The organism is Halogranum roseipondis (assembly GCF_059695585.1).
In genome coordinates this window covers 1,050,816-1,155,999 of sequence record NZ_CM185235.1, presented here as the reverse complement: position 1 = coordinate 1,155,999, position 105,184 = coordinate 1,050,816, and the positions used below count along the sequence as shown (strand labels likewise).

The window sequence follows — 105,184 nt, the reverse complement described above, 5'->3', positions numbered from 1 at the left end:
TAGAGTTAACAATCGTTTAGAACCCGTCCGGCAATACTCGCCAACCCGGAACGAACGGGCAGAAGAGCCTCTGTGTGGGTGGTTCACAGGAGACGGCCGAGATTTTCTCACTCGTAAGCGAGTAAAATAGACTGCGTCGAGGACGGACGGTCAGTTGTCGCCCCAGACGTCCGACAGCGGGTGGTCGTTCCGCCGTTCGGCGCTGGACTGTCTGACGCCGGACGACGAACGGTCGCCGCGTCGCCGACGCCGTCGCCCCGACCCTCCCGTTCGGGGGCCGCCCGACAGCTCGCCGAGCGCCGTCTGCGGGTCGAACTCGGGGAGGTCGGGGCTCGACATCCGCCTCACCTGATCGGCGAACCAGGCGGGCATATCCGGTTCGGCGCGGTCGAACAGGTCGAGCAGACTCGAGTCCGCGAGGTAGGTGTCGCCGTAGTCGTCGGGCGCGCGGACGACTCGTCCGCAGGCCTGGATCACGGTCCGCAGCGCCGCGCGGTGGTACCACGCCCACTGGCCCTCCTCCAACCGGCGGGCGACCCGCGAGTCGCTGGTGTTCAGGTAGGGCGCCTTACACAGCACCTGCCAGCGACAGAGCTCACCCTTCAGGTCGAGCGCCTCCTCCATCTTCACCGAGAGGAACAGTTCGGGGTCGTCCGTCGCCTTCCACGCCTCCAGTTCGGCGTCACGGTTCTCCCGCGTGTGGAGACGGACTCTGTCGCCGACGCCGAACTCTGCCAGCAGCGTCGCCAACTTCTCCTGGATCCCGTAAGAGTGGGCGTGGACGAGTCCCTTCTGGTCGGGGTGTTTCGCCAGCAGTCGGACGAGCAGACGGGCGATCTTCGGGATCGTCTCGTCGCGGTGCTCGAACGTCATCTTCCCCTGCGTCACGTCGTACAGCGGCCGGTTCTCGACCGGAAACGTGTGGTCGACGTCGACCAGCGCGACGTTCTCCGGGTCCAAACCGACCTGCCGACAGAAGGCGTCTTTGTTCAGAATCGTCGCCGAGAGCAGCGCGAACTTGTTACCGCGGTCCCAGACGGTGTGGTGGAGATACTTCTCGGGATTGAGCGGTTTGATGACGAGCGGCGAGCCTTCGTGTCCGCTGCCCTCCCCGCCAGCGGTCGGCGCCCCGGACTCCTGGTCGACGACCCACGTCGTCGCGCTCGTCGGGTCGCGGTAGTCGTCGACGAACCACTTCAACTCGCCGTGGAGTTCCTGCAGTCGGTCGCGACGGGCGGCCTCGTCGGGCGTCAGCTCGGGTTTCGCGAGCAGGTCGTCTTTCGCCCGCTTGCAGACGCCCATCAGCGTCTCGGCGAACCGCGACGCGCGGTCGACGGGGTCGTCCGCGTCGGCGACGTTCGGAACGCCGACGTCGTCCCAGACGGGGACCGTGCGGGGTTTGATCTCGATGGTGGCGTACATCTCCGCCCACTCCGCGAGGCCGTGGGCCTCGTCGACGACGACGACGTCCCGCTTCCGGAAGACGTCGGAGCCGGCGGTCTGCATGAAGTACGCCAGCGTCATCGCCGCGATCGACCGGGAGGAGGCGATGGCGCGGTCCGAGAAGTACGGACAGCGATGTCTGACGGTGCAGTCGAACCCCTTCTCCCGGACGCAGGGCGCACGGTTGACCGGCGTGTCGTGTTCGCCCGGGAGGATGCAGTCGTAGTTCCCTTTCCCGCGGATGATCTTCAGGTCGTCCAGCAGGTCGTCGGTGGCGACGTCGTCGAGCTGGGAGACCTGCGGCGTGGTGTAGTAGGCGTCGGTCGCCTCCTTCGGTTCGGCCTCGTCGGCGCGACGGGCACAGCCGGCGATGGCGCGGGCGAGGAGGGACTTGCCGCTCCCCGTGGGCGCACGGACGAGGACCACGTCGTTGCCGGCGGCGAACGCCTCCCGGACGTCGCGGAGTGCCTGCTCCTGGTTCCCCCGGTAACTCGGTGCCGGGAACCCCTCGAAGATACGGTCCGGGTTCACGTTCGCCCCTGTCTCCACTCCGGCCTAAATCCACCGTTCGGCGCTGGGGAGTCGGTCGACGGCAGTGCGTCAGAGCGGCCCTCACGACGCCGCGAGTCCCCTCCCGAACGTCGCGCCCTCACAACGCCGCGAGTCCCCTCCCGAACGTCGCGCCCTCACAACGCCGCGACGTCGTCCGCCGTCACCTCACGGTCGTCGGGCAACCGCTCGATGCAGTCGAAACAGAGAAAGTGTTGACTGCCGTCGACGAGCTCCAGTTCGATGCCGCCAGTCGACTCGGTCTCGAAGCTCCAGAAGTCGCCGATGCCGCCGGCGATCCGGACGGCCTTCCCACAGGCGTCACACGGTTCACTCGTCATCGTCTGAGAGAGTCCGCCGAGCGACAAGAGCCTTACCCGACGTACATTGATGTGTCGTGGCACCGTCTGACAGACACGGATGGACGTGAACTGTGACGGCTGTGCCGGCTGTTGCATCGACTGGCGTCCGCTCGCCCCCGACGCCCACGACCACGAACGCCGCGGCCGTCGTCCCCCGCTCGACGACGCGTACAACCTCGTGCCGCTCTCCCGCGACGAGGTACGCGACTTTCTGGACGCGGGCTACGGCGACGTGATGACGCCCCGCCTCTGGGAGGCGACCGACGGCGACGACGCGGTGACGGTCGACGGTCACGACCTCGTCGCCGTCGGCGGCCGACCGGTGTTCTTCCTCGGTCTGCGCAAACCGCCGAAACCGGTCGGCCCGTTCGGCCTCGACCGCCACTGGCTCGACAGCTGCGTCTTTCTCGACCCCGAGACGCTCCGGTGTCGCATCCACGACTCGCCGCTCTACCCCCGGACCTGCAGCGACTACCCCGGGCAGAACCTCGCGCTCGACCGCGAGACCGAGTGCGAACGCGTCGAGGCGGCCTACGGCGGCGACCGCCTGCTCGACGACACGCCGCCCGACGACGTCGGCCTCGCGCTCGGCCCGCAGGCGCTGGGCGCGAAACTGTTCGTCTACCCCGACTCCGAGGAGCTGACGGGTGTCGTCGACCGGCTCCTCGCGGACGAACTCACCGCCGCCGACCGCGCTCGGTTCGTCGGCGTCGCCGTCGGATCGAGTCCGGGGACGACGACCGTCGACGGGACGCGCGCCGAGGAAGCGTGCGAGAGCGCGCGCGCCGCCGACTCGTGGGCCGGACAGGCGATCGACGCGTGGGAGAGACGGGCCGACGAGACCGGGTCGCTGGCGACCGACGTCGAGTCGACGGGGGCGAGCGTCGAGGAGGCGCACGGCGCACCCGAAACGGAGGGGTGATCCTCGTGCCAGCGGGAACAGTTATCCGCTCGCCGACCGTCACTCTATACCATGAGAGTTCTCGTCACGGGAGCGACCGGTTTCGTCGGCAGTCGCCTCGTCCCCGCCCTGCTCGACGCCGGTCACGAGGTGACGGCGCTCGTCCGCGACGCCGACCGCTACAGCGGTCCCGGAGACGTGCGCGTCGTCGAGGGCGACCTGCTCGAACCGGGCAGTCTCGACCGCGCGCTCGACGTCGACGCCGCCTACTATCTCGTCCACTCGATGCAGTCCGGCGGCGACTTCGAGGAGCGCGACCGACGGGCCGCACGCAACTTCGCCGACGCCGCCAGCGAGCAGGGTGTCGAGCGTGTCGTCTACCTCGGCGGACTCGGGTCGGGTAGCGATCGACTGTCGAAGCATCTCCAGTCGCGCCGCGAGGTCGAGTACATCCTCGGCGAGGGTGACTACGAGTTGACGACGCTCCGCGCGGCCATCATCATCGGTGACGGGAGTGCGAGCTTCGAGATGGTCGAACAGCTCGCGAAGCGACTGCCGGTGATGGTCACCCCGCGGTGGGTCCGGACGAAGTGTCAACCGATCGCCATCGACGACGTCGTCGCCTACCTCGTCGGCGTGCTCGACGTCCCCGAGACGGCCGGTGAGACGTACGAGATCGGCGGTCCGGACGTGCTGACGTACGGAGAGCTGCTCCAGCGGACGGGTGAGCGGTTGGGTCGGCATCCCCGCATCGTCTCCGTCCCCGTGTTGACGCCGCGGCTCTCGGCCTACTGGGTCGACCTCGTCACCGACGTCCCCCGGAGCGTCGCTCGTCCCCTCATCGACGGGCTGAAGAACCCGGTCGTCGTCGAGGACATCCGGATTCGGGACCTCGTCCCGGTCGAGTTGACTCCCTTCGACGTCGCCGTCGAACGAGCACTCGGGGACGACCGGTCAGCCACGACGCCGTCGCCGTCGGTCGAACCGACGCGGGCGGATTAAGACCACGTGGGCCGAAGCACTCCGCGATGAGTCTGTTAGGGACGGAGTACGGCGAGGCGTGGGCCTACGAGAGCATCGTCGGTGCGCTCCCGGGCGTCGAACTGAGCGAGCCACAGGCCGTCGCGTTCCAGTTCGTCCTCTTCGAGGTGCTGATCCTCCTCTTCGCGTGGGTGTACGACCTCTGGAACGCGGCGCTCGCCGGCACCGCCGCCGTCGCCGTCGCCGCCGTCGGCAGCGTCGCGATGCTCCGACTCGGCGCGGGGACGCGCTCGCTGGAACTGCCCGAGACGTACCGGCGCGTGCTGTTCGGGTCGAGCATCGAGGTCGTTCTCGCGGTGCTCGCGTTCATCGCGCTCGTCACCCACCTGTTCGTCTTCGATCCTCAGCAGGCCGCCGAGGCCGGCAGACCGGGGCTCCTCGATCGGCTGTTCGGACCACAGCCGCCCGTCGTCGTCGTCTACCTGATGCTCCTGGTGCTGTGGGATCTCTGCTATCGCATCGGAACCTCCTGGTGGACGGCCGTCGTCGCGTTGTGGCGGTCGCACCACTACAGGTTCGACGACGAGACCGTCGGTGCGCTCCGCCGACTCGACGCGACGAACGTCGGGTTCGCGGTGGCACAGCTGCTGCTCGTGCCGTTCCTGCTCGACGAACCGGTACTGCTCTTCGCCGTCGGCGGCCACGTCGTCGCGGTGACCGTCGTCTCGACGGCGGCGTTGGTCACACTGCGAGAAGCGTAGGGTGGTTACAGAGACTCGAGGAGAAAGCCCACTCCTTGAGTGGAGGGATGAGTCCGACACGACATTTCGCAAATCACAGACACAGCGTGGATAACGGTTGCTCTCATCATCGTTAAGACAGTTCAGTCCGATACGCAGAATACAGCGAACCGATGAACCAAGAGGTCACAACCACCGTCCGCGTTCGGCTTCACTCGCTCACTCAACGGAAGGCAGCGTTGCTGTCCCGAGAGTACGACGAGTTTCAACGAGCGGTTCACGGAGCCGACGACGTGAACCTCTACTCAGCGACGAAGCAACAAGCAAGCAAGGTTCGCACAAACAAGAATCCACGAACGGACACCACACAGCCTGTCGTTCTCCGAAACGACTGTATCACCGTCGAGCAAGATACTGACACGGTTCTCTCGAAGTGGTGGTTCAAAGTTCCCATCTACGACCCCGAGAAGGAACGTGGGAACAGTATCTGGTGTCCCGCTATCGTTCCCCCGAAGGATGAGTCGCTGATGGACGACGACACCATCCGTGACTCGGAGTTAGTTCGCAAAGACGGCAAGTGGTACGTTCACCTCGTCTGCAAGCGGTCTGTGGCCGTTGATGAGGCATACGACGACGTACTCGCCGTCGATATGGGAGCGAAGTGGATTGCTGTCAGCACGTTTCTCTCCGACCGAGATACTCAGTTCCACGGGAAGCGCGTTCGAGACGTTCGAGAACACTACAAACAACTTCGCAAATCTATCGGGAAAGCAAAGGTGCGACAGGGGAAGCAAGTCATCGCACGTCTCGGTGATAAAGAGTCTCGAACGGTCGAAGACGCCCTTCACAAAGTCGCCAACGAGGTTGTCGCTCGCGCACGAGAGCGCAACGCCGTCATCGTTTTTGGAGACATGACGGGGATTCGCTTCGACAATGACGAGGGGCGGTACGTCAACGACAAGACGCACAAGATGCCGTTTGCGAAGATGGCAAACAGACTCACGTACAAAGCCCACCTCGACGGTCGAGCGTGTGTCCCCGTTAAGGAGTACGATACATCCGTCACGTGTTGGCGCTGCGGGTCACAGAACACGAGTCGTGAGGTGCAAGGCCGTGTCGAGTGTCACGCCTGTGGATTGGATGATAACGCAGACAAGAACGGTGCAACGAACATCGGAAAACGAGCCATTGGCAAGGATATCGGAAGCCCGCTGTCGATGGCGGGGGGCGTTGTGGCTCGCCCCGAAACGCAAGTCGGACTCAAAGGAACAAACGGTGAGCTGGAACTTGCGAACTCCCCTTCAGACGTGGGCCAAACCTTCAGTGAAGGAAGCTCACGACGTTAGTCGTGGGAGAAGTCACTGCCCTTTGATCTCTTTGAACTGATCGAGGAGGTCGTCTGCAGAGTCTCCCGAGTCGAACTCGAGGCGACCGTGGTACTCCGTGCGCATCTCCGAGAAGTCGGTGTCGACCTGACTCGTCTTCTGCGCACGACGCTCGTGTTCTTCCTCGTCATAGGCACCCATTGACATGGTATATGATGACTTGGGAACACCTCGTTAAAAAGTTGACGATTAGAACGGAAGATGATGATGGATTTGGCGAGGGAGAGACGGAGACGGCACGGGGGCCGTGCGGAAGAGGTAAACCCACCGATAAAGTAGTCACAGTCGTGGCACGACCCCTGCGATTCCGGTACGCCCCCGGTACGTGGACGGAGAACCGGGTCCGGAACGACGTGTTTCAACCCCTCGACGGCAACCTCGGGGCGACGATGCAGTCGCCGTGGTTCAAACCGCCGTCGAACTACGAAGCCTCCCGCTTCGAGATGGACAACGGCGACGTCGCCCTCCTGGCGTGGAACGAGGAGGGTGCCTACTGGCTCGGCAACACCGAGACGCCGAGCAGCCTCTGGCGCACCGACAAGTTCGCGTTCGAGGAGGTCCCGTACCCGATCGCTCGCTGGGCGGAGCGCGAACTGCTCGCCCAGTTGCACGAAGAGTCGCCGTGGCTCGAACCGTTCCCGCACGTCTCGTGGTTCTTCCTCCCGGTGTTCCTCTCGAAGGACGGTCGACACACCACCCGCGAGTTCTTCGAGGAACACGCGGCGGGGTTCCCCGACGCGACCCGCGACGAGGCGCTCGGGTTCTACGAACGCTTCCTCCACACGGGCGCGCTCGACGACTACCGGGAGCTGATGGCCGGAAAGCTCGGCACCTCACAGCAGGTCGATCTCGTCCGGATGTCGGCGTCGATGGGCGAGTTCAACGTCGCCAAGCTGCTCCACGACGCCGGCTACGAGCTGACCCCCGAGATCGAGGTGACGACCGGCCACTCGCTGGACTATCGGGCGGACCGTCCGGGCGAGGACGGGACGCTCGTCGAGGTGACCCGACCGCTCCCGCCGAACCGACGGTCGGCGAACACGCCCGTCGCCGCCGTCCGCGACACCGCCGAGACGAAGACGAACGGCCAACTGGCGAACCACGGCGGCGGCGTCACGCTGTTCGTCGACTGCTCGTCGTTCCCCGACGACGACTGGTTCGCCGTCCGCGGCGAACAGCCCGAGGTGCGACACCGCCCGGCGGTCGTCTTCCGAGCACGACCGGACGGTCGCATCGAGGGCTACGCGAAGGGTTCGGTCCCGCTCGAGCTCCAGCAGGGGCTCGAGTGGGTGTAGGTCGGCGAAAGAACTGAGAGTGGTCGACTCGGTCGGCGTCAGAACGAGACCGGTTCCGGTCCGCTCTCGCCGATCGCGTAGGCGTCGCGGTCGCTGTAGAACCGTCGCCCGATGGCACGGTGACTGACACCCGTGAAGAGGGCGTCCCGGACGTCCTGTGGCCGCTCGTACGTCTCGGAACCGAGGCGTTCGAGTACCGTCTCGAGCGTCTCGGACCCGTTCTGGAGTTCGATCTCCTGGTCGCCGTGCGCTTCGATGAGTTCCTCGCTCGTCGCGGGGTACTCGTAGCCGTCGATCAGATCGTCAGTGCCGTTCAGGCGCATCGTACCAGGTTGTAGCCCGAAGATGATTATAATGGTTTTCCATGTACGACCTTCGACTCTTAACAGTCATTAATGGTCCTTAATGTCAGAACTGCTTTCGGTCTCCCCGTCGGAGAGAGGGGTATGTTGGACGCAGACGCCGACGTCGACACGGGCGCGGCCGAGACGTCGACTCCCACGGACGAGACGCCGATCGCCGACCTCCACCTCCACACGACTGCCTCCGACGGAACGCTGACCGTCCCCGACCTCCCCGACGCCGCTCGGGCGGGCGGCGTCGACACCGTCGCCGTCACCGACCACGACCGTGTCCACCCCGACCTCGACGCCCCGGTGACGGTCCACGACGGCGTGACTGTGATCCGCGGGATCGAACTCCGCGTCGACGCCGGCGAGTTCGCGGTCGACCTCCTCGGGTACGCGGTCGACCCGACGCCGGAACTCCGCGCGGAGCTACGTCGGATACAGACCGACCGGCAGGAACGCGCCCGGGAGATGCGCTCCCGCGTCGAGCGTCGACTCGGCGTCAGCCTCGACCTCGACGTCCGGGAGGGCGTCGGCCGGCCGCACGTCGCCCGAGCCGTCGAGGAGAGCGAGGCCGACTGCGACTACCAGGGGGCGTTCGACCACCTCATCGGCGACGACGGTCCCTGTTACGTCGCACGAGAGATCACACCGTTCGAGCGCGGTGTCGGCCTGCTGTCGGCGTCGTGTGCCGTCGTCGGACTCGCTCACCCGTTTCGCTACCCCGACCCCGAGGCGGCGCTGGCGCTCACCGAACGGCTCGACGCGGTCGAGCGCTACTACCCGTACGGCCGCCCGGTCGAGACGGACCGACTGGACGCCGTCGCCGACGAACACGACCTGTTGACGACCGGCGGGAGCGACGCCCACGACACGACGCTCGGTCGTGCCGGACCACCTCGCGAGGCGTTCGAGCGGTTCGCCGCTCGGCTGCCGAGAGCGTAGGCTTAAACCTCGTCGCCTCCGAAGTAGACGTATGCAGTGTCACTACTGTGACCGCGATGCCGCGTACGCTGCCGAGAAGGACGGCATCAAGGTCGGCCTCTGTGAGGAGCACTTCCGCGAACGGTTGGAGCAACTCGCAGAGTCCGACGAACTCGCCGCCCTCCGCGAGCAGATCGACGTCGATCGAACCGAGTGAACGTTTTTCGACGCGCTTAGAGGAGTCGCCCCGAGAAGACGAACAGCCCCGCGAGGATCAGCTCGAACGAGAGCGTCCCGACCGCCGACAGGGCCATGAACCGCCGGCCGTCGAGCTCGGAGAACCCCGCCGGGACGGTCAACATCCCCCGCGTGAACAGCATGGTGTTGCTCAGCGGCACCACGATGGGGCCCCACCGCTGGAACCAGCCGTCGAACCGGTCGAGCTTCTCCTCGCTGATCCGGAACCAGCGTTTCCCGAGCAGGTAGTCCCGTCCTCCGCGTTCGGCCAGTTTGAACAGTGCGTACTGGCCGACGGTCGCGCCCGCGACGGCGAGACCGATGATGAGGAGGTTCTCCGGCGCGACGAGGTTGGTCCGATCACCGATGAGGAGAATCGCTCCGGGGACGATGAGTTCGCTCGGCATGACGTACATCAGCATCGCCCCTTCGAGGACGAACACGGCGAGGAGAACGAGGAGTGCGTACTCGGAGTTGAGGAGGTCCTGGAGGTACGACGGCATCTCCCCGAGCTGCAGCACGGTGGTCATCGTCAGTTCATACCCCACTCCCGAATAAATCAGTTGTGACCTCGTGTGCGGGCGCTGAGAGGTGTGTAGCCTGTGTCTGCGCGGTCGAACGGGATCGAACGAGCGACTGCGACGGGGGAGCGATGCGGTTTTCCACGCCCCGACCGAACTCGACCCATGAACCTGACAGACCGGCCACGACGACTCCGTACCGACGGCGTCCGCCCGCTGGTCAGCGAGACGCGGCTGGACGCGACGGACCTCATCGCCCCGGTGTTCGTCGACGCGACGACCGACGAACGCGTCCCCATCGAGACGATGCCGGGTCACGAGCGCGTCCCCGTCGACGAGGCGGTCGCCCGCGTCGAGGAGATCCGCGAGACGGGCGTCGAGGCCGTCATGCTGTTCGGCATCCCGAAAGCGAAAGACGAGTACGGGTCGCGCGCGTGGGCCGAGGACGGCGTCGTCCAGGAGGCGACTCGCCGCATCAAAGCCGAGACGGACGCCTACGTCGTCACCGACGTCTGTCTCTGCGAGTACACCAGCCACGGTCACTGTGGCGTCGTCGAAAACGAGGCCGCGGAGAACCCCCGACTCACCGTCCGCAACGACGAGACGCTCGACCTCCTGACGAAGACGGCCGTCTCGCAGGCCGAGGCCGGGGCCGACATGGTCGCACCCTCCGCGATGACCGACGGGATGGTCGGTGCCATCCGACAGGGGCTCGACGAGGGGGGGTATACGGACGTCCCCATCATGAGCTACGCCGCGAAGTACGAGTCCGCCTTCTACGGGCCGTTCCGCGACGCCGCCGACGGCGCGCCCGCCTTCGGCGACCGCCGCCACTACCAGATGGACCCCGCCAACGCCCGCGAGGCGATGCGCGAGGTCGAACTCGACGTCCGGCAGGGTGCGGACGTGCTGATGGTCAAACCCGCACTCTCCTATCTCGACATCGTCCGGGCCATCCGCGAGGAGTACGACCACCCCGTCGCCGCCTACAACGTCTCCGGCGAGTACGCGATGCTCCACGCCGCCGCCGACAAGGGGTGGCTGAACCTCGAGGAGACCGCCGTCGAGTCGCTGCTCTCCATCAAGCGCGCCGGTGCAGATCTGATCCTCACCTACTTCGCCGAAGACGTCGCCGAAGCGCTCTGAACGGGCGACGGTCGGAGGCGGTCGGCGGCACCACGGCGCTCGCTCGGCGACGTCCTCGACGCTGTCGAATCTGCCTGTCGGCTGTCTTCTCACCCCGTCTCTGAGGCACGATAGAGTAATGTCGCTCGAGCGATAGCATGCTAGAGTATGTCTGACAAATTCCCGCGGCGACGGCGGTTCCTCCAGTCACTGGCACTGGGTGTGGGCGTCGGCGTCGCAGGCTGTTCCACGAACGACGAGGAGGGTACCGGCACGCCGGGCGAGTCCCCCACGGACACGACGCCATCGGGTACGGGGTCGCCGACGGACGGGACGACCGACCCGCCGAACGTCGACGACCTCCAGTACGCGGCACCGCGGGCCGTCGACGACTTCGACGCGGTGGTCGAGGAGCGGAAACTCGCCGCGCTACGGCAGGTGCTGGCCGCCGACGGGGTCGGCTCGCAGGTCACGGAGGCCGTCTCGTCGACGGCGTACCACCGTATCTACGACGGGGTCGACTTCGTCGAGATCCTCGCTCCGCACGAGATGTCCGTCACCGGCAGTCTCGACGAGGGGCAACACACAATCGAGTTCGGCGACATCAGACAGATCCGCGGACTCGTCGACCGGCGCAACGACCGGTTGCTGAAGGTGGACGTACAGACCCGCGAACCACACGTCATCGAGCGGTCGTACGACGGTCTCAACATGGACACCGTGAACGCGGCGCTGGAGCATCCCGACGTCGCGGCGGCACTGGAGGGCAAAGACTGGTACGTGCTCGCCGCCGACTACTCCATCATCACGGCGTACTCCGAGGAGTACCCCATCGGCGTGGTGACGCCGGTGCTGTTCAACTGGAACAACGACCAGGGGGAGTTGGTCGCCGTGGGGGCCGCGGTGACGACGAAGACGTTCAACGACCAGATCGAAGAGAACGAAGTGCTCGACGTCTACAGACCGACGTCCGAGTCTCCCGACCCGCTCGCGGATATCGTCACAGCGGTCGAAAACACCGACCCCGGCAACTACCGAGAGGGGACGATCGATCCACCGGGAGCGATGAACGACGAGAACTGGGAGATACGTCGGCCGTCACAGACCATCGAGCAGGGTGACTGGACGGTCACGTGGGAGAACACGCTCCACGACGCCTACCGCGTGGAGGCGTCGTACAAGGGGAAACCGGTGTTCGGCCGCGAGACGAAGGTGCCGTGGATGCTGAGCGACTACGAACCGTTCGGCATGGCGGGACCGGGTACCCCGAGCGGTCGACAGAACTGGCACTTCTGGGACACGCTGGGGTTCACCGGCCCGGGCGTCGTCGAGAAACACGACTTCGCGGACGGGTTCCGAATCCGCGGAACGTACCACACCGGGTCGCTCGACCACTGGGAGTGGCGGTTCGGGCAGAACTGGGCGCCCTACCGCTACCTCATCGACTGGAACTTCCACGACGACGGCACCGTCGACGTCACCTCGCGTCACCCGACGACCGGGTTCCGGACCACCAACGGCTACCCGAAGTACACGTTCCACTTCGCCGTCGACCCCGCCTTCGAGTCGGCGTCGGTGAGTACGAACGACGGGAGCGGGTGGAGCGCGGTGACCGAGGAGTCGCGCATCGACCGCAGCGACGTCGACCGGATCCGCGTCGAGAACGCCGACGGCCCGGAGCGACTCGTCGTCGAACGGCCGGGGATGCGCACCTACGCACTCCAGTACGACCCCGACCTCGTCGAGTACGAACAGACGCTGGAGGGCGTCGCAGCGGAGATGCTGACCGACCGGGAGTATCTCGACCCGGAGAACTACCTCCGCGGGAACTCCGTCGACGGCGAACGCCTGTACCTGCGGATGTACTCCGACCGCGACACGAGTCAGGGGACGCACGCGACGACCGACCCGTTCGCGTTCCGCTTCACGATGCGGGCGGAGAACTACTGAAGAGCGTGAGACAGAGATGAGACTCACACGACGCGACGCGCTCGCACGAGTCGCCGCGACAGCGGGTGTCGCTGGCATCACCGGTGTCGCCGGCTGTACCGGAGGAGCCGACGGAGGGCCGGGAGAGACGACTGAGGTCACGACCCCGACGACGACGGCAGCGTCGGCGACGCCGACAGCGACGGCGGCCGAGACGGGGACCGGAACGTCGACGCCGACACGCGGGGAGTACACCGTCGACATGTACACTGACCTCTACTTCGACCCCATCGGGTTGCACGTCGAACCGGGCGAGACGGTGTCGTTCGAACTGGTGAGCGGGGCCCACTCGGCGACCGCCTACGACCCCGACAACGAGAACGCCTTCGAGCGACGCATTCCCGAGGGCGCACCCGCGTGGGACACCGGCGTCTTCGGCGAAGTCGGTGCGTTCCGGAACGTCACCTTCGAGACGGAGGGGACGCACGACTACTACTGCATCCCGCACAAGATGGTCGGCATGGTCGGCCGGATCGTCGTCGGGGGCCCCGGCGGTCCGGCCGAGGAGAGCGAGAACCCCGACTACCCGCTCCCGGACTCGACCCGCATCACCGAGGAGGGGTCGGTCGCGTTCGAGGACTGGAAGCGCGAGCAGGGGTGAACGCGCTGTTCGGCCCGATCCCGAGTTTCGGCGGCAGTTCAGAGTTCAGACTCGACAAGCCTGTCAGAGCGGACGGTCGGAACAGTCGGTTCCACTCACGGTCCTCCACTCTCTCGCGTCCGCACTGTCGGCGACACCAGCGGCGTCGACAGAAGGAACTCCCCACCTGCCGTCGTCTGTCGTCGTCTCTACGAACGTCGTCACTGCTCTCGCCTATCGGTCGCACGGCGTTGCGCACCCGACGAACGCCGGAAGTCCCCTCAGTTCCCGGACAACGATTGTCCAGCAGAGTGGCAACATTTGTCCGCATATCGCCGAGACAAGGACCTTATACACACTATATGCGCTTGTAGTTCTGTCGAACGTCCACTTCGGGACGGAATAATTTGTTTTTCTCGTCATCATACTTATTACCCTCCACGTGCAGACTGTTGACTGGACGCAGTTGACAAACATGGTAGCAAACTCAGCAAACATCGACAACTGTCCAAGCACCACCAGCGAAGTACCACAGGGAGGGAGCGAATGAGTCTCGCCTTGCAAACCGGCATGGACGCCGTCGTCACCGGCGTCAACCTCGTGTGGGTGCTCACCGTGACGTTCCTCATCTTCTTCATGCACGCCGGCTTCGCCATGCTCGAAGCCGGGCAGGTGCGCTCGAAGAACGTCGCCAACCAGCTGACGAAGAACCTCCTGACGTGGAGCGTCGGGGTCGTCGTGTTCTTCCTCGCCGGATCGGCCATCTCGACGATCGTCGGCGGCGTCACCGGCGGCGGGTCGTACTCCGTCGTCGGGGCGTTCACCGACCTCTACGCCCCCGACGCGGCGAGCGTCACCGCGTGGACCGACTGGCTCTTCGGCGCGGTGTTCGCCATGACGGCGGCCACCATCGTCTCTGGAGCCGTCGCCGGCCGTGCGAAGCTCCGCGCGTACATCAGCTACACGATCGTGCTCGCGGCGGTGATCTACCCCGTCGTCGTCGGCTTCACGTGGGCCGGCGGCTTCCTCGGTGCGATGGGCTTTCAGGACTTCGCGGGCGGGATGATCGTCCACGGGATGGGCGGCATCGCGGGCCTCACCGCCGCGTGGATCATCGGCCCCCGGATGGACCGCTTCAATCCGGACGGTTCGGTGAACGTCATCCCCGGCCACTCGCTGTCGTTCGCGGTGCTCGGGACGCTCATCCTGGCGTTCGGCTGGTACGGCTTCAACGTCGGCACCGCCGCCGCGCCGTTGGCGATGGAGGGTGGCGAGGTCACGCTCGGTTCGTTCGCCTACGTCGGCCGCGTCGCGCTCGTGACGACGCTCGGGATGGCTGCCGGCGCAATCGGTGCGGCCGCAATCGCGCTGTACAAGACCGGCAAGGTCGACACGCTCTACGTCGCCAACGGGCTGCTCGCCGGCCTCGTCGGCATCACTTCTATCGCCGACGCCATCGTCTGGCCCGGCGCGCTCGTCGTCGGCCTGCTCGCCGGCGCACAGCTCCCCGTCGTCTTCGGCTTCGTCGAGAAGCGCCTGCAGATCGACGACGTCTGTGCGGTGTTCCCGGTCCACGGGAGCGCCGGCATCCTCGGCGCGCTCCTGTTCCCGTTCTTCGCGACGGGACTCTGGAACGGGACCGCGTCGTTCGTCTCGCTCGCGGTCCCGCAGGTCGTCGGCGTCGCGGTCATCGCCGGATGGACGGTCGCGGCGACCTACGTCGTCTTCCGCGGGATCAAGGCGCTGGGCGAACTCCGCGTCACCTCCGAACACGAACGCGAGGGGCTCGACACCTCCGAACACGGCGTCGACACGTACCCCGAGTTCGGCAAACCCGAGACCGTCACCGACGGCGCGGGCGTCCCCGTCGACGGGAACGTCCGGACCGACGGCGGCGTCGAGCCGGCGTCGGTCGCCGATGAGACCGGTGGCGTCTCCGACGTCTCCGGAGGTGACGACGAATGAGCGACGCGCCGAACGACGGGAGTATCAAACTCGTGATGGCAGTCGTCCGCCCCGACAAACTCGCCGACGTGAAGCGCGGGCTCGCCGAGATCGGCGCGCCGTCGCTGACCGTGACGAACGTCTCCGGCCGCGGCAACCAACCCGCCAAGAAGGGGCAGTGGCGCGGCGAGGAGTACACCGTCGACCTCCACCAGAAGGTGAAGATCGAGTGCGTCGTCTCCGAGATTCCGGCCGACGACGTCGTCGAGGCGATCCGCGAGGCGGCGTACACGGGCGAGCCCGGCGACGGGAAGATCTTCGTCCTCGACGTCGCCGACGCCGTCCAGATCCGGACGGGCGAGCGCGGTCAGGACGCGGTCTGACGGCGTCCGAGTCGAGGTCGACCCCGCGAGTTTCGGTCGACGACGACCCAGTAACTACTATCCGCCACCCGCGCGAACTGCCGTCACATGAACCACGAGCGTTCGCGCGACCTCTACGACCGCGCCCTCTCGGTGATGCCCGGTGGCGTCAACTCCTCGGTGCGTGCGACCCGACCGTATCCCTTCTTCGTCGAAGGCGGCGACGGCGCACACGTCGTCGACGCCGACGGCAACCGCTACGTCGACTACGTGATGGGCTACGGCCCGCTGCTGTACGGCCACGACGCCCCCGAACCGGTGCAGGCCGCCGTCCAGAAGCATTCCAGCGCCGGGCCGATGTACGGCGCGCCCACGGAGATCGAGGTCGACCACGCCGAGTTCGTCGCCCGCCACGTCCCGTCGGTCGAGATGATCCGGTTCGTCAACAGCGGGACGGAGGCGACCGTCTCCGCAGTCCGGCTCGCCCGCGGCTACACCGGCCGCGACAAGGTCGTCATCATGCAGGGTGGCTACCACGGTGCCCAGGAGTCGACGCTGGTCGAGGGCGACGCCGACCACCCGCGACCCAGCACCAGCGGCATCCCCGCGGAGTTCGCGAAACACACGCTTCCCGTCCCGTTCAACGACGCGGAAGCGGTCCAGACGGTGTTCGAGGAGCACGGCGACGAGATCGCGGCGGTGCTCGTCGAACCGATCCTCGCGAACAAGGGCATCGTGATGCCGGTCGACGGCTATCACGAGACGCTGCGGGACCTCTGTGACGACCACGGGTCGCTGCTGGTCTTCGACGAGGTGATCACCGGGTTCCGAGTCGGTGGGCTCGGCTGTGCGCAGTCGAAGTTCGGCGTCACGCCGGACGTCACCACCTTCGGGAAGATCGTCGGCGGCGGCTTCCCCGTCGGTGCCGTCGGCGGGAAGTCCGAGATCATCGAGCAGTTCACGCCCGCCGGCGACGTCTTCCAGTCCGGCACCTTCTCGGGACATCCCGTGACGATGGCTGCGGGCCACGAGTATCTGAAGTACGCCGCCGAGAACGACGTCTACGAGCACGTCGACCGTCTCGGCGAGCAGTTACGAGAAGGGATCACGGATATCTGCGCCGACCAGGCCCCCGAGTACACCGTCGTCGGCACCGACTCGCTGTTCAAGACGGTGTTCACCCGCGACGCGCCGTCGACGCTCGACGGCCAGTGCGAGGCCGGCTGCCAGCAGCGCCCCGACTGCCCGCGCTACGACCACTGTCCGAAGACCGGTGGTGACGTCGCCGACGCCGAGACCGAGCGCTGGGAACGCATCTTCTGGCACGAGATGAAAGAGCAGGGCGTCTTCCTCACGGCGAACCAGTTCGAGTCGCAGTTCGTCTCCTACGCCCACACCGAAGAGGACGTCGAGCAGACGCTCGAAGCGTACAAGCACGCGCTGTAGGCAGGTGCTGCGGGTCGCGGCTACGCCGTGAGCGACGTTGTCGACTCGCGCTCCGAGCGGGTGACGCGCAGTTCGATGCCGTCGGGCGCCACCGACACCGTCACGTCGTCGACGGCGCGGCGGTACTCCGAGGCGTGTTTACCCGAGCGCCGGACGCGAAGCCGTTCCGAGAGCAACTCGAGGTCGGTGAGCAGATCGAGTTTCCGGTAGGTCGTCGAGAGCGCGAGATCGCAGCGCTCCGAGAGTTCGCTCGCCGAGAGCGCCTCGCCGTCGGTCGCCGCGAGGATGCACCGACAGTCGGCGTCGTCGAGCGCGTCGAGCATCGCCTGGACGGTCTCGTCGTCGTCGACGGTGACGGTCTGGTCTCTCTGGTCCGGACGGGTCGACTGTGCGGCGACGGCGAACTGACTCTGGCTCATATCTCATAGAAGTCACCGGACGACGACTAACTGTCAACCCCGATAGCGTGGGTGGTTTATATACCCCGACGGAGAGATCGTCCGAAACGGCAGTGTGTCGGTGTTTGACACCCCTCTCAGGAGCCGTCTTCGAGGACGTCGCCGAGGAGCTTCGTCTGGGCGGCCGCGAGATGTTCCCGCAGCGTCGACTGGTTGATGTCGAGCGCCGCCGCGATCTCGGTGGCGTTCGCTCGGCGTGGATGGTCGAAGTAACCCATCTCGTAGGCGGTCTGGAGCACCTCGAACTGACGGTCGGTGAGTTTGCTGCGGTCGACGAAGACGCTGTCGCCGGGCGAGTCGCCGACCGGCGACCGGACGAGGCGCTTGATGTCGAGTCCGGGAAACCGCTCGCGGAGCGCGCCGATTGCGGTCTGTAACTCGGCGTAGTCGGCCGCGTAGAACACGACGGTCAGCGAGCCACGCCGGGCGAAGTAGCGGTCGACGGGACAGCCGAACTCGCCGAGACAGCTACAGGGACAGGAGACGTCCTCGTGGTCGATCCGGTAGAGATGCTTGTCCCCGTACGAGAAGATCGGATCGACGGGAAGCGTCGCCGGGTCGTGGTCCGTGTCGACGACGAACTCGGTGACGCTCGTCGACTCCGGCGTCGAGACGACGCTCGTCGAGACGCTGTCGACGACCGACTCGGTCGTCGCCGACACCGACGCGATGGGACACACATCGGGAGAGTCGAACTCGACGGTCGCGCGGATCCCGGACGACATGAGCGTGACACCGAGTTGTGGGTGGGTGAACTTGAGGATACGGGTCTGCAGCCCCGGACGGGTAGCGCGGCGCGACGAACCGGCACGGAGGGCGAGACAGGAGGCAGACGCGAGCCGGGAGGTCGACACGGCGGCTGTTCAGTTCTCGTCGACGAGTTCGATCCGGCGGCCGCTCAGTGAGTCGGCGGTGAGTTCGTACAGTTCGATGTCGAGATCGCGTTTCGACTCGCCCCAGATCTCGAACAGTGGCCGTTTCGCCTGCCCGTACTGGACGATGCGTTCGGTCGTCATCTCGTCCGTGGAGATGCCCTCGAGCGATCCCTCGGCGATGACGCTCCGGTAGGTCTCGTCGTCCTCCTCGTAGACGACGAGGCGGACGCTCGGCGACGAGGAGAGGAACCGCCGTTTCTGACTCTCCGGCGTCGAGACGAGCCGCATGTAGAAGCGACGTTCCTCGGGGTCGTAGCCGTACGAGATGGGTATCGCGTAGGGTTCGTCCCCTCGCGCGAGCGAGAGGACGCCGGTCTCGTGTTGCGCGAGAACCTCGTCGATCTCCGCGGGGGTCATCTCCGTCTGTTGATCCAGAGCCATTCTCGTACCTTGGATTGTTGGGTGACAGGTAATGACTGTTGCTCTTGTCGTGGCGCGAGTCGAACAGGTTCGGATTCAGAGGACGACGCGTTCGCCCGTCGAGGCGGACTCGTAGAGCGCGTCGATCACCTTCATGTCTACGAGACCGTGTCTGCCGTCGGGTTCGGGCGGTCGGTTTCGCTGCAGACAGTTGGCGAAGTAGTCGAACTCCTCGCGCATCTGGTCGACCGGACCGGGACGGATCTCCCGGTCGGCGTCGTCCGTCGAGAGCCGTAACACCTTCTCGCTCTGCGGGAAGAACGGCCCCTCGAGCGTCAGCTCGCCGTCAGTGCCGACGAAGCGGAGACTGGAGACGGTCCGAGCGCTGTGACTCGCGGTACACGACGCGAGCACGTGATCGGGGAACTCCAGTTGGAACGCGGCGTGTTCGTCGGTTCCCTCGTAAGCCGCCTGCTCGGCCTCGGTCCGAGCGTAGACGGCCTGCGGGTCCGCGTCAAGAATAAAGCGGATCGTGTTCAGCGGGTAGATGCCGATGTCGTTGACGGTCGTGCCGCCGGCCAGGTCGGGGTCGAGTCGCCAGGAGTCCTCGCTCGCGAACTCGAGCATCGTGTCGGACATATGCCCCAGCACGCTCACGACCTCGCCGACGGCACCGTTTCTGACCAGTTCGCGGGCCCGTCTGGCGACCGGTTCGGTCTGGACTCGGTAGGCGACCATCAGCGGGACGGCGGCGTCCTCGCAGCTCTCCACCATCGCCTCGGCGTCCGCAACGTCGGCGGCCATGGGCTTCTCACAGAGTACCGCCTTCCCGTGGTCGGCCGCGGACTCGACGTACTCGCGGTGGAGCGCGTTGGGCGTACAGACGTACACCGCGTCGTAGTGTTCGGTCGCCGCCCCGTCGTGGAACTGCTGGTACGAGAGCGTCGCCACGGCGGTGTCGACGTCGGCAGCGACCGACTCGGCCTTCTCGGTCGACGAACTCACGAGCACCGTCGTCTCACAGGCGGCGGCGTCGGCCACCGCGGGGATCGCCTGCTCCCGTGTCCACCACCCGAGGCCGACCATCGCCACGCGGATCGGGTCCGCGTCGGTCGGCCGCTCCCAGTCGCGGGTCAGAACGTCGTCGAGTTCGCCATCGAGTGCCATGGCCGGCCGTTCCGTCCGAAGCGGGAAATAAGCCGTCCCCGGGGAGAGCAGTGCAGACCCGGGGTCCCCGCGAGCGACGCGGCACTGTGCGGGTCGCTCCCCGACGCAGCGAGGAGAGTTACGCGTCGCTGAAAGCGCGCCGAGAGACCGACGACCCGCAGACCACACAGCCGTTGTCGAGGAGGGCGTCGCGCATCGACTCGTTGACCAGTATGGACTCGGCGCACTCCGGGCAGACGAACGTGTAGTCCGTACTGTCTGTCACGATACGGTATAGTAGGGAAGCCAGTCCTATATCAACCCCGGTGGTTCTCCGAGGGCGGGAACCGGTCGGCCGAGACGAGACTCCACGTGGTCGTCTCGTTCTCGGCGGACGGGAACAGCCGAGAAAGCGTATATCCGTGGCGCACGTCTCTCCGAGTGAACTGGGTCGCGGCGGCGGTGACGCCACTGCTACGCCGCCAGACCGGTCAGGGAGCAACAGACGATGAACGACGATACGGTCGACGAACTGGATGGAGCACAACACCCGACCACCGAGACGGCAGCCGAGGGACCGGTCGTCGGCTTCGAACTGACACTCGCCCGGGACAGGCCGGCGGAGTGTACGCTGTTTCTCGTCGAACAAGAGAGCGACTCGTGGGGCGATGCCTGGATCACGGCGAGGGAGGGGGCGTTCGTCGACCTCGACTCCTCGCGCTGAGCCTCACTGCGAGGAGAGCGAGACGAACGCGGTCTCGGAGACGGGCGCGCCACAGACGGGACAGCCGCTGGCGAGCAGAGCACGCCGCATCTCGTCGTCGACCTCGAACTCCTCGCCGCGCTCGGGACAGACGAACGCGAACCGGTCGGTGTGGAGCTGTGTCATGGTCGGAGCGACTCCCTCCGAGCGTCTCGTCTCATCGCCGGGACACCTCGTCTGCGTCTGCGTCTTCGTCGACGCCGCCGTCGGTGACGACCTGCCGGATCTCGACGGCGTCGCCCTCGGTCAGCGAAACCGAGAGCGTGTCGAACTGCGTGCGGAACTCGCTGGGGAAGTTCCGCTCGGCGTCGATACGGACGTGCTCCGCGAGGAGTGCGGCGTCGGTGAGGACGCCGAGTTTGCGGTAGACGGTCGACAGCGGGACGTCGCAGGCGGCGGCACACTCCTGTGCGGTCCGGGCGCGCTCGTCACAGGTGACGAGGATGCGTCGACAGACGCCGTCGTTGAGCGCGTCGAGGACGGCGACCGGGTCGACGTCGGCGGGCGTCGGCTTCGTGCTGTGCGTGAGTGTCGGGTGGGAGACCTGCATCGAGGAGGCTGTCATACTTCTAGAGACGGCGGCTTCTCGGAGGTAACTGATACCGCGATATCCGGGGTCGTTTAAATAGGGGGTGGGTGAGCGACGGTCAGGCAGTGCGGTCGAACTCGGTCACGAGCCGCGCCCGCGCGTCGCGCCACGCCGCGACGACCCGGTCGGGGACGGGGTCGGTCTCCCAGTGGTCGACCCGGTCGTGGTCGTCCAGCCACTCGACCGTCCGGCGGACGCCCTCCTCCCACGGGACGGTCTGTTCGTGGCCCAGCTCCGCCTTCGCCTTGCCGTTGTCGAACACCGTGCTGTACTGGAAGTGGTCCCGTAACGGTTGGGTCCGCTCGGGAACGAGCTCCGAGAGGACGTCGGTCGGCACGTGGACGAGTTCCGGTTCGGGAGCGTTGAGGGCGGCGGCGACCGTTCGGTGATACTCGTTCCACGTCAGATGCTCCTCGGCGGTGACGTGGTAGGTCTCGCCCTCGACCCCCTCCGTTTCCACTGCAGACACGAAGGCGTGGGCGACGTCGTCGCGGTGACAGGGAGCCCACACCGACGTCCCGTCGCCGTGGACGACGATGGGTCTCCCCTCGCGGATGCGACTGACGTAACTCGTCGCGTCGCCGAGCGTGTGGATCAGTCGACCGCCCTCGCCGTAGGTGTGCCACGGGCGGAGGACGGTGACGGGGAACCCCTCGTCGACGTGGGCAGCGAGAAAGCGGTCCTCGGCGGCGGCCTTGTCCGCGCCGTACTCGCTCGTCGGCGGGTGTCGCGGCGTGTCCTCCGCGAGCGGCATCCGGGAGACCGGGCGAGAGTAGACGTCGATAGTGCTACAGAAGACGTAGCGGTCGACGCGACCCGAGAAGGCGCGGATCGCGCTCTCGGCGTCCTCGGGCGTGAAACAGACCACGTCGACGACGGCGTCGACGTCGACGTCCGCCATCTGCCGTTCGAAGCGGTCGTAGTCGGTTCGGTCGCCCTCGAGGAAGTCGACGCTGTCGGGGACTCTGGGTTCCGTCTCGCCGCGCGTGTAGCAGGTGACGTCGTGACCCCGCTCGACCAGCTGTCGGGTGATCCCGGTGCTGATGAGCCCGGTACCGCCGACGAGGAGTACGTCCATGGCGGGGACCACTCCCCAGAGGGGTAAGTAGCCACGCACCGCGGCAGGGGGGCGAGTCGTCGTCGAGTCCGACGCGTCATGCGCGGAGATTTATGGCCGAGGCCGCCGAACGGTGGGGCATGGACAGCCCTCCATCGGCTAACAGCGCGGTCGAGAAGCGGGAGTCCTCGTCGGGGACCGCCGTCGGCGACCTGCTCCCTCGGGCGAGCGTCGACTCGAAGTGGTGGTACTGGATCGCCGCCGTCCCGCTGTTCGCGCTCGTCGGCACCGTGTTCGGGGTTCTGTTCGGCGTCGTCGGCTTCGTCGGGTTCGTCTTCGGCGTCGGCTTCGACGCCGGAGTACTGTCGGTGCTGCCGTTCGTCGCCGTCGCGCTGGCGGTCGCTCTCGTCGCGGCCGTCGGCGGCCTGCTGACGCTCGTCTTCCCGCTCGCGATGTACGTCGACGCGCGGGCGATCGCCGAGGCGGCGGCAGACTACGAGTGGCGACCCGACCCGGCGCTGTACGGGCTCGTCGCCCTCGCGGGCGCGCTGACGACGACGTTCGTGGTCACGGTGCCGCTGGCGCTGTACTACCTCTACAGGCGTCACGAGACGGTCGGGACGCCCTGAACCACCGACGACCGCTCCGCCGCCCGTCTGCGAGGACCACCCACGCGGGCGACGGGAACTGGTGGCCTTTTCACGGTCGGACGCAGAGACGTGAGTATGAACCGTGGGACGCTTCGACTCGCGACGCGAGGGTCGGACCTCGCGCTGCGACAGGCGGCGAGTGTACAGGAGGCGCTCGAGAGCTACCGATACGAGGTCGAGATTCAGGAGGTCGACACGCGCGGCGACCAGTTGAAAGACGAACTCATCCACCGACTCGGGAAGACTGGCGCGTTCGTGCGCAACGTCGACCAGCGCGTGCTCGACGGCGAGGCCGATCTGGCAGTCCACTCGATGAAGGACGTGCCGACCGAACAGCCGTCGGAGCTCACCGTCGCCGGCGTCCCCGAGCGCGCGCCGGCGTTCGATGCGCTCGTCTCGCCCGAGGGGTACGAGTTCGACGACCTCCCCGTCGGGTCGACCGTCGGCACCTCGTCGCTGCGTCGGACGGCCCAGATCCTCAACGCGCGGCCCGACCTGACGGTCGAACCGCTGCGCGGCAACGTCGACACGCGAGTCGAGAAGTTGCTCGCGGCCCAGTTGCAGGAGGAACACGAAGAGCGGCTGGAGGCGTCGAAAGACGAGAAGGGGCACGCCGGCGACGACGACTACGACGCCGAGTACGAGCGGTCGGTCGAGGAGTGGTTCGACGACCTCTCGGAGCTCGAACGCGGCGCGCTCGAACAGGACCTCGACGTCGAGTACGACGCCATCGTCCTCGCGGAGGCGGGCCTCCGCCGGAGCGGCCTCCACCACCACGTCGCGTTCGAGCGGCTCCCGCGTGCGAAGTTCGTCCCCGCACCCGGACAGGGAGCGCTCGCCGTCACGGCCGCCGATCCGGACGTCGTCGAGACGGTCAACACGGCCGTCGACCACCCGCGGACGCGCATCGAGACGACCGTCGAGCGGACGGTACTTGAGGAACTCGGCGGCGGCTGTGTCGCACCCATCGGCATCCACGCCATCCTGCAGGGGGCCTACGTCCACACGGAAGTACAGGTGCTGAGCCAGGACGGCGAAGAACTCGTCGAGTCCAAGCGCGACCTGCCGGTCGACGACCACGCGAACGCGGCCGTCGAACTCGCAGACAGCCTCCGTGACCGCGGCGCGGCCGACCTCATCGAGGCGGCGAAACGCGAGACGAGCGACGAGGGGACCCGCGACGAATGAGCGACTCGAGCGAACCGACCGAGCGCCGCGTCGGGAAGGTCTACCTCGTCGGCAGCGGCCCCGGCGACCCCGAATTGATGACCGTGAAGGCGCGTCGGCTGATCGAGGAGGCCGACGTCGTCCTCCACGACAAACTCCCCGGTCCGGAGATCCTCGGACTCGTCCCCGAGGAGCGCCGTGAGGACGTCGGCAAGCGCGCCGGCGGCGAGTGGACGCCACAGGAGTACACCAACCGTCGCCTCGTCGAACTCGCCGAGGAGGGGAAGACGGTCGTTCGACTGAAGGGCGGCGACCCGTTCGTCTTCGGCCGCGGCGGCGAGGAGATGGAGCATCTCGCCGAGAACGGCGTTCCGTTCGAGGTCGTCCCCGGCATCACCTCGCCCATCGGTGGCCCGGGCGTCGCGGGCATCCCAGTCACCCACCGCGACCACGCCTCCTCGGTGTCGTTCGTCACGGGTCACGAGGACCCGACGAAGGAGGAGTCAGCCGTCGACTGGCAGGCGCTCGCGGACACCGGCGGCACCATCGTCGTGCTGATGGGCGTCGGGAAACTGCCGCAGTACACGGAGGCACTGCTCGACGCGGGCAAGTCCCCCGAGACCCCCGTCGCGCTCGTCGAGCGGGCGACGTGGCCCGACATGCACGTCGCGACGGGGACGCTTTCGACCATCGTCGACGTCAGAGATAGCGAGGGTATCGAACCGCCCGCCATCACCGTCATCGGCGAGGTCGCGGCGACCCGCGAGAGGGTCGTCGAGTTCCTCGCGAACCGCACGGGCGAGTACGAGGCGGGGGTCGGCGAATGAGCCAGCAGGTCCGCGTCGCCGTCTTCCGCCCGGACGACGAGCGCATGGCCGACGCGGTCGAACTGCTCGACTCGCTCGGGGCGACGGCCGTCGCCGACCCGATGCTCGAAGTCCGACCGACCGGCGCAGCGCCGCAGACCGACAACGCCGACTACGTCGTGTTGACGAGCAAGACCGGCGTCGAACTCGCGAAGGAGTCGGGCTGGGAACCCGGCGACGCCGTCGTCGTCGCGATCGGCGACAGCACCGCCGACGCGCTCCGGGAGGCGGGCTACCGCGTCGACCGCGTGCCCGAGGAGTTTACCTCGTCGGGGCTGGTCGAGCTGCTCGCCGACGAAGTGAGCGGGAAGCGCGTCGAAGTCGCCCGCAGCGACCACGGGAGTCCCGTCTTGACCGACGGGCTGCGCGAGGCCGGTGCCGACGTCCACGAGACGGTGCTGTACCGACTCGTGAAACCCGAGGGCGCAGGGGAGTCCGCCGAACTGGCCGCCGACGGCGACCTCGAAGCCGCCCTGTTCACCTCGTCGCTGACGGTCGAACACTTCCTCGCCGCCGCGGAGGAACGCGGCGTCCGCGAGGCGGCGATCGAGGGGCTGAACGACGCCGTCGTCGGCACCATCGGCGCGCCGACGCGGGAGACCGCCGAGTCCCACGGCATCGCGGTCGACGTCGTCCCCGACGTCGCCGACTTCGAAGAACTGGCCTGTGCGGTCGTCGAGGCCGCCGCACCGACGTACCACGAGTAGAACTTCTCGCGGTTTTCGTACTTGTCGACGTCACAAATTCCCCACCTACTGAGATCTGCGTGCTGAATAGAGAGGGTGTAGTCAGCATCAGCCTGTGGTGTGCGACACTGTCTCATTCCCGGTAGAACTCCACGGCAAACCTTCCACTTCCGATATCCAATTTGTCTCCAGAAGGTAGTAGGTGCACTCCCCACAGTGAGTTACGAACTCAGGGAGACGGGAAGTCGGTCGAAGATGGGCGTGAGTTCGCGCTCGTCGACCGCACCGGTAAGAATCGTGAGAGCGGTAAAAACCGCGAACCCTGCGGGCGGAACGACCAGCAACCGCAGATACGGCTGTAAAAGCGCGGCGTTCAGACCGAAGATTGCCGCACCGCTGACGGTCACGGTGACGAACAGCGCGACCGGTCGTATGTCGGCCAGCGCGTCGAAGCCGATGTGCCGAGCCGTTATCGCATGGAAGACGAACATCGACCCATAGCCGACGGACGTCGCGACCGCTGCACCAATCATGCGGTATCTCGGAATAAGGAGTGCGTTCAGACCGAGGTTGATGACGGCGGCGGTGCCGGTAGCAAGGAGCAGTGGTTTCATCGCCCCGTTCCCCTGGCCGATCGCGAGAATCGGTCGCGCGAGTGCGAACCCGAGCACTCCGGGCAGGAGGATGAGAAGCGGCACCACCGCGGGTGTATAGCTTTCCCCCAGATAGAGTGGCACGACGATGTCGGCGAGCGCACCCAAACCGAGTGCGAGTAACGCCGTCGTCAGGAAGACGAAGCGAGTCGTCCGCGTCGCCATCTGCGTGATTTCCTCGGTCGCGTCTTTCGACCACAGTTCGGACGTTGAATGTAACAACACGGACTGAATGGCCATGGGGACGAACCAGAGGAACTCCGCGATTTTCAGCGCACCCTTGTACACGCCGAGCGTCCCACTCCCACCTATCGGTTGCAGCATGAGGATATCGACGTGGTACAACGAGGTCAGCAGAAGTATCAACGCCACGTTCAGCACATTGTATGTCATGAACTCTCGCTTCGGGAACCCGCTGGGCGTCGGAGTGAACAGAGCCCACAGCGAGATGCGGTCCCGGACAGCCGCGATCCCGAGGACGGAGACGACCGTCCCGCTGAGGATAAATCCGGTAAGGAGTCCCGTAACGCCAAACCCGAAGTACACCAACGTGAGGCCGATAATCCAGAGGAGCGCTCTGTCGAGCACGCGGAGCGGTTCCGAAATTCGTTCAAGCCCGAATCCCATCAGTACGCGTCGCGAGAAGTTATTGAACTGAGCCGCGACGACGAGGATCCCGAGGACGATGAAGTACGTCTGGAAGATTGGCTTGAAGAAGCGACCACTGAGAAAATAGCCGCCGAGGACGAGCAGCGCCGCCCCGACCAGTGAGAAGAGAAGCGCCATCTGAAAGAAGAAGCCGACGACGTGTTGTTCCCAGTGATCGACGTCGGCATCTTCCGCGAGAAACTTTCGCACCCCGTCGCCGACGCCCGAACTGACGACAATCATGAGGAGACTGAACAGCGAGAAGACGAACGCGAAGTCACCGTACTGCGTCTGGGTGAACAACCGGACCAGAATCGGCGTCGAGAGGATGCCGACGAGCAAGATGACAGCCTTCGCCCCGATGACGGAAACGAACGCAGAAAGGGTACTTCTATCCATCAGGCTATATTTTCAGACTTCTGATTTATATCTGTTGATCAAACTCCATTTCTCCCGACTGTGGCGACCGTGACAGTCGTCCGTAACCGTCGCTGTGAATACTGACCTACTACACCGCCTCACTCGGGAAGAAAGGGCAAATGTCTTCTAGAGAGTCAAAGAAACCGTGATTTTATCGCGTCAGGAGAAAGCGGTCCCAAATGATCCAATCGGGTCGATTGTGACCGATTCGCGCCCTGTATGCAGCACGACCTCGACGAACTACTCAGAAGCTGTCAGAACCGATGTGCAACACTCAGAGGGTGATTCAGCAATCTGCCAGTCTATATCTCACATATAGAGGCTGAATAGACCGAAAGGAAGAGCGTGCGAGTTTACCAATAGAACACGCTTCGGCTATACCCAGTCTGAGAGAGCGATCACCTGCTGAGACGGTGGTGAGCCAACGACGATTTTCCGCTCACCGACATCCTCGGTGACAACTGCCCCAGCCGAAATCACCGTATCTCTGCCGATCTCGACGCCAGGGATAATGACCGTTCCAGCGCCGACAAACGCTCCAGTTTGTAAAACTATGCGCTCAAAGACGTCGTCGTGGAGTTCCATCCCAGATTCTCCGAGGTCGTGTGTGACCCCGACGATGCTGCAATTCGGCCCAATCTGGACTGCGTCCCCTATTTCGACGTTCTCAACGAAATTCCCGGCATTGACCACTACGTTATCTCCGAGTTGACATTTCTTGATGGACGAACGTTCGTATATTTGGCACTGGTCACCGACGGTTGAATCATGGATGGTGACGAACTCACGAACCATTGAGTGGCCGATCTCGGAGTCGACTATCCTCGCCGAATGGTCAATTTTACTACTCACATATTACCCTCTAAGAGGCTATATTAAAAGCCTGGAGTCCTCCGTCCGAAGATAGTCGATTGCTAATGTAATCGGCTTCTCTTCTACGACATCAGAGCGAGGCAGTACGGTCGTGATGGACACACGCTCTGTATCTACCAATTCGTTCCCTCACCCAACGGTGAATGGCCAGTGACCCACTTGCGCCCTGAGTTCACCTATGGAAATTCTGCTGGCTCAACTAACCACCGCTGGCGATAAAGTTGTTCGCACGATCTCACGTCTCTCGCTCTTCAACGGCGCGAAACCACTAGGCTGCGTGGTGATTGAGACCTCCACAACCGGTAGGCGGTCGGAACGAGTTCCGCTATAGCTGTCGCTCACGCTGGCTCCACCCGGCCACTGAGGGACGCCGGACCGGCGTCCCTCAGGTTCCCTTTCTCAGGCGCTCACCCCCGGTGGGTCGTAGACTTCCTCCCGGTCAAGCATGTGGTAAATCGATACCAGTAGCTTCCGCGCGGTTGCCACGATTGCTTTCTTGGAACTCTTGCGACTTGCCAAGCGGTCGTAGAACCGACGCAAGTACTCGTCGTTACAGGTGTGAACTGCGACGTACGTACACTGGACGAGGATCCATCGTACCCGTCCTGATCCTCGTTTCGAGATGCCACCCTCGAACCGCGAGTCGCCAGACTCGCGGATCACCGGGTTCAATCCCACGTAACTCACGACTTGTTTGTCCTCGTCGAACCGCTCGATCTCGCCGAGTTCAGCGTAGATCGTCAACGCTGAGTAGTAGCTGACACCAGGAATCGTCATCAGCAGCTGGGTCTCCTTCAGAGACCCAGCGCGTTCCTCGATCTCCATTTCGAGCGACTCGATTTCAGCGGTGAGCGTCTCGATTATCGTCGCGTAGGAGTCTAACAACGAGTTCCACGGTGCCGGGAGCGAGAGTTCCCGCAGGAACTCTCGCCCCTCTACACTCAGCGGTTTCACGTCTTCAGTGATGCCGTGCTCAGAAAGCAACCCGTGAACTTTGTTCGCGTAGCTGGTTCGGTTTTCGACCAACTTCTGTCGCCCGCGCACGAGTGCGCGGGCTTTCCGAACCTCATCGGTAGGGACGTAACTCTCGGGGATGGAGTTGAGCCGAACCATCCGCGCGAGCTGTTTCGCATCAACGCGGTCGGTTTTCTTGTCTGAGTGAGCGATGAGCTTCAGTTTGCCAGGGTTGGCGACAACCACGTCCAAGTACTCTGAAAGAGTATCATGGACGTGGTAGTAATTGCTGGTTGCCTCGATCGCTGCTGTGGCTCCAGCGTAGCGCTGGGCGAGGTCGTCGAGGTTCGCGTTTTTGACGCGAACCTCTTCGACAAGCTCACCAGCCTGATCGATTACTGCCACTTGCGCGTACCGCTTGTGTAAGTCGATTCCGAGGTACATGGTTTGTTCCTCCGGGATGGGACGCCGGTGCGTGAACAGAAATTCACCTATGCGGGCTTTCCCGGATGCCGCCGAGCGGCATCCGGGCTGTCTCGCCCAAGTCTCGGCTTCCTGCGCACTCGGACCAGTCAGCACGACGTGCTCTCGGGCACGGAACTCAGCTCGGTCTCTTGCGCCCCATACTTTGTTCACGCGCTCTATGGGTAGCAGAATTTCCATCGAGTCAGCACGCAGATTTTTGAGGGTGGGAATTCTGTGACGTTGCACAGTACGAAGACTTTCGCTAACGGCTATGAGTGAAGAGCAGGGCGATTCCTGTGGAATCGGTTGGGGAGGCGGTGGTCGCGGTGAGAGCGCGTGGGCTTTCGAGATGTTCTCGACTGCAGTGGTAGCGATACCGTTCCCTTCGCATTCTGCTTCAGCTCTCGCTCGTGACCCAACACACGTCCGCGAATCACAGGTGCAAAGTCTTTAACGACTCCACAGCGTAGCGACCGGCAAATGGTACTCGATGACCTCGGGAGTTCCCTTCGCAGTTCGTTGAACAAACTGCAGGGGAAGTCCCGGCTCTCGAAGGAGGACGTCGAGGAGATCGTCAAGGAGATCCAGCGATCGCTCCTCCAGGCCGACGTCGAGGTCTCGCTGGTGATGGACCTCTCCCAGAGCATCAAGGAGCGCGCACTCGAAGAGGAGCCGCCGGGCGGGACGACCGCCCGCGACCACATCCTCAAGATCGTCTACGAGGAGATGGTCAAGCTCGTCGGCGACTCCACGGAGATCCCGCTGGAGCCGCAGACGATCATGCTCGCCGGTCTGCAGGGGTCGGGGAAGACCACCACCGCCGCCAAGATGGCGTGGTGGTTCTCGAAGAAGGGGCTCCGTCCCGCGGTCATCCAGACGGACACCTTCCGGCCCGGCGCGTACGACCAGGCCAAGCAGATGTGTGAGCGCGCCGAGGTGGAGTTCTACGGCGATCCCGACGAAGAGGACCCCGTAAAGATCGCCCGCGAGGGGATGGCGGCGACCGACGACGCCGACGTCCACATCGTCGACACCGCCGGTCGACACGCCCTCGAGGCGGACCTCATCGACGAGATCGAGGAGATCGAGGAGGCCGTCAACCCCAACCTGAACCTGCTCGTGCTCGACGCCGCCATCGGGCAGGGCGCGAAGAAGCAGGCCAAGGAGTTCAACGACTCGATCGGCATCGGCGGCGTCGTCATCACGAAGCTCGACGGCACCGCGAAAGGTGGCGGGGCGCTGACCGCCGTCAACGAGACCGGGTCGTCGATCTCCTTCCTCGGCACCGGCGAGACCGTCCAGGACATCGAACGGTTCGAGCCCAACGGGTTCATCTCGCGACTCCTCGGGATGGGCGACCTCAAGCAGCTCTCGGAACGCGTCGAACGCGCGATGCAGGAGACGCAGGCCGAAGACGAGGACTGGAACCCCGAGGACATCATGAAGGGGAAGTTCACCCTGAAAGACATGAAGCGTCAGATGGACGCCATGAACAAGATGGGTCCCCTCGACCAGGTGATGGACATGATCCCCGGCCTCGGCGGCGGGCTGATGGACCAGTTGCCCGACGACGCGATGGACGTCACGCAGAACCGGATGCGGTCGTTCGAGGTCATCATGGACTCGATGACCGAGGCGGAGATGGAAGAGCCCCGCTCCATCAGTGCCTCACAGATCGAACGCATCTCCCGCGGCAGCGGGAAGGACGAGGAGACCGTCCGCGAACTCCTCGAACAGCACAAGATGATGGAGCGGACGCTCAAACAGTTCGGGCAGATGGGCGACGGCGACATGAAGCGGATGATGAAGAAACTCGAGAATCAGGGTGGCGGCGGCGGGATGGGCGGCATGGGCGGTGGCGGTCTCGGCCCGTTCGGCTAATCGCCGCCGTCCTGCCGGCGACGCGTCGCGCTTTCTCTTCTGCTTTCAGGCGTTCTTCGCCCGTCCGAGCTCCCGTGCAAGCGCAACGAGATACCCTAGCCCCGCTCGGACGTCCGGCTCACGGAGTGCTCGGACCATCCCGACCGGTCCGACCTGTTCGGCGTCGGCGGCGTTCGCCGCACCGACCGCGGTGAGGAGCGCTCCTACCCCCCGAGCGGTGTCGTCGTCGGCAGCGACGTCCGCCAGCTCGCCGAGTCGTCCACCCGTGTGTGCGAGCGACGTGACCATCTCGTCGTCCAGCGCCGCCGACCCGAGCGAGACCAGATCGCCCAGTGCGGCGAGGTCGTCAAGCGTCCCGTCGCGCTGGAGGCCGACGAGCGTCTCGACGGCCGCCGAGAGGTCGTCGGCGTTCTCGCCGACCGTCTCGCCGAGGCCGACCGTCTCGGGCGTCGCGAGTCCGTTCGCGGCCAGCGCGAGCGTCGTCGACGTGCCGGCGAGCTCCGCGACCATGTCGTCGTCGAGTCCGGAGACGGCGACGTCGGCCGCGTCCAGAAACTCGTTGACGAGGTCGAGCCGCTCGAGGAACCGTGCGACCTCGTGGGGGTTCTCCGCGATGGCCGCCGCCAGCGCGTCCGGTACCGTCTCGTCGAACGTCGTCTCGGTGTCAGTCATCGGTGTCTCCTACAGCAGCCCCCGTGCGGTCAGCCAGTACGCCTCGTTGTAGCCGAGTTTCGACCAGTGGACGAGTTTCGAAGGGTCCCGCACCTGCGGTTGGCGGCCGTACTCGAACTCGACGAACGTCGCCTCGTCCATCCCCGTCTCGATGAAGCAGACGGTCTTCCCGTCGAAGCGGGCGGTCGGCACCTGCCCGCGGACGCGACTGGCGATGCGGTCAGCGACGACGCCCGCCTCGTAGTGAGCGACGCTCCCGGCCTTGCTCGTCGGGACGTCCGCGACGTCACCGACGGCGTACACGTCGGTCGCGTTCGTCGCCTCCAGCGTGTGTTTGTCGACGTCGACCCAGCCGTCGTCGCCCAGTCCGGCCTCCGTCACGAGGTCGTTTCCGGCGTGCGACGGGATGGCGACGAGTAGGTCGTACGCCATCTCCTCACCCTCCATCGTCTCGATGAGCTTCGCCTCCGGGTCGATCCTCTCGGGGTTGAAGAACGTCTCGAGGTGGATGTTCCGCTCGTCGAGCAGCGGCGTCGCCCACTCGGCGATCGACTCCATCCCGTGGGCCCGCATGATGGGGTAGGTGTAGGTGAGGTCGACGTCCTCGCGCAGGCCGCGCTCGCGGAGCCAGTCGTCGACCATGAAGACGAACTCCAGCGGTGCGGCGGGGCACATGTGTGGCACGCCGACGACGCTGAGCACGAGGTGGCCCTCGGTGAACGTCGCCAGCGCGTCGCGGAGCGCCTCCGCCCCCTCGGGGCCGTAGAAGTGGTGACCGCCCTCTGTCAGGCCGGGCACCTCCTCGGGGACGAGCCGGGCACCCATCGCGAGGACGAGGTGGTCGTAGCCGACGATCTCGTTGCCGGTTTCGACCGTGACGGTCTCGCTGTCGGTGTCGACGGCGACGACTCTGTCGTACCGCACCTCGACTCGTGGGTCGAGCAGCTCGGCCACGGGTCGCTTCGCGTCCGCGACCGTCTTCTTCCCGAACGGGACGTAGAGGAACGTCGGCTTGTACACGTGGTCCGTGTCGTCGGTGACGACCGTCACGCGGACGTCGCCGGCGTCGATCTCGGCTTGGAGCTCGTCTGCGAGCCGATTCGCCAGCACCAGTCCGCCGGTGCCGCCACCGACGATGACGATCCGTTCCATCACGCTTTCTCCACGTAGATCGCCCAGTAGCCGTCCCGTTCGACGATGTCGAGCACCTCGTGGCCGGCTTTCGCCGCCCACTCCGGGACGTCGTTCGTCGACCCCTTCTCCTCGGTCAGTAGTTCGACGACGGTCCCCGAGTCGACGGTCTTCGTCTTTCCGATGAGATCCATCAGCGGTCCGGGACAGGTCGCTCCACGAGCATCGACGGTGACGTCGGCGTTGATCTGAGTTGTCATAGCTATCTCCTCGGCGACGACTGCCGTCTCCGCGTCGTCTCGCGCAGTCAGTTCGGACAGTCGGTCGCCGTTCACATCCAGACGTTCGCCCCCGACGACGATAGTATTGTGCACTGGTTCCAAGACTCTGAGAACGACCGCTAGTTCGACCAGTGGCGATCCGTGACGTCAGTTCTCTAGTAACGAGTGCAAGTCATCACTCTCCCGACCGCACGAAAGCGTGCGGTCGGGCGAGTAGACAGTTGCACGAGTTACTAGAGCCGTCGCTCGCGACGAGTCGGCGTACGGCGGTCAAAAAGAGTCGAACGGCGTGTCGTTACCGCTGTGTCGTTACCGCTGTAACGTCCGCGATTCGTTCCCGCAGCGTTTGCACGTGGTGACCCGGCACGGTGATTTGGCGAACTTCTGATTCTCCTCTCGGGGAGCGTCCGTGTGCGTCTCCTGAATCTCCATCGTCACTTCGTGCGGCGTGTCGTCACCACACACGTCACAGTGTTCTCGTTGATACTCCTCGTCGACGTCCGCAGGCATTCCGGTCATAGTGTGTACTCCAGTCACGCAGAACGAGTGCAACCAGAGTGCGAACCGTGCTCGACCGAGCACGTGCGAGCTAAAATACTGTCACGACCCCACCACGGGGGTGGACGCATCGCGAGTCGCGCTCGTTCTACCGAATGGCGACGCGCCAGACACATACCTCTGGTGGTTGTATATGCAGCCCTCCGATTCTCGCGTCGCTACAGTCGAACCGACGGTTCGGGCGCTCGTTCACGCCCGTTGTACCGAGCGACGACGTCGTCGACGGCGGCGCTCTGGACGACCGACTGCGGCACCGACAGCGGAGTGACGCTCACCTCCCCCTCGATGATAGCCCGACGGTCCGTCCCGACGGGGTAGGCGTGCCGGTGCGGTTCGAGCTGTGCGAAGAGGTCGCTCCCGGCCTCCGCCTGCTCCCAGTACCCCGCGTCGGCGCGTGCCCAGAAGGCGTCGCGGAGTTCGACCGTCTCGCCGTCACTCGCCTCGTCGGTCGCCCCGCCGTCTTCGGTCGCCGGTGCGACACCCGTGTCGAAGTCGGCGAAGGGGGTCGTCACGCGCATCCGGTCGCCGTCGGCGAGCGGGGCGTTGACGTTCAGGAAGTCCGCGCGACCGAGGAGGTCGCCGTCGACTGCCCGCTCGACGAGTTGCCGGGTCAGGCGGGCCGGTTCCTCGTAGTCGGCGTCCGCAGCCGGGAAGAACCCCTCGGCGCAGTAAGCAGAGACGGCGAGGCCGGGCGTCCCGAGGAACCCCGCCTCGACGGCCGCACCGACAGTGCCCGAGTGACCGAGGACGTACGACCCGACGTTCGGACCGAGGTTGGCCCCGGAGACGACGAGGTCGGGTCGGTCGTCGAGACTCCGGAGTCCGTAGGCCACACAGTCGGCGGGCGTCCCGTCGACCGCGTACCCCTCGTCACGTTCGTCGACGTCGACGGTGCGCGAACGGGCGCGGCCGACGCCGCTCTGGTTCGTCGCGGGCGCGACGACGGTGACGTCGCAGACGGCGGCGAGTTCGTCCCGGAGGGCGGCGAGTGCGGGACTGTCGATTCCGTCGTCGTTGGTGAGGAGGACGTGCGGGTCGGACATCGGTAACTACTCCGACGTTCGCGGCGAGAGGCGTAAACGCGTCGGAACCGACGGACCGTGGCAGTGCCTGTCGGTTGTACGGCCATTTATGCCGTCACCGTGTGTGAGTCGGGACATGAGCGTGCTCGAGGTCGCAGTCGAGGCGTACCGCGAGGCGGTCCCGGCGCTGGGTGCCAGCCTCCTCGGTGGACTCCTCGCGGGCGTCGTCCTCGGGGGGATGCGGGCGGAACTCGAAGCCGTTCCCGGACTGCTCGTGCTCGTCCCCGCCCTCCTCGCGACCCGTGGCAACGTCTACGGGAGCCTCGGCGCACGCATCGCGACCGCACTCCACCAGGGGTTGATCGAGCCCCGGGTGACCGGCGCCGACCGACGACTCTACGCGGCCGTCGCCGCCGCCCTCGGTAACGGCATCCTCGCGAGCCTGTTCGCCGCGGCGGCGGCGTTCCTCCTGCTCACGCTCCTCGGGTGGACCGTCGCCCCGCTGTCGACGCTGCTCGGTATCGCACTCGTCGCGGGCGTCCTCTCGGGGACGGTGCTCACCGTCGTCGTCGTCACCGTCGTCTTCGCGGGCTACCGCCGCGGCTACAACCCCGACACGCTCGTCGGGCCGGTGGTGACCACGACCGGCGACGTCTTCGGCATCCTGTTTCTGCTCGTCGCCGTCCGGGCCGTCCTCTTCGTGGGAGGGGTCGCGTGACGACCGAGTGGACCGTCCGAGCGATCACCCGGGCGATGCTCCCCGTCCTGCTCGTGCTGACGCTCGTCGAGATCGGCAGCGGCCTCGTCCTCGGGAGCTTCGAGGAGTCGCTGCTGCAGTTCCCCTCCCTGCTGGTGCTCGTGCCGGTCACCATCGGCACCGCGGGCAACCTCGGAAGTATCCTCGCGGCCCGCCTCTCGACGTCGTTCCACCTCGGGACGCTCTCCTTCTCGCCGACCGACGACGAACTCGCCGGCAACGCCATCGCGACGGTCGCCCTCGCCGTCTCGGCGTTCCCGCTCATCGGCGCGGGTGCGTGGTTGCTGACGGCGCTGCTCGGGTCGACGCAGTTGGCGCTCTCGACGGTGCTTCTCGTCTCGCTCACGAGCGGCGTCTGTCTGGCCGTCCTCGCCGTCGTCGTCACGCTCGCGGCGACCTACGCCGCCTACCGGTTCGAACTCGACCCCGACGACGTCGTCCTCCCGGTCGTCACCAACACCTGCGACGTACTCGGCGTGATCGTGCTGTTCGGTGCGGTCCGACTGTTCGTCTGACGGCCGGTTCCACCGTCCGAGAACGACCGACGGCCCTTTGACCGTCGCTCCCCGAGACGTCTCCGTGCAGTCGGTCGTCACCCTCGCCGAGTCGCTCGCGCCGCTTCTCGCCGACGTGCTCCCGCGAGTCGCCCGCATCGCGGCGTTCATCGCCGTCGGCGTCTTCCTCGCGAACGTCGCCGTCGGCTTCGGGCTCGTCGAACGCGTCGCCGCGCTCTCGCGGTATCTCACTCGCCCGGCGAACCTCCCCGACGAGGTGGGCACCGCAATCCTCACGACCGCGGCGTCGACGACGGCGGGCTACGGGATGCTCGCGGAGTTCCGCGAGTCGGGGACGCTCGACGACCGCGCGACGCTCGTCGCCGTCACGACGAACACGTTCTTCGGCTTCGTCCAGCACATCTTCACGTTCTACGTCCCCGTCCTCGTCCCGATCCTCGGACTGGAGGCCGGCCTCATGTACGTCGGTGCCCGCGCCGCCATCGCACTCGCCATCACGCTCGTCGGCGTCCTCGCCGGCGCGCTTCTCCTCGACGGAGCGACGCGGTCTCAGTCTGCGTCCGCCGTGGCCGAGACGGACGGCTCCGGTCGATCGGACCGAGCGAATCGAACGGGCCGAGCGCCGGCGACCGACGAGGCGAGCGAGACGGCGCGTGACGTGCTCCGGACGGCGGGCGAGAAGACGTGGTCGAAGCTCCGCGGCATCGTTCCCCGACTCGCCGTCGTCTACGTGCTCGTGACGCTGCTCGTCGAGACGACCGACCTCACGACGGTGACCCAGGCGGCCGCGCCGCTCACGTCGACCTTGGGGCTACCCGGTGCGGCCGTCCCCGTCGTCGTCGCGTTCACGTTCGACACGACCGTCGGTGCGGCGACCGTCGCCCCGCAGATCGGGTCGGTGTTCACCCCGCGACAGGCCGTCGCGACGATGCTCGTCGGCGGCATCGTCTCCTTCACCGTCTCGACGTTCAAGCGCTCGATCCCGTTCCAGTACGGCATCTGGGGGCCGTCGTTCGGGTCGAAGGTCGTCGCAGTCAACACCGCGTTGAAGATCGTGTTCATCGGCCTCGCCGTGGCCGTCCTCCTCGTCCCGTGAGGGTCTCGCCGATCGCTTCCGACTCGGTTCGGCCGGCCTCGATCCGTCGGCCTCGACTCGGCCGACCCCGATTCGGCTGACCTCGACCCGGTCGACCTCGATCCGGTCGGCCTCGACCCCCGGCGATGTGACTACCGGCGTCACGTCGAGTTCGGAGACAACGTTTTCTCCTCGTCTGTTGTTGTCACTACACATGGTGGACCGACGACACTACGAGTTCGACGGAACGGCCCCTCAGATCAGCGACGAAGCGTTCGTCGCCCGCGACGCGACGCTCGTCGGCGACGTACGGGTCGACGCCGACGCCAGCGTCTGGCCGGGCGTGGTGCTGCGCGGCGACGTCGGGGTCGTCCGCGTCGGCCGCGAGAGCCACGTCGGTGACAACGCGACGCTCCACGCGTCGGTCGTCGGCGACCGGGTGATGGTTGGCCACGGTGCGGTGCTGAACGACGCCACCGTCGAGGACGGCGCGCTCGTCGGCTTCAACGCGACTATCAACTCCGACGTCACCGTCGGCGCGCGCAGCATCGTCGCCTCCGGCGCCGTCGTTCCGGAAGGGTACGACATCCCGCCCGAGTCGTTCGTCCGCGGCGTCCCCGCTCTCGTCACGCCGCTCGCGGAGACGACGCTCGACCCCGAGGAGATCTTCGAGGCGCACCACTCCGGTGCGTACACGGACCTCGCGGCGCGTCACGGCGACCTGTTCGAGTGAACGTCGCGGCGCGACTCGTACTCAGTCGCGGCGACGGTCGGCGTCGACGGGTTTGCCGTCCTCGGTCGGCGGCGCGATGTGGGCGATGAACTCGTCGACGCTCGGTTCGCGGACGGTGACGTGGACGTCGATGTCGCCGAGTTCGTCGGGGTTGCCGACGGCGAAGTTGACGACGCCCTTGAACGCGGCTTGCTTCTTCAGCGCAAAGGAGAACCCCTCCTCTGTCTTGCGCTTCTCGAACTCCCGGCGGGCGGTGTCGAGGATCTCCTGTTCGTGGAGTCTGTCGGAGAACGGGTCGAGCGTGTGCGTCTCGGCGACGAGTTGGCCCGCCTCGTGGTCGAGTTCGGCGTTGGGAAAGAGGTTCGAGACGGCGTCGGCGACGCGGTCGGTCACCTCGGTGTCGCGGACGGGTGCGACGATGCGCACGTCGACGCTGTAGATCATCGCTCGGCCTCCGTCGGTGCCTCGGACCCGTCGTGGAGCAGCGTCCGGATCTGCGAGCGGAACGCCTCCAACGAACTGGTGTTGTCGACGACGACGTCGGCGTCGTCCATCACCTCGCCCATCCCGAAGCCGAGCTCGCGCTCGTCGCGGGCGCGGAGTCGTTCGACGTCGCCGTCGCTGTCGTCGCGGCCGCGCTCGCCGAGTCGCTCGGCGCGGAGTTCGAAGGGTGCCTCGACGCTGACGACGAGGAAGTCGTCGCCGAACGCCTCGCGAAACCGCTCGACCTCGTACGTCGAGCGCAGGCCGTCGACGAGGACGGTGTCGTGGTCGTCGAGGTGGTCGCGGATCAGCGGGAGCGAGCGGGCGGCGATGGCGTCGAGACCGTACTCCTCGCGGAGTGCTTTCGCGATTTCGCCGTGGTGTTCGGCGGGGTCGAGCCCCCTGTCGCGGCACTCCTGTCGAATCACGTCGCCCATCGTGACGACCGGGATGCCCGCCTCGCGGGCGACGGCGGCGGCCTCCCCTTTGCCGCTGCCCGGCAGTCCGACGGTACCGATGACTCTCATTAAGTGGCCATACACCGCTCCCGAGGTTAAGCCCTGTGAATGTCTGCTTTCTCGACGAAATCGACATACGGCTCCGCGACCGAGTGGTACGCATGGCCGAACGCTCGTTGGTAATCCGTGCGCTGTGGTTCGTCGTCGTCGGCTGGTGGGCGACGCCCGCCGTCGTCAACGTCGCGTGGTTCCTCAACGCGACGATCGTGCTCATCCCGGTCGGGATCAAGCTCACCAACCTCGTCCCGACGGTGTTGTCGCTGAAGGAACCGCGGTCGAGCGTCGCCCCCGAGGCGACTCGCGGCCAGCACTCGCTTCTCGTCCGCGGCGTCTACTTCGTGCTCGTCGGCTGGTGGTTCAGTTGGCTGTGGGCGAACGTGGCGGCGTTCCTCGCGGTGACGATCGTCGGACTGCCGGTCGCCTACTGGATGTTCAACCGCCTGCCGTACGTGACGTCGCTGTACCGCTTCGACGGGTAGCCGAAACCCACATCGCTTTTTAGGCCACCGCGTGTGGCTGTGTACGAGGGCACGTAGCTCAGTCTGGATAGAGCGTCGGACTTCTAATCCGACGGTCGTGGGTTCAAATCCCATCGTGCTCGTATTCCGCGTCGCGAACGACAGTGAGCGACCGGTATCGAGCCTCGTGGGTGTTGAAACAGGGAACGAAGCGAAGCGGAGTGACCGCGGTTCGAATCCCATCGTGCTCGTTCAGCCTCGTTTCACTCGGCTTCGCACGATGGAGTCCCACTCGCCCACTGCGTTCGCTCGCGGGACTCCCCTCGTGCTCGCTCAGTCCCGCTCAATCGGCCCTGCTCGACTCGTACGGCGTCTGGTCGCCAACCAGTACAAAAAGCCAGTCTATACGCTGGCGCACGGCTTTGTGACTCGACCACCAGTATATAGACGGTGATGACTCATGAGCGCCTCGACTGCGCGTCCTCCCTGGGACGACGATACCCGACCTCGCACCGTGCTCTCGCCGTCGAACTGTTCACGGGGGGTCGACGAGACTGGACAGCAGGTGTCGATCGTCTCTCTGACGGACGACGACGTCGAACCGCTCGTCTCGATGTATCGCGACTACGCGCCGGAAGATCGGTCGATGGGGCTCCCGCCAGTCAGCGAGCGGGAGATTCGTGCGTGGGTCGGACGACTTCACGAGCGCGGGACGACGTTCGTCGCGTGGCTCGGCGGCGACGTCGTGGCTCACGCGGGGTTCGTCCTACGGGAGAGTGACGACGCCGAGTTCTTCATCTACGTCCACGGCCGCGCTCAGGGTCGCGGTGTGGGGACTGAACTGACGCGTCACGTCTGCCGACAGGCCGCCGCTGTGGGACTCGACGCACTCGTCCTCTACGTCGCTCGGGACAACGACGCTGCACTCGCCGTGTTCCGGAAGGCCGGCTTCACCGTCACTGCTCGCCAGCCGCTCGACTTCGAGATGTGGCTCCCGTTGACGCCACTGACGGTCCCGGAGTCCTCGTCCGCTTCGGTTCGGTCGTGACGGAACGTGTCCCGGTCGGCCACAGCACATTTCATCCTCTCCGTCGAACGTGGTGGTATGGCACGACGATCCGCACCAACGACGGGTGGCGCTAGCCTGCTCATCATCATCGGAGCGATCCTGCTCATCTTCCCCGAGCCGGCTACCTCGGGGCTCGGACTGCTCCTGTTGATCATCGGCCTCGTCCTCTGGTTCCTGTAACCCGAACCGACGCGTCGCGGTCGTCGCTCGTTTTTTGTCGAAAAGAAGTTCGGACGCCGACGGAGCCGTCAGGCCGACGAGTCGTCTGTAGTCGAGGCGTTCCCCGTGGTCGAAGCGTTCTCGCCGGTCGACGTGTTGCCCTCCGTCTGTCCCGTCGCCCAGATGGTGTACTGGGTGAACTCGAGGTCGCCGTCGAAGACGACCTCGAACTCCCACGTCGCGTCCGGTTCGAGCGTGTCGGTCGACTCGCTGCTGTCGGTTTCGAACCGCCCGAGCGTGTCGCCGTCCTCGCTCTCGGGGTTGACGTGGACGACGACGAGCGAGAACGTCGTCTCGCTGACGTTCGTCACCGTCCCGCGGACGCCCTCGGTCGACCCCTCCTGGAAGAACGTGTGTTCCGTAATCTCGAGGTCGGCGTTCGACTCGGATCCCACCGTCCCCTCGACGTCGCCGCTCTCTGCGGTCGACGACGCGTTCGCGCCGTCGGACGTCTCTGTCGACTCGGTCGTGGTCGTCTCTCCGTCGGTCGTCTCTGTCGACTCGGTCGTAGTGGTCGCCTCGGCGGTTCCGTCGCTCCCGTCGGAACCGTTCCCGGTACAGCCGGCGATCGACACGCCGAGCATCGTCGCGCCTGCGCTCTTGAGAAACGTCCGTCGCTTGTCTGCCATTGTGACAACCCATCGTCAGTTCCTCGCGGGCGACGGGAATGAGTTGTGGCCGTCGACGACGCGGCCGTCTCGGCGACGCCGTCGCTCTCGGGAGCGAGATTTGCCGAAAGAAAGTCGGATCGGTGAACGCGTGGAACGCGCGGGCCGACGGTCGGTAGTCGATACGGGAACGGACTGGAGTGGGCGTTAGTGGCTCAGCGCCTGCTTCACATCGCGCCGCCCATACCGCCCATGCCGCCCATACCGCCCATGCCGCCGCCCATGCCACCGCCGCCCGGCGGCATGTCGTCGTCGCCGTCGTCGGGGTCGATCTGGCCACCGGAGAGGTCGCCAGCGGCGATGACGTCGTCGATGCGGAGGATCATGACGGCCGCCTCGGTGGCGGACTCGATGGCCTGCGTCTTCACGCGGAGGGGTTCGACGACACCCTCTTCTTCCATGTCGATGACGTCGCCGGTGTAGGCGTCCAGACCGGCACCGAACTCGCCGGCGTCGTGACGCGAGCGGAGGTCGACCAGCGAGTCGATGGGGTCGAGCCCGGCGTTCTCGGCGAGCGTGCGCGGGATGACTTCCAGCGCGTCGGCGAACGCCTCGATGGCGAGCTGCTCGCGGCCGCCGACGGAGTCGGCGAAGTCACGGAGTTCGAGGGCGAGCTCCGTCTCGGGTGCCCCGCCGCCGGGGAGAACCTTCCCGTCCTGCAGCGTCGTCCGGACCACGCCGAGCGAGTCGTCGATGGCGCGCTCGAGTTCGTCGACGACGTGCTGGGTGCCACCGCGGAGGAACAGGCTGACGGCCTTCGCGTCCTCGACGTCTTCGACGAAGATGCGCTCGTCGCCGCCGACGTCCTTCTGGGCGACCGACCCGGCGAAGCCGAGGTCGTCGGCCTCGATGTCGTCGACGCTGGAGACGACGCGTGCGCCCGTCGAGCGGGCGATGCGCTTGAGGTCGCTGTTCTTGACGCGACGGACGGCGAGGATGCCCTCCTTCGCGAGGTAGTGCTGGGCCATGTCGTCGATGCCGTCGCCGACGAAGACGACGTCGGCGCCGACGTCGACGAGCTTGTCGACCATCTCCTTCAGCTGCTCTTCCTCCTGGTCGAGGAACTGCTGGAGCTGGTCGGGGTCCGTGACGTTGACCTCGGTGTCGATCTCGGTCTCCTTCACTTCGAGCGCCCCGTCGAAGACGGCCACGTCGGCGTCCTCGACCATGTAGGGCATGTTCTCGTCGACGCGCTCCTTGTCGATGACCGCACCCTCGACGAGCTCGGAGTTGTCGATGGAGCCACCGACGAGCTTCTCGACGGAGACGTTCTCGATGTCGACTCCGTCGTCGTCGGCGACGGCCAGCACGGCGTCGACGACGAGTTCGGCGAGCAGATCCTTCGAGGACTCCGCACCCTTGCCGGTCATCGCCGTCGCGGCGATCTTGACGAGGGTCTCGCGGTCCTCCTCCGTCACGTCGATCGCCTTCGACTCGAGGAGTTCCTTCGCCTTCTCGGAGGCCTGGCGGTACCCCTGGGCGAGGGTCGTCGGGTGGATGTCCGAGTCGATGAGCTCCTCGGCCTGGTCGAGGAGTTCACCGGCGATGACGACGGCCGTCGTCGTGCCGTCGCCGACCTCGTCCTCCTGCGTCTCGGAGACTTCGACGATCATGTTCGCCGCCGGGTGGTCGATGTCCATCTCCTTGAGGATGGTCACGCCGTCGTTCGTGACGACGACGCCGCCCGACGAGTCGACGAGCATCTTGTCCATCCCTTTCGGGCCGAGCGTCGTCCGAACGGACTCGGCGACGGCCTTCCCAGCTGTGATGTTCATCGACTGTGCGTCCTTCCCGGAGGTGCGCTGACTCTCCTCCGAGAGTACAATCATCGGCTGATTACCCATTCGCTGAGCCATATTCACGCAGGGATTGTCTGTGGTTCTATAAAAAACCTTCGGTCCGAGGCTCGAGAAAACGCAAGACGTGAGTGACATGCCTCTCCGTGCCACGGTCTCCCAAAGGGGTGGTATAAACGGATATCGTCGTCGACGACGACCGTCGCTGGTCGTGTGAGAGCCGAAGCGGAGCGTCGAACTCGGTCGGCGTCGGGTTTACAACTGCTCGTCCGAGGGGCCGGAGAGCTGTGCGCCGCGAGTGAGTTCGTTGTGCTTCCGTTCGAGGAAGGAGTAGACTGCTCCGTGGGGCGCACCGTCGAGGATCATCCCGACCGCGCGGCGAACCGTCTCGACCTCCTCGGGTTGGCCGATGATGCCGAGCGTCGACCCGTAGATGACGACGTGGGCACCGGAGAGCTCCTCCATCAGTTCCCGGGTCCGGCCGTTCTCGCCGATGAGCCGGCCCTTCTGGCGCTTCATGTCGTTCTTGTTTCGCGTCGCCTCGCCGATGTCGATGAGGTCGAACATCCGCATGTCGTTGTCGAGCAGCGAGAGGGCGACTTCCGGTTTGAAGCCGCGACCGATGGCCCGGACGATGTCCGGAGCGGCGAGTCCCGTGACGGGGTCTCCGACCGAGTCGATGGCGACCGACCCGCTCTCGGAGTCGATGTCGAGCCGAACCTCGGCCCGACTCTCGATCTCCCGCATGGTCTCGCCGCCGTCACCGATGACGACACCGATGCGGTCCTGCGGAACCTTCACGTGTTGCATGAACGCTGCTACCCGTTCGAGCCGTTTAAGAGTTTGTTCGTCGTCGCTCCGTGCGGAGAACCGACACACGGAGACGCCGTCTCGGAGGTCGTCGACCCTCCCGTTCCGTCAGCCGAACACTCCCGAACCGAGTCGCTCGCGCTCCTCGTCGGTCAGCCGGTACGGGTCGACGACGTCGGAGATCGGCCCGTCGGGTCGTCGCCGCTGGTGTGCTTCGAGGAAGTCGGCGATGCGGTCGGCGGCGTGCAGTTTCAACTCCCCCGAGAGGAGGCCGCCGGAGCGGTAGTCGGCGGCCAGTCGCTCCAGTTCGGCGTCGTCCTCCTCGAAGAAGTAGTAGAGCAGCTGGTACGCCACGTCGACCGACGGATCGCCGCCGTGTCTTCGGTGCTCCTCGACGTCGCTGCGACCGCCGGAGTAGGCGTGGTCCAGCACCTTCTGTCGAACTGTCTCCCGGTCGTCGGTGAGCAGGATGCTCGGCGCGTCGTCGCTGCTGGACATCTTCCCGCCGCTCCCGCCCAACTGCGGTAGGAACTTCGACAGCAACGCCGCGGGTCTCTCGACGTCGTACCGCCGTTTCGCCGCCAGATCACGGCAGACGCGGACGTGGGGGTCCTGGTCGACGGCGATCGGGACGAGCGTCGGGTGGGGGCCGTGGACGAGTTGGGGTAAGAGGAGATGCGTCGCCTGTACCGCCGGGTAGAAGCCGAGACCGACGTTCGGCGGCGGGCCGTAGACGGCCTCGACGGTCGCGGGCGTCAGCTCCGACGCGAACTCGGCGGCCAGCGGGTAGATCACGTCGGCGTCGGCGGTGTCGACGACGATTCTCGTTCGCTCCGGGTCGAAGCCGACGGCGACGAGGTCGCGGACGTTCTCGCGGGCGTGTTCGTGAACCTCGTCGAACGAGCGGTCCTTCGAGAACCGCTTCTCGTCGTCGGAGAGCGGGACGTAGACGTACGCGCCGGTCTGCTCTTGGAGGTACTTCGCGTGGTAGAAGTGGTAGGCGTGGCCGAGATGCATCGGCCCGGAGGGGCCGATACCGGTGACGATGGAGACGGTGTCGCCCCGGTCGGCCGCTGCGGTGAAGCGGTCGACGTCGCGTCCGGCGTAGAAGACGCCACGACGGACGAGGCGGTGGGCTGGCTGGGGGAAGTCGGCGATCTGTTCGTCGGTCAGTTCGTCCGCGCCGAACTGTTCGAGGAGACGGTCGTAGTCGACGTCGCCCTCGACGGCGTACGGCGTGACGGTGAACTCGTGCATGTGGTGTGGATGTCGCTGGTGCTCGAAGGTCGGTGCGTGAGGAGAACGAAGTGAGCACCCGCGACCGGGGACGCCGGGTTACGCCACGGCGGCGACGACCGCGAGACTGTCCGCTCTCGAGGCGTGCGGCCACCAGCGCCAGCAGAGGTGACAGTCGAGAGCGGACTGCATCGACCGTCCGTAGTCGGCCACGTCAGAAAACGGTTCCGCCGCCGGTCCGTCGCGCTCGTCGTCCCGTCGTTTCACCTAGTGTGACTCTTCGACTACTGTCGCTCGGAGTGGACCTCCAAGTCGAGACTCCCGTTGCGCTCGAAGCGCGTGTACGGGACGTCGAAGACGAACGACGCGTCCGCACTCGCGCCGTCGTCGATCTCGAGTCGTTCGGACTGGTCTAACTCCTGTTTCTTCTCGCCCTTTCCCGCCGTCACGTTCGCGATGAGCGTCACCGTGGTCGGTTCGTCACTCCCGTTCTCTACTGTCGCGGTGACCAGCAGAGTTCCGTCGTCGCTCTCTCCGTAGTCGAACTCGGACACTTTCACCTCGACTGTCATATCCGTGTTATCATCGTACACGTATCTAAACGCTCTGGCTAGCGCTGCGTCCCACCGACGACCCGTGACACCGGGCGCACCCGGCCGCTCACTTGTCCGGTTCGACGTCGGTGACGTACTCGTAGAGGTCGTCGTCGTCGACGTCGATTCCCTGTCGGGTGAAGAAACTCGCGACGTTCGTACAGTCGCGCCGGAGGAACTCGTCAGCGTTCGGGTGGTGAATCGTCACGGCCTGCCCGAGGTCGATGACGAACAGTTCGCCTTCGTGGATGATGAGGTTGTACTCGCTGAGGTCGCCGTGGATGAGCCCGGCGCTGTAGAGCCGTCGCATGTACTCGCGGACGACCTCGTAGGCCGTCTCGGGGTTCTCGACGTTCACCTCCGAGAGTCGACGCGCGCGCTCTTCGACCAGTCCGGCGAGTTCCATCACGAGCACGTTGCGCTCGACCGCGATCGGTTCGGGGACGCGCACGCCGGCCTTCCGGGCACGTTCCAGGTTGGCGAACTCCTTGCGGACCCACGCGAGGACGATCTTCCCCTTGTCGTTGCCGATGCCCTGGAACCGGGGGTCGCCTTCGAGGTAGCTCCGCATCTGCCGGAAGTTCGAGGCGTTGATGCGGTAGATCTTCACGGCGACGTCCGTCCCCTCGCGGCCGAGCGCCTCGTAGACGTTCGCCTCCTTCCCCGTGGAGATGGGACCGCCGAACGCCTCGATGTGGCCGTCCTGGACGAGTTTGTAGAGGGCGGCGAACGTCGCGTCGTCGAACACCGACTGTTCGACCTTGAACTGGTCGGCGTCCTTGATGCGCTTTCTGAACTCGCTGAACTCTCTGTCGCGCTTCCGCGCGATCCGGTCGGCGTCGGTGTCGGAGACGTCGATCTCCTCCCACTCGTCGCCGAACCCCTCGGCCTCCTCCGGTTCGATCAACTCGAACTCCCCTGTCATCTACTCTGTGATACGGCCCCCGGCCTGAAAAGGGGTACAGATGTCCTGTTCGGGTCGACAGCCGAAACAGTCCACAACGGTGAGAAACTGTCGTCTCGGTTTATGCTCTCTCACCGCGCAGTTTCGCCCGAAGTGTCAAACTATGGGTGTCATCGACAGAGCGCGCGGGCTGTTCGGCGGCGGCGAGAAACGAACCCTGTACCAGTGCAACGCCTGTATGGAGACGTTCGTTCCGGACGGAGCGGCGGACCCGAAAGAGCTCCGGTGTCCGGTCTGTAACGACCCGAACGTCCGCGAACGGTAACGACTGTTCGGGCCGGACGTTCGGGAGAACCGACTGCGTCGTCGGTCGTCAGTGGATGTGGCCTTCCTCGCGGAGCTGGTCGGCCTCGGACTTCTCGTAGCGCCAACTGATGTCGGCCTTCTCGTCCTGCCAGTCCCACGGTTCGACGAGCACGACGTCGTCTTCGCGGATCCACACTCGTTTCTGCATCCGACCGGGGATGCGGGCGGTTCGCTCGGTGCCGTCCGCACAGCGCACTTCGACGCGGTTCGCGCCGAGCATGTTCGTTACGACTGCAAACACCTCGTCGTCGTCCGGCATTCGGAGGTCGCGTCGCTGTCCAGACTCGCTCATACTCGAACGTCACGGCTCCGGACAGTTATGTGTTGTTGCCGCGTCTCGCTCCGGTTCGCGGAACTACTCGACGTCCGCGCGAGCGAACCGGCGGTAGCCGAGCACCAGCGGAACGACGCCCCACGCGGCGAGGATGACGAAGCCGACCCACTCCTGGGCGTAGAACGCGGTCGACTCGGGGTAGAACGTGATCTCCCGATACTCGGGGATGACCGCCCGCGCGGTGTGCATGAACGCCGTCGAGGGGTTGAGCATCCCGACGAAGTTGAACCAGTCCGGGAGCCCTCCGTCCGGGATGTCCTGTCCGTAGATCGCCAACTGGAGCACTAACAGCACGACGTCCCACCCCAAGATGAAGAGCGAGTACAGCGCACTCGCGCCGACGAACGCTCTCGTACGGGACCGAAGCCCCGCGGAGAACCCGGTCGCGAGGGCGGTGTAGACGGCACCGTAGAACGCCGTCAACAGCGTGTAGAGCACGAACACCTCGACGTCGAACGACTCGTAGGTGAGCAATGCGACGACCCCAGCCGCGGCGTAGCCGACCAACACGGCGACGACGACGACTCCGGTCCGTCCGACGAACTTGCCGAACACGACGTCGGCACGGGAGTTCGGCAGTCCGATCAGGAGACGGAGGCTCCCGCTCTCGCGCTCGCCGGCGACCGTGTCGTAGGCGACGACGAGACTGATGACCGGTATCAGAAACACCGTCGGCTGTCGCATGCTGTTCAACAGTGCCAACGTGCTCTCGTCGACGGGACTATCCTGGTACGGGAGGGGAATCCATTGTATCGCGGCGAGTCCGGCCGCGAAGAGGGTGAACAGGAGGACGAGCGAGACTAGCGTGTACGACCGGATCGAGTCCTCGAAGTCCTTCCTGACGACGGCGGACAGACTCATGACAGCAAATCGACCGGTCGGCCCTTAGCTCTTGTGTGGGCAGGATACCGTCGCTCGAATCGGACATCCGAGCAGTGTTCCGCCGGTTCACCGCCTCTCGACCGCGACCGTCGGCCGTGATTTTAAATAAGGGTGGCGAGAAGCGCCGGTGTCCCTCCATGGTACGTAGTCTCTCCCGCTGGTTCGACTCGAAGTCGTTCTCGGTTCAGCTACTCGTTCTCGCACTCGTCCTCGACCCGATCGGCTTCGCCTCCGGCTACCTGCTCGCGCCGTCGCTGGGCGTCGATCCGCTGATGGGCGGCGTGTACGGTCTCGTCGCCGCGAGTTTCCCGATGTCGTGGCACGTGATGCAGCAGTCTAGGTGAGCGCAGCGTCGACCTGCTGTCGAGACGAACTGTTCCGGTCACGAGCGCATCCCTCCCGAAAGCGACAGGTTTACTCTCGACGCTCGAAACTCCCCTGCTATGCTCGACAAACTCGGAACGACCGGTCTCTTCGGCGTCGTCCTCCTGGTCGTCGGTATCGCCGTCGTCGCGGTTCGCGCACCTGTCGTCGCCGCCGGCATCACGCTCTCGCTCGTGGGTCTCGGTCTCGTCGCGAAGGGGCTCGTCGGCAACGTGCTGTCGATGTTCGGGATGGCCTGAGTCGGCCGTTCCACCCAAACGACAAGAAGGGCGGCGACGAGAGGTGAACCATGGACTCGCTTTCCGACCCGGACGCGCTCCGAACGCGGTCGGACGTCGCGTTCAGCGAGGAACGAACCGTCGACGACCGAGCGGGGTTCGACTACTTCGCGGCCATCGGCGGACTGGTCGCCGTCGGCGTCACCAACCACGCCGGCGCGGTTCTCCTGATGAACAGTCCTGACGGATGGCGACTCCCGTACGGACCGGTGGCCGACGACGAGGACTGGCTGGCCGCCGGGCGACGCCTCGGCGAGACGCTCACCGACGCCGAGATGGCGGTCGACCGGGTGGAACGCGTCACGAGAGTGACGCACTCGACGAACGCCGACGACCGGGAAGCGACGAGCTACGACGTCGTGCTCCGCATGGAACCCGTCGAGGGCGAACCGCTCGGTGCCGACCCGAGCTTCGGCCCGTGGGAGGAGCTTGACGTCGAGTGGTTCGACGCCGTCCCCGACGACCTCTACCGGAACCACGGCGACGCCGTCGACGTTCGACTGTTCGTCGAGTGACTGCAGTCTCGGTGTTTCTCCGCTCTGTCTGCCAAAAAAGCCGTGTCGACTACTGCTGCGTCTGAATCTTCTCGCGACCCGGTGCGATGAGTTCGTCGAGGTACGACGCCAGCGCGGTCTTGGCGTCCATCGGGTGGAGTTCGCCGGATTCGAGATCCGCCTCGAGCGACTCGTAGTCGTCGTAGGTCAAGTCGCCACCGTACTCCTCGGGCCGTTCGACGACGACCTGCTGGAACCGTGGGAAGACGTGGTACTCGAAGATCTGCAGGACGGGGTTCTCGCGGTCGTTACCGTCGTCGTCGGGGTCGGGGTGGGCCGTCGGCGGGCAGAACGCCGCGTTGACCTTCTCTTCGATGTCCTCCGTGGAGTCCTCCATCGAGATGGTCGTCCCCGTCGACGAGGACATCTTGCCGACGCCCGTCGAGAGGTCGGCGATGAGCGGCGTGTGCAGACAGGTCGGCGACTCCTCGTCGATGGCCGGGAGGACGTCGCGGGCGAGCATGTGGACCTTCCGCTGTTCCATCCCGCCGATGGCGAGATCGACGTCGAGGTAGACGATGTCGAGCGCCTGCATCAGCGGGTAGACCGCCTGTGACACCTTCGCCGACTCGCCGCTCTTGATCTCGGCCATCGCTCGCTCGGCCCGCGACAGCGTCGTGTTGAGCTCCAGTGCGTGGAGGTCCAGCACGTACTGGCGGTCGAACTGGAACTCCGACCCGAGGACGAACTCGGTCTGCTCCTCGTCGAGACCGTACGCGAGGAACTGCGCCTTCATCCGCTCGGCCGTCTCGCGGATCTCCTCGAAGCTCCCCTTGTCGTTGAGGTAGGCGTGGACGTCTGCGAGGAGGACGGTCACGTCGAGACCGGCCTCCTGCAGTTCGATGAGTTTCGTCGCCGTCAGCATGTGACCGATGTGGAGGACGCCCGAGGGTTCGTAGCCCACGTACGCCCGCTTTCCGTCGGGTGCTTCGGCTAGCGCGCGGACCTCGTCCTCGGTGACCACCTCGGAGGCGTTCCGGGTGATCCGTTCGTAGGCGTCCATACTCGTGTGAAACTCGGGGGGCGGGATATGACTTCTGGATGTGTGCGAACGGTTCGGCGGCTCGGTCGACGTCTCCCGCTCCGTCTCGTTCGCTCGTGGCACGACCCTCGCATATCGTCGTGTTTATCGGTCGGGCTTCGAAATCTGAGAGCGATGAATCCGCTCCACGCTCGGTACCCGTTCTTCGAAGGTGCGCGTGAGGCGGTCGAGGCGTCCGGCGTCGCGCTGCCGACGCTCGTCGCCGAGGACGCGCCGGCCGTCGCTCGCGGACGAGAACGGGTCGAGCGGGCGCTGCTCTCGGGGACGACGGCGTCCGAGACCCCCCGCGAGTGGAGCGTCCAGGACGAACTGCTCTCCTACCCGATCGCCCGCATCCTCGTCTCGCTCGTCGACGCTCCGGCGGCCGTGCGGAAGTACGCCGCCGCCGAGGCCGCCACCGCCGCCGACCGCTTCGCCGCCGACTTCGAGACGGCCGACGACGGGCTCAAGAGCACCAGTCGGCGGCGTCTCTCGCTGGACGACGTGCTCCGGGAGTTCGACCTGGTCGACGACGTCCGGGCGGAACCGACCGAGCGCGGTCGCGACCCCGACTGGTTCCGCGTCGCGCTCGGGTCGTATCTCGCGCTCGTCGACCCCGACTGGGGCGAGCGGTGGCGACTCGTCAACTGCGAGGTCGTCGACGGCACCGTCCGCGTCGAACGCGTGGACCTCTCGAGACTCCTGCGCGAAGCGGTCGAACGCCGGGTCGCCGACGGGTTGCCGTTTCAGGTCCGCGGCACCGCCGGCGGCGACGCCCTCGCCGAGTCGCTGGCCGAGGAGGTCGGGACGCTCAGAGACCTGCTCGCCGACCACCGCGACGTCCGCGACATCGACACCGTCGCGCCCGACCGCTTCCCGCCGTGTATGTCGCACCTGCTCGACCGGGTCCGCCGCGACAACGAACTCGACGCCCACTCGACGTTCGCGCTCACCGCCTTCCTCACCGGAATCGGGATGGACACCGACGAGATCGTCCGCTTCTACCGCGACACCGCTCTCGACGAGGAGACGGTCCGCTACCAGACGGAGTATCTCCGCGACGACACCGGGACGCAGTTCGCCGCACCCACCTGTGCGACGATGCAGGCCTACGGTGACTGCGTGAACATGGACGAGCGGTGTGAGACTATCGCCCACCCGATGAGCTACTACGAGAAGGCGCTCGACGAGGCCGACGAGGTCCGCGACTGGCGCGAACGCGAGGCGTGAGACCTACCGCGAGAGGAAGAAACCGACGACGGCCATCGCGACGACGAACAACACGATCGCACCGATGAGCGCGAGACCACCGGTCCCGGTGAGACTGGGGCCGTAGACCCCACCGATTGCGACGATGAGTGCGATGAAGAAGCCGACTGCGACGACGGAGACGATGATTTCCTTGAGCGTCTCCCCTTCGATAGCCATGCCCGGCCGTTTCCGCGGACGTAGTAAAAGGACTTCGGAAACACTCCCCTCTCGAGTCCCCGGAAAACCACGAATTCAGCGATTTCTGCGCCTCAGCCGAAGGTTTAGGTGTCTACGGCCCCTAACTCTGTCGACGACGAGGCGACAGCCTCGTGATACCCATGACGCATCCAGAACACACACCAGCGTCACCGCGATCGACCCCTGCGAACGCACCGACGACTCTGCCAGCCGACGGCTTCACCGGGCGGGCGCTCCGCGCACGGACCGAACCGATGGTCGTCCGACCGCTTCGAGACGACCGCTACGTCGTCGAGACCGACCACGGTACCTACGTCGTCGACTTGGACGACCGTTCCTGTACCTGCCCCGACCACGCGATCCGCGGCGCACGCTGCAAACATCTCCGTCGCGTCGCCATCGAAGTCAACGAGGGCCGCGTCCCGCCGCCCGGCAAGCGAAGCGCCGTCTGTGCGGTCTGCGGCGTCCGGACGTTCGTTCCCCTCGCCGAACGGGGGCCACAGCTGTGTGAGACCCACCGCTTCACGCCGGGGGAGTTCGCCCGCGACCGCGAGACCGGCAGCGTGCTCGTCGTGACGGCGCTCACGACCGAACGGGCCGACGAGTACGAGACTGAGGAGGGGCGCACCGTCGCCGACTACGAGACCAACGTCCACTACGGCGGTCACGAACCGGTCGTCGAGGCCGCCTACGTCGAGTCGCTCCGCGCCGTCGACGGCGTGGTCGACTTCGGCGGCGTGAAACGCTACGGCTTCCCCGCCTCGCGCCTCCAGCGACTCGGACGGAGCCACCCACGCGTGGCCGCCGCGCCGACGACGGACGCCGCGCCAGTGTAACTCGAGTCGGACCAGTCGGACGCGAGACGGCCGGAACTCACTCGAGCATCTCGGCCGCCTCGTCGACCGAGACGACGCCCTCCTTCACCGCGTTGAGCACGTCGCGGACGCCCTTCGAGGGACCGTCGTCCGGTTCGGCGTGGTCGGCGAGCGTCGTCTTCTTCGACGTGCCGACGAACTCGTCGAAGTCGACGCCGTCGGCCAGCGCGGTCTCCTTCTTGACTCGGTAGTTGCCGCCGTCGGTCGTGTAGAGATCCGCCGGGTGGAAGAAGTACCAGTCCTCGCGGTCGAACCGGACGCCGATGCGGGGTTTCGCCCCGAAGTTCTTCGAGAAGTAGACGAGCGCTTCGACCTCCTCGCCGGTGAGATAGATGGGGTTGCCCGAACTCGACTTCGCTTCGACGGCGTAGAAGGTGTCGCCGTTGCCGGCGAGCACGTCGGGGAGTTCGCGCGTCGTCGCGCCGCCGCTGGCCGGCGCGCGCATCACGGCGAACCCGGCCTCGTCGAGTCTGTTGACGAGTTCGCGTTCCCGCCTGTCACCTTTCCTGTTGGCGGCCATACTCGGACTGGCAGGTGGGCGGGCTTAAGTCGGACGACCTACGTCGGTCGACGCCCGCGTCGAGTCACTCGGTTCAGGTCCCGTGGGCCCACGAGCCCATGTACTCGCGCTGCTCCTCGCTCAGCGAGTCGAACTCGATGCCCTCTGCCTCCAGCTTGATCTCGGCGACTTCGCGGTCCAGGTCGTCCGGCACGTCGTGGACGCCGGCGTCGTACTCCTCGTCGTTCTCGACGAGCTCGCGGACGCAGACGGCCTGCACGCCGAACGACTGGTCCATCACCTCGACCGGGTGACCGAGTGCGAGCGGTGCGGCGAGGTTGACGAGTCGCCCCTCGGCGAGGACGTTGAGACGACGGCCGTCGGCCATCTCGTAGGCCTCGACACCGTCGCGGGCCTCGTACCGGTCGACCGCGAGGTCGTCGAGTTCGTCGAGGTTGATCTCGACGTCGAAGTGCCCCGCGTTGGCGAGGAGAACGCCGTCCTGCATCTGCTCGAAGTGTTCGCGGGTGACGACGTCGCGGTTGCCCGTCGTCGTGATGAAGACGTCGCCGACCTCCGCCGCTTCGGCCATCGGCATCACGTCGTACCCCTCCATGTGGGCTTCGAGCGCGCGCCGGGAGTCGACCTCGGTGACGATGACGTTCGCGTTCTGGCCGGCGGCCTTCTTGGCGACGCCCTTTCCGCAGTAGCCGTAGCCGCCGACGACGACGTTCTTGCCGGCCCACGAGAGGTTCGTCGTCATGGCGATCGTGGCGAGAGAAGACTCGCCGGTGCCGTGGACGTTGTCGAACAGCCGTTTCATCGGCGTGTCGTTGACGGCGAAGACCGGGTACTGCAGTTCGCCGTCCTCGTCCATCGCTCGCAGGCGGTGAACGCCGGTCGTCGTCTCCTCGGCCCCGCCGAGGAGCGTGTCGACGAGGTCGGGGTACTCCTCGTGGACGAGGTAGACGAGGTCCATCCCGTCGTCGACGGTGACCGTCGGGTCGAAGTCGAGCGTCGCCCGCAGCGCCTCGTAGTAGCCGTCGTCGTCGACGCCGCGGACGGCGTAGGAGGTGATGTTGTCGTGGGCGTCGAGCGCGGCGCTCACGTCGTCGTGCGTCGACAGCGGGTTACAGCCGGTGATCGCCACCTCTGCACCGCCGAGCGCGAGCAGTTCGACGAGGTTCGCGGTCTTCGCCTCGACGTGCATCGCCATCGCGATACGCTGGCCGTCGAGCGGTTTCTCCGCTTCGAACTCCTCGCGAAGTGCCTGCAGGATCGGCATATGCTGGAGCGCCCAGTCCATCTTGCGGCGACCCTCTTCGCGAGCACTTTCGACGTCGTCGAGATGCTCGCTGATCGGGGGATACGTCTCGCTCATACGTCTGGATGGGGTCAGGGCGGTGAAAACGATACCGAAGGCGGAACGACGTCTGAAACGACGTGTCCGCTCGCTGTCCCCGTGCTCGACGAGGGGTTCGAGTCGTTCGTCAACGAACCGACGAGCTACCTCTTGCCGTTTCCGTTTCCGTTCCCGTTACTCGGGTGTCCGTCTCCGTCGGGACCGTTCTCGCGCGTGTCGGTCTCTTCCGACGCTGCGGTCTCCTCGTCTCGCGTCTCGTCCTGTCCCACGTCACCCGACTTGTCCTCGTTCGACTTGTCCGGACCCCCTGCGTGCTCGGGCTTTCCGTTGTCTCTCTTGTCTGGGCCGCCAGCCTGTTCGGGTTTGCCTTTGTTCGCCTTGTCTGGTCCACCCGCCTGCTCGGGTTTGCCTTTGTTCGCCTTGTCCGGGCCGCCAGCGTGGTCCGGCTTCTTGTCGTTGCTCGGGTTGTGCTTCTTCACGAACTCCGAGACGTACTGACCGATCCCGCCCTCGCTGTCCGTCCCGTCGAGGAGCCCGTGGACGAAGAAGGAGACGCGCTGGCCGAAGTTCGCGAACGTCTGTTCGGTGAGCTTCGCCGTCGTCTCGTCGGTGAGATCACCGCTCGTCGCGGTGACGGTCACCGTCGTCGACTCGGCCGGCGCCGGGAGCGAGACGGTCCCGTCCGTCCCGGTTCGGTAGGAGCCGGTGCCGGCGTACGTCCCCTCGCTCGTCACCTCGACCGCGGCGCCCGAGACGGGGTCGCCGTACTGCGTCACCGTGACGGTCGCCGTCCTGTCGGAGTTCTGGTCGGCGTTCACGTCGAGGGAATCCCCGAGTGCGAGCAGTTCGACCGTGGTCTCGGCCGATCCGGTCTCCGTCGCGGCGGCCACGGTCAGTTCGACTGTCTCCTCGGGGACGGGGAGCGTGACGGTTCCGTTCGCGTCCGTCTCGTACTCGCCGCTGCCCGCGTACGTCTCCTCGTCTGTCGCGGCGACGGCGACCGTCGCGCCCTCGACGGCCGTCCCGTCTTCGGTGACGGTGACGACGGCTTCGCCGGTGTTCCCCGCCTGTTCGACGCCGACGGCGACGTTCCCCGTCGACTGTGCCGCGACTGTGCCCGCGGCGCCGGCGATGCCCGCGAAGACGAGCAGCACCGCAGCCGCGATCGCTGTGATCTGGTTCTCGGTGTTCATTGCGACCTGTCCATGAACGATGAGTGATATAAACTGGGTTCGTCGTTCACCTGGTTCGTTCCGTTCAACGAACGGCTCACATCGTTCATCAGCGTTTAGAAACTTCTTCGAAAGCGTAGTTTACTGATTGGAATAGTATTATTCCGGAGCTGTTCGGCGGCCCGTTATCAGCTGTGAAAACGCCAGTTCGGCTACGCGGCGCGCTCGGCGAGGTCCGCGGCGTGCTCCCGGGCGCGCTCCAGCACGGCCGACTCGTCCATCGTCAGCACCTCGCGATCCCGCATGAGAACCTGCCCGTCGCAGACGGTGTGTCGCACGTCCGACCCGCGGGCGGCGTAGGCGAGGTGGCTCACGAGGTCGTGGGGCGGCGTCAGATGCGGCGCGTCGAGGTCGACGACGGCGAGGTCGGCGTTCGCACCCGATTCGACGACGCCCGACCGGAAGCCGAGCGCGTCGGCGCTCCCCTTCGTCGCCAGTTCGACGACCGTCTCGGCGCTGACGGCGCTGGCGTCGTCGGCCGCGAGCTTGCCCAGCATCGCCGCGTCGCGCAGTTCGTCGAACATGTCGAGGTCGTTGTTCGAGGCCGCGCCGTCGGTGCCGATGCCGACCGTCACGCCGGCGTCGAGCATCCGCTGGACGGGTGCCATCCCGCTCGCGAGCTTCATGTTCGAGGCCGGACAGTGGACGACGCCCGTCCCGCGCGACGCCAGCAGGTCGATCTCCGTCTCGTCGACGTGGACGCCGTGGGCGACGAAGTCCGACGCGCCGAGCATCCCCAGGCCGTCGGCGTACGCCAGCGGGCGCTCGCCGCGTTCGTCGACGATGGGGTCGACCTCGTCGGTCGTCTCGTTGGCGTGGAAGTGGACCGGGATGCCGTCTTCGCGCGCCTCGGCGACGCTCTCGCGGAGGTACTCCTCTCCCACCGTGGTCAACGAGTGGGGCATGTACGCCGTCCTGATGCGCCCGTCGGCAGCGCCGTCGTACTCGCGGGCGACAGAGAGGCTCTCGTCGACGTCGGCGCGTGCACCCTCGTCGTCCTTGACGACGGTGACGACGCCGTGACCGACGCGGGCCCGCAACCCGGCGTCGTCGACGGCGTCGACGATCTCGGGCACCTCGAAGTACATGTCGGCGAACCCGGTCGTGCCGGATTTGATCATCTCCAGCACCCCCAGTTCGGCCCCGACGTGGACGTCTTCGGGCGTCAGCTCGGCCTCGGCCGGCCAGATGTCCTCCTGCAGCCACGCGTCCAACTCCTTGTCGTCGGCGTAGCCGCGCAGTAGCGTCATGGCGACGTGACAGTGGGCGTTGACGAGCCCCGGCATCACCAGGCCGCCCGAGGCGTCGAGCGTCTCGTCGGCGGTAGCGAGATCCGACCCGACCTCGAGGATCGTCCCTTCGTCGGCGTCGACGAGGACGTCCGCCTCGACGACCTCCATCTCCGGCAGGAGCACCTGCCCGTCCGCGATGAGGAGCGTACTCATGTCCGAGCGTTCCGCGGAGGGCACATTAGGTGGTGTGGTTCGTGACGTGGAGGGCAACGGCCCGTGGAGGGAAAGACAGTTCTCCCGCGGGCGTGAGAGACCGGTATGCGCATCGCCGTGCCCAACAAGGGGCGCATCCACGACCCGACGATCGACCTGCTCGAACACGCCGGCCTCCACATCGAGAACGGAGCGGAGCGTAAACTGTACGCCGAGACCGTCGACCCCGACGTCACCGTGCTGTTCGTCCGCGCGGCGGACATCCCCGAGTACGTCCGCGACGGCGCGGCCGACCTGGGTATCACGGGCTACGACCAGGTCCGGGAGTCGGGCCACGAGTTGACGGAACTGCTGGACCTCGAGTTCGGCAAGTGTCGACTCGTCCTCGCCGCCCCCGAGGACGGCGACATCGAGGACGTCCAGGACGTCGACGACAAGAGCGTCGCCACCGAGTTCCCCACCATCGCGCGTCGCTACTTCGAGGAGCAGGGCGTCGACCCCGAGATCGTGAAGGTGACGGGCGCGACCGAACTCACCCCCCACGTCGAGATGGCCGACGCCATCATCGACATCACGTCGACGGGGACGACGCTCGCGGTCAACCGACTGGCCGTCGTCGACGAGGTGCTCTCCTCCTCCGTGCGCCTCTTCGCCCGTCCGGACGTCACCGACGATCCGAAGGTCCAACAGGTGACGATGGCGCTGCGCTCGGTGCTCGCCGCCGACGGCAAACGCTACCTGATGATGAACGCGCCCAAGGACAGGCTGGACGACGTCCGGGAGGTCATCCCCGGGATGGGCGGCCCGACGGTGATGGACGTCGCCGGCGACGAGATGGTGGCGGTCCACGTCGTCGTCGACGAACGCGACGTGTTCTCCGTCATCAGCGACCTCCGGGAGGTCGGCGCGTCTGACATCCTCGTCACCGAGATCGAGCGGTTGGTCGAGTAGAACCGACGCCCACCGACTCCGTTCAGGCGTCGTCGTCCCCTCGACGCCCTCCCGTCCGCAACTCCGGCGTCGTCACTCCCGGATGCACCCCGACCTCCCCGTACCGCCAGCGGACCCACGCGACGATGGCCGCGCTCCCGAGCAGCATCGCACCCACCCCGAGCAGCCCCGCCTCGGGGCCGAAACTCCCACCCGTCACCAGATCCGGCCCCTGTTCACGCGTGGCGACGACCGTCGCGTCGACGCCGAGACCGCTCACCGGGAAGCCGTAGACGCCGCCCTGAAACAGGTTCCACGTGATGTGGAGGCCGACGGGGATGGCGAGCTCGTTCGTCAGCACGTAGCCGAGCGCCAGCATGACCCCTGCGAGCGTGATCGTCACGGTGCTCACGAGCGAGGCGCTGGGGTTGCTCGCGTGGAGCAGTCCGAAGACGCCCGAGGAGAGGGCGACGGCGACGGCGACGGCCCAGCGTTCGCCGACGTAGCCCGTCAGCCCCTCGGCGACGTTCGACAGGAGATAGCCACGGGCGAACAGCTCCTCGTAGACGCCGACCAGCACGAAGAGGACGACGAGCGTCGCCAGCCCGCCGACGACGGCGTCACCGACGAGAAACCCAGTGATACGGAACCATCCGGCCGCGACGCCGACGCCGAAGACGAGCGTCATCAGCCCCGCGCCGAGACCGAGGCCGAACCCGAGATCCAGCCACCACGAGCGATCGAGGTGGAACCCGAAGTCGCTGAAGTGTCGTCGGTCGAAGAACCGCCCGGCGACGACGACGCCGAGGGCGATGGCGACGCCCGAGACGAGACTGCCGACCAGCCCCGTCGCGAGGTCGCCCGCGGTCGCTCCGAGCAGTCCGACTAGCAGCGCCCCGACCCCGAGCAGTCCGACGAGGACGGCGACCCCGAGCGTGACGACGGCGACGAGGAGGAGACCCGCGACCAGCCGCACCGGTGCACGGGGTCGTCGCTCGGCGCGGTTCCACACCAGCGACTTCAGCGAGTCGACCATGACGGCGTTGCGTCCGGCAGTCGCTTGAGTGCTCTCCTTCTCCATCTCCGGGGCTGATCCCGAGGCAATTCACCCCGGTGCGCTCGCGAGCAGGAAGGTGAGCCCGAACAGCACCGTCCCGAGGAGGATGCTGACGACGACGTGGATGGCGGTGACGTACGCCGTCAGCCGTCGCGAGCGGCCGTACAGGAGGGAGATGGCCGTCGCGTCGACGACGAGCGCCGTGAGGATGGCGAGGAAGGGGTTGAGACCGAAGGCGGCCGAGACGACCGCGATGGCCGCCGGGAGCGGGCCGACGGCGAACGCCTTCTTCACCTCGACGTCGCCGAGGACGTTCCGGGCCGCGATGTGGGCCGTGATCGAGAGAAACAGCGCGAACAGGCCGACCGTCCCGGCGATCGCGACGGGGCTACCGACCGACCCGGCCTGGAGAGTGACCATGCGCTCCGTTGGCGGTGTGGGGGTTTGGTCCTGACGCTCTCGGGTCGGAGACGAGAGAGGAGAGAGTCGGAGACGTCGAGTCGGCGGGGTGACGAGTCGGTGCGTCGTCGAAGCGGTGCGTCGATGCGGTGGTCAGCCGAGGAGACCGAGTTCGGAGAGGCGGTCGGTGATGACCTCGACCGCGTGTTTGGCGTCCTCGGGTTTCTTCCCGCCCGTGATGACGAGCTTCCCCGACCCGAACAGCAGCGCCACGACCTTCGGTTCGTCGAGGCGGTAGACGAGTCCCGGGAACTGCTCGGGCTCGTACTCGATGTTCTCCAGCCCGAGCCCGATGGCGATGGCGTTGAGGTTGAGGTTCTTGCCGAGGTCGGCGCTGGTGACGATGTTCTGGACGGTGATCTCGGGGTCGTCTTCGACCTGAATCTTCAGCTCGCGGAGCTTGTCGAAGACGATGTTGAGACTCTCGTGGACGTCGTCGGTCGACTTCGCACCGGTGCAGACGATCTTGCCGGAGCGGAAGATGAGCGCCGCAGACTTCGGGTTCTGGGTGCGGTAGACGAGGCCGGGGAACTGCTCTGGGTCGTAGTCGGCCCCTTCGAGGTCCATCGCCACGCTCTGCAGGTCGAGTTCCTGCCCGATTCCCGTCGAGGCGACCACGTTTTCGATGTTGATTGTGTCCGTGGGGTCGGTCATGCGTCGATTTAAGGGTCGTATTTAAGGTTTAAAAAGATTGGTGCTACTGAATGATACGTCGACAGCGTGACTAAACGCTCGAATCGTGGGAGACGACCCGCCTCGCCGTGTCTCGAGGCGATCGCGTCGCTCGGTGGGTGGTACCGAGTCGCGCCCGCGACGGCGGGAGTCGGCATCCTCATACCGGTCGACCGTCACACTGCGAGCGTGTACTGTCTCGAACTCGCCGGCGAGGACGACGCGTTCGCCGCCTGCGAGGCCGCCAGTGCGGCCGACGCCGTCGACGTCGTCGCCCCCGGCCTCGCGACGGCCCGGGGTATCCACTCCGACCGCCTCCGCACGCTGGCGTACACCCACCGGGCCAGCGAACTCGTCGGCCACACCGACGCCGACGTCGACAGCGCTCGGCACCTGCTGGAGGCCGCGGCTATCGACCGTCGTGGGTCGGTCGCCGTCCGCGCTCGCGACGTCCACGGCGAGACGGACGTGAGCACACAGGACGCCGAACGGACGCTCGGCAGCGTTCTCGTCGACCGCGGGTTCACCGTCGACCTCGACGACCCCGACCACGTCCTGCGGGCGCTGTTCTCCGACGACGTCTGTCTCCTGGGGTGGCTCGCCGAGGAGAGTATCCGCGACTTCGGCGACCGCAAGCCGACCGACCGCCCGTTCTTCCAGCCCGGGAGCATGGCCCCGCTCGACGCCCGTGCGTTCGTCAACATCGCGGGAGCGAAACCCGGAGCGACCATCCTCGACCCGATGTGCGGGACCGGCGGCGTCCTCCTGGAGGCGGCGCTGGTCGGTGCTCGCGTCGTCGGAGCAGACGCTCAGTGGAAGATGGCCCGCGGGAGTCGAACGAACCTCGACGCGCTCACTCCGGAGGCGACGTGGGACGTGCTGCGCGGCGACGCGACGAGTCTCGCCCTCCGCGACGACAGCGTCGACGGCGTCGTCTTCGACGCTCCCTACGGCCGCCAGTCGAAGATCGCCCGGCACGAACTCGCCGACCTCGTCGCCGGCGCGCTCGCGGAGGCCGCCCGCGTCGCTCCCCGGGCCGTCGTCGTCGCCGACCGCTCGTGGGAAGACGCCGCCGTCGACGCCGGGTGGCAGGTCGACCACCTGTTCGAGCGACGGGTCCACGGGTCGCTCACGCGGCACGTCCACGTGCTGACGCGCGCGTAGCGTCACCACTCGTCGGAACCGTCCTTCTCCCCGGTGTGACTGTCTGACAAACCCCCCTGTTTCCACTGGAGAACGAGCGACGGCGACGGGGGAGGTTACGCTTCGTCGGTGGGCGTCTCGACGAGAACTGTCTCGCCGGCCGAGACGCGCTGGCCTCTCTCGACTCGGACGTCGTCGACGTCGGCCCACTCGGGAAGCAGCACGTCTGCGCGACTGCCGAAGGCGATGTGGCCGAGTCGCTGGCCGCGGGCGACGGACTCGCCGCCGCCGACGTAGGGGTGGATGCGCCGGGCGAACCAGCCGGCGATGAACGACACCTCGTGGGTGCCGAAGTCGACGTCGACGCGCTCGTTGCGGTCCGAGTCCTTCGAGAACGCGGGTTTGTTCGCGCCGGGGAGGTGAGTGACCGACTCGACGTAGCCGTCCAGCGGCGCGCGGATGACGTGGACGTCGGTGACGTTCATGAAGACGCCCACGCGGACCCGTCCGTCCTCCTCGCGGATCACGGAGATCTTCCCGTCCGCGGGCGCGACGACGCCCGACTCGGGTGGGGTGCGGTCGGGGTCGCGGAAGAAGGCGACGACGGCGACGCCGACGAGGAGGAGCGCGAGACCGACCGGCAGGGAGACGACGAGCGCCGGAATCGCGAGCACCAGCGGCGGTGCCGCGTAGCGCCACGTCCCGGGGGTGACTCGTGCGGTCATCGGTCGGCGGGCTCCGTCGCCCACGCCGACAGCAGATGCGTGAGGTGGATCGTCGCGTCCGTCCCGGTCGCCAGATCGAGGTCGACGTCGCCGGCCAGTCGGTAGAGCCGTGCGAGGTCGCCGCCAGCGATCTCGGACTTCGAGCGGGCGACGCGCAGCAGTTCGATCAGCAGCTCCTGTCCGTCGTACCCCTCGTCGGAGACGAGGTCGTCGACGGTCTTTCTCGCAGAACTGATGTCGCCGGACTCGGCCGCCGACAGCGCCTCCAGTATCGCCTCGTCGTGGCCGAGTTCGCCCATCGTCTGGTAGGCCGCCTGCATCGTGAGTTCGTCGTGTTCGACGACCGTCGCCTGTGCTGACAGGACGGCCTTCCGGAGATTGCCGCCGGCGGCGCTGGCGACGAACTCCAGCCCGTCGGGGTCGGCGTCGACGTCCTCTGCGTCGACGATCCCTTCGAGCACGTCGATGGTCTCGTCGGTCGTCGGCGCGCGGACGGGGACGGGGAAACAGCGCGAGCGGATCGGCGGGATGAGCTTCGAGGGCTGGCGCGTGGCGATGACGAACTGGGTCGTCCGGTGGTGCTGTTCCATCACGCGGCGCAGCGCCTGCTGGAAGTCTTCCCTGATCGCCTCGGCGTTGTCGAGCACGATCGTCTTGAACGACCCCGACATGGGGGCGTAGCTGGCGGACTCTTTGAGCACGCGGTTTATCATGTCGCGTTTGGCCATCCGACTCCGCCCTTCTAGAAACTGCTCGAAGCGCGGGTCGGTGCGGATCTCCTTTTTCGTCCGGTTGAAGAAGTCCGCGACGTTGATCTCGACGAGGTCGTTGTCGGGGTCGTCGTGCGTCTCGCGGGCGAGCGCCCGGACGGCGGCCGTCTTGCCGACGCCCGCCGGCCCCTGCACCACGAGGTTCATCGGTTCGTCGACGGCGCGGGCCAGCCGGTCGCGCACCTCCGACTGCGGGAGGTCGGCGAGGGCCGGCGCGTGCGTGTCCGTCCACAGCGGCGCGTCCATCGGTCTGTCGTAACCGGGCGACGGGTAAGAATCGGTCGGTTGTGGCGCTCGAACTGCCTTCGGACTCGGTCGTATCGAACCGGCTACCGTCGGACAGGTCGCTTCGTGGGGGTCGTGGGTCGTCAGACCGTACTCGGCCGCCTGCTGTGTCTCTCGACCTCGAACGCCGCTCGAGCGGTCTGACCCGAGCGGCCAGTTCGAGCGGACGTGTCGGCGGAACAGGTCAACTAGCCTTGGACGGCGACCTGCGTCTGACTGCTGGACTGTGACTGGCTCGCGGAGTTACCGTGTCCCCGCTGCGTCGAACGCTGCGTCTGCTTGCTGTCTTGGTCCTGGTCGACGTCGTTGTGCTTCCCGTCCTGCTTCGCACGCTGCGTCTGCTCGTTGCGCTGGGTCTGGTCGACGTCGTTGTCGTCACCCTTCTGTCGCGCCCGCTGGCGCTGGTCGTTGTCCTGGTCCTGATCGACGTCGTTCTTCCAGCCCATCTGCTTCGCCCACGCGTCTGCGTGGTTCTGCTGGCGCTGGTCGGCGTCGTTTCGCTCGCTCTCGCGGTGGTCCTTGTGCTTCTTCCGGTCGTCTTTCTTGTCGTCGTGCGCCGCTGCGACTCCTGCGAGGCCGCTGAGTAGGAGTGTGGCGACGACGAACACGACGAGCATCTGTCTTCCGAGTTTTCGATCCATTGTTACTCAGTCGGGCGTGGCCCGACAAATCGATAAATCGACGATTGTCGCATTAGTTACTAGTCATGTTACCTTGATTAAAGAACGATTTCCGCTCGAATTCGGTATTTCTAGACTCTCGCCCGCTACAGTACGTCAGAGGAGACAGTTTCGGTTGTCCCGTACTCGATCGTCCGCTGTCGTTCGGTTAAACTGTAGTTTATCGTAGCTTTCGTGCCGGCTAACGTCGCGGCCGGAGCGGGAGAACGGACGTCCCACCGGCGGAGACGAGCGGACGAACGGTCCGTGAGAGACGCCGAAGCACGTGAGAGACGCTGAACCACGTGAGAGACGCTGAACCACGCGGCGTCGAGTTCTCGGGTCTCGGCGTCGCTCGCCACCAGCCCCATTCCGACACGCGTTTACGCCCGCCCCGTCTCACTCCCCACAATGTCGATGCGCGTGACGTTTCTCGGTACGAGCGGGGCGGTCCCGACGACGGAACGGGCCCCCAGCGCCGTCCTCGTCAACCGCGAGGGCGAGCGACTGCTGTTCGACTGCGGTGAGGGGACCCAGCGGCAGATGATGCGGTTCGGAACCGGGTTCGACGTCTCGCATCTCTTCGTCACGCATCTCCACGGCGACCACATCCTCGGCATCCCCGGGTTGGTCCAGTCGTGGGACTTCAACGAACGCGACGAGGCGCTGGCGATCCACGCTCCGCCGGGGTCGAAGAAACACGTCAGGCGTCTCGTCCACGCCGGGGGCTACGACCCGGGGTTCCCCATCAACGTCCACGAGGTCGCTCCCGGTTCGACCGCGCTCGCCGGCGACGAGTACGAGGTACGGACGTTCGAGACGAACCACCGCACGCGCTCGCAGGGCTACGCCATCGTCGAGGACGACCGGCCGGGCCGCTTCGACCGCGAGAAGGCCGAGGAGGAACTCGGCATCCCACCGGGACCGCTGTACGGCAAGCTGCACGAGGGTGAGGCCGTCGAACTCGACGACGGCCGGGTCGTTCAGCCCGAAGAGGTCGTCGGCGACCCGCGGCCGGGCCGGAAACTCGTCTACACCGGCGACACACGACCCGTACAGGCGACCGTCGATATCGCCGAGAACGCCGACCTGCTCATCCACGACGCCACCTTCGCCAGCGACGAGTCGGGCCGCGCCCGGCAGACCTACCACTCGACGGGACGGGAGGCCGCGGACGTCGCGTCCCGCGCGAACGTCAAGCGACTCGCGCTGACGCACATCTCCTCGCGCTACGCCGGCGACGCGAGTCCCATCGAAGCGGAGGCGCGCGAACGGTTCGACGGGGAGTGTTTCGTCCCGAGCGACGGTCAGAAGGTCGACGTCCCGTTCCCGGACGCCGAGTAGGTCGCTTTCGCTACGTCTCGCGCAGGGAGTCGGCGTCAGCGTCGGCGGGTTCGAGTTCTCCGTCGGCGTCGACAGCGCCGTCCGCACACGCCGAACAGTAGACGTTCTCGCCGTCGTCGAGCAGGAGGACGGGAACGCCGAACAGTGCCCACTCGCGGACGAAGCGGCGGCGTTCGCCGTCGTCGACGACCGCGTCGCACTCCGCACAGCGACGTCGGCCGTCCCCGTCGAGCGGTTGCCGAAGAACGCGCGTCGCCGGCCCGACCGTCGACCGCCGGTAGGCGGGCTGCCGGGTCGCCACCAGCGCGACGCCGGCGAGGAGCGCTAGGACGAACGCGACGAGGACGACGCGGCCGACCGAGAGCAGCACCCCGCGGGCGAGGAAGCCGACGAAGAGGAGCGTCGCGAGGCCGACGACGGCGAGAGCGCGGCGGTCCATCGTCGACTACGACTGCGCCGCGTCGGTCGAACTGTTGCCGCTCGACTGTCCAGCGGTCGTCGACCCGCTGCTGTCGGCGTTCGAGTCGGCGTCGAGGTTCCGGACGAACTGCGGGTAGCCGTCCCCACCGACGGGGATGTAGACGGTGTCAGTCTCGTCGAGTCGCTGGATGTACTGCTGGGCGAGCACCTCGTCCGTCAGCGACTCGCTGACGATGCGGTTGGCCTCGGCCTCACCCTGCGCTTCGATCTCTTTGCGGTCGGCTTCGAGCTTCTCGACCTCGAGTTCGCTCTGTTTCTGCTGACGACGCTGTTCGGTGATCTCCTTCTGCTCGACTGCTTTCGCGTACTCCGCGGGGAGTTCGACGTTCCGTATCTGGACGGCTTCGAGGATGAGGCCGTCGTTGGAGAACTCGTCTGCGAGCTCCTGCTCGGCGGCGAGCTTCAGCTTCGTCTGCCCTTCGCCGGTGTAGATCTCGGTGACGGGGAGGCGTCCGGCCTCCGTCCGGAGAACCGAACGGATCGACGGACGGATCAGCCGCTCTTCGGCGGTGTCGAGCGTGCGGTACTTCCGGTAGAAGTTCACCGCCTTGCCGGCGTCGACGCGGTAGCGGACGGTGACGTCGATGTCGGTGCGGAGACCGTCTTCGGTGAGCACGCGGATGGCGTCGTCGCCGCGCTGCTGTCCTTCACCCTGCTGGGCGGACATCGTGTAGGACTGCGGACGGACGGAGAGGCTACTCGTCGACTGCGAGACCGGGTTGACGAAGTGGGCGCCCGGCTCGAACACCGTGCCGGTCGTCGCGCCCCACTTCTTGACCACCTTCACGTTCCCCTCGTCGACGGGTTCCCAAGCGAGGAGTCCGGCGACGGGAGCAGCGAGGAGGAGCAGGGCCAGGAGACCGGCGACGGCGGTTCGGCGGAGGTTGTCGGGACCGATTCGTGGAGGGTCTGGGTCGGTACTCATGTTACCACGGCGAGAACTCGACCCCCTACCGATTTGACGTTTCGGATTCCCGATAGACGAGCGACGGGACGCGCCGAGATAGGACCGGCGTGGGGTATTTATCGACCGACCCCCTAGCGGAGACTCGTGAGCACCCGGACGAGTGCGCTCGACTCGCTGGTGTTCGGCGTCGACATCCAGAGTGGCGACATCCGGGGGGACGCCCCCTCCTACGCGGTCGTCGCCTTCGACGGCGAACATCTCGACAGGGACGTCGTCTCCTTTCGGAAACTCCGACGACTCGTCGAGCGCGAAGAACCGGCTATCGTCGCCACCGACAACATGTACGAACTGGCGGCCGACAAGGACGCCCTCGTACGGTTCCTGCAGTCGTTGCCCGCCGAGACGAAACTCGTGCAGGTGACCGGTGCAGAGCAACCGGAACCCCTCTCGAGAGTGGCCTCCCGTCACGGCGTCCCCTACGGGAAGGAACCGATGAAGGAGGCCGAGGCCGCCGCCCGACTCGCCGCCGCCAACGTCGGCTACGAGGTGTCGGCGTTCACCGACACGACGACCGTCAAGGTCGCCCGCGGCCGGTCGACCGGCAAGGGCGGGTGGAGCTCCGACCGCTACACGCGCCGCATCCACGGCAACGTGAAGACGACCGCCCGCGACGTCGAGTCGAAACTGCAGGAGGCCGGCCTCGACTACGAGCGCGACGTCACCGAGAAGTACGGCGGCTTCTCGAACGCCGTCTTCACCGTCGAGGCCCGCCCGCAGGACATCCCCGTCTCCAACCGCCGCTCCGGCGACATCCGCATCGAGATCGAGCGCGACCGCCGCGACGGGATCGAGTTCGAGCCCTTGGTGAAGCGCCGCGACCACGTCATCGTCGGCATCGACCCCGGGACCACGACGGCCGCCGCCGTCGTCGACCTCGACGGCACCGTCCTCGACGTCCTCTCGACGCGGACGGCCGACACCGCCGACGTCATCGAGTGGCTCATCGAGCGCGGCCGACCCATCGTCGTCGCCGCCGACGTGAACCCGATGCCCGAGACGGTCGAGAAGTTCCGCCGCAGTTTCGACGCGGCGGGGTGGCGGCCCGACACGGATCTCCCGGTCGACGAGAAGCTTCACCGCACACGCAACGACGAGTACGACAACGACCACGAGCGCGACGCGATGGCCGCCGCGCTGTTCGCGTTCGACGCTCACGAGGACCAGTTCGACCGCATCACGCAGAAGGTGCCGCCGCGAGTCGACCGCGGGGAGGTCATCGCCCGCGTCGTCTCCGGCGAGGAGTCCGTCGAAGCCGTCCTGCGTGACCTCTCGGACGACGAGGAGTCGTCCGAGGAGTCGACGGAACACGTCGAACGCGAACTCTCCGCCGAGGAGAAGAAGATCAAGCGACTGGAGTCGCAGGTCGACCGCCTCGAGTCGCACGTCGACGACCTGAAAGACCGCCTCGCGGACCGCGAGGAGACGATCGAGGAGTACAAACAGGAACTGTCGGACGCTCGCCGCGAGGAACGGCGAGAGGCCCGCGAACGACGCGAGGTCAACCGTCTCGAACGCGAGAACTCCCGTCTCGAACGCGAACTCTCCGCCGAGGAGGAGCGCGCCGACGAGCTCCAGTCGAAGCTCTCGCGGCTGAAAGACCTCTGGAAGCTCGACCACTCGAACTTCGCCGACGTCGCCGAGGGGCGCGATCTCGTCCCCGTGAAGGTCGTCGAGCAGTTCACCAAGGGAGCCATCGAGGACACCGACGAGGAGTACGGCATCTCCACGGGCGACGTGGTGTATCTCCGCGACGCCAGCGGGGCCGGCCGGAGCACCGCCCAGCGCCTCGCCGAGAAGAACCCTCGCGTCGTCCTCCGATCGGGCGGTCTCTCGGAGGTCGCCGACGAACTCCTGTTCGACCACGACATCCCCGTCGGCCCCGCCGAGGACGTCTCGATCCAGGAGATCGACGAGCTCGCGATCGCCCGCGAGAGCGACGTCGAAGCCGCCATCGAGGACTGGAAACGTCGCGCCGAGAATCGCCGCAAGGAACAGAAGTCGGCGATGGTCGACCAGATCATCAGCGAACACCGCGCCAACGGCGGGCGAGAGGAGTAGCCTCGTCGCTCTCTGGCGCTCTCCAACGCTCCCCACCAGATCCCGACGCTCAGTCGTACTGTCGAGCGACGACGCTGAGACTCCCGCCTTCGTCGATGTAGACCTCCAGATTCTCGCCTGTGACGCCGCCGTCCGGGGCCTCGGTCAGTTCGACCGTGGTGCTCGCCGTCCCTCCGTCCCTCGGGGGGTCCTCGCCACCGTCGCTGTCCCCGTTCCCGTCTCCGTCCAGCGTCACCGTCACCTCGTACGTCCCAGGTTCGGTGAGCAACTCGTTTCGGAGTCCCCACTCGCCGGCACCGACGTCGACGGTCTCTCGACGCGTCTCGCCGTCGGTCCGGACGTCGAGACGGAGCGTGTGAGCGACGTCGTCGTCGTTGACGACGAGCAGCGACCCGGGCTTGGGGTCGCTGTCGATGGCCGCACAGCCGGCGAGCAGGCCGACCGAGAGCAGGCCGGTCGCCCGGAGTAGCGACCGACGGGTCGACGTCGCAGACGCGACGGTGGAGGTGGAGAACGGGGAGCGCATCGTCTCGTCGTGACGGCGCAGCGGGCATGGCTCTTCCGCTCTCCCGCCTCCGTGTCACTCGCACCGCCGCCGCGCCTCGTGTCCCTGTGCCGCTCCTACCGCCGTCGCGTGTCGCGTTCACCCGCACGCACCGGCAACCACGCAAGCTATTACGGCCGATTCACAACCGACGTGGTGTGCCGCGCTTCGACTACCCGTGTCCCGGCTGTCGCACCACGAACAGCCTGCACGACGCCGACTGCCGTTTCGAGGGCACCCAGTGGCCGACGGTGGAGAAAGCCTACGTCGACATCGTCTCGCTGCTCTCCGTCGCTCCTCGCGCCGAAGACAGTCTGCCCGAACTGGTTCACGGCGAGTGGGACAACCTCCACAAGGCGGCGCTGGACTACCTCAAGCGCCAGCAACGCGTCGTCGTCGAGGACGGCGCGCTGCGCCTCCTGACGGCCGCCGAGTACAAGGAACTCGTCTCCGAACCGACCCGAGAGCCGATGCGGACCCTCTACCGGAAGGGAAGCGTCCCCGGCTGTCACGACAACGCCGTCTTCGCCATGGTCGCGTGGTACGAGATGGTCGGCCTGTCGTGGGCCGAGACGAAGGAGCACGTCGTCGAGTGGCTTCGAGAGTCCGGGTCGTGGGACCGCGGCGGATTCGAGGAGGCCTCTCCCGAACAGCTCGTCGAGAGCAAGCGCCACGTCTACGAGGCCGGTTACGGCTGGAAGGAGAAGGCGCAGGCGGCCAAGCGGGTCATCGACCGGAGCCTGTGAGGGAGTTCGCGGAGCGAGTTCACACCGACCACTTGGCGCGTGGCTTCGCTCCTGCTGGGACCGACCTCACCTGGAGCGAGACGGAGCCTGTTTAGCCATCTGTATTAGCGATGTATGAGCCCCAGTATCCGCCTTCGAACGTCGTCAGCGGAGTCGTACCGTTGGTTATCGGTTGCGGCAAGCACTTTCTCGAAGGATTCCTCCCCGCGCTGCGTTTCGATCTCGTACTGGCCATACGTCTCGACCAATTCGTCCGTGGTCGTCGGATAGCTGTGAGTTTCGAGTGCTTCATCAAGGTCGCCAAGTCGTCCACCAAGGTCACCACGCATCGCACGCTCTTCACCGGCGCGATTACGTCTCTCCTCTGTCTTCCGTTTTGGCTGACTTCGCTCTTCGTCATCCGCATGCTCGTCTCGGTGCTGTCTGTCGCTCGCCATTCCTCACAGTAGGAGGCCGAGTCGGATAACGGTGTGGGCGCTTATCGGCGTAACCGCTGCGAACACACTTTACAACACCTCTCCAGACCTACCAAGAAGGCGAGATCAGGGAAAGCGTTAGGCCCGTCGCCGCCGCCGTCCCTATATGAACGGCCCCGAAGCCGCCACTGTCGTCGACGCCGACCCCGAGGCCGCCGTCGCTTCCCGCCGACGCGCGCTGGCGGCGGTGATCGGCGTCGTCTTCATCGACCTGCTCGGCTTCGGCATCGTGATCCCCATCCTCCCGTTCTACGTGCGGAGCTTTCTCGTCAGCGACGTGTTCATCGGGCTGTTGGCGGCCTCCTACTCGCTCATGCAGTTCCTCTTCGCCCCGCTCTTGGGCCGACTCTCGGACGAACGCGGGCGTCGCCCCGTGCTGATGCTGTCGCTGTTCGGGAGCGTCGTCGCCTGGACGGTGTTCGGCCTCGCGGGCGAGTTCTCGGAGGCGTTCGGCCTCACGGCCGGGCTGGCCGTGCTGTTTCTCGCACGGATGGTCGCCGGCGCGATGGGCGGCAACATCGCCACCGCACAGGCGTACATCGCCGACATCACGCCGCCGGAGCGACGGGCGGGGGCGCTGGGCCTCATCGGCGCGTCGTTCGGCCTCGGCTTCGTCTTCGGCCCCGCACTCGGCGGCGTCTTCGCCAGCGACGTCGTCGTCACGGCCGCCCGCGACGTCTTCCCGTCGTTCGTCCCGGCGACGCGGTTCTCGTTGCCGAGTTTCGCGGCGGCCGGGCTGAGTCTCCTCTCGCTGGCGTCGGCGGCGCTGTTCCTCCCCGAACCCGCCCGACAGCGCCGGACGAGCGCTCGACGGACGCTCGTCGGCCAGTTCCTCGACGCGCTCCGCGACGCCGACCTCCGCGGGCTGGTCGTCGCGTTCTTCCTCGTCTCCGTGGCGTTCTCCGGCGTGCAGGTGATGTTCATTCCCTTCGCGGCGGACATCTACGGCTACGACGAGACGCAGACGGCGCTGCTCTTGACCTACGTCGGCGTCCTCGGCGTCGTCAACCAGGGCGTCGTCGTCGGCCGCCTCTCGCGGCGGTTCGCCGAGTCGCGCATCGCCCTCGCGGGTGCGGCGCTGCTCCTCGTCGCGCTGGCGGCCATCCCCTTCTCGCCGCAGTTGGGGGCGCTCCTGCCGGCGGTCGGTGGACCGCCGTACCTGACGCGGGAACTCCTCGCTTTGCTCGTCGTGCTCGCGACGCTGTCGCTCGGCAACGGCCTGTTGAACGTCGCGCTCACGACGCTCGTCTCGATGGCGGCGTCGGCAGAGACACAGGGAAGCGCCTTCGGCGTCACGCAGGGGGCCGGGAGTCTCGGTCGGACCGTCGGCCCGCCGACGATGGCGGCGTTGTACGCGCTCGTCGCCTACTGGTCGCCGTTCGTCGCCGGTGCGGTGTTGTTGCTGCCGGTCGTCGGACTCCTCGTCGGCGTCGTCCGTCTCGCGTCCGCCTCCGCCCGGTGACGTCTCTCCGCTGGCGAGTCGTGTGACTCGGCGTCCGGTACTGTGTCCTCAAAAAAGGTGGTGTGGCGACCTCAGAACGCCTTCAGGCGGACCTCGTCGTCGGTGACGCGCTCGACGGATCCTTCCTGCAGCGGATAGGAGTCCTCGTCGGTGTCGCCCCAGCCGAGCTTGGCCATGATGGTGTCGGTCAGCCCGGGGTCGGCTTCGACGTACGCAGTCCCGTGTTCGACGTCGACGATACGTCCGACCTGTTCACCGTCGGCACCGACGACCGCCTTGCCTTCGTCGTCCTCTGTGATGTTTGTCGCCATACACGACTGGATTCGACGGCCTCACAGATAGGCGTTCTTGCCAACGATAAGAACGGTGATAGATCAGGCTCGCCGACCGTCAGTCGCTCTGGATGCGCGGGGCGAGCATGTACGTCACGTGGCCCATTCCCTCGCCGAACTCGTAGTGGAGCTTCACCGGGAACTCCTCGCCGAGTTCGACCGTCACCTCGGCGTCGGAGGGGATCGCCTTGTTCATGTCCTTGAGGTAGTCCAGCGAGAACAGCGAGTCGGCCGGGCCGGCGGTGAGGTCGATGAGCTCGTCGCGGGTAATCTCGAGGTCGACGTCGTCGGTGTCGCCCTCGGCTTCGATGTAGAACGCCTCGGCCTCCTCGTCGACGCGGAGGCGGATGTGGTCCGACACCATGTCGGCGGCCGTGATCCCGCGGTCCATCTGGTTCCCCTCGAGGACGATCTCCGCGGGGAGATCGAGATCAGGGATGTCCGGCTCCTGACGGATGGAGTCGGGGTCGATGAGCGCGAGCGTGTAGGAGAGCCCGTCGATCTGGATGTGGAGCTTCCGCGTCTCCTCGTCGAGTTCGAGTTGGATGAGGTCGCCCGAGTTGGCCATCCCCGCGATGTCCTCCAGTCGCGAGAGGTTGACGCCGATGACGCCGCCGTCGGCCTCGTACGACTCGAACGCCGCCGCCTCCAGCGAGAGGTCGACCATCCCGACGTTGGCGGGGTCGACCGCACGGATGGCGAGTTCGTCCTCGTTCAGTCGAATCTTACACTCCTCGACCAGCACGCTTACCGAGTCGAGCGCGTCTCGGAGCGTCGACGCACTGACGATGGCCTTGAACATATGCTGCGTGCTACGAGATGGGCCTTAAAAATACTCCTGATTTATCGTAGTGTGTAGCGTGTGCGAGCGCGCACGTTGGTAGAGTGCAACCGATGAATGTGAGGAGTGCAGCCGATGGATGTGAAGAGACGGTAGCGACGAGCCGATTGATAAACGACTTGCAAATACAGCCCGTCTTCATGTCTCTCCGGCGACCGTTCTCTCACCATGGCCGAAATCGAGGCGTCGCGAGAGCTGTCACGAGCGGACGTCGCAGCGTACCTCCGCGAGTTCGCCGACCAACTGGACGCGGAGGGGACACACGAGGCCGCCGAGACGACCCGTTCCGACCGTGAACGGACGAAGCCCGCCGAGACACGGTCGAACGATCGAACGACCGCGACGGATACGGCGAACGACACCGGAGGCGGCCGGAGCGCGGAGCGCTCGGAGACGCCGGACGCCGAGCGGACCGACACCGACAGCGGGGCCGACGTCGGCCACCGAGCGAAGTACGACAAGGTGACGTTCTACGTCGGCGACGACAGCGCCACGATCAACCCGCCGGAGACGATGACGCTCGACGTCGCCGTCGACTCCGACTCCGCGATGTTGACCTCCGCGAGTCGACGCAGCGTCGACTTCCACCTCGAGTGGGACGCCGACGCCGTCGACGACGGGGACGAACTCCACATCGAGTGAGTTCAGAAGAGCCCGAACACGAACCCGAGACCCATTCCGACGAGGACGACTGCCGAGACGACCGGAAGGTAGGGAACGTACTGCTCGACCGTCTCTTGGGAGTGTTCGTACCCCGCCACGAGGAGCAACGTCAGTCCGACGATTCCGACGACGACGGTGAGCGCGTAGGCGGTCATCAGTTCGAGACAGTAGTTCGACCCGGCACACAGTGCGATGATCTCGAACTCCTCCTCGTGGGCGAACCCCAGTAGGAAGGCGAACCACGCGAGGCCGAGGATACCCCGGTCGGCGGCGTCGGTACTGGTGTGGGCGTGAGAGTGCCCGCGTGACTGTGCGCCGTTGCCGCTCGGCAGCAGACGCTGTAGTCGGTCGAACAACTCGCCATCGTCGTGGGTGTGGGCGTCGTTCTCGGCGGCGTCTGGCTCGTGACGGGGTAGACTCGTTCCCGGTCGTTCGAGCGGTGTCTCGCCGAGTTGGTCGTTGATTCGGTCACCGGTGAGACGACCGCGCTCGTCGTGTGGATGGTCGCCGTGGTCGTGCGTATGGCCGCTGTGTTCGTGGCCGTGTTCGTGCCCGTGGGAGTGACCGTGCGTGTACTCACGAACGCCGAGCACCACGAGCACGACGCCCGCGACGATGCTCACCGGACCGCCGATTTGGACCCCGAGAACCCGAACCGGTTCGTTGACCTGCGTGAGCTCGAAGTGCGCCGTCGCGAGGAAGAACACGCCGACCATCGCGATGCTGCTGACGAGGTGGCCGACACCGAGGACGACCCCCGCTGTGAGGCCGGCGAGCCACTTGTTCGACCGGTCGAGCGCGTACGAGGCAGCGATTGGCCAGCCGTGGCCCGGTTCGATCCCGTGGACGAATCCCAGTGCGATCGCCCCGAGGAACAGTCCGAACGTATCGGCGAACAGCATCTCTGCCGGGAGATCGGTCGGCAGCGACCATAGGGGTAGTTATTACCCGATCGGGGGCCACGTCATAACGGGTTTGACGTTCTCGTAGCGACATCTCTCACGGCATGCGAACGAGTTTCAACGTTCCCGACGACCTCCTCGCAGAGTTCGACCGTGTGTGGCACGAACAGGGGATCGAGAACCGCTCGCGGGCCGTCCGCGAGGCGATGCAGGAGTACGTCGAGGCCCACTCGCGACTCGAAGCGACGACGGGAGAGGTGGTCGCACTCGTCGGCTTCGACTACCGCCACCACGACGTCATCCGCGAACTGCACGCCGTGCAACACGAGTATCAGGACGTCATCCTCAACACCAGCCACACCCACCAGGGCGAGTGGTGTCTGGAGTCGCTGTTCTGTCGCGGTCCCGCCGAGCGCGTTCGAGAGTTGACCTACCGACTCCGTGACTTCGACGCCGTCAGCCGGGTGAAGGTGATGGTCATCCGGGACGACCCCGAGCACTGACAACGAAGCCTGTTTACCGCTCGGTCGTCTACCGTCGCTCAACAGATGGCTCGCAAAGACCAATACTACAACAAGGCCAAACAGCAGGGCTACCGCGCCCGCTCGGCCTACAAGCTCAAACAGCTCGACGAGACGGCTGGACTCTTCTCGCCCGGCGACCGGGTCGTCGACCTCGGAGCCGCCCCCGGCGGGTGGCTGCAGGTCGCCGCCGAGGAGGTCGGCGAACACGGGAAGGTCGTCGGCGTCGACCTCCAGCGCATCGACGAGCTGGAGGCGCGCAACGTCCAGACCATCCGTGGCGACATGACTGACGACGAGACCAAAGCGCAACTGATGGACGCCGTCGGCGCGGACGGCGCGGACGTCGTCGTCTCCGACATGGCACCGAACATGACCGGCGAGTACAACCTCGATCACGCCCGATCGGTCTATCTCGCCCGTCAGGCGTTCGAGGTCGCTCTCGACCTGCTCGACAGCGGCGGCGACCTCGTGGTGAAGGTGTTCGACGGGCCGGATCTGCCGGACCTGCGCGCCGACATGGAAGAAGAGTTCCAGTACGTCCGAGCGACTCACCCCGACGCCTCCCGACAGGAGTCCTCCGAACTCTACCTCGTCGCGAAGAAACGCATCACGGCCCCCGTTCGAAAGGGCGACGAACTGGAGGTCGAAGTCGTCGACGTCGGCGGCGAGGGCGACGGGATCGCCAAGGTCGAGGAGTTCACCGTCTTCGTCCCCGGTACGGAGGCGGGGGACGTCGTCACCGTCGAGATCACCGACGTGAAGCCGCGGTTCGCGTTCGCCGAACGCGTCGACGCCGAGTAGGACGGCCGCCGTCCGACGCGGTCGCTCTCGAGCGTCCGTACTCTCCTCTCTTCTCTCGACACCGCCGCCGTTCAGCTATCAGTCTTCGGGGTCGAGCGGTTCCGGATCGAAGGCGTTCAGTTCGTACGCCGTCTGTCGGACGTCCACCTCGGCCTCGCGGATCACGAGATCGATCGCGAGCGCCGTCTCACAGGGTTCTTCTTCCCGTCTGACCCCCCTGCAGTGTCCGGTGGCGATGATGTCGCCGAACGACGTGTAGCTCCCGCAGTTCGGACAGCGGACGCCTCCCTCCATGCTGTCGCGCTCGGTTAGTCGTATTCGATGCGTCCCGGCCATGAGTGTCATTTGCTACCGACGCACATAAGCGCGACTGTGTCGTCGACGGACAGGTTCGCCGGGAGTCACGCGCCGAGCGTCACGGCGACAGGGCCGGCGTTTCGGTCTCTCGGTCGCCTCAGTCGCTCGCGGTGGGCGTGGTGCCTTCGTAGCCGTCCGGTCGGAGCGCGCCGACCGTCGCGTAGACGAGCGGCGTGTCGAGCAGTGCGATGAGCAGTTTCGCGAGGTACTGTCCGACGACGACGCTCACGACGGCGGCCGTCGGCAGCGGCTGTCCGGTCCCGAGAACGACCGGGGCGACGGCGAAGGCGACGACGGTGAAGATGACCGTGTCGATGAGTTGGCTCGTCGCCGTCGACCCGACGTTGCGGAGCCAGAGCATCGACCCGTCGGTCGCCTCGCGGATCCGGTGGAAGACGACGACGTCCCAGTTCTGGCTGACGAGGTAGGCCAGCGACGACCCGAGGACGATGTTCGCCCCCGACCCGAGAACGGTCGCGAACTGGCTGGGGTCGACGGGGCTCCCCTGTGCGGCCGGGATCCGGATGGTGAGGAAGACGAGCGCCAGCATCACGAAGTTCATCGCGAAGCCGACGTTGACCACGCGGCGAGCGAACGACTCGCCGTACAGCTCCGAGATGCAGTCGGAGGCGAAGTAGGTGGCCGCGTAGGCGAGCGTCCCACCCGGTGCCGTGAGCGCGATGCCGACGACGGGGATCGTGAGCGACAGCAGCTTCGAGGAGACCAGCTGTGCGGTCACCAGCGCGGTGACGAACAGGGCGACGAGTGCGATGGGTGCCACGGAGGGCTCACGGCTTCGCTCACTCATCGGCTGCGTCTCTGGTCCGTTCGTCGAGGCGTCCGTGTCGTTCGTCGATCTCGTCGAGGAGGTCCAGCGTCTTCCGGACCGACGCGCGGATGGCGTCGCTGCGGTTGACGAACTTCCCTCCCTCGCCGACGTGGTCGTCCAGGTCGGCGAGTAACTCGTCGGGAATCTCGACGCTTATCTTGGCCATACGTGAATATTCCTCGGGTAACACTTACCTCTTACAGTTCGAGTACCGCATGCAAGTGTTGCCACTGGCGACCGGCGCCGAGAGAAGGGGTGTGAGGGACCGAGCGTGTCGGCTTCCGTCGAGAGAAGCGGCGTGAGAGGTCGAGGTGGGTCAGGTCAGACGTCCGACGCGCGTGGCCGGGCCAGGTCGCGGCGACCGCCGAACGTGATGACGTACAGGACGGCGAGTCCGAGTCCGTAGGCAGCCATCAGCGGGATCGTGACGAGGAACATCGTCAGGATGCCCGCGGGCGTGAAGAACGCCGCGAACGTCAGGATGCCCACCGTCACCTCCCGCCAGCGACCCCGCATGGCCCGGTAGGAGACGCCGCTGGTGTTGAGAAGCACCATCAACACCGGGACGTCCGCCAGTAGACCGATGCCGGCCGTCGTGTAGAAGATGAGCCAGAAGAAGTCGGAGATGCGGTAGCTGATGACCATATCCGCCGCCACCGCGTCGGCGACGAGGAACGAGATGACCGTCGGTGCGACGTAGAGGTAGCCGACGGCGAACCCGCCGACGAGGCCGACGAGCAGCGCCCCCATCCAGCCGAAGATGACGTAGCGACGGCCGTAGACGAGCTTTCGCTCGCGGAGCGCGGGCCACGCGAGGAACGCGACGAGCGGGAGCGTCATCACCCCGGCGACGAGCGTCGAGAACTTCACCTCGAAGATGAGCGCCTCGACGGGGTGGAGCGTGATGACCGTCAGCGCCTCGGGGTTGACGGCCGCGGGCAGACGGTCGAGGAAGTTCGTCTTCACGTCGCCGATCCCGCCGCTGTAGAGCCACGTGAACGTCCCTCCGAGGACGAGCATGAACCACCCGACGACCCAGAACGCCTTCGAGGTGAGGCTCTCGATGATGAACATGATGTCGGTGTAGTAGCCACCGATGTCGTCCTCGTCGCGCTCGCCGTCGGTGAGTTCCGAGAGGAACGACCCGCTGGCCCGGGTCGCCCGGTCCTCGATGCTACCGGGGGCGCTCCCCTCGGCCGTCCCTGCCTCGCCGCGCTCGCCGGTCTGGACCATCGACTCGTCGCCGTCGACGTCGGCCTCCTGTGCCTCGTCGAAGCGGTCGAGGACGGCCTGCGCCTTCGTGTGGTCGCCGTCGTCGATCGCCTCGCTGGCGATCTGCAGCGCCTCTGACTCCGAGAGCGCCGCGAACGCCTCCAGCGGCGCCGCACGGACGCCCGCCTCGTCGAGCTCTCGGAGGTCGATCCCGGTCGGGTCGCCCAGTTCGCCGGTCGACTCGGTCGACTCGGTCGACTCGCCGAGCGCCGAGACGACGAAGTACATCAGCGCGACGGCGGCGACGACGAGGCCGAGCACCGCCCCGACGAGGACGGCGTTGGCCGTCGGCGACAGCGGCAGGAGGTCGGCCGCCGGGAGCAGGCGGTAGTCGGTGTATCCGCCGATCGTGCTCGTGTCGAGATAGCCGTTGACGCGGGCGACTCCACCGCGGGTGTAGAACAGGTACGCAGCGGCGACGGCGGCGGCGAACACGCCCGCGAGGACGTTCCAGTTCGCCCTCGCTACCGCCCGGAAGTCGGTCTGTTCGCTCCCCCGACGGGCGGTGACGACGATCTTGGCGAGATAGAGGCTGAAGCCGTAGAGGACGAGCAGCGGCGCGGCCCACATGATCTGCGTGAACGGGTCCGGCGGCGAGAAGACGGCACCGAAGACGAAGATGGCCAGCACCGCGTACCGCCACTTGTCGCGGAACGTCTCGTAGGGGACGATCTCGGCGTAGGAGAGCGCGGTGATGGCCAGCGGCATCTGGGCGGCCAACCCGAAGGAGACGGTCAGGAGGAAGATGAACTGCGCCCATTTGACGATGGAGTACCGCGGCGCGAGGTCGACCGCGATGGCGTTCTCGGCGAGGAACTGGAACATCAGCGGGAAGAAGAGGAAGTAGCCGTAGAAGAGCCCCAGCGTGAACAGGACGGCCGAGAGCAGGCCGATCCCGACTAGCTTCCAGGTCGCGACGGGGGCCTGCGGCCAGTAGCCACGCTCTCTGAGGGCGTCGCGAGCGAAGTAGATGAAGGCGGGGGCGGCGATGATGAGCCCGGCGGCCATACTGATCTTCGCCTGCAGCAGGATGACGTCGAAGGGAGTCTGTGCGATCAGTTCGACGTCGCCGGCAGTCTGGGCGTCCATCCGGGACTCCGTGACCGTCCAGAGGAAATCCCACACCGCGTACTGGAGTGCGTAGAATGCGCCGAGGAACCCGACGAGAAAGACGAGGAAGATCTTCTGTCCGTCTTTCTGGGCCGACCGCAGCATCGCGCCGGCGGTCGCCCGGCCTTCGTCGAGGGTGCGGCGGGTATCCTCGTCGAGCGCGCTAGACATACAGGGTGAAAGCCGTCTCGCAGTTATCAATCTTTTCGACCGCGGACGATGGAAAAAGGCCTATAACAGAGCGGCGGCGTAGGACAACTGAATGGGCGACGAATCGGAGTCGGATGCGGAGTCGACCGACCAGTTGGACGACCGCGACGACATCTCTCCCGAGTCCGACGAGACCGCCACCCAGTCGACCGACGAGCGGACCGAACAGGTCGACGACACGACCAGTGACGACGCCGACTCGACCGTCGACTCGGTCGACCTCGACGCGACGGCCCAAACGAACGGTGCGGAGACGAACGGTGCAGAGCCGTCCGACGACTCGCCTGGAACCGGCGAGTCGGAACCGTCCCCCGATTCGTCTCCGACGAGTGAGACGACGGACAGCGACGTCGACGCGGCCGACACTGCCGACGACACTACCGACGTCGACGCGGCCGCCGATACCGACACTGCCGACGACGACTCGGAGCCGGGACTACAGCCCGAAGCCCCCGGCGACACCGCCCTCGTCGAAGACGACGAGGCGGCGACGCTCGAACCGGTGACTGCCGACCGGGACGCCGAGCACGGACGGGCCGACGCTCGGACCGGCGATGGCGTCGTCGACGGTGAGGAGACGCCGGACGACGCCGACGGACAGTCGGACCGGACGGACGACGCCGCCGTCGCAGACGCCGAGGAGGGGTTCGCAGCCCCGGCCACGGAGTCCGGTGACGGCTTCCACGAGGACTTCGACGACGACTTCGAGGAGGACTTCGCCACCCCCGAGGACTACCACGAGGACTTCGACGACGCCGACGACGACCTCGAGGGCGGGCTGGTCGACGGTCCCGAGACCGACCAGGAGATGCCGCTCGCGGACCACATCGAGGAGATGGTCCGCCGCCTCGCCGTCGTGTTCGTCGTCGGCGGCGTGGTCGCGCTGTCGGTGTTCGGCCTCGGCGAGGTGCTCCAGTACGTCCCCAGCACCATCGACATCATCAACTTCCTCTGGAACAAGCATATCCCTGGTGCGGGACTCCCCGGCAACGAGGACCTCCGGCCGCACATCTACGGCCCGCTCGAACTCATCCTCACGAAGCTGAAGGTCGCCAGCCTCGTCGGCGTCGTCGTCGGCCTGCCGGTGTTCGTCTACGAGTCGTATCTGTTCATGCGACCCGGTCTCTACCAGAACGAGCGGAAGTACTACCTCGCCTCCGTGCCGACGAGTCTCATCCTCGCGGTCGTCGGCGTCGCCTTCGCACACTTCGTCGTGCTCCCCTCCATCTTCGCGTACTTCACCAGCTACACCGAGGGGACGGCGCTCATCGCGTTCGGCCTCTCGGAGACGTTCAACCTCATCCTCATCCTGATGGGCTACATGGCCATCGTCTTCCAGATCCCGCTTTTCATCATGCTCGCCATCATGATGAACCTCGTCACCCGGCAGTGGCTGGAGGACAAACGGCTCATCTTCTGGGGGTCGTTCCTGGGACTCGCGTTCCTCGTCAGCCCCGACCCGACGGGGATGGCACCCATCATCATCGCCATCACCATGGTGGGGCTGTTCGAGGGGACGCTGCTGCTCCTGCGGTGGACCGGCAACTAGACGCGACTAGGCGGCCAGTTCGTCGCCGCTCCCCACCTCTCTCGTCGCCACCCGCTCCGTCTCGGCCAGCGACTCCGCTCGCGCCTTCAGCGCCGCGTTCATCTCGCGGAACCCCGCCTCGGTCGCCGCTCCGACGAACCGGTCGACGACGCCGGCGAGGACGCCGCCGAACGACTCGGCGTGCGTCAGTCGGGTTCGACCGTCGTCGACGCGTTCCAGCGTGAACCGGTGGTCGCCGTCGTAGAGACCGGGGACGAACAGGTGGCCGAGCCACCGGAGTTCGCGGGGTCGCTCGACGCGCGTCACCGTGGGGCGGAACCGGAACGCTCGCTTCCCGGGCGGCGTCAGGTCGACGACAAGGTGTGCACCCTCGTTCGGACGGCCGACGACGCGCATGAACGGGTTCCACTCGGGGTAGCGCTCGAAGTCGGTCAGGACGGCCCAGACGGTCTCCGGCGGTGCGTCGACGTCGATACTCGTCGTGAGTTCTCGCATACAGTCTACTCGTCGGCCGAGACGTTCAACCTCGCGTGGCAGATCGTGTCACTGGACGTGGCACAATCCTCATCTCGTCGCCGCGTGAACCGCCAGCCATGGCGACGGTGGTGTTCGTCCGACACGGCGAGACGACGTGGAACTGCGACGGGCTGATCCAGGGGTGGGCACCGTCGCGGTTGACCGCTTGCGGCCACGAGCAGGCCCGTCGTCTCGCCGCTCACCTCGCGGCGACGTACGACGTCGACCGCGTCGTCGCCTCGGACCTCCTGCGGGCACAGGAGACCGCGGAACACGTCGTCAGGGCAGTCGGACGCACGCCGACGTTCGACGCGGCGTGGCGCGAACGCGACTTCGGGTTCCTGCAAGGGCTCACCGACGCGACAGTGTGCGAGCAGTTCCCCGAGTACGCCCTCGAAGTCGTCGGCCACGCGGCGGCGGGAGAACGGCCGCGAGGCGGCGAGAGCTTTCTGGACTGCCGTGATCGCGTGCTGACGGCCTGGCGGGGGCTCGTCGACGGACTGGACACGGACGAGACGGTGGTCGTCGTCGCCCACGGCGGCCCGATCCGGTTCGTGCTCGCCGAGTCGAAAGGGTTCGACGTCGTCGAGGCGATTCTCGGGCAAGAACAGGACAACTGCGCGCTTAACGAGGTTCGAGTGGCGAGCGCACCCGAACTCGTTCGGGAGAACGAGACGGAGTTTCTCTGAGTCTCAGCCCCTCACTCGCGCATCGGGTAGTCTTCGGCGAACACGTCGGCGACGATCGGCTCCTCGTCGTAGGCCTCGTTTGCGGGGCTGACGCTTCCGGTCTGGTAGCCGTGGAGGTCGAGCGTCACGTGGTCGAAGCCGACGTCCGAGAGGTGATCGCGGGCCGCGCGGACGAACTCGGGGTCGAGCGCCTCGTCGAGCTCCTCTTCCGCGACCTCGATGCGAGCGAGTCCGTCGTGGTCGCGGACGCGGAACTGCGAGAACCCCCACGTCCGGAGGATCCGCTCGGCCTTCTCGACGCGCGAGAGCTTCTCCTCGGTGACCTCGAGCCCGGTCGGGATGCGCGAGGAGAGACACGCCATCGACGGTTTGTCGGCGACCGAGAGGTCGTAGCGGTCGGCGATCTCCCGCACCTCGTCTTTGGTGACGTCGTGGGCCAAGAGCGGCGAGTACACCTCCAGCTCCTCGACGGCGCGGAGGCCGGGACGGTGGCCCTCGCCGGGGTCCGAGGCGTTGGTGCCGTCGCAGACGGTGTCGATCCCCAGCTTCTGGGCGGTCTCGTACATCTTGCCCAGACGCATCGTCCGGCAGTGGTAGCACCGTTCGCCGTCGTTTGCGACGAAGTCTGGATTGTCGAGCTCCGAGAACTCGACGAGCTCGTGCCGGATCCCGATCTCGTCGGCCACCCGCTTCGCGTCGTCCAGCTCCGCCTCGGGGAGCGTCTCGCTGCGGGCGGTGCAGGCGACGGCGTCGTCGCCGAGCGCGTCGTGGGCGAGCGTGGCGACGACGGCCGAGTCGACGCCGCCGGAGAAGGCGACGAGGACGCCGTCTCGCTCCGCGAGGGCGCTCCGGACGGCCGACAGTTTCTCGTCGAGAGTCATAGTCGGCGTTACGCCCGAGACTGCAAAAGCGCACTGTCTTCCGCACGTCTCGCACAGGCGACTCCGGACGTATCACGCAGACGACGCTCCCGCCGCCGTCGGTGCCGCCACAAGAGTCAGAAGTCGTCGGAACGAACCGGTGCGTGAGGAACACACAGTGACCGACCCGAACCCGCGGGACGACGGCGTGGAGTCGTACCCCGACGAACACGACGGGGCGCGACTGCTCGGGACGAGCGCGGAGGGTGGGGTGGCCTACTACCATCCCGACGACAACCTCCTGCTCGAGACGGATCTCGGCCCCGACGAGCTACGCGACGACTCCTCGGGGTGGACCAGTCGCCGAGCGCTCCCGCCCGGCGAGTCGGTCGGCGACCTCGTCGGACGACTCCAGCGGTCGCTCGGGCTCTCGGAACTGACCGAGTACGCTCGCTCACAGCTACCCGGTGTGAGCGACGGCGACTCGGAGGAGACCGACGTGGAGGGACGCTGACGCTCACGGAGCTATGACCGACTACTCGCTGCACGACCCCGAGTTCTCGGGCACGACGGACGAAGAGTGGGAGGAACCTCAGTTGGAAGACTTCGACACCGACGACCTCTCGACGATCGACGACCACTTCCTCCTCTCGGCGGACGGCTTTCCGCCGGAGAACTTCACGGATCTGAAGCTTCCGGTCGTCAACCCCGACGAGAACCTCAACCGCCACGCGCTACAGACCGCAAAGAGCGGCGGCCACGGCGTCGGCGCGATCGACGACCTCGACGACGAGACGAAGGCGGACGTAGAAGACCTGATCGACCGCCTCGCGAACGAGCAGTTCGAGGACGCGGAGTTCGGCGACTGAGCGCGCCACGGCGGCGCTCGCGCTCTGCCTCGCGCCGGACCGCCCCGACCCGCAGTCTTTTATCAGAGGCCGCAATACCCCGGGACGAATGGAGTTCACGGCCATCCCCGGCGTCGGCGAGAAGACGGCCGCCTCGCTCGCCCGCCTCGACGACGCCGAGCGAGCGCTCCGCGACGGCGACGTGGCCGCACTCGCCCGTGCGCCGGGTCTCACCGAGGGCCGGGCCGCCGCCATCGCCCGCGGAGCGATCCGACGGCGACACGGCGACGACGGCGACTTCCTCGCGACGGACCGTTCCCGCGAACTGTACGAGGACGTCCTCGGCCTCCTGCAGGCACGGACGCAGACGACCTACGCGGAGAAGCGACTGGAGACGCTGTTTCCGAGTGCCACCGAGTCACGCATCGAGGAGGTCCGCGCCTTCGCCACCGAGGCGATGGAGCGCGACGTCGACGACGCCGTCCTCGAGGCGCTCTCGGGCGTCTCGCCGCTCACCTCGCCGCCGACCCAGCGCGTCCGCGAGCGGTGTCTCGCCACCGCCGACGCCGAACGCTACGCCGAGGCCGAGGCGGCGTACCCCGAACTCTCCGTCGAGATCGTCGAGGACGCCCGCGATATCGCCGAACTCGCCCGGTCGTACTCGACGGTGGTCGTCCTCGACGAGTCCTTTGCGGGCATCGACGTCGAGGGCGACGTCCGGGTCCGCCCGGACGCGCTGGAGCACCCCGAAGACATCGTCCCCGAACGCCTGCTCGACTTCTTCGCGGTGAATCGCGGGCGGCTGGAGGCGGCCGCCGAGGTGCACGAGGCTGCCGAGATGGACCCCGCCTGCTCGCTTCCGGACCTGCGGGACGGGCTCTCGCGCGTCGACGACGACGGCGAACTCGTCGGCGACGAGGAACTCGCTCGGTTGACCGCCGCCGTCGACGACGTCGACGCCGCCGTCTCCACGGCGGAGTCCGTCGCCAACGACCATCTGCGGGACGCCATCCGCGAACAGGACGTCACCATCGAGGGGACCGACTTCCTCTCGCTGGTCGAACAGGGGGCGCGGGTCGACTCCCTCCTCGATCGTGAACTGGCCGACGAGTACGACGACGCGCTGACGAAGGCCCGCGAGCACGTCGTCGACAGCCTCTCGCTGCAGTCCGGCGAGACGGGTCCCGTCGACCGCCTGTTCCCGGCCGACCCCTCGTTCCCGGTCGACCACCGCGAGGACGTCGCCGCGCGCCTGGAGACCGAACTGGGCGCGGCTCGCGACCAGCGGGCGGCCCGCCTGAAGGCCGACCTCGCGACCGACCTCGGCGACCTGCGCGACCCCGTCGAGGGGTTGGTCCGCGACGCGCTCGAACTCGACGTCGAACTCGCCGTCGCTCGGTTCGCCCGCGACTTCGACTGCGTGATGCCCGCGCTCGAGGGGACAGGATTCGCCATCGAGGGCGGCCGCTCGCCGCTCTTGGACGTCGACTTCGCGGACGTCGACCCGGTCGACTACGAGGTGTCGGGCGTGACGCTCCTCTCGGGAGTCAACAGCGGGGGGAAGACCTCGACGCTGGACCTGGTGGGCGTCGTCGTCCTGCTCGCGCACATGGGGCTGCCCGTCCCCGCCGAGCGCGTCGAACTCGGCGTCGTCGAGGAGCTACACTACTACGAGAAGTCGCAGGGGACGCTCGACGCGGGGGCGTTCGAGAGCACGCTCCGGGACTTCGCGACGCTGACCGAGGGGGCGGCGAACCGTCTAGTGCTCGTCGACGAGTTGGAGAGCATCACCGAACCCGGCGCGAGCGCGAAGATCATCGCCGGCATCCTCGAGGAGCTCGACGGACAGGAGACGACGGCGGTGTTCGTCTCCCACCTCGCCGGCGGCATCCGCGAGGCCGCCGAGTTCCCGGTCGCCGTCGACGGCATCGAGGCCGTCGGGCTCGAAGACGGTGAACTGGTGGTCAACCGCTCGCCCGTCAAGGACCATCTCGCGCGGTCGACGCCGGAGCTCATCGTCGAGAAACTGGCCGGCGAGAGCGGCAACGCCTTCTACGACCGCCTGCTGAAGAAGTTCTGATCGCCGGGGCGTTCGACCGACAGCGCGTAGTGGAGACTCGGGGCGAGCGCCGCGGCGACGCCCGCGACGACCCACGGGAGCAGCGTCTCCGTCGACCCGACGACGGCCCCCAGACCGACGAGACCGACGCAGAGCACTCCGCCGGCGGCGACGAGCGCCCGGCGAACCCGGCGACTCGCCCCGACGTCGTGGGCGTCGGCGTAGCCGCGCCCGGCGAGGAAGACGAGCACCGCGTCGACAGCACCGAGCACGGCGTCGCCGACGAGCGGCCCGACGACGAGGAGGGCGACGCCGAGCGCGGCCGTTCCGGCGGCCGTCGCGCGGGGCGGGAGCGGACGGAGTCCGCCGTACTGGACGGCGTAAGTGGCCAGCGGTAGCCCGACGACGAGCGTGACGAACAGCGCGTACAGGAGGCGTCGCGGGAGGCTGTCGGTTCGACCCGGTAGTTCCGGCGCTGCGGCGGCGAACAGCACGCAGCCGAGAAGCGTCGCCCCGGCGAGGACGACTCGCGGCGGGAGTACCGTCGTCGGGTCGTCGCTGTGGTGGACCGCGTAGACGCCGAACGGGAGGCCGACGACGGCGGCCGTGAGCGTCGAGCGCGCGACGTCGCCGGTGAAGACGACGCCGGTGACGAGGACGGTGAGGGCGAGGAAGCCGCCGATGACGAGAGCGAACTCGGGGACGCGCTGGCTCATGGCCGGGGGTTGGCGAGCGGCGGCGAAAGGGTTTCGATGGCAGAAAGTCGCCCAGTCTCCGCCAATCGCCCGAACGGAAGGGTTTAGACCGCCCCCGAGGTAAACACGCGTATGCCGGACTGTCCACTGGCCGACGACTGCCCCAGCTTCCAAGAGCGCATCCAGGGGATGGGTTGTCAGCACTACGGCGACCGTGGCGGCGCCGAGTGGTGCAAACACTACAACAAGCCGATCCGCGACCTGAAACAACAGCCGGTGAAACCCGGTGAGGAGGTCGTCGTCGAGGTCACCGACATCCACGAGAGCGGTGCCGGCGTCGGCCGCACCGAAGACGGGTTCATCGTGATGGTCGACGGCGTGCTCCCCGACGCTCGGGCCCGCGTGAAGATCACGCAGGTCAAGTCGAACCACGCGCTCGGCGAGGAGCTCGAGCGGCTCCCGATGGAGGAAGACGCCGACGACGAACCGACCGAGACCGACGACGACTCCCGGAAGCGCGGCCGCGACCGTCCGGACCGCCCGGAGCGACTCGGCAGCCGCGACAACTTCTGGGGCGGTTCGTAGTCGGCCTCGACTCCCCCGAAGCGGCCGTGGACAGTGAATTCTGTACTTTTTTGCGACCCGGACGTCAAGACTCAGCATGGACGACGTCCCCGACGTCGACAGCCTGCTGTCGCAAGCCGGCTTCGACCCCGACCAGAGTATTCTCACGCGTCGGCAGGCGGAGGTGCTCGCCCTGCGCGAGCGCGGCGTCCGTCAGACGGTCATCGCCGACCTCCTGGGCACCTCGCGTGCGAACGTCTCCAGCATCGAGGCCAGCGCCCGCTCGAACGTCGAGAAGGCCCGCGAGACCGTCGCGTTCGCCGAGGCGCTCACCGCTCCAGTCCGCGTCGACGTCGCCGCCGGCACCGACCTCTACGACGTGCCGAAACTCGTCTACGACGCCTGCGACGCCGCCGGCGTGAAGGTGAACCACACCGCCCCCGACCTGATGAAGCGCGTCAGCGACGCGGCCGGCGACGCGGTCCAGGGACGGGAGGTCCGCGACGCGATCCTCGTCGGCGTGACCAGCGACGGGGCGGTCCGCGTCCGGCGGTCCGGCTGATGTCTCGGCGGCGTCGACGGCGATCACGCCGGACGGTACCCGTGGGTTCGATCCCGTTCGTCCCGTAGCCCGCCTGCCCCTCTCCAGTCGACGTCTCCCGCTCGTTCTATCTCCGATCCGGACAGTGTTGGTTATCGCCACTAATCATTATCCCCGAGCTTCACTTCTTTCGAAGATGTTGGCATGACATCACATACTACACAGGAGGTCCGAGCGCGGTACCCGAGAGCCGTCGCTCAGAGCCCTCGTCGTTCGGCGGTCGAGAGCCCCGCCGAGAGAGTCGCTCTCGAAACACTGCCACCCTCCTCGACCACCTCCGAGTACACGCCATGAGCCCGCCCAACCACCGCTCCGTCTCGCGCCGTCGGCTGCTGTCCGCTCTCGGCGCGACTGCCGGGTTCGCGACCGTCGGCGTAAGCGAGGTGAGAGCCACCCGCTCCGGGCGCGACGCGGAGGGCTGTCCCGAGACGACTATCGGACCGTCGATGGTCCACTACGACGACTCGATCCACGAGGTGTGTTCCGACGACGCTCCGGAGACGGTCGCGATACGGGAGGCAGTGAAGACGTCTCTGGCAGACGAGTATCCGACGGTCGGGGCACTGATCGACGCCGGATACATCCCGTACTTCGACTTTTTCGCCGAGGGGAGTTGGTCCCACTGGATCAACCCGGAGTTCATCGGCGACGACTCGATGGTCGACCCCGCTCGGCCGGAGTCGATCCTCGTCGACCACACGTGGTGGCGACCCATCGGAGCGATGTTCGTCGCAACCGTCGATGGCGAACGCCGGGACCCCCCGCCGACGGTCTACGAGGACAGCGGGGCGTGCGTCCCGTGGCACGCTCACGTCGGTCTCCCAGGGCGGTACGCCTGGTGGAAGTACCAGACGGTCTATGGCCACGACGTGGACGGGGAGTTTCCCTGCCAGACACCGTGGATGTTGCACGTCTGGAACTACCCCCACTCCGAGAGCACCTACGCACACGGGGCGCCCGAGTATCGCGGTGGGCCGCCCGCAGAAGATCCCGGATTCGAGACGAACGCCGACCCCGACGAGGAGGAACTCGCTCCGAAGCATCTCCCGGCCGCGCTCTCGGCGACGGTCGAGGACCTGTGGCAGTCACCTCGTTGAGACTCCGGTCCGCTGCACGCGACTCTCGGCCGTTCGTGGGCCGCTCTCCCTGCTCCCGAGAGTTCCGACTCGACGCCGCGACGTCGTTCGCCGTCGACGGGACGCAGACTTTTGTCGCCCCCCCGAGACACTGCTGGCATGAACCTCGAACTGGACGACGACGTCGTACTCGTCACCGCGAGTTCCGCCGGACTGGGCTACGGAAGCGCCGAAGCACTCGCCGACGCGGGGGCGAACGTCGTCGTCTGCGGCCGCGACGCCGAGAAGCTCGCGACGGCGGAGAAGGCCCTGGAGAGCGTCGGAACCGGACGCGCCGTCGGCGTCGAAGCGAACATCACCGACCCCGACAGCATCGAGGACCTCGTTGAGGTCGCCGTCGACGAGTTCGGCGGCATCGACCACCTCGTCACCTCCGCGGGCGGCGTTCCGCCGGGGACGTTCGACGAGACGACCGAGAAGGACTGGTACGGCGCGTACGACATGCTCGTGATGAGCGTCGTCTGGACGGTGAAGGCGGCCGCCCCCTACCTGAAACAGAGCGACGCGGGGACGATCACCTGCATCACCTCGACGAGCGTCCAGGAGGCGATCGACGGCCTCGTCCTCTCGAACGCCGTCCGTCGCGGCGTCGTCGGCCTCGTGAAGACGCTCGCCCGCGAGTACGCCCCCGACGTGCGGGCCAACGCCGTCCTCCCCGGCGCACACGAGACGTCGCGCATCGAGGAACTCGTCGAGGACTCCGTCGCGCGCGGCGAGTACGACAGCTACGACGAGGGACTGCGGGGTTGGGCCGACGACATCCCGCTCGGTCGCGTCGGCGACCCGCGCGAGCTCGGCGACGTCGTCGCGTTCCTCGCCAGCCGCCGGGCGAGTTTCGTCAACGGGGTCGCGCTCCCGGTCGACGGCGGCCGACTGCGGAGTTAAAACTCTTCGTCGGCTTTCAGTCGCGAGACGACCTCGCGGACGCGCTGGGCCTCTTCTGTGGGGACCACGAGCACCCGGTCGTCCCACGCGACGACCGCGAGACCGGAGACGCCGACGAGCGAGACGTGCTTGTCGTCGCTGGCGACGACGTTGTCGGCGGCGTCGACCGTCAGCGACTCGCCGAGTGCGACGTTGCCGTCGGCGTCGGCCTCCAGAACGCGTTCGAGCGCGTCCCACGACCCGAGGTCGTCCCACTCGAAGGCAGCCGGGACGACGGCGGCGTGGGCTGCGCGTTCCATCACTGCGTAGTCGATGCTGACTTCGGGGACGTCGTCGAACCCCTGCGATTCGTCGTCGGCCTCGAGCGCGTCGACCAGCGGTGCCAGCGGCGAGTCGCGAGCGGCCGCCAGCAGCGACTCGGGCGTCCACGCGAAGATCCCCGCGTTCCAGTAGTAGCCGGCGTCGACGTACTCGCTCGCTGTCTCGGCGTCCGGTTTCTCGTGGAACGCCGCGAGGTCGAAGTACGTCTCGCCGTCGAGTTCGCGACGACTGCCGGGCTCGACGTAGCCGTACCCGGTGTCGGGTCTGGTCGGGTCGACGCCGAACGTGACGAGCGCGCCCGTCTCGGCGGCGACTCGCGCTCCCCGCTGTGCGACCGACCGGAAGTCACCGGCGACTGTCTGGTCGCTCGGGAGCACGAGGACGACGCAGTCGCCGACCTCCTCGCGGATTCGGTGGGTCGCGTAGGCCAGCGCCGGTCCGGTGTCCTTGGCGACGGGTTCGGTGAGAACCTCGGCGTCGGGCGCGTGGTCGGCGATCTCGTCGGCGAAGGCAGGGCGCGTCGAGACGAACGTGCGGTCGGCGAAGTCGACACGGTCGACGGTCTCGGCGAGGAGCGAGTCGTCGCCGACGAGCGAGAGGAACTGTTTGGGCCGGTCGGCGCGACTGGCCGGGTAGAGTCGCGTGCCGGTGCCGCCGGCGAGAACGAGTGCGACGAGCGGTCGGTCCATACCGAACGCTGACGCGGGCGCTACAAAACCTCGCCGCTCGTGGCGAGGTGGTTCACCACGTCTCGACGACGCCCTCGCGGACGTCCTCCGCACAGCCCCGGCAGTCGGGGTGATCCGGGTCGAAGCAGGCGGGGTGGCCCTCCGCGTCGACGGCGACGGCGCGCTTCTCGGCGTAGCGGCGACAGACGAGGCGGGCGTTTCCCTCGTCGTCTCGCGGCAGGTCGAACCGCTCGCCCTCCTCGCCCGTCTCGTCTCGCCCCTCGCGGTAGGCGCTGCGGGCCTCGGCGTACCGTCGTCCGGCGCTGCGGAACGTGGTGCGCACGAACCGTTCGAACCGCTCGTCCATGCGTCGGGGTGCGTCCGCCGAGGCCAAAGGTCCGTCGCCTCCGTCGTTCGTCACGTTCCGTCGCTGCGACGGCGGTCTTAAGTCGGTGAAGCACTCACACCGCGATAGATGCGGTTCACCACGCCCGGAGGTTCGAGATGACAGACGAGAGTGTGACTCCCCCCGGTTCCGCCGACGAGAGCGAGACAGTGCGCGTGATGACGTTCAACGTCCGGTACGACACCGAGGAGGACGGCGAGTTGGCGTGGCCGCACCGTCGCCACCGGGTCGCGAGCGTGATCCGTCTCCACCGACCCGACGTGATCGGGCTGCAGGAACCGCTCGAACACCAGCTGTCGTACCTCCGCGAGCAGCTGCCCACCTACGAGTGGGTCGGCGTCGGCCGCGTCGACGGCGACGCGGAGGGCGAACACGGCCCGGTCGGCTTCCGACGGAGCCGCTTCACACTCCAGGACCACAACACGTTCTGGCTCTCGGAGACGCCCCACGTCAGCGGGAGCAAACACCCCAAAGCCTCCTACCCCCGGATGGCGACGTGGGCCGAACTGCGCGACCGGCACACCGATCGGTCGTTCGTCGCGTGCAACACCCACTTCGAACACCGCAGTGTGGCGGCCCGCGAGGAGAGCGCCACGCTGCTCCGTCGTCGACTCGCCGACATCGCGGGCGACACGCCCGCCGTCGTCACCGGCGACCTGAACTGCACCGAGACCGACCGCCCGTACGAACTGCTCACTGCCGCCGACGGCGGCGGCCGCCGCCTGTACGACGCGCAGTACTGCGCCGAACACGGCCACCACGGGCCGACGGTGACGTTCAACCGGTTCGACGGCGCGACCGAGAAGATCGACTACGTGTTCGTCACCGACGGTTCGTCGGTCTTCCAACACGCCGTCGTCGACGACCACTGGGACGGCGTCCCGCCGTCGGACCACGCGCCCGTCGTCGCGGACGTGCGATTCGAGGAGTGAGTCGTCCGTCTATGAGCGGCTCTAGACTGCGTCAGACGCACGACTGACGCCTCCTCCCCTCTGATTTCACTTTCACCGAGTGGCGACATTTTTATACCATCGGGAACCAACCGGCGTATGCCTCTCGTCGAAAACTCAAGCAGAGGCAGTGAGAACCCATGACAGACCTGCGAACCCACGCAGAGGAGATTGCGGCACAGTTCTCGGACCATCTGGACGTCAGCGTCGACGAGGTCGAGGAGCGACTGGACAACCTCGTCAACGAGTACAAGGTCCCCGTCGAGGAGGCGCGCCGGAGCGTCACCAACAGCTATCTCGACGAGGCGGGGCTCGAACGCGACGACATCGCGAGCGGCGCGGGCGGTAGTCAGCTCGTCGAACTCGCGGACATCGACGAAGACGAACAGTGGGTCGACCTGAAGGTGAAGGTCGTCGACCTCTGGGACCCCGGCCACGAATCCATCGCACAGGTCGGGCTCGTCGGCGACGAGTCCGGCACGATGAAGTTCGTCGCCTTCCAGACCTCCGAACTCGAATCGCTCGAAGAGGGGACGGTGTACAGCCTCCAGAACGTCGTCACCGACGAGTACGAGGGGAGCTTCTCGGTCAAACTCAACCGGACGACGACGATCACCGAACTCGACGAGGAGATCGAAGTCGGCGACGACAGCGCCACCGTCGAAGGGGCGCTCGTCGACATCCAGAGCGGCAGCGGCCTCATCAAGCGGTGTCCCGAGGAGGACTGCACGCGCGTCCTCCAGAACGGTCGCTGTTCGGAGCACGGCAACGTCGAAGGCGAGTTCGACCTCCGCATCAAGGGCGTCCTCGACGACGGCAGCGAGGTCCACGAGGTGATCTTCAACCAGGAGATGACCGAGGAGCTCACCGGCGTCACGCTCGAGGAGGCCAAACAGCAGGCGATGGACGCGCTCGACACCACCGTCGTCGCCGACGAGATGCGCGCGATGGTGCTCGGACGCTACTACCGCGTCACCGGCCCGACGTTCGGGCGCTACGTGCTCGCCGACGAGTTCGAAGAACTGAGCGGTCCAACCGATGCGGAAGACGTCCTCATCAAAGCGAGGTCGATGTGAAATGAGTCAGTCAGCCCCCACCCGAGAAGTCGCCCGCCGCGTGTTCGCCCAGGAGTTCAACGACGCCGGATACACGTTCAAAGAGTCCGACGACGAGCGTGCACCCGTCTACCTCCTGCTCCCCAGCGGAGAGAAGGCGAACCGCGTCTTCCTCGTCGGTACACTCACCGAGAAGGAAGACGTCGGCGAGGACTCCGAGTACTGGCGCGGCCGCATCGTCGACCCGACGGGGACGTTCTTCGTCTACGCCGGGCAGTACCAGCCCGAGGCCGCGAGCGCGCTGCGCGAACTCGAGGCGCCGTCGTACGTCGCCATCGTCGGCAAGCCGCGGACGTACGAGACGGACGACGGGAGTATCAACGTCTCCGTCCGACCCGAGTCCATCACCGAGGTGAACGCCGCGACGCGCGACCGGTGGGTCGTCGAGACCGCCCAGCGGACGCTCGAACGCGTCGAGTCGTTCGACGACGAGGGCAACGAGTACGCTCGCATGGCCAAAGAGCAGTACGACCTGCCCGTCGACAGCTACACGCAGGCTGCCATCGGGGCACTCGAGAGCCTCGACACCGAGACCACCGACGAGCTCGCATCCGACGCGCCGGAGCCGGAAGCGTAATCCGACGTAGGATGCGACCCCACGTCCGGCGATTTTAGGCTACCGCGCTGACGTCGCCACTCACGACGGTCGTCGCCCAGAGAGCATCGCGTATACGATCAGCAACGCTCGGCGTCGTCGGGTGACGCAGAATCGAGTCGCCCGGGTGTTGCAGCACCCAGACGCCGGGCCCCACGTAGACACATGAGCCCACTCTCCGTTACCCCCGGACTCACACAAGAAGCTACCGACAGACAGAACGACCACCAGACCGACACGACTACCCGAATCACGGGACCGCACGACGGTCGCGACAGCGACGGCGCACTCGACCACCGCTACTGGCGCTGCGAGCGCTGCGGGTTCGAGAGTACCGACCCGACGCTCCGGACGGGCTGTTTCCGGTGCGGCGTCGCAGGCGAGAACCACGGCGGTGACGATGCCGACTGACCGCACCTCCCCGAGCGGCGGGTGGCGCGACGTCGCGAGGGAACTGTGTGCCGACGGCGGCGTCGACCACGAGAGCGGGGTCGACCCCCACTCGCTCGACCCCTGTCCCGACTGCGGCCGGGTTCCCGGCGTCGACGGCGACGACCTCTGCTGTGAGGTGCATCTCGCCCGACTCGGTGTCGTCGCCGATCGCGACCCGACGCCCGAGTCGTAACGCTACTCCAACGACTCGGCCAGCACCGAGTCGAGTCGCTCGTCGAGCAGACCCGCTTCGACCAGCGTCGCCACCGCCTCGATGTCGGGGTGTGGCGGCCGGTCGTCGACGAGCGGCGGGACGACTTCGCGAACGGACTCGTAGACCGCGCCCGTCCCCGGCGCGTGTGCCAGTTCTTCGTCGACGAACTCGGCGGCCTGCGCCGCACAGAGCAGTTCGACGGCGACGACGGTCCGGACGCGCTCGGTGACGCGTCGCGCGGCGAACGCCGACGTCGCGCTCATGCTGACGTGGTCCTCCTGTCCGCCGCTGACGGGCGTGCTGTCCATCGAGGGTCGCCCCTCCGAGCGACACTCGTTGAGGAGCGCCGCGGCGGTGTACTGCGGGATCATGTAGCCCGACTGGAACCCGCTGTCGGCCGTGAGGAACGGCGGCAGATGCGGTTCCTGCAGGTTGGGGTTGACCATCCGGTCGACCCGTCGCTCGGCGATGGCCGCCAGTTCGGTGAGCGCGTTGACGACGTAGTCGAGGCGGAGCGCCAGCGGTTCGCCGTGGAAGTTGCCGCCGGAGATGACCGCCCCCACGTCGGTGCCACTCGCTCGGTCGTCGACGCGTTCGCGGGCGAAGACGAGCGGGTTGTCGGTGGCGCTGTTGAGTTCGGTCTCGACGGCGTCGCGCACGTGAGCGACGGCGTCGCGGACGGCCCCGTGGACCTGCGGGATACAGCGGAGCGCGTAGGCGTCCTGCACCCGGTCGCAGTTGCGGTGGGACTCGACGATCTCCGACCCCGCACAGAGTCGCTTGACGTTTCTGGCGGTCGCCTGCTGTCCGGGATGCGGGCGGGCCGCGTGGATCGCCGGATCGCAGGAGGCGGTCGTCCCCATCGTCACCTCGGTCGTCAACGCGCCCGCGGCGTCGGCAGCCCGAAGCACCTGCTCGGCGTCGACGACGACCATCGCGGCGAGTCCGACCGAGAGTTGAGTACCGTTGATGAGCGCGAGCCCCTCCTTGGCTTTCAGCGTCAGCGGTTCCACCCCCGCTGCTGTGAGAGCTTCGTCACCGGGGATGCGCTCTGCCTCACCGTCCACTCGGTCTACGTCGGCCTCGCCCTCGCCAAGCAGGACGAGTGCCATGTGCGCCAGCGGCGCGAGGTCGCCGCTCGCGCCGAGACTCCCGCGGGACTTCACGACCGGATGGACGCCCGCGTCGAGCATCGCGAGGAGGTGGTCGACGACCACTTCGCGGATGCCCGAGTAGCCCTTCGCGAGCGCGTTGATTCGGGTGAGGAGCATCGCTCGGACCTCCTCGCGGGTGAGCTCTCTGCCCGCTCCAGCGGCGTGACTGCGGACGAGGTTCGTCTGCAGCCCTTCGACCTTTTCGCGGGGGATGTGCGTGTCGACGAGTTCGCCGAACCCGGTGTTGACGCCGTACACCGGATCGCCGCTCTCGACGATGTGTTCGATGCGCTCGCGGGAGGTCCGGATGGCTTCGCGGGCGTCGTCGGCGAGTGCGACCGGCACGTCGTCGCGGGCGACGGCGACCACCTCCTCGACGCTCAGCGAGTCGCCGTCGAGGACGACCCGTTCTGACTCACTCATGGACCACCTCGCCGTCCTTGAGGACGGTCGCAACCGGGTTGACGCCGAAGTTGTACGGGACGTGGCGGTAGGAGGGCGCGTTGAGGACGACGAGGTCGGCGGGTGCGCCCGTCCGGAGCGTCCCGGTTCCGTTCGTCCGGTCGAGTGCGCGCGCCCCGCCCTCGGTGGCGGCGACGAGCGCCTCTGCGGGCGTGAGTTTCATCCCGGTGCAGGCCAGCGCGACGGCGAACGGCATGCTCTGGGAGTAGCAGTTCGGGTTGAAGTCCGTGGCGACAGCGACGGAGCCGCCAGCGTCGAGAAACGCCCGTGCGTCGGCGTACGCTTCGCCGAGCGAGAACGCCGTCCCCGGGAGGAAGACGGGCGTCACGCCGGCGTCGAGCAGCGCCTCGACGTCGTCGGCGTCGGCCTGCAGGAGGTGGTCGGCGCTCGCTGCATCGACCTCCGCGGCCAACTGTGCACCGCCGAGGTGGACGAACTCCTCGGCGTGGACTTTCGGCGTCAGGCCGTGCTCGACGCCGGCCTCGAGGACGCGCCGAGACTGTTCGACGGAGAAGACCCCCTCCTCGCAGAAGACGTCGCAGAACTCGGCGACCCCCTGCGTTTCCACTGCAGGCAGCTGTTCGGCGACGACCTCCTCCACGTAGTCGTCGGTGTCTCGGCCTTCGGGGACGGCGTGTGCGCCCATGAACGTCGCGACGGCGTCGACCGGATGCTGCTCGTCGGCGCGTCGAATGGCGTCGAGCAGCCGGAGTTCGGTGTCGGTGTCGAGACCGTAGCCCGACTTGACCTCGACCGTGGTGCTCCCGTGTGAGAGCATCGTGTCGAGATGCGAAAGCAGGTTCCCGAGGAGTTCGTCGTCGTCGGCCTCGCGGGTCGCCCGGACGGTCCGCAGGATGCCGCCGCCCTCGGCCATGATCTCCTGATACGTCTTCCCCTGTAGCTTCGCCTCGAACTCGTCGGAGCGGTCGCCCGCGAAGCAGGCGTGGGTGTGGGAGTCGACGAAGCCCGGAACCACGCTCCGCCCGGTCGCGTCGACGGCGTACTGGGCGTTCTCCGGCGGATACTCCCGCGTCACCTCGTCGCTCGGGCCGACGGCGACGACGCGGCTGTCCTCGACGGCGACGGCGGCGTCCTCGTGACGGTGGAGCGGCGTCTCGTCTCCTTCGTCGACTACGACCTCGGCGGCGTCGTGGACGACGGCGGTGAGTTCAGACATGATGCCCTCCGTTCGCGGCATACCCACTTAGGAAGTGGGCCACGGCGCGGGCACCCGCCGCTGCGGTCATCCCGTCCCTGTCGAGCGGCGGGGCGCACTCGACGACCTCGAAGCCCGCGATCCGGTCGTCGGAAGCGAGTCGCCGGAGGATACGAAACAGTTCGCGGGTGGTCAGACCGCCGGGCGTCGGTGCCGACACGCCCGGAGCGACCGACGCGTCGAGGACGTCGAGGTCGACGCTGACGTAGACCTGCTCCACGGACCCGAGTGCGTCGAGTGCGCGCGCCGCCGCGCCGAGCGGGTCGTCGCCGACGTCGTCGGCGGTGACGACGTCGCCGCCCCGCTCGTCGACGTAGTCGGCGTACGCGGTCGACGTCTCGAAGTGGCGCGCGCCGAGACAGGCGTAGCCGTCGAGGCCGGCCTCGAACAGTTGGCGGTAGGGGGTGCCGCTCGTCGCGTCGTCCCGGACCTCCCGGACGTCGAGGTGGGCGTCGAGGTTGACGACGCCGACGCTGCCGCGATCGAGGAGTGGTGCGACGTTCGGGTAGGTCAGCGAGTTGTCGCCGCCGAGGAAGACGGGGAGCGAACCGAGATCGTGGACCCGTCTGCTCGTCTGTCGGACGAGGCGTTGGATGCCACCGACCGTCGCGTCCGGCGACCGGTCGTCGAGTCGACGGAGGTCGGTCACGTCGCCGAGGTCGGCGATCGGTCGACCGCTGCCGACTGCACCCGACTCGAAGTGATGCGTCTTGACGCCCGCGAGCGCCTCGCGGAGTGCCTGCGGTCCCGCCGCAGCACCACGCCGACCGATGACCGCCTCGTCGACCGGTTCGCCGACGATGACGACGGCGAACTCGTCCGCTTCTTCTCTCGTCGTCCCCTGCACGACGTGGCCGAACTGTTCGTCGTTCGGGTCTGCGGACGTTCCGCGCCACTCGAACGACTGGACGAACTCACTCATCGTGATCCCGCATCGGAATCCGGACGTTCGACGTCGTCGCCTCGTCGAGCGCATCCTCGTAGCCCGCGTCGGCGTGGCGAACCACGCCCATCCCGGGATCGGTGGTGAAGACGCGACGGGCCTTCTCGGCGGCGAGTTCCGACCCGTCGAGGACGACGTGGTTGTTCGCGTGCAGCGAGTTGCCGATACCGACGCCGCCGCCGTCGTGGACGGAGACGATGTCCGCACCCGCCGCGCAGTTGAGCAGGGCGTTGAGGATGGGCCAGTCGGCGACGGCGTCGGTCCCGTCCTGCATCGCCTCGGTCTCGCGGTGCGGGCTGGCGACACTCCCCGCGTCGAGATGGTCGCGGGTGACGACCACGGGGGCACTGATCTCGCCGTCGCCGACGAGTTCGTTGATCCGGAGGGCGAACTTCGCGCGTTCGGTGATCCCGTCTTCGTCGGTCGAATAGCCGAGCCAGCAGACGCGACTCGGGAGGCCCTGGAACGCGACCTGTTCCCGTGCGAGGTCGATCCAGCGACTCAGGTGGTCCTTCTCCGGGAACAGTTCCTTCACGGCCTCGTCGGTCCGGTGGATGTCTGCGGGGTCACCCGAGAGCGCGACCCAGCGGAACGGCCCCTTGCCGCGGCAGAACAGCGGGCGGATGTACGCCGGGACGAACCCGGGGAAGTCGAAGGCGTTCTCCATATCCCGGTGTTCCTGCACCTGCCCGCGGATGTTGTTGCCGTACTCGAACGTCACGGCTCCCCTCTCTTGGAGGTCGAGCATCGCCTGGACGTGTCGCTGCATGGTGTCGAGACTCTCCTCGACGTAACGCTCGGGGTCCTCCTCGCGTAGTTCGTCGGCCTCCGCGACGGTGTACCCCGAGGGGTAGTAGCCCTCCAGTTCGTCGTGGGCGCTCGTCTGGTCGGTGAGGAAGTCGGGGACGAACTCGCGTTCGAGCAGCCCCTCCAGCAGGTCGGCGGCGTTCGCGTGGACGGCGATGGAGTAGGGGTCGCCCTGCTCGGCGGCTTCCTGTGCCTTCTCGATGGCCTCGTCGAGGTCGTCCGTCTGCTCCATACAGTAGCGCGTCTCGATGCGACGGTCGATTCGACTCTCGTCGACCTCGGCGGCGATACAGACGCCGTGGTTCATCGTGACCGCGAGCGGCTGGGCCCCGCCCATCCCACCGAGACCGCCGGTGACGGTGATCGTGCCTCGAAGCCCATCGCGGTCGGGGAACTGCTGGCGACCCGCCTCCGCGAGCGTCTCGTAGGTTCCCTGCAGGATGCCCTGCGTCCCGATGTACGCCCACGACCCCGCGGTCATCTGGCCGTACATGATCTTCCCCTCGGCCTCGAGTTCGTGGAAGTGCTCCCAGTTGTCCCACTTGCCGACGAGGTTGGAGTTAGCGATGAGGACGCGGGGAGCGCGTTCGTGGGTCGTGAACCGCCCGACTGGCTTGCCGGACTGGACGAGCAACGTCTCGTCGTCCGCCAGATCGCGGAGTTCCGCGAGGATGGCGTCGTAGGCGTCCCAACTTCGGGCGGCGCGGCCGGTGCCGCCGTAGACGACGAGCTCCTCGGGTTTCTCGGCGACGTCGGGGTCGAGGTTGTTGTTCAGCATCCTCAACGCCGCCTCCTGTCGCCACCCCTTGCACTCGATGTCGGTGCCGGTCGGCGATCCCTGATACTGTCGCCACTCGGCGCTCGGTTCGCCGATTCGGTCTGTCGACTTTGAGGGCTTCTGTTCGCTCATTCTACTCTACAGTTCGTGAACGATTCGCAAATAGCTACGACCCCGCGTGCGGCGGGGTATTTATATATCGGCGCGGAACGGACGGTCGATGTACGAAGCGACGTTCCGAATCCCGGACGCAGGGTCGTACGCGGCGGCGACGGCCGGTTCGGACGCCCGGATCGAACTCTGGTGTAACGACCACTGCGACCTCCTGCACGTCTCCACTGGTGGCGACGGCGAGGCGGCGGTGGCGGTCGTCGCGCGCGTCGAGGAACTCGTCGGCGTACAGGACCGACTGGAGACGACGGACGAACTCGTCGTCGTCACGGCCGACTGCCTCAAGTCGCACGACTCCTCGCACGTGGAGACGTATCTCGCTCGGCACGGCTGTCTCCTCCTGCCGCCGCTTCGGTACGCCAACGGGGCGAAGTTCTGTCGCGTGCTCGCGCTCGACCCGGCGGCGCTCTCGGCGTGTTACCGCGACCTCGTCGACGACGGCTACCGCGTAGGCGTCGAGTCGAAACGCGAGGTCTCGTCGGTGCGGCAGGACGCGCCGCTGCTCACGCTCGACGACGCGTTGCCGACGCTGACCGAGCGACAGCGTGACGTGCTCAAAACCGCTTTCGACGCCGGCTACTACGAGATTCCGCGGCGGACGACGACCGAGGCGATCGCCGCCGCCGTCGGCGTCGAGCGGCGGACCGCCGAAGAGCATCTCAGACGGGCGGAGAACAAGCTTCTGGCGGGGGTGATCGACTATCTCTGACTGTTTCGTCGTCGTCTGACAAACGGTTAAGTGGATGGCTGGTCGAGAGAGAGCCACCGATGGGCAACAAGAACAAGACCATCTCCTTTCGGGTCAACGAGGACGCCTTCGAGACCCTCCGGGAGATCGCCGAGGAGCGCGACATCTCCCTGTCGGCGGTCTTCCGCGACTACGTCGACACGTTGGTTGCCCACGACGGGCAAGTACAGGTCGTCCCCGAGCACGAACTCGACGGCCTCGGAGACGGCGACGAGCCGAGTTTCCCGCCGAAAGTGGAGGTACCGAAGAGCTTCGTCCGCGAGCACGAACGACTCGAACTGGAGGCCGACCACCTCCGCGAGCAGTTAGAGGAGTACAAACGCTACGTGAACCACCTCCGCCAGGAACTCGACGACGAGGAGGAGGTCATCTTCCTCGAAGACTTGGACGGCGAGAGCGACGAACCCTCCTTCCAGCTGGGCTGAATCTCCTACCCGGAGAGTTCTCGTTTCGCCGTCGTCGCCTTCTCTTCCATCTCTCTGTCGCCTTCGACGCCCGCGAGTGCTTCGACCGCTTCGAGCGTCCGGACCGACTGATCGAGGAAGGAGAGGATGTCACCCGGATACGCGTAGAGCATGTACTCGTCGGTCATCACGTCGACGATGGCGTCGGGACCGAGCCCCTGCGCGCGGAGTTCCAGCAGGTAGCGGATGAACTTCCGTTCGGGGTGACCGCAGTAGGGGTTGTCCTCACAGTCACAGTCGAGGAAGTCCTGTGCGAAGTCGAGCACCCGCTCTTGGGTCGCGTCGTCGAGTTTCGTCAGTCCCTCGCCGGTGAACACCAGGTCCAGCGTCGCCCCCTTGAACGCTCCCTTGGGGATGTTCGCCTCCAGTTGGGAGGCGATCTGCCGGTGGTTCTTCAGGTAGATCTTGTCCGTGATAGCCACGCTTGCAGCGAGATACGACGGTGAGCCTGAAAAGGCCCGCGCTTCGGCCGGTCGCGACACGACGCGGGGCGGTGTGCTGAATCGACACACACGAGGCCGGAAGTCGTAACGTATTTGAGCGAAACGGGAGTAGGAGAGGGTGTGTCCGGGTTGGGGTAGTGGACCATCCTTCAGCCTTGTGGAGGCTGAGACGCGGGTTCGATTCTCGCACCTGGACCTTTTCCACCGACACCGCCTTTGCGTAGGGCGATTTTCGCTCGCTCCCACAATGAGTGAGCAATATGACGAAAGGCACAGACGTGGGTTCCCCTACTGATTCGGGGGAATCGGACGCTAATCATGCGATAGAGGCCTCGATCCGAGAAAATTCGGCTATGCCCGACCCCTCACGAGTTGAGGGAATTCGCGTTGTAACCGAACCAGCAGCAGCGCAGTTGACGAACAGACAACTCATCGACTACCACGAACATAGGCACCAGTTCCTTCGATGGGCGCTCAGTATCGGCAAGAAGCCCGAGAAAGGAGAGGGATACGCAACAACCACAGTCAAGGGGCACACGTACCGTCTCTCGCAGTTCTATCGCTTTGTATGGGACGAAGAAGGCGGATACACGACGAACATTACGCACAACCACGCTGACGCCTACATCCGAGAGATAGCCTACGGAGACACGACGACGGAAGACAAGTCTCAGCGAGTGAAGGCACTCAAGATACTGTTCCGTTGGCGATCGTGGGAGTTTGGTGACGATGAGTGGGAGCCTGAACTGTCGTTCTCTCCTGATACGGGCACCTCAAACCCTCGAGACTTTCTCACCCGAGATGAACGTCGACGCGTTCGTGAGGCGGCGCTTGAGTATGCAACTGTACCCGCATACAGTTCACTCAGTCCCGACGAACGAGACCAATGGAAAACCTACCTCGCGCAACGGTTCGAGAAGCCCAAGCGAGATGTTGGTCTCGCTGACTTCGAGCGAGCAAACTCGTGGAAAATCACCTCGCTGATTTGGACAGCTCTCGATGCAGGACTACGGCCTGTTGAAATCGAACGGGCAACGACTCAGTGGGTCGACGTTCAGAACAAGGTACTACGCATCCCACGGGAGGAGAGTGCGAAAGTCAAGGAGAATTGGATTGTGAGTCTGACCGAGCGCACAACAAATGCACTCGAACGGTGGTTGGTCGAACGGAACCAATACTCGAAGTACAACGATACGGATGCACTATGGTTGAATCGGAAAGGAAACCCGTATCGCTACTACTCACTGAACCGTATTCTCCGCGATCTCTGTGAAGATGCACGAATCGATACTCGAGGTCGGGACATGACTTTCTACACAATACGTCGTAGCACGGCGACCATTATGGCTCGGGAGGCGGGATTGGCGGCAACACAAGCGCAACTACGCCACAAATCCGAGCGGACAACGCTACGTTATATCCAAGCACCTGTCGAGGATCGACAGAAAGCACTTGAACGGATGGGGTGACAGATTTGCCGACTAATAACCACAGGTGGGGGGCAAGACCGCTAAAGGACACGTGGCCACCTACGGGACGCAAGCGATGAAGGACTGCGACCGAATCAGAGACATCAATCGTTGTCGCGAGTGTTCAGTGCCCCAGGAAGTCCATGTTGAACGGTTTGGGCGGAAACTTATAGTCCACCATATCTACCAGCAGAGGAATGCCTCGGAGGTGGACCCGTGCAATGAGGACGGTACAGACGATACAGACGACGAGCCACAAACCGAGACCGTCGAGTTCGATGGTGAGAAGTTAGTGGCCGTCGACGGTGACACCATCCGCGAGAAGTCGAGGAATGCCGACAAATTAGGTATCGGTATTCGCGATCTCAAAGGCGTTAACGTGTATCTGTACGCCGATGTCTACCGCGAACTCCAACTGCAATACAACGCGATGAATACCGACTATCTCCGAGCACACAACGAGCAGCTGGAGAAAAATAAGATGTTCATCAATGCAGTAGTTCGTGCAGGCTTGAAGAGCGACGAACTGAAACAAGAATTGAAAATAGAGTGATCGCTGTCACACGATAGACGATTGAAACGACACTCATTCATGACTTCCATTGGTGTCGTGATCAACGTGACAATGAAGTTGGCAACCCATGTGTTCATCACACAGGTGAACATCCACCCATTCGTGTTGTGACTACTCCGTTTGGGCTACGCAAATGAATTCGCTGTCAAGCGCAAATCTCCGCATTTCTTCCACCTGTTGCCGTCTTTGGCACGCACCTCTTCATGGTCCAACTAGGTGAGAGGAACGTCCAAATCAGCATGGTCGATGCATACTCTCATTATCCATCAGATAGAACCGAGTTCCATGGTCGCAAATCCTGACGATAGCTCCGATCGGGAGGAGACAATCTTGGCCAACGGAGATTCTCTTC

The 105,184-nt window shown here is 66.4% G+C and carries 123 protein-coding genes, 2 tRNA genes and 1 pseudogene; 61 read left to right on the top strand and 65 right to left on the bottom strand.

All coding sequences use genetic code 11. The features are described from left to right. Positions 1–150 precede the first annotated feature (150 nt). Together EOHIBHHM_RS06265 and EOHIBHHM_RS06260 are read right to left on the bottom strand one after the other, a co-directional pair. On the bottom strand, positions 151–1,974 hold the full coding sequence (locus EOHIBHHM_RS06265) for a helicase C-terminal domain-containing protein (protein WP_497255660.1): 1,824 nt from the start codon (positions 1,972–1,974) through the stop codon (positions 151–153). A 155-nt stretch (positions 1,975–2,129) separates the two neighbouring features. Next, positions 2,130–2,333: a DUF7561 family protein gene (locus EOHIBHHM_RS06260; RefSeq protein WP_089823046.1), complete on the bottom strand. Its 204-nt coding sequence runs from the start codon at positions 2,331–2,333 to the stop codon at positions 2,130–2,132. Between the two features lie 79 nt (positions 2,334–2,412). Here EOHIBHHM_RS06260 and EOHIBHHM_RS06255 point away from each other — a divergent pair, with 79 nt between their 5' ends. The 4 genes from EOHIBHHM_RS06255 to EOHIBHHM_RS06240 all read left to right on the top strand — a co-directional run bounded on the left by EOHIBHHM_RS06255 (position 2,413) and on the right by EOHIBHHM_RS06240 (position 6,322). After that, on the top strand, positions 2,413–3,276 hold the full coding sequence (locus tag EOHIBHHM_RS06255) for a YkgJ family cysteine cluster protein (protein WP_497255658.1): 864 nt from the start codon (positions 2,413–2,415) through the stop codon (positions 3,274–3,276). Positions 3,277–3,327: 51 nt separating this feature from the next. Next, a complete protein-coding gene (locus EOHIBHHM_RS06250) occupies positions 3,328–4,257 on the top strand; it encodes an NAD(P)H-binding protein (RefSeq protein WP_497255656.1) in 930 nt (309 codons plus the stop codon). Between the two features lie 26 nt (positions 4,258–4,283). After that, positions 4,284–4,997, top strand: coding sequence for a DUF7530 family protein (locus EOHIBHHM_RS06245; RefSeq protein WP_497255654.1), 714 nt, complete (start codon positions 4,284–4,286; stop codon positions 4,995–4,997). Between the two features lie 152 nt (positions 4,998–5,149). After that, positions 5,150–6,322: an RNA-guided endonuclease InsQ/TnpB family protein gene (locus EOHIBHHM_RS06240; protein WP_497255652.1), complete on the top strand. Its 1,173-nt coding sequence runs from the start codon at positions 5,150–5,152 to the stop codon at positions 6,320–6,322. A 12-nt stretch (positions 6,323–6,334) separates the two neighbouring features. Here EOHIBHHM_RS06240 and EOHIBHHM_RS06235 read toward each other — a convergent pair whose 3' ends face one another. Next, complete coding sequence (locus tag EOHIBHHM_RS06235; RefSeq protein ID WP_497255650.1) at positions 6,335–6,508, bottom strand: DUF5786 family protein; 174 nt, start codon at positions 6,506–6,508, stop codon at positions 6,335–6,337. 140 nt (positions 6,509–6,648) lie between these two features. Between EOHIBHHM_RS06235 and EOHIBHHM_RS06230 the strand changes: the two genes are divergently transcribed. Further along, complete coding sequence (locus tag EOHIBHHM_RS06230) at positions 6,649–7,656, top strand: DUF5784 family protein (protein ID WP_497255648.1); 1,008 nt, start codon at positions 6,649–6,651, stop codon at positions 7,654–7,656. A 38-nt stretch (positions 7,657–7,694) separates the two neighbouring features. On the opposite strand, the gene EOHIBHHM_RS06225 is transcribed toward EOHIBHHM_RS06230, so the two are convergent. Continuing rightward, positions 7,695–7,979: a DUF5789 family protein gene (locus EOHIBHHM_RS06225; RefSeq protein ID WP_497255646.1), complete on the bottom strand. Its 285-nt coding sequence runs from the start codon at positions 7,977–7,979 to the stop codon at positions 7,695–7,697. A 123-nt stretch (positions 7,980–8,102) separates the two neighbouring features. Between EOHIBHHM_RS06225 and EOHIBHHM_RS06220 the strand changes: the two genes are divergently transcribed. Both EOHIBHHM_RS06220 and EOHIBHHM_RS06215 read left to right on the top strand, forming a co-directional pair. Continuing rightward, a complete protein-coding gene (locus EOHIBHHM_RS06220) occupies positions 8,103–8,948 on the top strand; it encodes a PHP domain-containing protein (protein ID WP_497255644.1) in 846 nt (281 codons plus the stop codon). A gap of 31 nt (positions 8,949–8,979) precedes the next feature. Beyond that, entirely contained in the window at positions 8,980–9,144 is a 165-nt protein-coding gene (locus EOHIBHHM_RS06215) for a DUF6757 family protein (RefSeq protein ID WP_497255642.1), read from the top strand. Between the two features lie 16 nt (positions 9,145–9,160). Here the strand turns inward: EOHIBHHM_RS06215 and EOHIBHHM_RS06210 are convergent, their stop codons facing one another. Then, positions 9,161–9,694 (bottom strand): DedA family protein, encoded by a 534-nt coding sequence (locus tag EOHIBHHM_RS06210; RefSeq protein WP_497255640.1) that lies wholly within the window; start codon positions 9,692–9,694, stop codon positions 9,161–9,163. A gap of 156 nt (positions 9,695–9,850) precedes the next feature. Between EOHIBHHM_RS06210 and hemB the strand changes: the two genes are divergently transcribed. From hemB to hemL, 6 genes are all read left to right on the top strand, one after another. Continuing rightward, positions 9,851–10,831: a porphobilinogen synthase gene (hemB, locus tag EOHIBHHM_RS06205; protein WP_497255638.1), complete on the top strand. Its 981-nt coding sequence runs from the start codon at positions 9,851–9,853 to the stop codon at positions 10,829–10,831. A gap of 147 nt (positions 10,832–10,978) precedes the next feature. After that, positions 10,979–12,760: a hypothetical protein gene (locus tag EOHIBHHM_RS06200; RefSeq protein WP_497255636.1), complete on the top strand. Its 1,782-nt coding sequence runs from the start codon at positions 10,979–10,981 to the stop codon at positions 12,758–12,760. A gap of 16 nt (positions 12,761–12,776) precedes the next feature. Then, positions 12,777–13,400 (top strand): plastocyanin/azurin family copper-binding protein, encoded by a 624-nt coding sequence (locus EOHIBHHM_RS06195; protein ID WP_497255634.1) that lies wholly within the window; start codon positions 12,777–12,779, stop codon positions 13,398–13,400. A gap of 525 nt (positions 13,401–13,925) precedes the next feature. After that, the gene (locus EOHIBHHM_RS06190; protein ID WP_497255632.1) at positions 13,926–15,344 is read left to right on the top strand and encodes an ammonium transporter; all 1,419 of its coding nucleotides are present in this window, start codon (positions 13,926–13,928) and stop codon (positions 15,342–15,344) included. Continuing rightward, the gene (gene glnK1 / locus EOHIBHHM_RS06185) at positions 15,341–15,706 is read left to right on the top strand and encodes a nitrogen regulatory protein GlnK1 (protein ID WP_497255630.1); all 366 of its coding nucleotides are present in this window, start codon (positions 15,341–15,343) and stop codon (positions 15,704–15,706) included. Before EOHIBHHM_RS06190 ends, glnK1 begins: the two co-directional genes overlap by 4 nt. Positions 15,707–15,793: 87 nt before the next feature. Next, positions 15,794–17,131: a glutamate-1-semialdehyde 2,1-aminomutase gene (gene hemL, locus EOHIBHHM_RS06180; RefSeq protein ID WP_497255628.1), complete on the top strand. Its 1,338-nt coding sequence runs from the start codon at positions 15,794–15,796 to the stop codon at positions 17,129–17,131. Between the two features lie 20 nt (positions 17,132–17,151). On the opposite strand, the gene EOHIBHHM_RS06175 is transcribed toward hemL, so the two are convergent. The 5 genes from EOHIBHHM_RS06175 to EOHIBHHM_RS06155 form a co-directional block, all read right to left on the bottom strand. Then, entirely contained in the window at positions 17,152–17,550 is a 399-nt protein-coding gene (locus EOHIBHHM_RS06175) for a helix-turn-helix domain-containing protein (RefSeq protein WP_497255626.1), read from the bottom strand. A gap of 116 nt (positions 17,551–17,666) precedes the next feature. Beyond that, entirely contained in the window at positions 17,667–18,314 is a 648-nt protein-coding gene (locus EOHIBHHM_RS06170; protein ID WP_497256931.1) for a helix-turn-helix domain-containing protein, read from the bottom strand. 138 nt (positions 18,315–18,452) lie between these two features. Further along, complete coding sequence (locus tag EOHIBHHM_RS06165) at positions 18,453–18,905, bottom strand: pyridoxamine 5'-phosphate oxidase family protein (protein ID WP_497255624.1); 453 nt, start codon at positions 18,903–18,905, stop codon at positions 18,453–18,455. A gap of 75 nt (positions 18,906–18,980) precedes the next feature. Beyond that, positions 18,981–20,051 (bottom strand): D-xylose 1-dehydrogenase Gfo6, encoded by a 1,071-nt coding sequence (gfo6, locus tag EOHIBHHM_RS06160; protein ID WP_497255622.1) that lies wholly within the window; start codon positions 20,049–20,051, stop codon positions 18,981–18,983. A gap of 118 nt (positions 20,052–20,169) precedes the next feature. Then, the gene (locus tag EOHIBHHM_RS06155) at positions 20,170–20,316 is read right to left on the bottom strand and encodes a DUF7560 family zinc ribbon protein (protein ID WP_170864747.1); all 147 of its coding nucleotides are present in this window, start codon (positions 20,314–20,316) and stop codon (positions 20,170–20,172) included. A gap of 222 nt (positions 20,317–20,538) precedes the next feature. On the opposite strand from EOHIBHHM_RS06155, the gene EOHIBHHM_RS06150 reads away from it, so the two are divergent. After that, positions 20,539–20,754 (top strand): DUF7511 domain-containing protein, encoded by a 216-nt coding sequence (locus EOHIBHHM_RS06150; protein WP_497255620.1) that lies wholly within the window; start codon positions 20,539–20,541, stop codon positions 20,752–20,754. Positions 20,755–20,757: 3 nt separating this feature from the next. On the opposite strand, the gene EOHIBHHM_RS06145 is transcribed toward EOHIBHHM_RS06150, so the two are convergent. The 3 genes from EOHIBHHM_RS06145 to EOHIBHHM_RS06135 form a co-directional block, all read right to left on the bottom strand. After that, positions 20,758–20,919: a DUF7560 family zinc ribbon protein gene (locus EOHIBHHM_RS06145; protein ID WP_497255618.1), complete on the bottom strand. Its 162-nt coding sequence runs from the start codon at positions 20,917–20,919 to the stop codon at positions 20,758–20,760. A 31-nt stretch (positions 20,920–20,950) separates the two neighbouring features. Continuing rightward, a complete protein-coding gene (locus EOHIBHHM_RS06140) occupies positions 20,951–21,358 on the bottom strand; it encodes a helix-turn-helix domain-containing protein (protein ID WP_497255616.1) in 408 nt (135 codons plus the stop codon). An 82-nt stretch (positions 21,359–21,440) separates the two neighbouring features. Further along, positions 21,441–22,460, bottom strand: a complete 1,020-nt coding sequence (locus EOHIBHHM_RS06135; RefSeq protein WP_497255614.1) for an NAD-dependent epimerase/dehydratase family protein — start codon at positions 22,458–22,460, stop codon at positions 21,441–21,443. A 119-nt stretch (positions 22,461–22,579) separates the two neighbouring features. Between EOHIBHHM_RS06135 and EOHIBHHM_RS06130 the strand changes: the two genes are divergently transcribed. The 4 genes from EOHIBHHM_RS06130 (at position 22,580) to EOHIBHHM_RS06115 (ending at position 25,829) form a co-directional block, all read left to right on the top strand. Further along, positions 22,580–23,068, top strand: coding sequence for a hypothetical protein (locus EOHIBHHM_RS06130; protein WP_497255612.1), 489 nt, complete (start codon positions 22,580–22,582; stop codon positions 23,066–23,068). A 96-nt stretch (positions 23,069–23,164) separates the two neighbouring features. Further along, complete coding sequence (gene hemC, locus EOHIBHHM_RS06125; protein WP_497256929.1) at positions 23,165–24,277, top strand: hydroxymethylbilane synthase; 1,113 nt, start codon at positions 23,165–23,167, stop codon at positions 24,275–24,277. Further along, the gene (gene cobA, locus EOHIBHHM_RS06120) at positions 24,274–25,083 is read left to right on the top strand and encodes a uroporphyrinogen-III C-methyltransferase (RefSeq protein WP_497255610.1); all 810 of its coding nucleotides are present in this window, start codon (positions 24,274–24,276) and stop codon (positions 25,081–25,083) included. Before hemC ends, cobA begins: the two co-directional genes overlap by 4 nt. Beyond that, complete coding sequence (locus EOHIBHHM_RS06115; RefSeq protein ID WP_497255609.1) at positions 25,080–25,829, top strand: uroporphyrinogen-III synthase; 750 nt, start codon at positions 25,080–25,082, stop codon at positions 25,827–25,829. The genes cobA and EOHIBHHM_RS06115 overlap by 4 nt, the downstream gene beginning before the upstream one ends. Before the next feature lie 200 nt (positions 25,830–26,029). Here the strand turns inward: EOHIBHHM_RS06115 and EOHIBHHM_RS06110 are convergent, their stop codons facing one another. The 3 genes from EOHIBHHM_RS06110 to EOHIBHHM_RS06100 all read right to left on the bottom strand — a co-directional run bounded on the left by EOHIBHHM_RS06110 (position 26,030) and on the right by EOHIBHHM_RS06100 (position 29,800). Continuing rightward, complete coding sequence (locus EOHIBHHM_RS06110) at positions 26,030–27,508, bottom strand: oligosaccharide flippase family protein (protein ID WP_497255607.1); 1,479 nt, start codon at positions 27,506–27,508, stop codon at positions 26,030–26,032. A 396-nt stretch (positions 27,509–27,904) separates the two neighbouring features. Then, positions 27,905–28,381 carry an acyltransferase gene (locus EOHIBHHM_RS06105; protein WP_497255605.1) on the bottom strand — a complete coding sequence of 159 codons (477 nt, stop codon included), beginning with the start codon at positions 28,379–28,381 and terminating at the stop codon, positions 27,905–27,907. A 420-nt stretch (positions 28,382–28,801) separates the two neighbouring features. Beyond that, a complete protein-coding gene (locus EOHIBHHM_RS06100) occupies positions 28,802–29,800 on the bottom strand; it encodes an IS110 family RNA-guided transposase (protein ID WP_497251491.1) in 999 nt (332 codons plus the stop codon). A 501-nt stretch (positions 29,801–30,301) separates the two neighbouring features. Here EOHIBHHM_RS06100 and EOHIBHHM_RS06095 point away from each other — a divergent pair. After that, positions 30,302–31,702 (top strand): signal recognition particle protein Srp54, encoded by a 1,401-nt coding sequence (locus EOHIBHHM_RS06095; protein ID WP_497255603.1) that lies wholly within the window; start codon positions 30,302–30,304, stop codon positions 31,700–31,702. Positions 31,703–31,747: 45 nt separating this feature from the next. Here EOHIBHHM_RS06095 and EOHIBHHM_RS06090 read toward each other — a convergent pair whose 3' ends face one another. The 5 genes from EOHIBHHM_RS06090 to surE form a co-directional block, all read right to left on the bottom strand. Beyond that, on the bottom strand, positions 31,748–32,374 hold the full coding sequence (locus EOHIBHHM_RS06090) for a helical membrane plugin domain-containing protein (protein WP_497255601.1): 627 nt from the start codon (positions 32,372–32,374) through the stop codon (positions 31,748–31,750). Between the two features lie 9 nt (positions 32,375–32,383). Further along, positions 32,384–33,526, bottom strand: coding sequence for an NAD(P)/FAD-dependent oxidoreductase (locus tag EOHIBHHM_RS06085; RefSeq protein WP_497255599.1), 1,143 nt, complete (start codon positions 33,524–33,526; stop codon positions 32,384–32,386). Then, the gene (locus tag EOHIBHHM_RS06080) at positions 33,526–33,765 is read right to left on the bottom strand and encodes a sulfurtransferase TusA family protein (RefSeq protein WP_497256927.1); all 240 of its coding nucleotides are present in this window, start codon (positions 33,763–33,765) and stop codon (positions 33,526–33,528) included. The genes EOHIBHHM_RS06085 and EOHIBHHM_RS06080 overlap by 1 nt, the downstream gene beginning before the upstream one ends. 330 nt (positions 33,766–34,095) lie before the next feature. Beyond that, positions 34,096–34,305, bottom strand: a complete 210-nt coding sequence (locus tag EOHIBHHM_RS06075) for a DUF7835 family putative zinc beta-ribbon protein (RefSeq protein ID WP_497255597.1) — start codon at positions 34,303–34,305, stop codon at positions 34,096–34,098. Positions 34,306–34,502: 197 nt separating this feature from the next. Continuing rightward, positions 34,503–35,387 (bottom strand): 5'/3'-nucleotidase SurE, encoded by an 885-nt coding sequence (surE, locus tag EOHIBHHM_RS06070; protein WP_497255595.1) that lies wholly within the window; start codon positions 35,385–35,387, stop codon positions 34,503–34,505. A gap of 115 nt (positions 35,388–35,502) precedes the next feature. Here surE and EOHIBHHM_RS06065 point away from each other — a divergent pair, with 115 nt between their 5' ends. From EOHIBHHM_RS06065 to EOHIBHHM_RS06050, 4 genes are all read left to right on the top strand, one after another. After that, positions 35,503–36,084 (top strand): magnesium transporter, encoded by a 582-nt coding sequence (locus tag EOHIBHHM_RS06065; protein ID WP_497255593.1) that lies wholly within the window; start codon positions 35,503–35,505, stop codon positions 36,082–36,084. After that, a complete protein-coding gene (locus EOHIBHHM_RS06060; protein WP_497255591.1) occupies positions 36,081–36,638 on the top strand; it encodes a magnesium transporter in 558 nt (185 codons plus the stop codon). Before EOHIBHHM_RS06065 ends, EOHIBHHM_RS06060 begins: the two co-directional genes overlap by 4 nt. Before the next feature lie 64 nt (positions 36,639–36,702). Beyond that, entirely contained in the window at positions 36,703–37,734 is a 1,032-nt protein-coding gene (locus EOHIBHHM_RS06055) for a nucleoside recognition protein (RefSeq protein ID WP_497255589.1), read from the top strand. Between the two features lie 193 nt (positions 37,735–37,927). Beyond that, positions 37,928–38,446, top strand: a complete 519-nt coding sequence (locus EOHIBHHM_RS06050) for a gamma carbonic anhydrase family protein (protein WP_497255587.1) — start codon at positions 37,928–37,930, stop codon at positions 38,444–38,446. Positions 38,447–38,467: 21 nt separating this feature from the next. Here EOHIBHHM_RS06050 and EOHIBHHM_RS06045 read toward each other — a convergent pair whose 3' ends face one another. Both EOHIBHHM_RS06045 and EOHIBHHM_RS06040 read right to left on the bottom strand, forming a co-directional pair. Further along, positions 38,468–38,890: an RNA-binding domain-containing protein gene (locus tag EOHIBHHM_RS06045; RefSeq protein WP_497255585.1), complete on the bottom strand. Its 423-nt coding sequence runs from the start codon at positions 38,888–38,890 to the stop codon at positions 38,468–38,470. After that, positions 38,887–39,456 (bottom strand): AAA family ATPase, encoded by a 570-nt coding sequence (locus EOHIBHHM_RS06040; RefSeq protein ID WP_497255583.1) that lies wholly within the window; start codon positions 39,454–39,456, stop codon positions 38,887–38,889. The genes EOHIBHHM_RS06045 and EOHIBHHM_RS06040 overlap by 4 nt, the downstream gene beginning before the upstream one ends. 92 nt (positions 39,457–39,548) lie before the next feature. On the opposite strand from EOHIBHHM_RS06040, the gene EOHIBHHM_RS06035 reads away from it, so the two are divergent. The 4 genes from EOHIBHHM_RS06035 (at position 39,549) to EOHIBHHM_RS06020 (ending at position 41,154) form a co-directional block, all read left to right on the top strand. After that, positions 39,549–39,926, top strand: coding sequence for a YccF domain-containing protein (locus EOHIBHHM_RS06035; protein ID WP_497255581.1), 378 nt, complete (start codon positions 39,549–39,551; stop codon positions 39,924–39,926). Between the two features lie 47 nt (positions 39,927–39,973). Next, positions 39,974–40,048 (top strand) — tRNA-Arg (locus EOHIBHHM_RS06030). 317 nt (positions 40,049–40,365) lie between these two features. Beyond that, on the top strand, positions 40,366–40,953 hold the full coding sequence (locus EOHIBHHM_RS06025; protein WP_497255579.1) for a GNAT family N-acetyltransferase: 588 nt from the start codon (positions 40,366–40,368) through the stop codon (positions 40,951–40,953). A 57-nt stretch (positions 40,954–41,010) separates the two neighbouring features. Further along, on the top strand, positions 41,011–41,154 hold the full coding sequence (locus EOHIBHHM_RS06020; RefSeq protein ID WP_497255577.1) for a hypothetical protein: 144 nt from the start codon (positions 41,011–41,013) through the stop codon (positions 41,152–41,154). A gap of 68 nt (positions 41,155–41,222) precedes the next feature. Here EOHIBHHM_RS06020 and EOHIBHHM_RS06015 read toward each other — a convergent pair whose 3' ends face one another. The 7 genes from EOHIBHHM_RS06015 to rio1 all read right to left on the bottom strand — a co-directional run bounded on the left by EOHIBHHM_RS06015 (position 41,223) and on the right by rio1 (position 47,221). Then, a complete protein-coding gene (locus EOHIBHHM_RS06015) occupies positions 41,223–41,822 on the bottom strand; it encodes an FxLYD domain-containing protein (protein WP_497255575.1) in 600 nt (199 codons plus the stop codon). A 206-nt stretch (positions 41,823–42,028) separates the two neighbouring features. Beyond that, positions 42,029–43,690 (bottom strand): thermosome subunit alpha, encoded by a 1,662-nt coding sequence (gene thsA / locus EOHIBHHM_RS06010; protein WP_497256925.1) that lies wholly within the window; start codon positions 43,688–43,690, stop codon positions 42,029–42,031. A 222-nt stretch (positions 43,691–43,912) separates the two neighbouring features. Beyond that, on the bottom strand, positions 43,913–44,467 hold the full coding sequence (locus EOHIBHHM_RS06005; RefSeq protein WP_089822583.1) for a KH domain-containing protein: 555 nt from the start codon (positions 44,465–44,467) through the stop codon (positions 43,913–43,915). A gap of 108 nt (positions 44,468–44,575) precedes the next feature. Next, positions 44,576–45,724, bottom strand: a complete 1,149-nt coding sequence (locus tag EOHIBHHM_RS06000; protein ID WP_497255573.1) for a tryptophan--tRNA ligase — start codon at positions 45,722–45,724, stop codon at positions 44,576–44,578. Between the two features lie 78 nt (positions 45,725–45,802). Continuing rightward, entirely contained in the window at positions 45,803–45,970 is a 168-nt protein-coding gene (locus EOHIBHHM_RS05995) for a hypothetical protein (protein ID WP_497255571.1), read from the bottom strand. Positions 45,971–45,987: 17 nt separating this feature from the next. Next, positions 45,988–46,275: a hypothetical protein gene (locus tag EOHIBHHM_RS05990; RefSeq protein WP_497255569.1), complete on the bottom strand. Its 288-nt coding sequence runs from the start codon at positions 46,273–46,275 to the stop codon at positions 45,988–45,990. 88 nt (positions 46,276–46,363) lie between these two features. Further along, complete coding sequence (gene rio1, locus EOHIBHHM_RS05985; RefSeq protein ID WP_497255567.1) at positions 46,364–47,221, bottom strand: serine/threonine-protein kinase Rio1; 858 nt, start codon at positions 47,219–47,221, stop codon at positions 46,364–46,366. Between the two features lie 142 nt (positions 47,222–47,363). On the opposite strand from rio1, the gene EOHIBHHM_RS05980 reads away from it, so the two are divergent. Continuing rightward, positions 47,364–47,525 carry a hypothetical protein gene (locus tag EOHIBHHM_RS05980; protein ID WP_497255565.1) on the top strand — a complete coding sequence of 54 codons (162 nt, stop codon included), beginning with the start codon at positions 47,364–47,366 and terminating at the stop codon, positions 47,523–47,525. 48 nt (positions 47,526–47,573) lie between these two features. Here the strand turns inward: EOHIBHHM_RS05980 and eif1A are convergent, their stop codons facing one another. Together eif1A and EOHIBHHM_RS05970 are read right to left on the bottom strand one after the other, a co-directional pair. Continuing rightward, the gene (eif1A, locus tag EOHIBHHM_RS05975) at positions 47,574–47,858 is read right to left on the bottom strand and encodes a translation initiation factor eIF-1A (RefSeq protein ID WP_497255564.1); all 285 of its coding nucleotides are present in this window, start codon (positions 47,856–47,858) and stop codon (positions 47,574–47,576) included. A gap of 63 nt (positions 47,859–47,921) precedes the next feature. Then, complete coding sequence (locus EOHIBHHM_RS05970; RefSeq protein WP_497255562.1) at positions 47,922–48,761, bottom strand: ABC transporter permease subunit; 840 nt, start codon at positions 48,759–48,761, stop codon at positions 47,922–47,924. Positions 48,762–48,919: 158 nt separating this feature from the next. On the opposite strand from EOHIBHHM_RS05970, the gene EOHIBHHM_RS05965 reads away from it, so the two are divergent. The 3 genes from EOHIBHHM_RS05965 (at position 48,920) to EOHIBHHM_RS05955 (ending at position 49,959) form a co-directional block, all read left to right on the top strand. Then, entirely contained in the window at positions 48,920–49,126 is a 207-nt protein-coding gene (locus tag EOHIBHHM_RS05965; RefSeq protein WP_497255560.1) for a DUF8141 family membrane protein, read from the top strand. A 99-nt stretch (positions 49,127–49,225) separates the two neighbouring features. Further along, positions 49,226–49,405, top strand: a complete 180-nt coding sequence (locus EOHIBHHM_RS05960; protein ID WP_497255558.1) for a DUF7470 family protein — start codon at positions 49,226–49,228, stop codon at positions 49,403–49,405. Positions 49,406–49,455: 50 nt separating this feature from the next. Continuing rightward, on the top strand, positions 49,456–49,959 hold the full coding sequence (locus EOHIBHHM_RS05955) for a hypothetical protein (RefSeq protein WP_497255556.1): 504 nt from the start codon (positions 49,456–49,458) through the stop codon (positions 49,957–49,959). Between the two features lie 49 nt (positions 49,960–50,008). On the opposite strand, the gene EOHIBHHM_RS05950 is transcribed toward EOHIBHHM_RS05955, so the two are convergent. Then, a complete protein-coding gene (locus EOHIBHHM_RS05950; protein WP_497255554.1) occupies positions 50,009–51,001 on the bottom strand; it encodes a tyrosine--tRNA ligase in 993 nt (330 codons plus the stop codon). A gap of 153 nt (positions 51,002–51,154) precedes the next feature. Between EOHIBHHM_RS05950 and EOHIBHHM_RS05945 the strand changes: the two genes are divergently transcribed. After that, entirely contained in the window at positions 51,155–52,249 is a 1,095-nt protein-coding gene (locus EOHIBHHM_RS05945; protein WP_497255552.1) for a DNA primase, read from the top strand. A gap of 3 nt (positions 52,250–52,252) precedes the next feature. On the opposite strand, the gene EOHIBHHM_RS05940 is transcribed toward EOHIBHHM_RS05945, so the two are convergent. Further along, positions 52,253–52,447 (bottom strand): DUF7472 family protein, encoded by a 195-nt coding sequence (locus EOHIBHHM_RS05940; protein WP_497255550.1) that lies wholly within the window; start codon positions 52,445–52,447, stop codon positions 52,253–52,255. A gap of 161 nt (positions 52,448–52,608) precedes the next feature. On the opposite strand from EOHIBHHM_RS05940, the gene EOHIBHHM_RS05935 reads away from it, so the two are divergent. After that, positions 52,609–53,304 carry an SWIM zinc finger family protein gene (locus tag EOHIBHHM_RS05935; RefSeq protein ID WP_497255548.1) on the top strand — a complete coding sequence of 232 codons (696 nt, stop codon included), beginning with the start codon at positions 52,609–52,611 and terminating at the stop codon, positions 53,302–53,304. Between the two features lie 37 nt (positions 53,305–53,341). Here the strand turns inward: EOHIBHHM_RS05935 and hjc are convergent, their stop codons facing one another. The 4 genes from hjc to EOHIBHHM_RS05915 all read right to left on the bottom strand — a co-directional run bounded on the left by hjc (position 53,342) and on the right by EOHIBHHM_RS05915 (position 57,882). Continuing rightward, on the bottom strand, positions 53,342–53,863 hold the full coding sequence (gene hjc / locus EOHIBHHM_RS05930) for a Holliday junction resolvase Hjc (protein WP_089822554.1): 522 nt from the start codon (positions 53,861–53,863) through the stop codon (positions 53,342–53,344). A 73-nt stretch (positions 53,864–53,936) separates the two neighbouring features. Next, positions 53,937–55,223: an adenosylhomocysteinase gene (locus tag EOHIBHHM_RS05925; protein ID WP_497255546.1), complete on the bottom strand. Its 1,287-nt coding sequence runs from the start codon at positions 55,221–55,223 to the stop codon at positions 53,937–53,939. 125 nt (positions 55,224–55,348) lie between these two features. Then, a complete protein-coding gene (locus EOHIBHHM_RS05920) occupies positions 55,349–56,398 on the bottom strand; it encodes a hypothetical protein (RefSeq protein WP_497255544.1) in 1,050 nt (349 codons plus the stop codon). A gap of 191 nt (positions 56,399–56,589) precedes the next feature. After that, positions 56,590–57,882 carry an amidohydrolase gene (locus tag EOHIBHHM_RS05915; RefSeq protein WP_497255542.1) on the bottom strand — a complete coding sequence of 431 codons (1,293 nt, stop codon included), beginning with the start codon at positions 57,880–57,882 and terminating at the stop codon, positions 56,590–56,592. Positions 57,883–57,987: 105 nt separating this feature from the next. On the opposite strand from EOHIBHHM_RS05915, the gene hisG reads away from it, so the two are divergent. Then, on the top strand, positions 57,988–58,833 hold the full coding sequence (gene hisG / locus EOHIBHHM_RS05910) for an ATP phosphoribosyltransferase (RefSeq protein WP_497255540.1): 846 nt from the start codon (positions 57,988–57,990) through the stop codon (positions 58,831–58,833). Between the two features lie 22 nt (positions 58,834–58,855). Here hisG and EOHIBHHM_RS05905 read toward each other — a convergent pair whose 3' ends face one another. From EOHIBHHM_RS05905 to EOHIBHHM_RS05895, 3 genes are all read right to left on the bottom strand, one after another. Beyond that, entirely contained in the window at positions 58,856–59,848 is a 993-nt protein-coding gene (locus EOHIBHHM_RS05905; RefSeq protein ID WP_497255538.1) for a CPBP family intramembrane glutamic endopeptidase, read from the bottom strand. A gap of 69 nt (positions 59,849–59,917) precedes the next feature. Then, on the bottom strand, positions 59,918–60,289 hold the full coding sequence (locus tag EOHIBHHM_RS05900) for a DUF7473 family protein (RefSeq protein ID WP_497255536.1): 372 nt from the start codon (positions 60,287–60,289) through the stop codon (positions 59,918–59,920). Between the two features lie 132 nt (positions 60,290–60,421). Beyond that, positions 60,422–60,982, bottom strand: a complete 561-nt coding sequence (locus EOHIBHHM_RS05895) for a TATA-box-binding protein (RefSeq protein ID WP_089822541.1) — start codon at positions 60,980–60,982, stop codon at positions 60,422–60,424. Between the two features lie 207 nt (positions 60,983–61,189). Between EOHIBHHM_RS05895 and EOHIBHHM_RS05890 the strand changes: the two genes are divergently transcribed. Further along, positions 61,190–62,164: a TIGR01177 family methyltransferase gene (locus tag EOHIBHHM_RS05890; RefSeq protein ID WP_497256923.1), complete on the top strand. Its 975-nt coding sequence runs from the start codon at positions 61,190–61,192 to the stop codon at positions 62,162–62,164. A 95-nt stretch (positions 62,165–62,259) separates the two neighbouring features. On the opposite strand, the gene EOHIBHHM_RS05885 is transcribed toward EOHIBHHM_RS05890, so the two are convergent. The 3 genes from EOHIBHHM_RS05885 to EOHIBHHM_RS05875 all read right to left on the bottom strand — a co-directional run bounded on the left by EOHIBHHM_RS05885 (position 62,260) and on the right by EOHIBHHM_RS05875 (position 64,564). Continuing rightward, positions 62,260–62,868 (bottom strand): protein sorting system archaetidylserine decarboxylase, encoded by a 609-nt coding sequence (locus EOHIBHHM_RS05885; protein ID WP_497255534.1) that lies wholly within the window; start codon positions 62,866–62,868, stop codon positions 62,260–62,262. Further along, on the bottom strand, positions 62,865–63,884 hold the full coding sequence (locus EOHIBHHM_RS05880; RefSeq protein ID WP_497255533.1) for an AAA family ATPase: 1,020 nt from the start codon (positions 63,882–63,884) through the stop codon (positions 62,865–62,867). The genes EOHIBHHM_RS05885 and EOHIBHHM_RS05880 overlap by 4 nt, the downstream gene beginning before the upstream one ends. A gap of 227 nt (positions 63,885–64,111) precedes the next feature. Further along, the gene (locus EOHIBHHM_RS05875; protein WP_497255531.1) at positions 64,112–64,564 is read right to left on the bottom strand and encodes a hypothetical protein; all 453 of its coding nucleotides are present in this window, start codon (positions 64,562–64,564) and stop codon (positions 64,112–64,114) included. A 429-nt stretch (positions 64,565–64,993) separates the two neighbouring features. On the opposite strand from EOHIBHHM_RS05875, the gene rnz reads away from it, so the two are divergent. Continuing rightward, on the top strand, positions 64,994–65,926 hold the full coding sequence (gene rnz / locus EOHIBHHM_RS05870; RefSeq protein WP_497255529.1) for a ribonuclease Z: 933 nt from the start codon (positions 64,994–64,996) through the stop codon (positions 65,924–65,926). 10 nt (positions 65,927–65,936) lie between these two features. Here the strand turns inward: rnz and EOHIBHHM_RS05865 are convergent, their stop codons facing one another. Together EOHIBHHM_RS05865 and EOHIBHHM_RS05860 are read right to left on the bottom strand one after the other, a co-directional pair. Beyond that, positions 65,937–66,365 carry a DUF8108 domain-containing protein gene (locus tag EOHIBHHM_RS05865; protein ID WP_497255527.1) on the bottom strand — a complete coding sequence of 143 codons (429 nt, stop codon included), beginning with the start codon at positions 66,363–66,365 and terminating at the stop codon, positions 65,937–65,939. 6 nt (positions 66,366–66,371) lie between these two features. Continuing rightward, a complete protein-coding gene (locus EOHIBHHM_RS05860; RefSeq protein ID WP_497255525.1) occupies positions 66,372–67,331 on the bottom strand; it encodes a prohibitin family protein in 960 nt (319 codons plus the stop codon). Between the two features lie 126 nt (positions 67,332–67,457). On the opposite strand from EOHIBHHM_RS05860, the gene EOHIBHHM_RS05855 reads away from it, so the two are divergent. Beyond that, positions 67,458–69,431, top strand: coding sequence for a DUF460 domain-containing protein (locus EOHIBHHM_RS05855; RefSeq protein ID WP_497255523.1), 1,974 nt, complete (start codon positions 67,458–67,460; stop codon positions 69,429–69,431). Between the two features lie 49 nt (positions 69,432–69,480). Here the strand turns inward: EOHIBHHM_RS05855 and EOHIBHHM_RS05850 are convergent, their stop codons facing one another. Next, entirely contained in the window at positions 69,481–69,957 is a 477-nt protein-coding gene (locus tag EOHIBHHM_RS05850; RefSeq protein WP_497255521.1) for a hypothetical protein, read from the bottom strand. Positions 69,958–70,133: 176 nt separating this feature from the next. Here EOHIBHHM_RS05850 and EOHIBHHM_RS05845 point away from each other — a divergent pair, with 176 nt between their 5' ends. After that, positions 70,134–70,721: a DUF7474 family protein gene (locus EOHIBHHM_RS05845; RefSeq protein WP_497255519.1), complete on the top strand. Its 588-nt coding sequence runs from the start codon at positions 70,134–70,136 to the stop codon at positions 70,719–70,721. Positions 70,722–70,825: 104 nt separating this feature from the next. On the opposite strand, the gene EOHIBHHM_RS05840 is transcribed toward EOHIBHHM_RS05845, so the two are convergent. Further along, entirely contained in the window at positions 70,826–71,158 is a 333-nt protein-coding gene (locus tag EOHIBHHM_RS05840; protein WP_497255517.1) for a DUF5789 family protein, read from the bottom strand. 145 nt (positions 71,159–71,303) lie between these two features. Between EOHIBHHM_RS05840 and EOHIBHHM_RS05835 the strand changes: the two genes are divergently transcribed. Next, entirely contained in the window at positions 71,304–72,659 is a 1,356-nt protein-coding gene (locus EOHIBHHM_RS05835) for an MFS transporter (RefSeq protein WP_497255515.1), read from the top strand. Positions 72,660–72,730: 71 nt separating this feature from the next. Here EOHIBHHM_RS05835 and EOHIBHHM_RS05830 read toward each other — a convergent pair whose 3' ends face one another. Then, positions 72,731–72,970: a DUF8593 domain-containing protein gene (locus EOHIBHHM_RS05830; RefSeq protein ID WP_497255513.1), complete on the bottom strand. Its 240-nt coding sequence runs from the start codon at positions 72,968–72,970 to the stop codon at positions 72,731–72,733. A 79-nt stretch (positions 72,971–73,049) separates the two neighbouring features. Then, positions 73,050–73,793, bottom strand: a complete 744-nt coding sequence (locus tag EOHIBHHM_RS05825; protein WP_497255511.1) for a DNA polymerase sliding clamp — start codon at positions 73,791–73,793, stop codon at positions 73,050–73,052. A gap of 207 nt (positions 73,794–74,000) precedes the next feature. On the opposite strand from EOHIBHHM_RS05825, the gene EOHIBHHM_RS05820 reads away from it, so the two are divergent. Beyond that, entirely contained in the window at positions 74,001–74,474 is a 474-nt protein-coding gene (locus EOHIBHHM_RS05820) for an amphi-Trp domain-containing protein (RefSeq protein ID WP_497255509.1), read from the top strand. A 2-nt stretch (positions 74,475–74,476) separates the two neighbouring features. Here the strand turns inward: EOHIBHHM_RS05820 and EOHIBHHM_RS05815 are convergent, their stop codons facing one another. Beyond that, on the bottom strand, positions 74,477–75,397 hold the full coding sequence (locus EOHIBHHM_RS05815; RefSeq protein ID WP_497255507.1) for a hypothetical protein: 921 nt from the start codon (positions 75,395–75,397) through the stop codon (positions 74,477–74,479). Between the two features lie 104 nt (positions 75,398–75,501). On the opposite strand from EOHIBHHM_RS05815, the gene EOHIBHHM_RS05810 reads away from it, so the two are divergent. After that, a complete protein-coding gene (locus tag EOHIBHHM_RS05810; protein WP_497255505.1) occupies positions 75,502–75,900 on the top strand; it encodes a CopG family ribbon-helix-helix protein in 399 nt (132 codons plus the stop codon). Positions 75,901–75,945: 45 nt separating this feature from the next. Next, a complete protein-coding gene (locus EOHIBHHM_RS05805; protein WP_497255503.1) occupies positions 75,946–76,722 on the top strand; it encodes an RlmE family RNA methyltransferase in 777 nt (258 codons plus the stop codon). A gap of 153 nt (positions 76,723–76,875) precedes the next feature. On the opposite strand, the pseudogene EOHIBHHM_RS05800 reads toward EOHIBHHM_RS05805, so the two are convergent. The 4 genes and pseudogenes from EOHIBHHM_RS05800 to EOHIBHHM_RS05785 form a co-directional block, all read right to left on the bottom strand. Next, a pseudogene (locus tag EOHIBHHM_RS05800) lies at positions 76,876–77,058 on the bottom strand (hypothetical protein); the annotation flags it as partial. A gap of 118 nt (positions 77,059–77,176) precedes the next feature. Continuing rightward, entirely contained in the window at positions 77,177–77,887 is a 711-nt protein-coding gene (locus EOHIBHHM_RS05795; protein ID WP_497255501.1) for a queuosine precursor transporter, read from the bottom strand. Next, positions 77,880–78,074 carry a ribbon-helix-helix domain-containing protein gene (locus tag EOHIBHHM_RS05790; RefSeq protein ID WP_497255499.1) on the bottom strand — a complete coding sequence of 65 codons (195 nt, stop codon included), beginning with the start codon at positions 78,072–78,074 and terminating at the stop codon, positions 77,880–77,882. The genes EOHIBHHM_RS05795 and EOHIBHHM_RS05790 overlap by 8 nt, the downstream gene beginning before the upstream one ends. A 155-nt stretch (positions 78,075–78,229) precedes the next feature. Next, positions 78,230–80,461, bottom strand: a complete 2,232-nt coding sequence (locus tag EOHIBHHM_RS05785; RefSeq protein WP_497255497.1) for a twin-arginine translocase subunit TatC — start codon at positions 80,459–80,461, stop codon at positions 78,230–78,232. A 91-nt stretch (positions 80,462–80,552) separates the two neighbouring features. Here EOHIBHHM_RS05785 and tatC point away from each other — a divergent pair, with 91 nt between their 5' ends. Next, the gene (gene tatC / locus EOHIBHHM_RS05780; RefSeq protein WP_497255495.1) at positions 80,553–82,049 is read left to right on the top strand and encodes a twin-arginine translocase subunit TatC; all 1,497 of its coding nucleotides are present in this window, start codon (positions 80,553–80,555) and stop codon (positions 82,047–82,049) included. Between the two features lie 6 nt (positions 82,050–82,055). Here the strand turns inward: tatC and EOHIBHHM_RS05775 are convergent, their stop codons facing one another. After that, positions 82,056–82,544, bottom strand: coding sequence for an SRPBCC family protein (locus tag EOHIBHHM_RS05775; protein WP_497255493.1), 489 nt, complete (start codon positions 82,542–82,544; stop codon positions 82,056–82,058). Between the two features lie 98 nt (positions 82,545–82,642). Between EOHIBHHM_RS05775 and EOHIBHHM_RS05770 the strand changes: the two genes are divergently transcribed. Then, positions 82,643–83,254 (top strand): histidine phosphatase family protein, encoded by a 612-nt coding sequence (locus EOHIBHHM_RS05770; RefSeq protein WP_497255491.1) that lies wholly within the window; start codon positions 82,643–82,645, stop codon positions 83,252–83,254. Positions 83,255–83,265: 11 nt separating this feature from the next. Here the strand turns inward: EOHIBHHM_RS05770 and larE are convergent, their stop codons facing one another. Then, positions 83,266–84,135, bottom strand: coding sequence for an ATP-dependent sacrificial sulfur transferase LarE (gene larE / locus EOHIBHHM_RS05765; protein ID WP_497255489.1), 870 nt, complete (start codon positions 84,133–84,135; stop codon positions 83,266–83,268). Between the two features lie 157 nt (positions 84,136–84,292). Here larE and EOHIBHHM_RS05760 point away from each other — a divergent pair, with 157 nt between their 5' ends. From EOHIBHHM_RS05760 to EOHIBHHM_RS05750, 3 genes are all read left to right on the top strand, one after another. Beyond that, a complete protein-coding gene (locus EOHIBHHM_RS05760) occupies positions 84,293–84,628 on the top strand; it encodes a hypothetical protein (RefSeq protein ID WP_497255487.1) in 336 nt (111 codons plus the stop codon). Positions 84,629–84,641: 13 nt separating this feature from the next. Continuing rightward, positions 84,642–84,983, top strand: coding sequence for a hypothetical protein (locus EOHIBHHM_RS05755; protein ID WP_497255485.1), 342 nt, complete (start codon positions 84,642–84,644; stop codon positions 84,981–84,983). Between the two features lie 88 nt (positions 84,984–85,071). Further along, complete coding sequence (locus EOHIBHHM_RS05750; RefSeq protein ID WP_497255483.1) at positions 85,072–87,042, top strand: MutS-related protein; 1,971 nt, start codon at positions 85,072–85,074, stop codon at positions 87,040–87,042. Here EOHIBHHM_RS05750 and EOHIBHHM_RS05745 read toward each other — a convergent pair. Continuing rightward, positions 87,015–87,737, bottom strand: coding sequence for a hypothetical protein (locus EOHIBHHM_RS05745; protein WP_497255481.1), 723 nt, complete (start codon positions 87,735–87,737; stop codon positions 87,015–87,017). The two genes, EOHIBHHM_RS05750 and EOHIBHHM_RS05745, sit on opposite strands and share 28 nt — an antisense overlap. A gap of 111 nt (positions 87,738–87,848) precedes the next feature. On the opposite strand from EOHIBHHM_RS05745, the gene EOHIBHHM_RS05740 reads away from it, so the two are divergent. The 4 genes from EOHIBHHM_RS05740 (at position 87,849) to EOHIBHHM_RS05725 (ending at position 90,902) form a co-directional block, all read left to right on the top strand. Continuing rightward, positions 87,849–88,301 (top strand): TRAM domain-containing protein, encoded by a 453-nt coding sequence (locus EOHIBHHM_RS05740; RefSeq protein ID WP_497255479.1) that lies wholly within the window; start codon positions 87,849–87,851, stop codon positions 88,299–88,301. A 40-nt stretch (positions 88,302–88,341) separates the two neighbouring features. After that, the gene (locus EOHIBHHM_RS05735) at positions 88,342–88,842 is read left to right on the top strand and encodes a Tfx family DNA-binding protein (RefSeq protein ID WP_497256922.1); all 501 of its coding nucleotides are present in this window, start codon (positions 88,342–88,344) and stop codon (positions 88,840–88,842) included. A 329-nt stretch (positions 88,843–89,171) separates the two neighbouring features. Then, positions 89,172–89,978 (top strand): hypothetical protein, encoded by an 807-nt coding sequence (locus EOHIBHHM_RS05730; RefSeq protein ID WP_497255477.1) that lies wholly within the window; start codon positions 89,172–89,174, stop codon positions 89,976–89,978. A 138-nt stretch (positions 89,979–90,116) separates the two neighbouring features. After that, positions 90,117–90,902 (top strand): SDR family oxidoreductase, encoded by a 786-nt coding sequence (locus EOHIBHHM_RS05725; protein ID WP_497255475.1) that lies wholly within the window; start codon positions 90,117–90,119, stop codon positions 90,900–90,902. Here the strand turns inward: EOHIBHHM_RS05725 and EOHIBHHM_RS05720 are convergent. Both EOHIBHHM_RS05720 and EOHIBHHM_RS05715 read right to left on the bottom strand, forming a co-directional pair. Then, the gene (locus tag EOHIBHHM_RS05720; RefSeq protein WP_497255473.1) at positions 90,899–91,912 is read right to left on the bottom strand and encodes a mannose-1-phosphate guanylyltransferase; all 1,014 of its coding nucleotides are present in this window, start codon (positions 91,910–91,912) and stop codon (positions 90,899–90,901) included. The genes EOHIBHHM_RS05725 and EOHIBHHM_RS05720 overlap by 4 nt on opposite strands. Before the next feature lie 52 nt (positions 91,913–91,964). Further along, positions 91,965–92,258 (bottom strand): DUF7091 family protein, encoded by a 294-nt coding sequence (locus tag EOHIBHHM_RS05715; RefSeq protein ID WP_497255471.1) that lies wholly within the window; start codon positions 92,256–92,258, stop codon positions 91,965–91,967. A 137-nt stretch (positions 92,259–92,395) separates the two neighbouring features. On the opposite strand from EOHIBHHM_RS05715, the gene EOHIBHHM_RS05710 reads away from it, so the two are divergent. The 5 genes from EOHIBHHM_RS05710 (at position 92,396) to EOHIBHHM_RS05690 (ending at position 95,582) form a co-directional block, all read left to right on the top strand. Then, on the top strand, positions 92,396–93,229 hold the full coding sequence (locus tag EOHIBHHM_RS05710; RefSeq protein ID WP_497255469.1) for an endonuclease/exonuclease/phosphatase family protein: 834 nt from the start codon (positions 92,396–92,398) through the stop codon (positions 93,227–93,229). A 158-nt stretch (positions 93,230–93,387) separates the two neighbouring features. Further along, positions 93,388–94,323, top strand: coding sequence for a replication factor A (locus tag EOHIBHHM_RS05705; protein WP_497255467.1), 936 nt, complete (start codon positions 93,388–93,390; stop codon positions 94,321–94,323). Between the two features lies 1 nt (position 94,324). Beyond that, positions 94,325–94,939 (top strand): RPA family protein, encoded by a 615-nt coding sequence (locus tag EOHIBHHM_RS05700; protein ID WP_497255465.1) that lies wholly within the window; start codon positions 94,325–94,327, stop codon positions 94,937–94,939. Positions 94,940–95,122: 183 nt separating this feature from the next. Then, the gene (locus EOHIBHHM_RS05695; RefSeq protein WP_497255463.1) at positions 95,123–95,368 is read left to right on the top strand and encodes a DUF8118 domain-containing protein; all 246 of its coding nucleotides are present in this window, start codon (positions 95,123–95,125) and stop codon (positions 95,366–95,368) included. Next, positions 95,358–95,582 (top strand): hypothetical protein, encoded by a 225-nt coding sequence (locus EOHIBHHM_RS05690; RefSeq protein WP_497255461.1) that lies wholly within the window; start codon positions 95,358–95,360, stop codon positions 95,580–95,582. The genes EOHIBHHM_RS05695 and EOHIBHHM_RS05690 overlap by 11 nt, the downstream gene beginning before the upstream one ends. Positions 95,583–95,584: 2 nt before the next feature. Here EOHIBHHM_RS05690 and hutH read toward each other — a convergent pair whose 3' ends face one another. From hutH to hutU, 4 genes are read right to left on the bottom strand one after another with little or no spacing between them, the layout of a single operon-like run. After that, positions 95,585–97,180: a histidine ammonia-lyase gene (gene hutH / locus EOHIBHHM_RS05685; RefSeq protein WP_497255459.1), complete on the bottom strand. Its 1,596-nt coding sequence runs from the start codon at positions 97,178–97,180 to the stop codon at positions 95,585–95,587. Further along, positions 97,173–98,396, bottom strand: a complete 1,224-nt coding sequence (hutI, locus tag EOHIBHHM_RS05680) for an imidazolonepropionase (RefSeq protein WP_497255457.1) — start codon at positions 98,394–98,396, stop codon at positions 97,173–97,175. Before hutI ends, hutH begins: the two co-directional genes overlap by 8 nt. Then, positions 98,389–99,357 carry a formimidoylglutamase gene (gene hutG / locus EOHIBHHM_RS05675; protein WP_497255455.1) on the bottom strand — a complete coding sequence of 323 codons (969 nt, stop codon included), beginning with the start codon at positions 99,355–99,357 and terminating at the stop codon, positions 98,389–98,391. The genes hutI and hutG overlap by 8 nt, the downstream gene beginning before the upstream one ends. Next, positions 99,350–101,095 carry a urocanate hydratase gene (gene hutU, locus EOHIBHHM_RS05670; RefSeq protein WP_497255453.1) on the bottom strand — a complete coding sequence of 582 codons (1,746 nt, stop codon included), beginning with the start codon at positions 101,093–101,095 and terminating at the stop codon, positions 99,350–99,352. Before hutU ends, hutG begins: the two co-directional genes overlap by 8 nt. A gap of 88 nt (positions 101,096–101,183) precedes the next feature. On the opposite strand from hutU, the gene EOHIBHHM_RS05665 reads away from it, so the two are divergent. Both EOHIBHHM_RS05665 and EOHIBHHM_RS05660 read left to right on the top strand, forming a co-directional pair. Then, positions 101,184–101,843 carry a helix-turn-helix domain-containing protein gene (locus EOHIBHHM_RS05665; RefSeq protein WP_497255450.1) on the top strand — a complete coding sequence of 220 codons (660 nt, stop codon included), beginning with the start codon at positions 101,184–101,186 and terminating at the stop codon, positions 101,841–101,843. Positions 101,844–101,902: 59 nt separating this feature from the next. Then, complete coding sequence (locus EOHIBHHM_RS05660) at positions 101,903–102,307, top strand: DUF8146 domain-containing protein (protein ID WP_497255448.1); 405 nt, start codon at positions 101,903–101,905, stop codon at positions 102,305–102,307. A 5-nt stretch (positions 102,308–102,312) separates the two neighbouring features. Here EOHIBHHM_RS05660 and EOHIBHHM_RS05655 read toward each other — a convergent pair whose 3' ends face one another. Continuing rightward, on the bottom strand, positions 102,313–102,768 hold the full coding sequence (locus tag EOHIBHHM_RS05655) for a DUF5814 domain-containing protein (protein WP_497255446.1): 456 nt from the start codon (positions 102,766–102,768) through the stop codon (positions 102,313–102,315). A 144-nt stretch (positions 102,769–102,912) separates the two neighbouring features. On the opposite strand from EOHIBHHM_RS05655, the gene EOHIBHHM_RS05650 reads away from it, so the two are divergent. The 3 genes from EOHIBHHM_RS05650 to EOHIBHHM_RS05640 all read left to right on the top strand — a co-directional run bounded on the left by EOHIBHHM_RS05650 (position 102,913) and on the right by EOHIBHHM_RS05640 (position 104,811). Continuing rightward, positions 102,913–102,985 (top strand) — tRNA-His (locus EOHIBHHM_RS05650). A gap of 157 nt (positions 102,986–103,142) precedes the next feature. Beyond that, positions 103,143–104,258, top strand: a complete 1,116-nt coding sequence (locus tag EOHIBHHM_RS05645; RefSeq protein ID WP_497255444.1) for a tyrosine-type recombinase/integrase — start codon at positions 103,143–103,145, stop codon at positions 104,256–104,258. Between the two features lie 127 nt (positions 104,259–104,385). Beyond that, positions 104,386–104,811, top strand: coding sequence for a DUF8160 family protein (locus tag EOHIBHHM_RS05640; RefSeq protein ID WP_497255442.1), 426 nt, complete (start codon positions 104,386–104,388; stop codon positions 104,809–104,811). Positions 104,812–105,184 lie beyond the last annotated feature (373 nt).

Excerpts from the sequence above, each read along its gene's own strand:
- EOHIBHHM_RS06260 (WP_089823046.1), bottom strand. The coding sequence starts at position 2,333 with ATGACGAGTGAACCGTGTGACGCCTGTGGGAAGGCCGTCCGGATCGCC.
- EOHIBHHM_RS06255 (WP_497255658.1), top strand. The coding sequence starts at position 2,413 with ATGGACGTGAACTGTGACGGCTGTGCCGGCTGTTGCATCGACTGGCGT.
- EOHIBHHM_RS06250 (WP_497255656.1), top strand. The coding sequence starts at position 3,328 with ATGAGAGTTCTCGTCACGGGAGCGACCGGTTTCGTCGGCAGTCGCCTC.
- EOHIBHHM_RS06245 (WP_497255654.1), top strand. The coding sequence starts at position 4,284 with ATGAGTCTGTTAGGGACGGAGTACGGCGAGGCGTGGGCCTACGAGAGC.
- EOHIBHHM_RS06240 (WP_497255652.1), top strand. The coding sequence starts at position 5,150 with ATGAACCAAGAGGTCACAACCACCGTCCGCGTTCGGCTTCACTCGCTC.
- EOHIBHHM_RS06235 (WP_497255650.1), bottom strand. The coding sequence starts at position 6,508 with ATGTCAATGGGTGCCTATGACGAGGAAGAACACGAGCGTCGTGCGCAG.
- EOHIBHHM_RS06225 (WP_497255646.1), bottom strand. The coding sequence starts at position 7,979 with ATGCGCCTGAACGGCACTGACGATCTGATCGACGGCTACGAGTACCCC.
- EOHIBHHM_RS06220 (WP_497255644.1), top strand. The coding sequence starts at position 8,103 with ATGTTGGACGCAGACGCCGACGTCGACACGGGCGCGGCCGAGACGTCG.
- EOHIBHHM_RS06215 (WP_497255642.1), top strand. The coding sequence starts at position 8,980 with ATGCAGTGTCACTACTGTGACCGCGATGCCGCGTACGCTGCCGAGAAG.
- EOHIBHHM_RS06210 (WP_497255640.1), bottom strand. The coding sequence starts at position 9,694 with ATGACCACCGTGCTGCAGCTCGGGGAGATGCCGTCGTACCTCCAGGAC.
- hemB (WP_497255638.1), top strand. The coding sequence starts at position 9,851 with ATGAACCTGACAGACCGGCCACGACGACTCCGTACCGACGGCGTCCGC.
- EOHIBHHM_RS06200 (WP_497255636.1), top strand. The coding sequence starts at position 10,979 with ATGTCTGACAAATTCCCGCGGCGACGGCGGTTCCTCCAGTCACTGGCA.
- EOHIBHHM_RS06195 (WP_497255634.1), top strand. The coding sequence starts at position 12,777 with ATGAGACTCACACGACGCGACGCGCTCGCACGAGTCGCCGCGACAGCG.
- EOHIBHHM_RS06190 (WP_497255632.1), top strand. The coding sequence starts at position 13,926 with ATGAGTCTCGCCTTGCAAACCGGCATGGACGCCGTCGTCACCGGCGTC.
- glnK1 (WP_497255630.1), top strand. The coding sequence starts at position 15,341 with ATGAGCGACGCGCCGAACGACGGGAGTATCAAACTCGTGATGGCAGTC.
- hemL (WP_497255628.1), top strand. The coding sequence starts at position 15,794 with ATGAACCACGAGCGTTCGCGCGACCTCTACGACCGCGCCCTCTCGGTG.
- EOHIBHHM_RS06175 (WP_497255626.1), bottom strand. The coding sequence starts at position 17,550 with ATGAGCCAGAGTCAGTTCGCCGTCGCCGCACAGTCGACCCGTCCGGAC.
- EOHIBHHM_RS06170 (WP_497256931.1), bottom strand. The coding sequence starts at position 18,314 with ATGTCGTCCGGGATCCGCGCGACCGTCGAGTTCGACTCTCCCGATGTG.
- EOHIBHHM_RS06165 (WP_497255624.1), bottom strand. The coding sequence starts at position 18,905 with ATGGCTCTGGATCAACAGACGGAGATGACCCCCGCGGAGATCGACGAG.
- gfo6 (WP_497255622.1), bottom strand. The coding sequence starts at position 20,051 with ATGGCACTCGATGGCGAACTCGACGACGTTCTGACCCGCGACTGGGAG.
- EOHIBHHM_RS06150 (WP_497255620.1), top strand. The coding sequence starts at position 20,539 with ATGAACGACGATACGGTCGACGAACTGGATGGAGCACAACACCCGACC.
- EOHIBHHM_RS06145 (WP_497255618.1), bottom strand. The coding sequence starts at position 20,919 with ATGACACAGCTCCACACCGACCGGTTCGCGTTCGTCTGTCCCGAGCGC.
- EOHIBHHM_RS06140 (WP_497255616.1), bottom strand. The coding sequence starts at position 21,358 with ATGACAGCCTCCTCGATGCAGGTCTCCCACCCGACACTCACGCACAGC.
- EOHIBHHM_RS06135 (WP_497255614.1), bottom strand. The coding sequence starts at position 22,460 with ATGGACGTACTCCTCGTCGGCGGTACCGGGCTCATCAGCACCGGGATC.
- EOHIBHHM_RS06130 (WP_497255612.1), top strand. The coding sequence starts at position 22,580 with ATGGACAGCCCTCCATCGGCTAACAGCGCGGTCGAGAAGCGGGAGTCC.
- hemC (WP_497256929.1), top strand. The coding sequence starts at position 23,165 with ATGAACCGTGGGACGCTTCGACTCGCGACGCGAGGGTCGGACCTCGCG.
- cobA (WP_497255610.1), top strand. The coding sequence starts at position 24,274 with ATGAGCGACTCGAGCGAACCGACCGAGCGCCGCGTCGGGAAGGTCTAC.
- EOHIBHHM_RS06115 (WP_497255609.1), top strand. The coding sequence starts at position 25,080 with ATGAGCCAGCAGGTCCGCGTCGCCGTCTTCCGCCCGGACGACGAGCGC.
- EOHIBHHM_RS06110 (WP_497255607.1), bottom strand. The coding sequence starts at position 27,508 with ATGGATAGAAGTACCCTTTCTGCGTTCGTTTCCGTCATCGGGGCGAAG.
- EOHIBHHM_RS06100 (WP_497251491.1), bottom strand. The coding sequence starts at position 29,800 with ATGTACCTCGGAATCGACTTACACAAGCGGTACGCGCAAGTGGCAGTA.
- EOHIBHHM_RS06095 (WP_497255603.1), top strand. The coding sequence starts at position 30,302 with ATGGTACTCGATGACCTCGGGAGTTCCCTTCGCAGTTCGTTGAACAAA.
- EOHIBHHM_RS06090 (WP_497255601.1), bottom strand. The coding sequence starts at position 32,374 with ATGACTGACACCGAGACGACGTTCGACGAGACGGTACCGGACGCGCTG.
- EOHIBHHM_RS06085 (WP_497255599.1), bottom strand. The coding sequence starts at position 33,526 with ATGGAACGGATCGTCATCGTCGGTGGCGGCACCGGCGGACTGGTGCTG.
- EOHIBHHM_RS06080 (WP_497256927.1), bottom strand. The coding sequence starts at position 33,765 with ATGACAACTCAGATCAACGCCGACGTCACCGTCGATGCTCGTGGAGCG.
- EOHIBHHM_RS06075 (WP_497255597.1), bottom strand. The coding sequence starts at position 34,305 with ATGACCGGAATGCCTGCGGACGTCGACGAGGAGTATCAACGAGAACAC.
- surE (WP_497255595.1), bottom strand. The coding sequence starts at position 35,387 with ATGTCCGACCCGCACGTCCTCCTCACCAACGACGACGGAATCGACAGT.
- EOHIBHHM_RS06065 (WP_497255593.1), top strand. The coding sequence starts at position 35,503 with ATGAGCGTGCTCGAGGTCGCAGTCGAGGCGTACCGCGAGGCGGTCCCG.
- EOHIBHHM_RS06050 (WP_497255587.1), top strand. The coding sequence starts at position 37,928 with ATGGTGGACCGACGACACTACGAGTTCGACGGAACGGCCCCTCAGATC.
- EOHIBHHM_RS06045 (WP_497255585.1), bottom strand. The coding sequence starts at position 38,890 with ATGATCTACAGCGTCGACGTGCGCATCGTCGCACCCGTCCGCGACACC.
- EOHIBHHM_RS06040 (WP_497255583.1), bottom strand. The coding sequence starts at position 39,456 with ATGAGAGTCATCGGTACCGTCGGACTGCCGGGCAGCGGCAAAGGGGAG.
- EOHIBHHM_RS06035 (WP_497255581.1), top strand. The coding sequence starts at position 39,549 with ATGGCCGAACGCTCGTTGGTAATCCGTGCGCTGTGGTTCGTCGTCGTC.
- EOHIBHHM_RS06025 (WP_497255579.1), top strand. The coding sequence starts at position 40,366 with ATGAGCGCCTCGACTGCGCGTCCTCCCTGGGACGACGATACCCGACCT.
- EOHIBHHM_RS06020 (WP_497255577.1), top strand. The coding sequence starts at position 41,011 with ATGGCACGACGATCCGCACCAACGACGGGTGGCGCTAGCCTGCTCATC.
- EOHIBHHM_RS06015 (WP_497255575.1), bottom strand. The coding sequence starts at position 41,822 with ATGGCAGACAAGCGACGGACGTTTCTCAAGAGCGCAGGCGCGACGATG.
- thsA (WP_497256925.1), bottom strand. The coding sequence starts at position 43,690 with ATGATTGTACTCTCGGAGGAGAGTCAGCGCACCTCCGGGAAGGACGCA.
- EOHIBHHM_RS06005 (WP_089822583.1), bottom strand. The coding sequence starts at position 44,467 with ATGCAACACGTGAAGGTTCCGCAGGACCGCATCGGTGTCGTCATCGGT.
- EOHIBHHM_RS06000 (WP_497255573.1), bottom strand. The coding sequence starts at position 45,724 with ATGCACGAGTTCACCGTCACGCCGTACGCCGTCGAGGGCGACGTCGAC.
- EOHIBHHM_RS05990 (WP_497255569.1), bottom strand. The coding sequence starts at position 46,275 with ATGACAGTCGAGGTGAAAGTGTCCGAGTTCGACTACGGAGAGAGCGAC.
- rio1 (WP_497255567.1), bottom strand. The coding sequence starts at position 47,221 with ATGACAGGGGAGTTCGAGTTGATCGAACCGGAGGAGGCCGAGGGGTTC.
- EOHIBHHM_RS05980 (WP_497255565.1), top strand. The coding sequence starts at position 47,364 with ATGGGTGTCATCGACAGAGCGCGCGGGCTGTTCGGCGGCGGCGAGAAA.
- eif1A (WP_497255564.1), bottom strand. The coding sequence starts at position 47,858 with ATGAGCGAGTCTGGACAGCGACGCGACCTCCGAATGCCGGACGACGAC.
- EOHIBHHM_RS05970 (WP_497255562.1), bottom strand. The coding sequence starts at position 48,761 with ATGAGTCTGTCCGCCGTCGTCAGGAAGGACTTCGAGGACTCGATCCGG.
- EOHIBHHM_RS05965 (WP_497255560.1), top strand. The coding sequence starts at position 48,920 with ATGGTACGTAGTCTCTCCCGCTGGTTCGACTCGAAGTCGTTCTCGGTT.
- EOHIBHHM_RS05960 (WP_497255558.1), top strand. The coding sequence starts at position 49,226 with ATGCTCGACAAACTCGGAACGACCGGTCTCTTCGGCGTCGTCCTCCTG.
- EOHIBHHM_RS05955 (WP_497255556.1), top strand. The coding sequence starts at position 49,456 with ATGGACTCGCTTTCCGACCCGGACGCGCTCCGAACGCGGTCGGACGTC.
- EOHIBHHM_RS05950 (WP_497255554.1), bottom strand. The coding sequence starts at position 51,001 with ATGGACGCCTACGAACGGATCACCCGGAACGCCTCCGAGGTGGTCACC.
- EOHIBHHM_RS05945 (WP_497255552.1), top strand. The coding sequence starts at position 51,155 with ATGAATCCGCTCCACGCTCGGTACCCGTTCTTCGAAGGTGCGCGTGAG.
- EOHIBHHM_RS05940 (WP_497255550.1), bottom strand. The coding sequence starts at position 52,447 with ATGGCTATCGAAGGGGAGACGCTCAAGGAAATCATCGTCTCCGTCGTC.
- EOHIBHHM_RS05935 (WP_497255548.1), top strand. The coding sequence starts at position 52,609 with ATGACGCATCCAGAACACACACCAGCGTCACCGCGATCGACCCCTGCG.
- hjc (WP_089822554.1), bottom strand. The coding sequence starts at position 53,863 with ATGGCCGCCAACAGGAAAGGTGACAGGCGGGAACGCGAACTCGTCAAC.
- EOHIBHHM_RS05925 (WP_497255546.1), bottom strand. The coding sequence starts at position 55,223 with ATGAGCGAGACGTATCCCCCGATCAGCGAGCATCTCGACGACGTCGAA.
- EOHIBHHM_RS05920 (WP_497255544.1), bottom strand. The coding sequence starts at position 56,398 with ATGAACACCGAGAACCAGATCACAGCGATCGCGGCTGCGGTGCTGCTC.
- EOHIBHHM_RS05915 (WP_497255542.1), bottom strand. The coding sequence starts at position 57,882 with ATGAGTACGCTCCTCATCGCGGACGGGCAGGTGCTCCTGCCGGAGATG.
- hisG (WP_497255540.1), top strand. The coding sequence starts at position 57,988 with ATGCGCATCGCCGTGCCCAACAAGGGGCGCATCCACGACCCGACGATC.
- EOHIBHHM_RS05905 (WP_497255538.1), bottom strand. The coding sequence starts at position 59,848 with ATGGTCGACTCGCTGAAGTCGCTGGTGTGGAACCGCGCCGAGCGACGA.
- EOHIBHHM_RS05900 (WP_497255536.1), bottom strand. The coding sequence starts at position 60,289 with ATGGTCACTCTCCAGGCCGGGTCGGTCGGTAGCCCCGTCGCGATCGCC.
- EOHIBHHM_RS05895 (WP_089822541.1), bottom strand. The coding sequence starts at position 60,982 with ATGACCGACCCCACGGACACAATCAACATCGAAAACGTGGTCGCCTCG.
- EOHIBHHM_RS05885 (WP_497255534.1), bottom strand. The coding sequence starts at position 62,868 with ATGACCGCACGAGTCACCCCCGGGACGTGGCGCTACGCGGCACCGCCG.
- EOHIBHHM_RS05880 (WP_497255533.1), bottom strand. The coding sequence starts at position 63,884 with ATGGACGCGCCGCTGTGGACGGACACGCACGCGCCGGCCCTCGCCGAC.
- EOHIBHHM_RS05875 (WP_497255531.1), bottom strand. The coding sequence starts at position 64,564 with ATGGATCGAAAACTCGGAAGACAGATGCTCGTCGTGTTCGTCGTCGCC.
- rnz (WP_497255529.1), top strand. The coding sequence starts at position 64,994 with ATGTCGATGCGCGTGACGTTTCTCGGTACGAGCGGGGCGGTCCCGACG.
- EOHIBHHM_RS05865 (WP_497255527.1), bottom strand. The coding sequence starts at position 66,365 with ATGGACCGCCGCGCTCTCGCCGTCGTCGGCCTCGCGACGCTCCTCTTC.
- EOHIBHHM_RS05860 (WP_497255525.1), bottom strand. The coding sequence starts at position 67,331 with ATGAGTACCGACCCAGACCCTCCACGAATCGGTCCCGACAACCTCCGC.
- EOHIBHHM_RS05850 (WP_497255521.1), bottom strand. The coding sequence starts at position 69,957 with ATGCGCTCCCCGTTCTCCACCTCCACCGTCGCGTCTGCGACGTCGACC.
- EOHIBHHM_RS05840 (WP_497255517.1), bottom strand. The coding sequence starts at position 71,158 with ATGGCGAGCGACAGACAGCACCGAGACGAGCATGCGGATGACGAAGAG.
- EOHIBHHM_RS05835 (WP_497255515.1), top strand. The coding sequence starts at position 71,304 with ATGAACGGCCCCGAAGCCGCCACTGTCGTCGACGCCGACCCCGAGGCC.
- EOHIBHHM_RS05830 (WP_497255513.1), bottom strand. The coding sequence starts at position 72,970 with ATGGCGACAAACATCACAGAGGACGACGAAGGCAAGGCGGTCGTCGGT.
- EOHIBHHM_RS05825 (WP_497255511.1), bottom strand. The coding sequence starts at position 73,793 with ATGTTCAAGGCCATCGTCAGTGCGTCGACGCTCCGAGACGCGCTCGAC.
- EOHIBHHM_RS05820 (WP_497255509.1), top strand. The coding sequence starts at position 74,001 with ATGGCCGAAATCGAGGCGTCGCGAGAGCTGTCACGAGCGGACGTCGCA.
- EOHIBHHM_RS05815 (WP_497255507.1), bottom strand. The coding sequence starts at position 75,397 with ATGCTGTTCGCCGATACGTTCGGACTGTTCCTCGGGGCGATCGCACTG.
- EOHIBHHM_RS05810 (WP_497255505.1), top strand. The coding sequence starts at position 75,502 with ATGCGAACGAGTTTCAACGTTCCCGACGACCTCCTCGCAGAGTTCGAC.
- EOHIBHHM_RS05805 (WP_497255503.1), top strand. The coding sequence starts at position 75,946 with ATGGCTCGCAAAGACCAATACTACAACAAGGCCAAACAGCAGGGCTAC.
- EOHIBHHM_RS05795 (WP_497255501.1), bottom strand. The coding sequence starts at position 77,887 with ATGAGTGAGCGAAGCCGTGAGCCCTCCGTGGCACCCATCGCACTCGTC.
- EOHIBHHM_RS05790 (WP_497255499.1), bottom strand. The coding sequence starts at position 78,074 with ATGGCCAAGATAAGCGTCGAGATTCCCGACGAGTTACTCGCCGACCTG.
- EOHIBHHM_RS05785 (WP_497255497.1), bottom strand. The coding sequence starts at position 80,461 with ATGTCTAGCGCGCTCGACGAGGATACCCGCCGCACCCTCGACGAAGGC.
- tatC (WP_497255495.1), top strand. The coding sequence starts at position 80,553 with ATGGGCGACGAATCGGAGTCGGATGCGGAGTCGACCGACCAGTTGGAC.
- EOHIBHHM_RS05775 (WP_497255493.1), bottom strand. The coding sequence starts at position 82,544 with ATGCGAGAACTCACGACGAGTATCGACGTCGACGCACCGCCGGAGACC.
- EOHIBHHM_RS05770 (WP_497255491.1), top strand. The coding sequence starts at position 82,643 with ATGGCGACGGTGGTGTTCGTCCGACACGGCGAGACGACGTGGAACTGC.
- larE (WP_497255489.1), bottom strand. The coding sequence starts at position 84,135 with ATGACTCTCGACGAGAAACTGTCGGCCGTCCGGAGCGCCCTCGCGGAG.
- EOHIBHHM_RS05755 (WP_497255485.1), top strand. The coding sequence starts at position 84,642 with ATGACCGACTACTCGCTGCACGACCCCGAGTTCTCGGGCACGACGGAC.
- EOHIBHHM_RS05750 (WP_497255483.1), top strand. The coding sequence starts at position 85,072 with ATGGAGTTCACGGCCATCCCCGGCGTCGGCGAGAAGACGGCCGCCTCG.
- EOHIBHHM_RS05745 (WP_497255481.1), bottom strand. The coding sequence starts at position 87,737 with ATGAGCCAGCGCGTCCCCGAGTTCGCTCTCGTCATCGGCGGCTTCCTC.
- EOHIBHHM_RS05740 (WP_497255479.1), top strand. The coding sequence starts at position 87,849 with ATGCCGGACTGTCCACTGGCCGACGACTGCCCCAGCTTCCAAGAGCGC.
- EOHIBHHM_RS05730 (WP_497255477.1), top strand. The coding sequence starts at position 89,172 with ATGAGCCCGCCCAACCACCGCTCCGTCTCGCGCCGTCGGCTGCTGTCC.
- EOHIBHHM_RS05725 (WP_497255475.1), top strand. The coding sequence starts at position 90,117 with ATGAACCTCGAACTGGACGACGACGTCGTACTCGTCACCGCGAGTTCC.
- EOHIBHHM_RS05720 (WP_497255473.1), bottom strand. The coding sequence starts at position 91,912 with ATGGACCGACCGCTCGTCGCACTCGTTCTCGCCGGCGGCACCGGCACG.
- EOHIBHHM_RS05715 (WP_497255471.1), bottom strand. The coding sequence starts at position 92,258 with ATGGACGAGCGGTTCGAACGGTTCGTGCGCACCACGTTCCGCAGCGCC.
- EOHIBHHM_RS05710 (WP_497255469.1), top strand. The coding sequence starts at position 92,396 with ATGACAGACGAGAGTGTGACTCCCCCCGGTTCCGCCGACGAGAGCGAG.
- EOHIBHHM_RS05705 (WP_497255467.1), top strand. The coding sequence starts at position 93,388 with ATGACAGACCTGCGAACCCACGCAGAGGAGATTGCGGCACAGTTCTCG.
- EOHIBHHM_RS05700 (WP_497255465.1), top strand. The coding sequence starts at position 94,325 with ATGAGTCAGTCAGCCCCCACCCGAGAAGTCGCCCGCCGCGTGTTCGCC.
- EOHIBHHM_RS05695 (WP_497255463.1), top strand. The coding sequence starts at position 95,123 with ATGAGCCCACTCTCCGTTACCCCCGGACTCACACAAGAAGCTACCGAC.
- EOHIBHHM_RS05690 (WP_497255461.1), top strand. The coding sequence starts at position 95,358 with ATGCCGACTGACCGCACCTCCCCGAGCGGCGGGTGGCGCGACGTCGCG.
- hutH (WP_497255459.1), bottom strand. The coding sequence starts at position 97,180 with ATGAGTGAGTCAGAACGGGTCGTCCTCGACGGCGACTCGCTGAGCGTC.
- hutI (WP_497255457.1), bottom strand. The coding sequence starts at position 98,396 with ATGTCTGAACTCACCGCCGTCGTCCACGACGCCGCCGAGGTCGTAGTC.
- hutG (WP_497255455.1), bottom strand. The coding sequence starts at position 99,357 with ATGAGTGAGTTCGTCCAGTCGTTCGAGTGGCGCGGAACGTCCGCAGAC.
- hutU (WP_497255453.1), bottom strand. The coding sequence starts at position 101,095 with ATGAGCGAACAGAAGCCCTCAAAGTCGACAGACCGAATCGGCGAACCG.
- EOHIBHHM_RS05665 (WP_497255450.1), top strand. The coding sequence starts at position 101,184 with ATGTACGAAGCGACGTTCCGAATCCCGGACGCAGGGTCGTACGCGGCG.
- EOHIBHHM_RS05660 (WP_497255448.1), top strand. The coding sequence starts at position 101,903 with ATGGGCAACAAGAACAAGACCATCTCCTTTCGGGTCAACGAGGACGCC.
- EOHIBHHM_RS05645 (WP_497255444.1), top strand. The coding sequence starts at position 103,143 with ATGCCCGACCCCTCACGAGTTGAGGGAATTCGCGTTGTAACCGAACCA.